Origin of the sequence: Streptomyces marincola, from assembly GCF_020410765.1 — a bacterium.
GTDB classification, from domain to species: domain Bacteria; phylum Actinomycetota; class Actinomycetes; order Streptomycetales; family Streptomycetaceae; genus Streptomyces; species Streptomyces marincola.
This window is the reverse complement of record NZ_CP084541.1, coordinates 4,895,867-5,009,279: the sequence shown is the minus strand read 5'-3', so window position 1 is coordinate 5,009,279 and position 113,413 is coordinate 4,895,867. Positions and strand designations below refer to the sequence as shown.

Sequence of the window (113,413 nt, the reverse complement as noted above, 5' to 3'; positions counted from 1 at the left end):
CGTCGCGCGAACCGTTCTCCACGTCCACGCAGTTGCCGCCCAGGCCGATCATGGTGTACGTGTCCTTGCCGACCGCCTGGAGCGTGAAGTTCTGCGCCGAGGTGTCGTTGCACTCCCACTGGCGGACGTTGGTGCCCGGCGCGGTGCCGCTGGTGTCCACGTCGAGGCAGCGGTCGTCCGTGGTGTTGGCGACCAGCCGGTAGACGCCGTCGGCGAGCACGTTGGGATCGCTGACGAGCTCGGCCCGCCGGGGCTCTTCCTCCGGTTCCTCCTCGGGTTCCTCCTCCGGCTCCTCCTCGGGCTCCTCCTCGGTGGGCTCGTCCTCGACGACCTGCTGCTGCACGGGCGGCTGGGCGGGCGGCGGGGGCGGTTGCTCCTCCTCCGCCTCCTCCTCCGTCTCCTCCTCGGTGGGCTCCTCGGTCGGCTCCTCCTCCGTCTCCTCAGGGGCGGGGGCCGGCGGGCTGGGCAGCGGGGCGGCGACGGTCTCGGGCGTGTCGTCGCCACCGGGCAGGACGACCCCCAGGGTCCAGACGGACGCGGTGACGACCGCGGCCACCGCCGCCGCCGAACCCACCGAGGTGAACACCCGCTTCCCCGGCAGGAGCCCGCGGCGGGCGACGGCCGGGCGCTGGGAGAACGCGTCGACGAAACGCGATGGTTGTTGCTTCGGCATCGATCCGGTGCCTCACGATGGGGTGTCGGATGCGGGCTGACAGTGCGTTGGGAAAGGTTTACTCCAACAATCGCCTGCGGTACACCCTGAGACTAGGGTTCTTTACGTTGCCGAACGTTGCGTTTGCGTTGCAAGAGTTCTTCGGATGGGTCAACTGGGGATGAAGGGGACCGCCTCCCCCGTCTCCCGCGCCTCCGGGGCCGGCGCGGCGCCCGGCGCAGGCGGGAAGTCAGGGGCCGGTAGGGGGCGTTCGACGTCGAGGTGCGCGGCCAGCGCGCGCAGGAAGTCGGGCACGTCGAAGGCCGCGCCGGCGGAGGCGACGCCGGTGGCCCTGGTCCGCCCCGTCGAGGACGCGGTCGACCGCCTCCACCGCGAGCGGCGCGGTGACGGCGTAGATGCCCCGGCCGCGGGCCGCGGCACGCCGCCACGCGCCCCGTCGGCCATGGTGAACTCGCCGGGCACGGCCCTCGGTCCCATCGGGTCGGGAAAGCGCCAGGTCAGGGTCGGCGGGGCGGCGTCGCGGTACTCGGGTCGGCCGTCGTTCCGGCGCACGCGCCTTCCGTTCCCGCGCCGCCGGGAGACGGCGCCCGCGGCGGCGGGCGCGGTCGGCGGAGTTTGCGAACGTGTCGAGGTCGGCCGCGATCTCCGCCGCCGCGTCCGCGTAGGGGATGCGGGCGCGCAAGGCGGCCTCGATGAGGGGCGCGGCGGTGGCGGCGAAGGGCCCGGCACCGTTGATCACGGCGACCGCGCCGGCCGGCGCGCGGTCGAGGGCGGCCGGGTCGTCCGTCCCGGCCGGGCGGGCGGCAGGACCGGGCACGGAGGCCGCGAACGCCCGCAGCCTGTCCGCGTCGCGCCCCGACGGGATCGGGACGTACCCGCGCTCCCGCGGCTCCGCCGTCACGAAGCGCCCGGTGTGCCCGTAGGCGCCGTACGGGCCACCGCTCGTCCCGATCCCATCGGCTCTCCCGCCGCTCGCACACGACCGACTCCTCACATCCTGGCGGCGGTGACCGGTCGGGGTGCGTGTCCGGAACGCCATGGCCCGTGCGATTCGGGTTTCCCTCGCGGCGGCCACCGGCATGGGCACGGGTACGACTTCGCGCCGCCACTTCAACCGCGTCATCGGCGTGCCACCGGATGTCCACCGCCGCACGTTCCGCGCCACGCGGCCGTTGGCCCGGGGAGCCGTGGCGTCAGTGGCGTCAGTGGCCCAGGACCAGGCCGTCGGCCGCCGCGCCCCGGGCGAGCACGGCGGCGCCGACGGCGTCGAGCGCGGCCCGGTGCTCGGCGTCGCCCGGCTCGGCGGCCAGCGCGCGCGGGAGGTTGACCAGGGTGATGGGGTCGTTGTCGACGCGGTGCGGGATGTACTCGGCCTTCTCGACCGCCCAGGGCTCCCCCGCGGCCTTGGGCGGCGCGAACGTGAAGCGCGCGGCCGTGCCCAACTGCCCGCGCGGGTCGGTCATGACGCCGGCGATCTGGTCGCCCATGCCGTAGACCACCCAGGTGCCGTTGACCTTCTCGAACGCCTGCGGCACGTGGGCGTGCGTGCCGAGCACGAGGTCGATGTCCTTGCGGCCCTCGCGGGTGGACGCGGTCAGCAGGCCGGCGAGCCCGAGCTGGGTGCCGTCGGGCTCCTCCTGCCACTCCGTGCCCCAGTGCATGCTGACGACGACCACGTCCGCGCCCGCGTCGCGGGCCGCGCGGGCGTCCGCGACGATGCGCTCGGGCTCGATGAGGTTGACCAGCCAGGGTTCGCCCGCCGGAACGGGGATGCCGTTGGTGCCGTAGGTGTAGGCGAGGTGGGCGACCTTCGCCGGACCGGCGTCGAGGAGGACGGGGGTGTCGCGTTCCTCGGCGGTGCGCGCCGAACCGGCGTGCGCCAGGCCCGCGCGGTCCATGGCGTCCAGGGTGCGGACGACTCCGTCCGCGCCGGCGTCCAGGGTGTGGTTGGAGGCGGTGGAGCAGGAGTCGTAGCCGACGGAGGCCACGGCTTCCGCGATCTCGGGCGGGGTCGTGAACGCCGGGTAGCCGGTGAACGGCCCGCCGTCGGGCCCGTAGACGGTCTCCATGTGGCACAGCGCCAGGTCGGCGGACGCGACGGTGGGCTCCGCCGCGGCGAGCATGCGCCGGAAGTCGTGGCCGCGACCGCCGGCGTCGGCGTTCGCCTGGCGGATGACGGAGTCGTGCACGAGCAGGTCGCCGGTGGCGACGAGGGTGAAGCCCTCGGCCGCGGGCTGCGCGGCGGCGGGCTCCTTCCTGTTCTCCGGCGCGGGCGCGGCCTCCTCGCCGCACGCGGCGAGGGCGCAGAGGAGGAGTGCCGCGGCGGCGGGGCGGGCGGCACGGCGGGCTGGTTCAGGTGACACGGTGTTCTCCGCACGGAAGGCGATCGGGGGAATGAAAAGTGCATAACATCCGATAGTCACACTTATATGTGCGGAGAGTGACCGCTCGCCCGGGACGGCGCGCGTCACCGGAACGGCCGCCGGGATGCACCCGGGAAGCGGACCCCGCGCCCGGTCGCGGCCCCGCTCCGCCGCCACTAGAGTGGGCTAAAGCACCGAAGTGCCGCGAATCACCTCAAAAGCTCACCACCAGTCGAGCGCACGGGAGGCAGCATGCGGGCCGTCGTTTACCAGGAGCCCTACTCGGTGGCGGTGCAGGACGTGTCCGATCCGCGCATCGAGGACCCGACCGACGTCGTCGTACGCGTCACGACCACCGCCATCTGCGGCTCCGACCTGCACATGTACGAGGGCAGGACGGCGGCGGAACCCGGCATCGTCTTCGGCCACGAGAACATGGGCGTCGTCGAGGAGGCGGGCCCAGGCGTCGCAAGCGTGCGGCCGGGCGACCGGGTCGTCATGCCGTTCAACGTCGCCTGCGGCTTCTGCAAGAACTGCCAGGCGGGCAACACCGGCTTCTGCCTCACCGTCAACGACGGCTTCGCGGGCGGCGCCTACGGCTACGTCTCGATGGGCCCCTACCGCGGCGGCCAGGCCGAGTACCTGCGGGTGCCGTTCGCCGACTACAACTGCCTGCAACTGCCCAAGGGCGAGGAGCACGAGGACGACTTCGCGCTGCTCGCCGACATCTTCCCGACCGGCTACCACGCCACCGAACTCGCCGGGGTCTCCCCGGGCGAGACCGTGTGCGTCTTCGGCGCGGGTCCGGTCGGGCTGATGGCGGCCTACTCGGCGTTCCTGCGCGGCGCCTCGCGGGTCTTCGTCGTCGACCGGCAGCCCGACCGGCTCGCCCTGGCCGAACGCATCGGCGCCGTGCCCGTCGACTACACCGCGGCCGACGCGGCCGAGCAGATCAAGGACCTGACGAACGGCGAGGGCACCGACAAGGGCATCGACGCCGTCGGCTACCAGGCCACCGTCCGCGAGGGCGAGGAGCAGCCCGCGCTCGTCCTCAACACCCTGGTCGAGGCGGTCCGCCCCACCGGCACCCTCGGCGTCGTCGGCCTGTACGTGCCGGGCGACCCCGGCGGCCCGAGCGAGGCGGCCCGGCGGGGTGAACTGCTGTTCAAGATGGGCCGGTTCTTCGAGAAGGGCCAGCGCATGGGCACCGGGCAGGCCAACGTCAAGGCGTACAACCGGCACCTGCGCGACCTGATCATCGCGGGCCGCGCCGCCCCCGGCTTCGTCGTCTCCCACCGGCTGCCGCTTGAGGACGCGCCGGAGGCGTACGACCGCTTCGACAAGCGCACCGACGGCTGGACCAAGGTCCTGCTCAAACCCGCGATGACCAAGGCCGCCTGACCCGCCTGACCCGCCGGGGGTCAGAACACCGTCGTGGGCGGGGGCGTCCAGCGGCGTCCCGGGGGCACCGTCGACGACACACCGAAGTCCTTCCGCAGATGCTCGGGGATCGCGTAGTGCATGACGCGGCCGCGGGTGAGCGAGGAGAGTTCGAAGATGGTCGTCAGGTGACCGAGGCGGTCGAGCGCCCAGGCGCCGAGGGGTGACCGGTCCTCGAGCGTCTCCAGGACGCCGAGCAGCCGGGGCAGCAGCCCGATGACCGTGTCCCACGCGGCGCGCGGCACCCGCAGCCAGTCGGCGCACGTGTCCCCGATCAGGTGGCGGATGAGCGCGGCGACGATCGGGTCGAAGAACGTGCCGGGCACCACCTCCTCGTACAGGTCGATCAACTGCCGCGTCAGCCGGGCCCCTTCCTCGCTCGGGCCCATGTGGCGCAGCAGGTAGCGGTCCAGGAAGCCGCGGGCGGATTCGAGGTCCGTCGGTGCGGCATCCTGGTCCACGCCCAGCATCGCGCCGACCACGCGCCAGGCGTAGAAGTACGCCCGCGCGCCCTCGGTGCTCATGTGCACGCCCAGCCGGTGCAGGCTGTCGAGCACCAGCAGCGAGAAGAGCATCTGCGCGCCGATCATGTCCTCCTGGCAGATCGGCACGCCCTGCGAACCGACGTCCCAGCGCCCCTCCCGCACCAGGTGGTGGCGGATCGAGGCGTGCAGCAGCCTGACCTTCTGCACGGCCGGGAGGAACCGGCTGCCCGCCTCGAACGCGTCCGGTGCCATCAGGTGCACGGTGAACTGGCCGGTCTCCGCCATCCGCCGGGACGGGTAGTCGAGGCCGTGGGTCGTCGACAGCAGGCGCGCGCCGTGCGGGAGGAGGTAGCACGCGGGCATGGAGGCGAACGCGAGGGCGGTGGAGATGTGCACGTTGTTGTCGATGAAGAACAGCCGCGCCCGTTCCATCTCGTCCCAGTCCACCCAGGACGGCGGCGCGCTCGTCCGCTCCAGGTAGTCCCGTGCGACGTCGGGCAGCCCCTCGGGCAGGGGCGCGCCCGCGGTCGAGACGAAGCGCATCAGGGAGTTGAACGTGCCGACCTCCCCTCGTTCGAACAGTGTGGCCACGGTGGCGTCCGCGAGCTCGTCGCCGGACCGGCGCAGCGCGTCCATCGACGCGTCGTCGTAGGGCATGTCAGTGCTCCTCGCACTCGCTGGGACAACGGAGGCGGGCCCGCCGGGGAGCGGCGGGCCCGTGCCGCGCCGGGTCAGTGCCCACGCGCGGTCGCCGCGTGCGCAAGTCCGGTCAGGGCCCGGGCGGCGGACGCGGGGATGTTCAGGCCGGCCAGCACGCCGGTGGCCTCCGCGACCCGGTCGGCGATCATGCGTTCGACGGCCGCCGGGGCGCCGAGCCGGTCCATCAGCTCGCGGACGCGCGCCACGCCGCTCGCGTCGAGGTCGCGGCGGCCCAGCAGCGCGCGCAGTTGCCCGCGCTCGGCGGCGTCCGCCGCGCGCCAGGTCTCGGCGAGCAGCGCGGTGGGACGCCGGGCGCGCAGGTCGTCCCCCTCGTCCTTGCCGGTGCGGGCCGGGTCGCCGAACATCCCGAGCAGGTCGTCGCGCAGCTGGAACGCCTCCCCGAGCGGCAGGCCGAACGCCGAGTAGCCCGCGCTCAGCCGCTCCCCCGCCCCGGCGAGCGCGCCGCCGATCAACAGGGGCTGCTCGACGGTGTACTTGGCGGTCTTGTAGCGGACGACCTGCAACGAGGCGGCCGTGTCGCCCATCGTTCCGGTGCGCAGGACCTCAAGGCACTCCCCCGCGATCAGGTCGCGGGCCAGCCGGGCCCACAGGGGCCGGGCCCGGCCGAGGTAGGCGGCGGGCAGGCCGCTGGTCGTGAACAGCTGCCCGGCCAGCGACATCAGCAGGTCCCCGACCAGCATGGCGAGCGCGCGGGCCGCGCCCGCGGCGCGCGGCCTGCGGTGCAGCGCGGCCCGCAGGGCCACGTGCGTCGTGGGGCGGCCGTGGCGGCGCGCGCTGTCGTCGATGAGGTCGTCGTGGACGACCGCGGCGGCGTGCACCAGCTCCATCGAGGCCGCGGCCCGGACGAGGGCGTCGCTGTCGGGCTGCCCGGCGGCGCGCCAGCCCCAGTAGCAGAACGCCGCCCGCAGCCGTTTGCCCTCGGCGACCGCGGCCGTCACCCGGTCGGCGACGGGCCGCAGTTCGGGGTCGATGGCCAGGAGCTGGTCGGCCTCAAGGGCGGTGAACCGCGCCAGCACGTCGTCGATGCGGGCCTTGAACGCCTGGGCGTCGTGCCGGTCAGTCATCGGCGCCCGCGTCGGCCGTGCGCGTGTCGGCCGTGCGCGCGTCGGCCGTGCCCGCGTCGGCCGTGCCCGCGTCGGCCGTGCGCGTCTCCCGGGCGTCGCGCCGCGCGAGTACCTGCCGGGCGAGCACGTCGAGGTACGCGGGCTCGGGGCCGCCCTGCCGGTCGAGGGCCAGCCGGCCCCTGGCCCTGAGGTCGCGCACGGCGTCCGCGATGAGGTCCCGCGCGTCGGAGCGGCGCAGGAAGCGGCGCGCCGTCCCCACGGCCGAGCCGAGGAGGCCGACGGCCAGGTCTGCGAGTCCCGCGGCGAGCAGCACCGCGTCCTGCTCCGGGCCTCGCTGCTCTCCGGTCGGTGCCGCCATGCCGTCCCCCTTCGCGACCTCGCGGGCGCACGTTCGCCACGCGTCGGCCCCAGGGTCCCGCGCCGCGCCGGGCGGCGGTGCGAAAAACCACGTTCGGGTGAACAACCAGAAGACTCATGCGATTTACGGCTCGGCCTCCCTCTCGCGGCCGGCGCGCACCGGGCAGGCATTAAGAACGCGTTAAGACTGCCGGAAACCGGCAATGCGGTGAGGCGGTTCCGGATGAGAACATAACTTCACCAGCCAGGGAGCGACTTCACATCACGAGCGCGGCGGAGTGGTTTCCCGGTCCCGGCATTGCCGGAGCCGGACCACGTGGCTGTGGCCGCCGCCGGCCCGCGCGCACGCCGCGCGGAGGAGACCGGGCGGGCCCGAGGGCGCGCCGGCCGGCCGGGGCGGGAACCGCGGGGGTGTACCCGCCCCGGCCGGGCAGCGGGAGGGGAACGGCGCGCGGCGGCTCCGTGCCCCGGGGCCGGTTCCGGGGCGGCACCCGCGACACAGGGCAAGGCCGATCGCGGAACGGACGCGAAGGGACGGGAACAGTCATGTTGCTGCACACACGCACCTGGGGCGAGGGCGACCGGGTGGCGCTCCTCATCCACGGCATCATGGCCGACCACCGCACCTGGCGGCGGGTCGGCCCGGCGCTCGCGGACCGCGGGTACCGCGTGATCGCGGTGGACCTGCGCGGACACGGCCTCAGCGGGCGCGGCACCTACGCGCCGGCCGACTTCGCCGACGACCTCGCCGAGACCCTGCCCGCCGGGGCCGACCTGGCGATCGGGCACTCGCTCGGCGGCCTGGCGCTGGCCCTGGCCGCCGAGCGGCTGCGCCCCGCCCGCACGGTGTACGCGGACCCGTCCTGGCGGCTGTTCGACGGGCGGCGCCACGACCCGGTGGCGCTCATCACCGCGGGGAACGCCACGCGCGCGGACATCGTCGCCGCGCACCCGCGCTGGTCCGCCGTCGACGTGGACACCGAGGTCGCGACGCGGCGGCTGTGGGACTCGCGCACCGCGTTCGGCATCAAGGACCTGGCGCACACGGACTTCACGCCGGACGCGCCGCTCGCGCCCACCCTCGTCCAACTACCGGGCGACGGCGGCCTCGTGACCCCGGCGCACGCCGCCGCACTGCGCGGGCGCGGCTTCGCCACGCGCACGGTGCCCGGCACCGGGCACACGATGCACCGGGACGACTTCGGCGCGTTCATGGCGTGCCTGGACGACTGGCTCGGCGGACAGGAGGCCGTCGAGGACACCGAGGACACCGAGGACACCGAGGCGCGCGCCGGCGAACTCACGGGCTGACGCCGGGCGGCACGGCGACCACCCGCAAGCTCACTTGCAAAAAGCAAGTCGACGCTTGTAGAAAGAGAGCGTGAGGACGTACGCCGACGCCTGCGGCATCACGCGCGCGCTCGACACGGTCGGGGAGCGCTGGGCGCTGCCGATCGTGCGGGAGTTGCTGTTCGGCCCGCGCCGCTGGTCCGACCTGGCAGCCGCGCTGCCCGGCGTGAGCACGAACATGCTGGGGGCGCGGCTGGACGGACTGGCGGCGGCCGGAGTGCTCGCCAAACGCCGCCTCGCGGCCCCAGCCGCCGTGACCGTGTACGAACTGACCCCGTGGGGCGCCGCGTTGGAGCCGGTGCTGATCGCGCTCGGCCGCTGGGCCGCGCACACCCCCGTGGGGCCTGAGCACACGGCGCTCAGCCCGTCGTCGTTCGCGCTCTCGCTCAGGACCACCTTCCGCCCCGAGGCGGCCGGCGGCGTGGCCGCCGGGTGCCGGCTGGTCATGGGCGAGGACGTGTTCGACGCACGCGTGCGCGACGGCGCCTTCGCCATCGCCCGCGCCACCGGCGCGGGCAACCCCCCGGGCCCGCGCGCCGAAGCGCCCCCGGGCGTGCTGGCCGACCTGGCCTACCGCGACCTGACGGTCGGCCGCGCCGTGGAACGGCGGCTGCTCGCGCTCGACGGGTCCGCCGCCGAGCTTGAGGCGTTCCTCACCTGTTTCGCCCTGCCCGCCCCTCCTCCCTCCCCGGACGTGCCCGCATGAGCAAGGTCGCAGCCGACATCTCCCTGTCCCTCGACGGCTTCGTCACCGGCCCCGACGCGGGACCCGGGCGCGGTCTCGGCACCGGGGGCGACGCCATCCACGGCTGGGTGGACCCGCCCGAGCCCTCGCCCCGGGACGCCGCCCTGCTCGACGCCGGCTTCGCGGCCACGGGCGCGGTGGTCATGGGGCGGCGCACGTTCGACGTGATCGACGGCGCGGGCGGCTGGGCGGGCGACACGGGCTACGGCTACGAGCAGGACCAGTCCAAGGCCCCGCCGAACTTCGTCGTCACCCACGCCGCGCCGGAACGCCCCCGCCACCGCAGCGGGTTCACGTTCGTCACGGACGGCGTCGCCGCAGCGGTCGAGGCCGCCCGCGCGGCGGCCGGGGACCGCGAGGTGGTCATCATGGGCGGCGCCGACGTCATCGGGCAGGCCCTGAGCCTCGGACTCGTGGACGAGCTGCGCATCCACCTCTCGCCGGTCCTCATGGGCGAGGGCACCCGGCTCTCCGACCGCGTCGAGGGCCCGCTGCCGCTCGACCAGGCGGACGTCGCCCCCACCCCGTACGCCACGCACCTCACCTACCGCGTGCGGCGGTGAACGCCCCCGGCGCGCCGGGGGGCGCCGCGCGTCACAGCTCCTGTTCCGGCCAGCCCAGGAGCCGGGCGCCGATCACGGCCGTCTGCAAGGTGTAGCGCTGGAGCGCGTCCGCCGGGTCGGCGCCGGTCAGCCGGTGGATGCGCGCCAGCCGGTAGGTCAGGGCGCGCACGCTCAACGACAGCCTGCGCGCCGCCTCGGCCGCCACGCAGCCGGCCTCGAAGTACGCGTCCAGCGTGTCGACCAGCGGCCTGGCGCCGCCTCGCGCGGCGGCCAGCGGGCCGAGGACGGAACGCACCAGGTCCGCCATGGCCTGCCGGTCCCGCGTCAGCATCGCGAACACCAGCAGGTCGGCCGCGCGCACCAGGGGCACGTCCAGCCGCATGCGCGCGGCCAGTTCGAGCGCGGCGCGCGCCTCCTCGTAGGACTGGACGATGCCGCCGGGGCCGTGGTGCGGGCGGCCCAGCGCCACCCGCCACTGCTCGGGCGACCCGTCCGAGGCGCGCGCGGTCGTCGCGAAGTGCTCGGCGATCTCCGGCCTGTTGCCCGGGGTGATGCACACCAGCCTTCCGTCCTTCGTCGCCAGCAGCACAAGACGCCCGCCGAACCGGCCGTCGAGCGCGTCGGCCGCCCACCGGGTCACCGGGTGGGTGTCGTCGTAGGGCTGCGGGCCGCAGGCCACCGCGACCAGGTGGCTGTGCGCCAGGTGCAGGCCGAACCGCGCGGCGCGCGAGGACAGTTCGCCCGGATCGCTGCGCCCGTGCAGCAGGTCGTCGATGAACTCGCGCCTGGCCGCCTCGTCGCGCCGCACCGCGAGCAGCTGCGCCCTGCCGTAGCCCTCGGCGAGCGCGTCCACCGCCTGCTCCGCCGCGGCCAGCACGCTCTCGGCCGTGGCCCGCACCTGCCGCGCCCCCGAGGCCCCGGCGACACCCGGCAGCCCGGGGAACGCGGACCGGGTGGCGGCGAGGTGCCCGCGGACGAGTTCCCGCAGGCCGACGCCCTCGCGCGCGGCCCGTTCCCCCAGCGCGCGGCGGCTGTCGACCTCGTCGCGCGTCAGTCTGCGGCCGGTCACGGAGATGTCGGCGAGTATCGCGCCGTAACCGTCCAGATAGCCCTCGGGCACCGGCCCCGCGTCCACCGACACGCGTGTCCCTCCCCTGTGGTCCCCGGCCCTGCCCCGCGCCCGGCGCGTGCGCGCCGGGCGGCGCGGCACGGCGCACGCGCCGGGAGTCAGGATATGCCGCAGGTCCCGCTACGAGGCAGGGCGCGTGGGCCCGAGCGGGCGGCCGTCGACCTCCGTGGTGACGCGTTCGTGGTCGAAGCACAGGAACCCGGCCGCGCGCGTGGCCTCTTCGAGCGGCTCGGGGTAGGACCAGGCCACGTCGTCCACGACGCCACCGCCCGCCGCGCCGCCGGTGAAGGACCAGTAGTGCGCCGTCCCCTTGTACGGGCACGCGGTGCGGGTCGCGCTGCCCGTCAGCAGGTCGAGGCGCACGTCCTCCGGCGGCACGTACCAGCGGTTCGGCAGCCCGGTCTCCGACAGCAGCACAGGGCGCGAGGTCTCCGCGACGGGCGTGCCGTCGAGCAGCACCCGCACCGTGCTCCCGCTGCGCCGCACGTCGACCCGGTGGTAGGGGTCCCGCAGGTGCCCGTGCACCTGCTCCTCCTCGTCGAACCAGGCGTCGGCGGCGCTCCAGTACAGCGCCTGGTACCCGCGCAGCCACTCCGCGCCCTCGACGGGCTCCGGGTAGGCCCACACGGCGTTGTCCACGACGCGGCCCCCCGCGTGGACGGACCAGTAGGCGGCGTCCCCCTTGAACGGGCAGTGCGTGGTGCGGTCGCTCGGCCGCAGCAGGTGGGACCTGACGTCGGCGGTCGGCACGTACAGCTGCGGCAGCAGCCCCGTCTCGTGCAGCAGGTGGCCGCCGCGGGTGTCGAGGACCGTCTCGCCGCCGACGAGCGCGCGCACCCGGCGCGGGAACGGGTGCCAGAACAGGCGGTGGGCCGGTCCTGTCACGCGGTAGTTGACGGTCGGCGGCGGGGCCGCGGACAGCGGGCCGTGGGACAGGGTCAGGGTCATCGCGTTGCCTCTCGTCGAGAACGGTCCGTGCTCGTCCGGGGCCGCCGCCGCGCGACCGCCCCTGGTGACCGGTCCCCCGTTCCCGGCCCTTCGAGTCGTCCCTGGCCGGGGAAAGCGGCCGAACGGCCCACGCCGCCGCCGGGACCGGCGTTCAGCGCGCGGCGCGGGCGAGCGCGTCGAGCGCGCGGTGCCAGCGGGCCGGCAGGTCGGCGAGCCCCGGCAGCGCGGCGTCGCCGAGGAACGTCACGTGCAGCCGCCCCCGGTACGCCGTCCACGCCACGAAGAGGCGCGCGCGGGCCGAGCCGACCGGCAGCGGGTGCACGGCGTCGGCCGCGGTGCCGCGGAACGCCAGCGGTCCGCGGGTCCGCACGTCCGAGACGGCGAGCGGCGCGAAGCGCGGGTCGAGGGCGCGCACCAGGCCCCGGCGCGCCAGCCGGTAGGGCAGCCCGAGCAGGGCGCCGCCGTGCCGCGCCCGTTCCGCCAGCCGGTCGAACGCCGTGTGGGCGGCGAGCAGTTCGAGCCGGCGTGCGGCGGAGGGCTCGCCGCACGGCAGCGGGACCTGCGCGCCCGCGGCGCGGTTGCCCAGGCGGGGGAACGTCTCGGCCGGCCGGCGCCCGACGAGGCCGAGGATCGCGGACAGCCCGTCGGCCGGCGCGGCGAAGTCCGCCGGGTGGCCGTCGCGCAGCATCGCGGCCACCGCGGCCAGGCACACCTGCGTGACGCCCGACCCGGTGGCCCGGCCGATCGCGTACAGGCGCGGCAGCCCGACCTCGGCGGTGCGCGCGGCCCTGCGGCCCGAGAGCGGCGCCGCGAGCGCCGACCAGCGGGCCGGGCGCCGCGGCAGCGGCAGGACGTGCCGCAGCGCGGCGACCCGGCGGCCCAGCGGCACCGCGGGCGGCGGGCCCTCGGGGCCGGCCATGGGCCGGCGCTGCCGGGTGCCGAAGAACCACTCGACGGTGCGCGCCGCGGCCAGGCCGTCCTGGAAGCCGTGGTGCGCCCGGTAGCACAGGCCGAACGCCCGCTCGTCCCGGATCAGCCACACGTCCCACAGCGGCCGGCCCGCCGCCGCCGGCCGGTCGAGCAGCGCCGTCAGCATCCGGTCGGCGAGCGGCCCCTCGCCGGCCGGCAGGTCCAGGACCTGCACGTGCCGCGCGGCGTCGAAGTCCGGGTCGGCCGCCCAGTGCGCGTGCCGCCCCGCGCCCGCCGGGCGGTAGGTCAGCTCGGGCGCGTCGGCCACGCGCCCGGCCAGGTGCGCGGCGACCTCGGCGGGGGCGGGCGGCGTGCCGGGGAACGTCAGCAGCGCGCCGAGCTGCCAGTCCAGGTCGCCGTCCCGGCGGCCCAGATCGAGGAAGAACCGGTCGAGCGGCTCCTGCGCGACCGTGCCGCTCACGACGCCTCGGCGAACGCGAGCGCCGCGTTGTGCCCGCCGAACCCGGTGGACACCGACAGGGCCAGCGGCAGGCGCTGCGACCGGCTCTCGGTGACCAGGTCGAGCCGGGTGCCGGGCGCGGGAGCGGTCAGGTTCGCGGTGGGCGGGATCGTCCGCCGCTCGACGGAGAGCACCGTCAGCGCGGCCTCGACCGCGCCGGCCGCGCCCAGCAGGTGGCCCGTCACGGCCTTGGTCGAGGTGACCGGCGGCCGGTGCGGCAGCACGGCCGCGAGCACGTCGGCCTCCACGCGGTCGCCCAGCCGCGTGCCGGCGCCGTGCGCGTTCACGTGCGCCACGTCGCCCGGCGCGGCCCCGGCCGCGCGCAGCGCCTGCCTGACCGCCGCGGCGAGCCCGCGCCCCGCCGGGTCGGGCCGGACGACGTGGTGGGCGTCGGACGCGGTGCCCTGCCCGGCGACCAGGGCGCGGGGGCGGGCGCCGCGCGCCCGCGCGTCGCGCTCGCGCTCCAGCACGACCATGCCGGCGCCCTCGCCCAGGACGAACCCGTCGCGGCCCGCGTCGAACGGCCGCAGCGCGCCCGCCGGGTCGTCGAACCGGCGGGAGAGGGCCCGCATGCGGTCGTAGCCCGCGAGGTAGAACGGCGTCAGCGGGGCCTCGGCCCCGCCCGCCACCGCGACGTCGCACCGGTCGAGGGCCAGCAGGTCCAGCGCGGTGCAGATGGCCGTCGCGCCGGACGCGCAGGCGGTGTTGACGGTGCAGCCCGGGCCCGTGGCGCGCAGCTCCATCGTCAGCTGCGCCGCGAGCGCGCTGCCGAGCGAGCCCGGCACGGAGAACGCCGACATGCCGTACTGGCCCGCCTCGGACAGCAGCCGGTGCTGCGCCTCGAACGTCTGGGCCCCGCAGCAGCCCGCGCCCGTCACCACGGCCACCCGCGCGCCGTCCCAGCGCGCCGGGTCGAGCCCGGCGTCCGCGACGGCGTCCCGCGCGGCGAGCAGCGCGAGCTGCACGCACCGGTCGGGCCTGCGGGCCGCGAGCCCGCCGAGCCGTTCCGGGCCGAACGACGGCACCCGGCAGACGAGCCGGGGCGGCTGCCCCTCGTTCTCCAGAACGGCCGTCGGCAGGCCCGCGCGGACGCGCCGCCAGGTGGCCTCCCTGCCGTCGCCCGCGGGCGTCACCATGCCGACGCCGGTGACGCACACGGCGTCGGGCGCGCTCACGCGCCGGCCGGGGCGGCCCCGGCGCCGTCACGGCCGCCCGGCGCGGCGTCCGCGCCCGGTCCTGGGAACGCGGCGAGCCCGCCCCCCGCGCCGGGGGCGGCGGGCACGCCGCACACGCCGCCCGCGCAGACCATGCCCGCGCCGTCCGCCTCGCCCGCGCCGCCGAAGGCGGTCAGGCCGCCGGGCGCGGCCTCCCGGGACTCCTCCACCCGCTGGAACTCCTGGGACTGCCCGGACTCCTTGTCCCCGTGCGGCCCCTGAGCGGCGACGGCGTCCTGAGCGGCGATGGCGCGGCACAGGTCGCCGAGCGTGACCGCCGCGAGGAGCCGTTCCTCACCGACGACCAGGCCGTGGCGCTCGCGCAGGATCGCCGCCAGGTCCGCGACGCCGAGCGAGTCGAGTCCCGCCTCCTCCCTGACGGTGTGCTCCGTGACGTCCTCCGCGGGCACTCCCATGCTCACGAGCGCGGCCTTCAGATCGCCGAATGACAGGGCTGCCATGTGCTCCTCCTCTTCCTTCCACCGCTGCTCCAGCCGTCGGCGCGCGGCGCCGGGCCTTCCCGGCGGCGCCCGGCCGCCGGGACGCGCGCGGCGGCGAGTCCGCCGAGCCGGTAGATCGCGTACAGCAGCGGTACGTCGTAGACGAACGGGCGCGGCCCGAGCGCGTCGGGCGGCACCTCGGTGCCCGGGCCCGTCGCGGCGAGCAGCCGCACGCCGCGCGCCAGGGCCGCCGGGTCGGCGGCGCGGCCGGCCGCCGCGAGCGCGCCCACCGCGTAGGCCGTGCCGAGCGGGTCGGGCGCGGCGGCGCGCAGGCCGCGCGCGGCCCTGGCGACGGCCCCCGCGACGACGCGGGCGGGGTCGGCCAGGCCGTGCCCTGCGACCGCCCGCGCGGCCCGCACCACGTGCAGCACGGGGAAGGCGGCCGACCGCGTCCACTCGTACGGATAGCCGCCGTCGGGCCGCTGGCGCGCCGCGAGCCAGTCCCAGCCGCGGGCCGCCGCGGTCCGTTCCGCGGGGCCCGGCCGGCCGGCCAGCAGGGCGAGCACCGCCTTCGCGGTGATCTCCACCTCGGAACGGGCGCCGCCCGCGTAGGTGTTGAACCCGCCGTCCGCGTTCTGCGCGGTGTGCAGCCAGGCGACGCCCGCGTCGGCCGCGTCGCGCGCCGCGGTGCCCGCGCACCGGCGCAGGAACGCCACGGTCACGGCCGTGTCGTCGGTGTCGGCGTGCGTCACGCCCGGCGCGTACCCCCAGCCGCCGTCCGGCAGTTGGGCCTCGCACAGGTACGCGGCGGACGCGGCGAGCCGGCGCCCGCCGACGCCGCTCTCGGCCAGGGTCAGCGAGGCGAGCGAGGTCAGCCACAGGTCGAGCCCGCTGATGAACGGCACCCCGCCGTCCTCCCTGACCTGCGAGACGACGAAGCGCAGGCCGCGGTCGACCAGGTCGGGCGCCAGCCTTCTGGTGTGCAGCACGAGCAGGATGGTCACGGTGCCGAGCACGTACTGGTCCCAGCTGCCGTCGCAGGACTGGCTCTCGCGCAGCAGGGCGAGCGCGGCGCGCACCGCGCCGGGGTCCTCGGGGCCGGCCAGGAGCCGCACGGCGGCCAGGGTCGGCCGCAGCCAGCCGCCGCCGCCCGCCGCGAGCGGATCGGGCGGCAGCGGCGGCACGTCCCAGGACTCCTCGGGCCGCAGCAGCCGGAGCAGGGCCGCGATCAGGGCGCGTTTGCGCGGGCTGGCGACGGGCTCGTGGCCGCTGAGCGCGGCGCGCAGCCGGGCGGCGTCGCCGGGGCGGGCCTTGCGGCGCAGCGCCGCGGCGGCGAGGTGGCCGGAGAGCAGCGAGTCGAACGGGTCGCGGTGCGCGGCCGGCCCCGCCGCGAGCTCGCGCGCGCAGAAGCGCTCGACGGCGCGCCGCGCGGCCGGGGCCCGGCCGGTGGCGCGCAGCAGGTGGGCGGTGAGGGCCGACTCGATGAGCCGGCCCCGGCAGCCGCCGCGCCAGCGGCCGTCGGGCCCGCAGCCGGCCAGCAGCTCGCTCGCCGCCGCGGCGACGGAGCCGGCCCGTGCCCCGGCACGCGCCCCGGACGGCGCGGGTCCCGGGGCGGTAGCGGGGGCGAACAGGGGCGCGGAAGGACGCGCGGGGGTGGGAACGAGGCGGGGCGCGGGCACGGGTGACTCCACGGCGACGGCGCGGCGAATGCGCCGCACAAGGGTAACAACTGGCTTGGCATTCCGAGGAGTTGTCAATGGATCACCCGGGCTGCCCCTTCATGAGAGCACAGCCCGGTACACCCGGATGGCCGAAAGCGAGCTATTCCACTCCATAGGGTGAACAGACCGTCACACAGCGCACGCGCCCGCGCTCGGCGCGTTCAGGAGGCGCGGCGCTTGCCCCCGCCCGGCCGCGCCACGCGGAAGGCGATGAACGCCACCACGCCCAGGGCGACGACCACGAGCACGACCTTCGAATAGACGGAGACCAGGTCGGTGACCCGCTCCCAGTCCTCGCCGAGGCGGTACCCGGCCAGGACGAAGATGGTGTTCCAGATGGCGCTGCCCAGCGTCGTGAGCAGCAAAAAGATCCCGACCGGCATCCGCTCCACCCCCGCGGGGACGGAGATGAGACTTCGGAAGATGGGGATCATGCGGCCGAAGAAGATCGCCTTCGTGCCGTGCTTGGCGAACCACGCCTCCGTCTTCTCGATGTCGGCGACCTTGACCAGCGGCAGCTTCTCCGCGATGGCGATCAGCCGCTCGCGGCCGAGCAGCGCACCCACCCAGTACAGCGCCAGCGCGCCGACGACCGACCCGAGGGTGGTCCAGACCAGCGCGGCCCACAGGCTCATGTCGCCGCGGCTCGCGGTGAAGCCCGCCAGCGGCAGGATCACCTCGCTCGGCAGCGGCGGGAACAGGTTCTCCAAGGCGATGGCCGCCCCGGCGCCCGGGGCGCCGAGGGTCTCCATGAGGTCGGTGGCCCACCCGGCGATGCCGCCGGGATCTTCGGAGGACTCGGCCAGGGTCACGGGAACGGTGGATGGATTCACACAGCGAACGCTACAAAGCCCCCTCGGCGGCGGACCATGCGGGCCGCCCCACGGGACCCTTGCGGAAAACCGCAGTACGGCCCGGCGCGTTCCGCGGCTAGCCTCTGGGGCGTGAGACACGCGCTGCACCGCTGGACGCGGATGGCCGCCGGCCTCGCGGCCGGCGCGGCCACCGTCCCGCCCGCGCTCGCGGTGCTGGCGCTGGCCGCGCTGCGCCCGCGCGCGGGCCGGGCCGCGGCGGTGCGGCTGGCCACCGGGGAACGGCACCGGGTCGAGCGGCTGCTCGGCGGGGTGCCGCCGGCGGCCGGGCCCGTTCCGCCGCGCGCCGCGCTGCGCTATCTCGCGGCCCGCCTGCCCCTCGGCCTGCTCGGCGCGCTCGTGCTGGTCTCGGCCCTGGTCGGCGCCGCGTACGCGTCGCTGCTCGTGTGGGGCTGGCCCTTCTACTACGACCGCTGGCACCTGGTGATGCCCAGCGGCGTCGGGGGCTCGTTCCTGCTGTTCCTCGCGGCCTGCGCCGCGTACGCGGTGGCGGCGTTCGAGGCCGCCCTCGTGCGGCGCTTCCTCGGCCCCACCAGGCGGCAGGCGCTGGAGCGGCGCATCGAGGAACTGGCCGAGAGCAGGGCGGGAGTCGTCGCGGCGGTGCACGAGGAGCGCCGCCGCATCGAACGCGACCTGCACGACGGCGTGCAGCAGCGGCTGGTCGCGCTCGGCATGCTGCTCGGCCGGGCCCGCCGCCACGGCGGCACGGGTCCTGGCGGCGACGACCTGATCCACCAGGCGCAGCAGCAGACCAGGCAGGCCCTGGCCGAGCTGCGGGACGTCGCCTGGCGGGTGTACCCCGCGCTGCTGGACGAGGCGGGGCTGCGCGCGGCGCTCGAAGCGGTCGCGGAGCGTTCCCCGCTGCCGGTCGGGCTCGACTACCGGGTGCCGGCCGAACCCCCGCGGGACGTCGCGGCCGTCGCGTACTTCGTGGTCTCGGAGGCGATCACCAACGCGGTCAAGCACTCGGGGGCGCGGCGCGTCGACGTGCGGCTCGACCTGCCGGATGACGCCCCGGCCCTCACGGTGCGCGTGCGCGACGACGGGCGCGGCGGCGCCGACCCGGCGGGCGGCGGACTGACCGGCCTGGCCAGGCGCGCGGCCGCGCTCGACGGACGGCTCGGCGTGCGCAGCCCGCCCGGCGGGCCCACGGTGATCAGCGCGGAGCTGCCGTGCGCGTGATCCTCGCGGACGACTCGACGCTGCTGCGCGAGGGCCTGATCCGGCTGCTGGCCGACGAGGGGCACGAGGTCACGGCCGCCGTCGGCGACGGGGACGCGCTGCTCGCCGCCGTCGGCCAGGACCCGCCCGACGTGGCCGTGATCGATGTGCGCATGCCGCCGACGCACACGGACGAGGGCCTGCGCGCCGCGCTGGAGATCCGCCGCCGGCGGCCGGGCACCCCGGTGCTCGTGCTGTCGCAGTACGTGGAGGGCAGGTACGCCGCCGAGCTGCTGTCGGGCGAGCCGTCCGGCGTCGGCTACCTGCTCAAGGACCGGGTGGTCGACGTCGAGGAGTTCCTGCACGCGCTGGAACGGGTCGCCGCCGGCGGCACCGCCTTCGACCCCGAGGTGGTGCGGCGGCTGCTGGCCCGCAGCTCGCACGGCGACCCGCTGGCCCGGCTCACGCCCAGGGAGCACGAGGTGCTGCACCTCATGGCGCAGGGCCACACGAACGCGGCCATCGCCGGGCGGCTGTGGGTGTCGCGCAGCGCGGTGGAGAAGCACATCAACGCCATCTTCGACAAGCTCGGCCTGCCGCGGACCGGCGGTTACAGCCGCCGGGTCCTCGCGGTGCTGCGCTACCTCGGCTCGTGACGCGGCGGGCCGCCCGGCCGCCCGGCCTCGCGGCCGGGCGGGTCACACCGCCGCGTCGGCGTCCGCCAGGCCCTGGAGCCCGAGGAGGAACGCCTTGACGCCGGTGGCCGCGACCTCCTCGCCGCCGAGCGCGTCCGGCTCCGAGCACAGCAGCACCGGCTGGTGGCGCTCGTCGGCCGGCAGCCTGCCGTGGCTGCCGCGGACGCAGGACGGGTCGAGCGGGACGACGTTCATGCGGTAGCGCAGCCCGGCCTTCTTGCGGACCAGGGCGGCGGCGGCCCTGGCCTTGGCGAACGTGTCCTCCGGGTCGAAGAACAGCTCCGCGGGGTCGTAGCCGGGCTTGCGGTGGATGTCGACGGTCGCGGCCCAGTCAGGGGCGCGCGCGTCGTCCAGCCAGTAGTAGTACGTGAACCACGCGTCGGGCTCGGCGACGGCCACCAGCTCGCCCGCGCGTTCGTGGTCGAGGCCGTGCCGCTTCTTGCCCTCCTCGTCGAGCACCTCGGCCACGCCCGGCAGCCCCGCGACCACCTCGCGGGCGCGCTCGGTGTCCTCGGGCCGCCGCACGTAGACGTGCGCCACCTGGTGGTCGGCCACGGCGAACGCGCGCGAGACCCACGGGTCGAGGTACTCCATCCCGGCCTGCGTGTACACGTCGAGGAGCCCGGCGCGGCGCAGCGCCCGGTTGATGTCGACGTGCCTGCTGACCGGCGTGATGCCGTACTCGGACAGCACGACGACGATCGCGTCCCGCTCGCGCGCCGCGTCGAGCAGCGGCCCGATCTCCGCGTCCAGTTCGCCCGCGGCGGCGCGCGCCTGCGGGCTGTCGGGGCCGTGGCGTTGCAGGTCGTAGTCCAGGTGGGGCAGGTAGACGAGGGTCAGGTCGGGGCGTTCTGTGCGCATGATGTGCCTGGCCGCCGCCGCGATCCAGCGGGACGAGGCGATGGACGCGGTCGGCCCCCAGTACTGGAACAGGGGGAACGGGCCGTAGCGGCTGACCAGTTCGTCGTGCAGCGCGGGGGGCCTCGTGTAGCAGTCGGGGTCCTTGCGGCCGTCGGCGTGGTAGATGGGGCGCGGGGTGACGGTGAAGTCGGTGTCGGCGCCCATCGCGTACCACCAGCAGACGTTCGCGACCGTGTAGCCGGGTCGCGCCCGGCGCGCGGCGTCCCAGATCTTCTCGCCGCCGACCAGCGCGTTGTGCTGCCGCCACAGCAGCACGTCGCCCACGCCGCGGAAGTACCAGCCGTTGCCGACGATGCCGTGCTCGGCGGGCGGCGCGCCGGTCAGGAACGTGGCCTGCGCGGAGCACGTCACGGCGGGCAGCACGGTGCCGAGCGGGGCGCGCGAGCCGGCGCGGGCGAGCGCGGCCAGGCGCGGCATGTGGTCGAGGAGCGCCGGGGTGAGGCCGACGACGTCGAGCACGACGAGCGGGCGGGTCATGTCAGCTCCTTGAGGCCGAGGCCGGTCAGCAGGTCGCGGGCGAGGGAGAGTTCGGCGGCGATGCCGTCCGCGAGCTGCCCAGGCGTGCGGGGTCGCAGCGCGGGCGGCAGCACCTGCCAGGTGTAGGTCTCCACCTCCAGGTGGCGGGTCAGCGCGCGTTCCCCGCCGACCAGGCGGGTCAGGGCCCGGGTGAGGTGCGGAAGGGTGGAGGCCAGCGGCGGGTCGGGCGTCGCGTGCAGCGGCACGTGGAGGTGGACGCGCCACGGGTCGCGGCCCGGCAGCGGGTCGGGACCCGACAGCGCGGCGTCGAGGTCGTCGCGGCCCAGGACGCCGCCCGGCGCGCGCTCCCTCGTCTGGTGCAGGAACCTGGGCTCGTCGAACTCGGCCAGCGCGGCGCGCACGTCGGGCCGGTCCGGGTGCTCGGCGTGCAGCGCGGCCGACAGCTGCGCCTTGACCACGGGAACGCCGCGCGCGACCAGGCCGTCCACGGCCGCATCCGGGTCCTCGAACGCGGTGGCCAGGTGGCAGGTGTCCAGGCAGACCCCGACGCGGTGGGCGGGCGGGGCGCCCGGGCCCGTCAGCGCGTCGGCGGCCTGGGCGGTGGTCTCCACGGTGCAGCCGGGTTCGGGTTCGAGCGCGACGCGGATGGAGCGGCCGGTGCGCGCCGCGAGGTCGTCGAGGCGTTCCGACAGCTCGGTCAGGTGGGCGAGGGCGCGCTGCCGGTCCTCGGGCGTGAACGGGGTGCGCCAGGCGAGCGGCAGGGTGGAGATGGTGCCTTCCCGCTCGTCGTCCGGCAGCAGCCCGGCGAGGATCTCGGCGAGGTCCGCGGTGTGGTCGAGCCGGTCGCGGCTGGTCCAGTCGGGCGAGTAGACGGCGTACTTGACGCGTTCGCCGCCGAACCCGCGGTAGGGGAAGCCGTTGAGCGTCACCACGTCCAGGCCGTGGCGGGCCAGCGCCTCGCGCAGGGCGCGGCGCGCGGCGGCGTCCGCCACAAGGACGCGCGCGGCGTCGCGGGCCAGCCACAGGCCGATGCCGAGCCGGTCGCGGCCAAGGCGCAGGCGCACCGGCTCGCAGTGGTCGCGCAGTTGCGCGAGCACGCCGTCGAGCGTCTCGGCCGGGTGGACGTTGGTGCAGTAGGCGAGGTGGACGGTGGAGCCGTCGGGGTGGCGCAGGCGCACGGCGCGTCACCGCCCCGCGGGGGCGCCGCGCAGGATGGAGTTGCCCTCCCAGTCCTCGGGCACGGCGCGTTCTTCGAGGTCGAGGCGACCGCTCTGGGCGTAGAACGCGACGGGGTTGCGCCACAGGACCAGGTCCACGTCGTCCTCGGTGAACCCGTCGGCCAGCATCGCGTCCGCGACGCGGCGGGTCTTGAGCGGATCGCTCCTGCCCCAGTCGGCGGCCGAGTTGACCAGCATCCGCTCAAGGCCGAGGCGGCGCAGCACGGCCACCGTGCGGCGCTCGTCCATCTTCGTGTCGGGGTAGACGGAGAACGCCATCCAGCAGCCGCTGTCCTTGGCGCGGTCCACGGTGGTCTCGTTCAGGTGGTCGAGGACGACGCGCTCGGGCGGCAGTTCGGACTCCGCGAGGACGGCGAGGGTGCGTTCGAGGCCCGCGGCCTTGTCCCGGTGCGGGGTGTGCACGAGGGCGGGCAGGCCGTGGCGGGCGGCGAGTTCGAGCTGGGCGGCCAGCGCCTCGTCCTCGGCGGGCGTGAGGGAGTCGTAGCCGATCTCACCGACGGCGACGACGTTGTCCTTCTCCAGGTAGCGGGGCAGCTCCTCCAGCACGGGCGTGCAGCGCGGGTCGTTGGCCTCCTTGGGGTTGAGGGCCAGCGTGCAGTGGTGCGCGATGCCGTACTGGGCGGCGCGGTAGGGCTCCCAGCCGAGCAGCGAGTCGAAGTAGTCGAGGAAGCTGGCGGCCGAGGTCCTGGGCTGGCCGAGCCAGAACGAGGGCTCGACGACGGCGGCCACCCCGGCCGCGCGCATCCGCTCGTAGTCGTCGGTGGTGCGGGAGGTCATGTGGATGTGGGGATCGAAGATGCGCATCAGACCTCCGGGGCGGGCGCGGGCGGCGGGCAGAGGGCGAGGGCGTGGTGCACGTCGGGCGGGACGGGGCGCCCGGCGGCGGTGCGTTCGGCCGCGAACGCGGTGAGCATGCGGGCGAGTTCGGCGTCCGCGCGGTCGGCGAGTCCTGCGACGGCGGTGACGGGGACGCCGGTGAACAGGCACTTCAGCACCGCGTGCCGCCACAGGTGCTGGTCGAGGTGGCGGGCCGCGTAGGGGCCGACGGCGGCGGCGATCAGGCGCGGGTCGTTGGTGCGCAGGGCGTCCTCGACCAGCGGGCGCGCGGCGTCGCCCACCGGCAGGTCCGGCAGGGCGCGCAGCACGGCGCGGCGTTCGGCGGCGTCGCCCCGGTGGTACAGGCGCGCGACGGTGTCCGCGCCGGCGCGCGCGGCGCGCAGCAGCTCCGCGCGGGCGGCGTCGGCGGCGTCGCGCCCGGCGTGGCGGCCGGCCGAGGTGAACGCGGCCTCCCAGTTCTCCGTGCCGAGCACGCCCGCGAGCCAGGCGCGGGCCCGCGGCGTGAGCTGCTGCTCTGCGGGGTGCTGGGCGCCCGCGGGGTCGTTCCGGTCGGTCACGCGATGGCCTCCCGTTGGGCTGAGGTGAGGAAGTCGAGGGATCGGCGGGCCAGTTCGGGACCGGCGTGCGAGTGGCGCGGCAGTTCGACGGACACCAGGCCCGCGTACCCGGTGGCGTCCAGGGCGGCGAGCACGGGCGGGAAGTCCATCTCGCCCTCGCCGAACGGCAGGTGTTCGTGCACGCCGCGCCGCATGTCCTCGATCTGCACGTGGGCGGTCCACGGCGCGGCGGCGGCGACGCAGTCGGGCACGGGGTCGGGTTCGAGGCAGTGGCAGTGGCCCAGGTCGAGCGTGAGCCGGACGCCGTCGAGGTCGCGGCGCAGCCGGTGGAACGCGGCGAGCGTGTCGACCAGCATCCCCGGCTCCGGCTCGACGGCCAGCGGCACGCCCGCGCCCTGGGCGAGGTCGAGCACGGGCGCGAGTGCGCCGGCCAGCCGCCGCCACGCCTCCGCCTCGCCCGTGCCGGGCGGCACGCGCCCGCTGAAGCAGTGGACGGCCGTCGCGCCCAGGTCGGCGCCCACCCGCACCGCGTCGGCCAGCAGGGCCGTGCGGCGCGCGCGGGCGGCCGGGTCAGGGTCGAGGAGCGCGGGCCCGTGCTTGGCGGTGGGGTCGAGCACGTAACGGGCGCCCGTCTCGACGGCGACGGCCAGCCCGAGGCGTTCCAGCGCGCGGGCCACCTCGGCGGTGCGGCGGGCCAGGTCCGGGGCGCACGGGTCGAGGTGCATGTGGTCGAGGGTGAGCGCGACGCCCTGGTAGCCGAGGTCGGCCAGCAGGCCGAGCGCGTCGGTCAGGCGCAGGTCGGCCAGGCCGTTGGTGCCGTAGGCGAAGCGCAGCTGCCCGCCGATCATGTGGGAGTGACCTTCCGGGACAGGCGCCGGGCCGCGGCGAGCGTCGCGAGCAGCGCGGGAACGGCGCCCGGCCGGCCGGCGCGGGCCGCGAGCGCCGCCTGGAGCGGCACCAGGGCCGACAGGCCCGCGACCACGCCCTGCCGCACGAGCGGCCCGCTGGGCTCGCGGGCGGCGCGCAGCAGCGGCGGCGCGGTGGTCAGCACGTACGCGGCGGCGCCGGCCGCCGTTCCGGCGCGCTGCGGCGCGGGGCCCGCGGCGCGGGCCGGGGCGGCGACGGCCGCGGCCGTGCCGAGGGCGGCGGCCAGGGCGGCGAGCGGCGCGGAGCGCGGCCCGCCGTGCGCCTCGTGCCGGGACAGGGTGGTGACGGCCGCGGTGTGCGCGCCGACGACGGCCGCGGCGGGCAGGGCGCGGTGGGGGGCGGCGCCCGAGGTGGCGCCGAGCACGACGTTGAGGGCGCGGGCCGCGCCCATGGCGGCGGGACCCGCCTTGGTGTGCTTGGCGCCCAGGTCGTAGGCCCAGGCGGTGGCGGCGACGGCGCCCGCTGCGGCCAGGGCGGCCCTGGAGTGCGCGGCGGCCAGGGCGAGCCCCGCGGCGGTGAGCCCGGTGGCCGCGCCGAGGGCGGCGGCGGGCCGGACGCGGCCGGACGGGATGGGACGGCCCGGGCGTTCGTGGGCGTCGATGTCGCGGTCGGCCCAGTCGTTGAGCGCCATGCCCGACCAGTACAGGCACACGGACGAGGCGGCGGCGAGGGCGACGCGGCGGGCCGGGGCGCCGCCCGCGGCGGCGGCGCCCGCCACGATGTCGCCCGGGACGGTGAGCGCGGCGGGGCCGCGGACCAGTTCGGCCCAGGCGCGGTTCACGGCGCCGTCCGCAGCGTCCGCGCCAGGCCGAGCAGTTCCTGGTACTGGTCCCCGAGCGCGGCGGGGCCCGCGTCCGGGTCCTTGAAGAAGAACCCGAGCCCCGGCACGGGCCCCGCCAGGCCGGCGGCGTGCGCGCGGGCGACCAGGCGGGTCAGGTCGAGCACGAGGGGCGCGGCGAGCGCGGAGTCGCAGCCCTCCCAGATGGTCTGGAGGACCATGCGGGCCCCGAGGAACCCCTCGAACGCGACGTGGTCCCACGCCGTCTTCCAGTCCCCGAGCGCGGGCACGTTGTCGATGTGCACGGCGCCTTCCGGCACGGCGCCGAGGTTGTCGGCGAGCACCCGCTCCTTGCCCGCGTTCTTCGCCGCGGCGGCGGCCGGGTCGGCGAGGGCGGCGCCGTCGCCGCCGCCGAGCAGGTTGGTGCCCGACCAGGACCGCACGGTCAGGGCGCGCTGCGCGAACATGGGGGCCAGGGCGGCCCGCAGCAGCGTCTGCCCGGTCTTGCCGTCGCGCCCGGCGTGCGGGAGCCCGGCGGCCAGGGCGCGTTCGGCCAGTCCCGGGGCGCGCATGCCGGTCGCGGGCGTGAAGTTGACGTAGGAGCAGCCGGCCTCGATGGCGGCGGTGGCGTAGCCGGTGCTGATCGCGGGATCGGTCTCGGCGCTCGCCACGTTGACCACGACCGTGCGGTCCAGGCCGTGGCGGCGGGCGAAGTCGGCGATGTCGGCGGCCGGGTCGTCGCCGGGCTGGCGGATCTCCTCGTCGGCCGCGGCGAGTTCGGCGGCGACGGCGGCGGGCAGCCCGTGCGGCAGCACCCCGCCCGCGACGAGCTGCTCGGCGCGCTTGGCCAGCGGCACGTCGACGATGTCGTGCCCGCCGACGACCAGGTGGTCGAGCTCCGGCAGGCCGATCCCGGCGAACGGCGGCAGGGCGGTCACCATCCCGGTCGGCGGGGTCAGCCCGGCGGCCAGGGCGGCCCGCCCCGCGATGGTGGTGGTGGCGACGGAGCCGCGGGCGCCGATGAGCCAGAGGCCGGTGCGCGCGGTGGTTGCGGTGGTCACGGGTGGCCCTCCTCCTCCGTGTGGAGTGCAAAGAAAAGCGACGAACTCCGACGAATTCCAGCGACTTCCAACAACTTCGCCGAACTTCGACGCAAGGGGCCCCCGGTGCCCGGCCGGGTTCGGCGCGGCCTGGCACCGGGGGGTTCGCGGCGGCGGGGTGGGTTCGGCGTCACCACCCGCGCCGCCGTCACCGGCCGTCAGGGCCGGAACCGTCGCCGCCGCCCCTCGCGGCGGAGACGGGGCTGTGGGGATCGTCGGGGATGTCTCGGGACTCGTGGGGGGACCGGGGACGTGTGGGGTGTGTGTGGGGGACCGGGGACTCGTGGGGACCTGGCGGCTCAGGGGAGTTCGAGAACGCGGACGTTCCGGAAGCTGACGGTGTCCTCGGCACCGTGGTTCTGGAGGCCGATGTGGCCCTGCGTCAGGCTACGTGCGGGATCGGTATTGGTGAAGTCGTTGATCAGGACGCCGTTGAGGAAGATCCGCAGCCGCTCGCCCTCGACGCGCAGTTCGTAGGTGTTCCACTCCCCCGGCGGGTTCAGCGCGGCGTCGCGGGCCTCGATGTCGGCCGACTGGAACGTGTAGACGGCGCCCGTGGTGCGCTCGGGCGCGTCGGTGGCGTCGATCTGTATCTCGTAGCCGTTGTTCACGGCCGACCAGGGGTCGTCCGAGGCGGGGAAGCCGACGAAGACGCCCGAGTTGTCGTCCCCGTCGAGGCGCCAGTCGAGCTTGAGCGAGTACGACGCGAACTCCTCCGCCTCGTACCACAGCATGCCCATGCCGCCCTCGGTGGTGAGGGTGCCGTCCTCGCCGAGCACGAACTCGCCCGGCCCCGCCTGCGACCAGCCGTCCGTTCCGCTCCCGTCGAACAGCGTCCTGTAGCCGGTCTCGGGGCGGCAGTCGGCCTGGGTCTCACCGGCCGCCCAGCGGATGCCGCCGAGCAGGTGGCGCACGAAGTCCGGCTCCGTGAAGGACTCGGAGGTGTGCCCGCCGCCCGTGTAGAACGCCCGCCCGCCGTCGTACTCCTTGCACCACGCGATCGGGTGGTCGCCCATCTGGCCGCCGGTGTAGCTCGATTCGTCGAGTGAGGCCAGGACGCGGGCGGAATCGCGCGGGTTGGTGCGGTAGTCGTACCACTCGTCGGTGCGCTCCCAGGTCTCCCCGAGGTGCGCGGTGGCGTCGTGGGCCCGGTCCTCGACGTCGATCGTGGCGGGCTGGATGTGCGGATGCGAATGGAACAGCGCCCCGGCGAGGCCGCTGTACCACTCCCAGTCGTACTCGGTGTCGGCCGCCGCGTGGATGCCGACGTATCCCCCGCCGTCGTTGATCCAGCCCTCGAACGCGGTCTGCTGCGCGTCGTTGAGCACGTCGCCCGTCGTGGACAGGAACGACACCACTTCGTACCGCGCCAGGTTCTCGGGCGTGAACGCCGTGGAGTCCTCGGTCGCGGTGACGGAGAAGCCGTGCTCGGCGCCCAGCGCCCGGAGCGCGGCGACGCCGTCCTCGATGGAGTCGTGCCGGAAGCCGGCGGTCTTGGAGAAGACGAGCACGTCGAAGGCCGCGTCGCCCCCCGTTCCCTTGGTGTGGGCGGCGGGGATGGCGGCGGCCGGCGTTTCCTCGGAGGACGCGCCGTCGGCCAGCGCGGTGGGCAGGGCCGCCGCGCACACCAGGCCGCAGGCGGCCAGGGGCGCGAGCCGGCGGGCGAGTCGGGTGCGCCGGGTGGGGCGCGGGGGGTGGGCGCTTGGGGTGCTGTGGATCATCACGGACTCCCGGTGCCGAAGGTGAAGTCGTCGATGTCGAAGAGTGCGCCGCGGCCGGTCGGCCCGGTGAGGACCAGGTGCAGCGCGATGGTGCCGTCGGGCGGGTCGGTCAGTGCGGTGGTGACGTCCTCGTAGACGTTCCAGCCGCCGGTGGGGGCCACGTCCACGGAGCCGAGGAGCGGGCCCGTGGGCGAGTCGGCGCGGATCTCGATGGTGCCGCCCGCCCCGCCGGAGGCGACGCGCGCGGTGAACTCGGTGGCGTCGGACAGGAGGTAGGGGGTGAAGGCGATCCAGTCGCCGTCGTCGACCCAGCCGACCGCACGGCCGCCGTGCGCGGTGGCGTGCTCGCTGATCTCGACGCCGCTGCTGTCGCCGAAGTGCTCGGCCTGGCGGGTGCGGGTCTGGGTGATGACCTGGTGGTGCGTGGTCAGGCCGCCGGAGTCGGTGTACTCGGCGTCGAAGATGCCGAAGATGTTCGCGTTCGGGTCGTGTTCGCCGTCCGCGAGGGTCTGGAGGGTGCCGGAGCAGCCCGTGGTCTCGGTCAGCTTGTGGCCGTGGCTGTCGTGGCCGAGCACGAAGCTGAGCGTGACCCGCGAGCAGTCGATCGCGCCGTCCTCGGGGTCGGAGACCTCGATCTCGAACGGCACCGCGTCGCCGAAGTCCACGAGCTGCCCGGCGGCGGGCAGGACGAGTTCGACGGTGGGCGCGGTGTTGCCGACGGTGACGGGCACGGAGGCGGAGCCGGTGCGGCCCGTGGCGTCGGTGACGGTGAGTTCGGCCGTGTAGTCGCCGTTCTCCTCGTAGGTGTGGGTCGGGTGGGGCTCGGTCGAGGTCGCGCCGTCCCCGAAGTCCCAGGCGTAGGTGATGGCATCGCCGTCGGGGTCGCCGCTGCCCTCCGAGGAGAACGCCACGGCCAGCGGCGCGGGCCCCGAGGTGGGGGCGCCGGACGCCTCCGCGACGGGCGAACGGCCGTCGGTCACGTGCTCGATGCGGTACAGGGCGCTGTTCTCGTCGCCGCTGAAGTAGCCGGTGCCGTAGTCCAGGACGTACAGGGCGCCGTCGGGGCCGAAGGCGCTGTCCATCACCTGGGTCCCCGACCAGGGGAACTCGTTGATGGAGTTGATGGTGCCGTCCGCCTCCAGATCGATGTTCCTGATCCAGCGGCGGCCGTACTCGGTCGCGAAGAACTGCCCGTCGTACGCCTCGGGGAACTTCACGTCCGAGTCGAGGCCGGGGTCGTACCGGTAGACGGGCCCGGCCATCGGGGACTCCGAGCCGCCGCCGAACTCGGGCACCGAGGTGCCGTCGTAGGGAATCCACGCGGGCTGCGCGGGCGGCAGCTCGGCCAGTCCCGTGTTGTGCGGCGACTCGTTCACGGGGGCGGCGCAGTCGAACGCGGCGCCCGAACTCCCGTCCGCGAAGTCGTAGTCGATGTACGCGTCGTTGTCGCCGGTGCAGTAGGGCCAGCCGAAGTTGCCGGGACCGGTGATCCGGTTGAACTCGACCTGCCCGCCCGGGCCCCGGGACGGGGAAGCCGCGCCCGCGTCGGGGCCGTAGTCACCGACGTAGACGACGCCGGTCGCCCGGTCCACGCTCATCCGGAACGGGTTGCGGAAGCCCATCGCGTAGATCTCCGGGCGGGTGCCCTCGGCGCCCTCGGCGAACAGGTTGCCCGGCGGGATCGTGTAGCCGCCGTCCTCGCCGACGGTGATCCGCAGCACCTTGCCGCGCAGGTCATTGGTGTTGGCCGAGGTGCGCTGCGCGTCGAACACCGGGTTGCGCTCGGCCCGTTCGTCGATGGGCGTGTACCCGTCGGAGGCGAACGGGTTGGTGTCGTCGCCGGTGGACAGGTAGAGGTTGCCCTCGGCGTCGAAGTCGATGTCGCCGCCGACGTGGCAGCACTGGCCGCGGCTCGCCGGGACGTCGAGGATCGCGGTCTCGCTGGCGAGGTCGATCCTGTGGTCCTCGTCGAGCACGAAGCGCGAGAGGCGGTTGACGCCCTCGAACGGCGCGAAGTCCTCGGGCGCGCCCTCCGTCGGCGCGTCGCCCGCCGGCGTGTCGAGCGGCGGCGCGTAGAAGAGGTAGATGAAACGGTTCTGCTCGAAGTCCGGGTCCACGCCGATGCCTTGCAGGCCCTCCTCGTCGTGGGCGTAGACGTCCAGCGTGCCGACGACCTCGGTGCTGCCCGCGGCGTCGGTGCGCCGCACGGTGCCGTCGCGCGAGGTGTGCAGCACGGACAGGTCGGGCAGCACGGCGAGCGACATCGGCTCGCCCATCTCGGCCTCGCCCTTGGCAAGGGCGACCTGCTGGAACTCGGCGGCGGGCGCGGTGTCCTCCGGCGCCCGGCCGTCCGCCGCGGGCACCGCGGCGGCGGGTGGGGGTGCGGCGGCCAGCGCGGGCGAGCCCGTGAGGGCGAGCACGCCGCCGGCCAGTGCGGCGAGAATCCTTCTTGTCATCCTGTGCACGCGCGTCCTCCGATGAGCACACGGTTGTGGGGGGATTTCGTCTGGCACAGGCGCGCGCCGCCGCGCCGGGGGGACTACGCGGCCGGTGGACGAGGGGTGGCCACGCGATCCCGAAGTGACCGGTACACAACAGGGACGGTAACGACTTTCCCCGCCAGTGGAAACCCCTTTGAAACAAGAAGGACAAACTTCATCCAGCGAAGGGACAAAGTCCCGCCCCCCGCGGCCTCGCACCGCCCTGACCGGTGTCCGAGCGCTCGGCTACGATGAGTTCGCACATCCTGACGGAGAGACAGGCAACGGGGGGTGCCATGCCGTCGTTCGACGAGGAGTGGGCCGGCCTTCACGCCGCGGCCAGGGACACGAGCACCGCGCCGGTCCCAGCCACCCGGCTGAACAGCGCGGAGGGCCAGGGCGCCGCGCCCGATCTGGAGCTGCGCGGTGAGCAGTTGGCGGCGGTCGGGCAGGGCGCGGACGCACTGGCCGACGCGCTCGACCGCGCGGGCCCACCGCACCTGTCCGCCCTCGGCGCGCACGAGACCGCACACGCGACGCCGAGCCAGACGCAGCACGTGTTCGCGCTCGGCGGCACAGTGGGTAACCCTGCCTTCCGGAGTGTCCGCGCCAAGATCGCCCTTGCGTTACCTTGCCTCGTTCTCGTCATGCTCACGGTGGCGTCCTGCTCACCAAGCGACGAGCAGCCGGCCCCCTCGGAGGCACCTCTGATCTCCGCCGAAAGCATCTGTGGCGGCACCCTCAATGAACCGGCCGCCACCGATCTGCGAACACTGACCGGCACCCAGCAATTCAGAGAATCCACAGTTCCGTCGGCGCCCCCAGTCGATCTGGAGGAATTTCTGACGACGCTTCGCGCTTCCGACTTCGGCCACGAAAATTTCTGCCGCATTTACCTCCCGCAGGAGAAGTTGGATTTCGCGACCACGGCCTTCGGCTGGACAGAGGAAGCACCCGCCGACTTCACCCCCGAGCCCGGCCACATGCTGTTTGACACTGGGGCTTCCGCCTTCACGGACGGGAACACAACGAGTATCTACTTCCCCTGTCGGGTCGAGGGGGCATCGGGCAGCGTCATCTCTGCGCGTCTCTACGATTCCAGTCAGGGGGCCGGCCCTCTCCAGATCTCCATTGTGAACTCCGTGTCGCGGGCCGTCGCCGACGGGCTCGGGTGTCTGGAGGAGTCCGGGCTCGTCGAAGGACGGCCGGAACGGCGCACCGGCTGAAACCATTCCGCAGAGGGTCGGCGTTGTTGCTCAAAAGCCCTTGGCCGGCAGGCAGGGTCCATTACAGAGCTGCCGATTCCTACGAGAACGGCGAGACGATGGGCAGAATTTATCGTGGATAGCATCCCCTTCGCAAGGGCAGGGCGCCGCCCCCTCCGGGCAGCGCTCTGCACACTACTCATCGCAGTTGCCGGCTGCTCGCAGAAGAATGACGCAGAGAACAAAGGCCCAGGGGAACTCACCAGGTCAGCGGCGCAGGTCTGCGACGGCACACTCGACGCGACTGCCGCCTCACACCTCGAAAGGATGGCATTCACAAAGGAGTTCAAAGAGACCCACCTTTCCACCAGACCTCCAGCCGATGTGCGCGCATTTACCGAGATGTTGCGCTCATCACCTGAAGGCACCAAGTTCTTCTGTTTCATCTACCGAGCAGATGAGACTCGACCGCTCTTGAGGGTGGAGTTCGGCTGGACCGAGCCAATACCAGCAGATCCCGGACCGGCGCAGGAGACATCCGCCTATCGCACCGGTGCCTTTTCTTACGCGAGACCGAGGTCGGCCCAGATTTTTTTCCCTTGCGCAACGGACAGCGGACCAAAGAGCACCATGTCGGCCCGACTCATCGGCCATATGGAAGCCCACGCCGGAACCGATTCCACCATCACCATCCTGAACTCCGTGTCGCGGGCCGTCGCCGACGGGCTCGGGTGTCTGGAGGAGTCCGGGCTCGTCGAAGGACGGCCGGAACGGCTCACCGGCTGACTCCTCGGCCGGACGGAAGTCGGCGTGCTGCTCGAAGCACCACTGCGCCCGGCGCATCGCGAGAACGGCAAGACGACGGGAGGGATCTACCGTGACTGAGAAGTTCACGAAGTCGCTGGGCCCGCGAGTCCGTTTCGCCCTGGCATCCGTGGCACTCCTCGCACTGACCTCGTGCACACAGGGCGATGGCGAGGGCGACGACGAGACGAGCACAGCCGGAATACCGGCCGCCGAGGTCTGCGACAGCACCCTCACCGAGTCCGCCGCGGGCGACCTGGAGGGGACGACCGGGGCAACGCGGTTCAACGAAGGGCGCTACACCTCGGAGCCCCGCGTCAGCCTGGCCACGTTCCTCGACGCGTTCGGGCAGAGGACGCCCGGCCATTATCCCTTCTGCCGCGTCTACGTCGGCGGCGACGACCGCCCCCTGATCGACATGTCGTTCAGCTGGAGGGAATCGGCGCCGCCGGCGGACGCCGAGCTTGACCTCCTGCACATCGGGTTCAGAACCGGCCACCTCGCTTACGCCCAGACGACGGGCTCGACGAGCATCTACTTCCCCTGCGGGAGTGACTCGGAGCCGCAGAAGTACGTGGTGGCCCGCCTGTACTCGGGTCTGCTGCTGTCCTCCGGTCCGCCGCCCGGCATCAACATCCTGAACTCCGTGTCGCGGGCTGTCGCCGACGGGCTCGGGTGTCTGGAGGAGTCCGGGCTCGTCGAGGGACGGCCGGAACGGCTCACCGGCTGACTCCTCGGCCTGGCCGCCCGCCGTTTCCTCGGCCCCGCCCGGGGTACTCGCCGGGGTCCGGCCGAGGACACGGAGGTGAGAGACCATGCCTGGACGCCAGGAGCTGCCCTCGACGCTGGAACGGTCACCCCGTTCCGCACAGCGGACCTGGATCAAGGCACACGATTCGGCGGTGCGGGAGTACGGCGAGGGCCGGCGGGCCCACCGCGTCGCCTACGGGGCGCTGAAGCACACCCACGAGAAGGTCGGCGACCACTGGGAGCGCAAGGAGAAGCGCCGCAAGGGCCCGTCCGACCCGCGGTCCGCGCGGCCACGCCAGGTCGGCGGGCGCAGCGGTGAGGGCGTGGACGAGCAGGCCACCAAGCAGCACCTGTACGAGCTGGCCAAACGCCTGGGCGTCGCGGGCCGCTCCCGCATGGACAGGTCTGAGCTGCTGTCGGCGGTCCGGCGGGCGAACCGCTCGCGGACGCGCGAGGCGCGCGACGGCTGAGACGGCCCCGGCCGGGCCGGGCGCCCCGCCGCTCCCCCGCCCCGCCTGCGGACGACCACGGACGAGACCAGGAAAGGGCCGTTGCGGATGTCGCGTGACACCAACGACCGGCACGATCAGCAGGACCGTTTCTTCCGGCTCGACGCCGCCGAGGCGGCGGCGCTCGACGCGCACTGGCGGGCGGCGAACTACCTGTCCGCCGGCCAGATCTACCTGATGGACAACCCGCTCTTGAAAGAGCCGCTGCGCCCGCACCACGTGAAGCCGCGGCTGCTCGGCCACTGGGGCACGTCGCCGGGGCTCAACCTCGTGCACACGCACCTGAACCGGCTGATCCGCGCGCACGACCTCGACGCCATCTGCGTGTGGGGCCCGGGCCACGGCGGCCCGGCCGTGGTGGCGAACGCCTGGCTCGACGGCAGCTACACCGAGACCTATCCGGACGTCACGCGGGACGAGCCAGGCATGGCGCGGCTGTTCAGGCAGTTCTCATTCCCTGGCGGCATCCCGAGCCATGTCGCGCCCGAGACGCCGGGATCGATCCACGAGGGCGGCGAGCTGGGGTACTCACTCGCTCACGCGTACGGCGCCGCGTTCGACAACCCGGACCTGCTGGTGGCCTGCGTGATCGGCGACGGCGAGGCCGAGACCGGCCCGCTCGCGGGGTCCTGGCACTCGAACAAGTTCCTCGACCCGGTGCACGACGGCGCGGTGCTGCCGATCCTGCACCTCAACGGCTACAAGATCGCGAACCCGGCGCTCCTGGCCAGGCTGCCCGAGTCGGAACTCGACGACCTGCTGCGCGGCTACGGCCACTACCCGCTGCACGTCTCGGGCGAGAAGCCGGCCGAGGTGCACCGCGAACTGGCCTGGGCCATGGAGTCCGCCCTCGAACGGATCACCGCGATCCAGCAGGCCGCGCGCCGGGAGGGCGCGACGCACCGGCCGCGCTGGCCGGTGATCGTGCTGCGCACGCCGAAGGGCTGGACGGGCCCGGCCGAGGTCGACGGGGTCAAGGTCGAGGGGACCTGGCGGTCGCACCAGATCCCGCTCGGTGCCGCCCGCGACAACCCCGAGCACCTGCGGCTGCTTGAGGAGTGGCTGCGTTCGTACCGGCCCGAGGAGCTGTTCGGCGCGGACGGCGGCCCGGTCGACGGCGTTCTGGCGCACGTACCGGTGGGAACGCGGCGGCTGGGCGCGAATCCGCGCGCCAACGGGGGTACGCTGCTGCGGGCGCTGCCCGTCCCCCCGCTCGCGGACCACGCGGTCGAGGTCGACGCGCCGGGCGGCACGCGGCACGAGCCGACGGAAGTTCTCGGGGGCCTGCTCGAACAGCTGATCAAGGCGACCGCGGAACGCCGCGACTTCCGCCTCGTGGGCCCGGACGAGACGGCGTCCAACCGGCTCCAGGCGGTGTACGGCGCCACCGACAAGGCGTGGGACGCCGAGACCCTGCCGGTCGACGAGCACTTGGCGCGCGGCGGCCGGGTGATGGAAGTACTCTCCGAGCATCTGTGCCAGGGCTGGCTTGAGGGGTACCTGCTGACGGGCAGGCACGGCCTGTTCGCGAGCTACGAGGCGTTCGTCCACATCGTCGACTCGATGGCGAACCAGCACATCAAGTGGCTGCGCACCTCGCGCCGGCTGCCGTGGCGCCGGCCCGTGGCCTCCCTGACCTACCTGCTGACGTCGCACGTGTGGCGGCAGGACCACAACGGCTTCTCCCACCAGGACCCGGGCTTCGTCGACCACGTGCTGAACAAGAGCCCCGAAGTCGTCCGCGTCTACCTGCCGCCCGACACGAACACGCTGCTCGCGGTCGCCGACCACGTGCTGCGCAGCCGGGACTACGTGAACGTCGTCGTCGCGGGCAAGCAGCCGTGCTTCGACTGGCTCGGGCTTGAGGAGGCGCGGGCGCACTGCGCGCGGGGCGCCGGGATCTGGGAGTGGGCCGGCTCTGAGTCGGCGGACCGCGAGCCCGACGTGGTGCTCGCCTGCGCGGGCGACGTGCCCACGCAGGAGGTGGTGGCAGCCGCCGACCTGCTGCGGTGCCACCTGCCGGACCTGGCCGTCCGGGTGGTGAACGTCGTCGACATCGCCCGCCTGATGCCGCCCGGGGTGCACCCGCACGGGATGTCCGACCACGACTACGACGCCCTGTTCACGCGCGACCGGCCGGTGATCTTCGCCTACCACGGCTACCCGTGGCTGATCCACCGCCTGACGTACCGGCGGGCGAACCACGCCGACCTGCATGTGCGCGGCTACGTGGAGGAGGGCACCACGACGACGCCGTTCGACATGGTGGTGCGCAACGACCTGGACCGCTACCGGCTCGTGATGGACGTGATCGACCGCGTGCCCGGGCTCGCGGTGCGGGCGGCGCGCGTGCGGCAGCTCATGGCCGACACGCGCGGCCGGCACGACCGCTGGATCCGCGAGCACGGGAGGGACCTGCCCGAGGTCGAGGACTGGAGCTGGGGTGCGCGCGGCTGATCCGCCCGGCGGGCGGAAAGACCGCGCGCGGGGCGTGCGCGGCGGGAACCACCCTCCCGGCTGCGCTACCTTCGTGAGCACGGCGCGCCCCCCGCTCCCCCGGCAGGCCACGGGCCGGCGCTCCGCGCGTCCGCAGCGGCTCCCCCGCGCCCCCGACCCGGCGCGGAAGCGGCCTCCCGACGCGTGACCCCCCAACCCGACGCCGGTCAACCGTGCGCTTGCCAATGAGGTGTACGCCCGCATGAAGATCTCCTTCCTCCTCCACAACGGCTACGGGATCGGGGGCACCATCAAGACGACGTTCAATCTCGCCCAGGCCCTGGCCGAACGGCACGAGGTCGAGATCATTTCCGTGCACCGGCACCGCGAGGAACCCACGTTCACCCTGGGCACGAACGTGCGACTGCGGCACCTGATCGACCTGCGGACGGAACGCGACCACCCGGCACGCCAACGGCCGGCGCGGGTCTTCCCCGCGTCCGAGTACCGCTACCACCAGTACAGCGAACTGACGGACCAGCGGATCGGCGCGTGCCTGTCCGCGCTCGACTCCGACGTCGTGGTCGGCACCCGCCCCGGCCTCAACGTGCACCTCGCCCTCCAGGGCCCGAAGCACGCCGTGCGCGTCGGGCAGGAGCACCTGACCCTCGACAACCACCCGGCGGCGCTGCGCGGCGAACTGCGCCGCGTCTACCCGCGCCTCGACGCGCTCACGACCGTCACGCACGCGGACGCCGAGGCGTACCGGCGCAAGATGCGGCTGCCGGGCGTGCAGGTCACGGCCCTGCCCAACAGCGTTCCCGAGCCCGCGCTGCCGCCGGCCGACGGCAGCGGGCGCATCGTCGTCGCGGCCGGGCGGCTGGTGCGCTCCAAACGGCACGACCTGCTGATCCGCGCGTTCGCCGCCGTGGCGGCGGAACGGCCCGACTGGCGGCTGCGGATCTACGGCCGGGGCGAGGAGCAGGCCAGGCTCCGCCGGCTGATCGAGGACCTGGGCCTGTACAACAACGTGTTCCTCATGGGCACCGCCTCGCCCATCGAGGCCGAGTGGGTGAAGGGCTCCATCGCCGCCGTGACGTCGAGCTTCGAGCCGTTCGGCATGACCATCGTCGAGGCGATGCGCTGCGGTCTTCCCGTGGTGTCCACGAACTGCCCCTACGGACCGGCCGAGATCATCGACGACGGCGTGGACGGCCGGCTGGTGCCGGTCGGCGACCGGGACGCGCTGGCCGCGGCGCTCCTGGACCTGATCCGCGACGACGACCTGCGGCGGCGCATGGGCAGGGCCGCGCTCGACCACGCGCGGCGCTTCGACCCGGTGCCGGTCGTCGAGCAGGCGGAGGCGCTGTTCGCCGGCCTGGCGGAGACGCGGAGGGCCCGCCGCGCCCGTTCCCTGGTCAGGGCGAGGGCGGCGGCCGGGCGGCGGCTGGCCGCCTCGGTGGTCAGCCGCGGACACGCGATGAAGGACGCGGTGGTCGCGCTCGGCGTGACCACGCTGCGCACCGTGCGGAAGGGCGACGGCCGATGAGCGGAAGCATCCCGGGGGGCACCCCGCGCGACGGGCGGGGCAACGGCGGCGCGCCGGGCGGGGCGGCCGGTGCCCGGCGCCCGGGACACGCGCCGGACGACCGCCCTTCGGAGGACGGCATGCCGGAGAACAGCGCGCCGGAAAACAGCAGGCCCGAGAACAGCACGCCGGGAAACAGCACGTCCGAGGACGGCGCCTCGCGGGACAGGACGCCGGAGGACCGCACGCCGAAGGACAAACTGCCGCGTGCCGACAGCGCGTTGGACGCCGACGGCCGCCTGACCGTCACGCTGCGCGGGCTGCGCGACGCGGCGGCACCGGTGCTGCACCTGGCCCTGCGCCCCGCGAAGGGCGCGCAGGAAACCGTCGCGCACGCCCTGCCGCTGCGCCCCGCGCCGGGCGCGCCGGGCCGCTGGCACGCCGAGGTGCCCGAGGCACCGGCGCTGGCCGAGGGCCGCTGGGACGCGTTCGTGTGCGACGCGCCCGGCGCGCCGCGGCAGCGCGTCGTGCCGGGCGTGCGCGACCTGCGCGTCCTCGCCGGGGGCGCAGCTGCGCACGCCCCCGGCGGACGCCCGCTGGCCGTGCGCCTGCCCTACGCGACCAAGGACGGCTACTTCGCCGTGCGGGCCTGGCTGCGCCCGGCGCTCGCCGAGGCGGGCGAGCTGCGGGTGACCGCGGAAGGGTTCGCCGTGCGGGGGCGGTTGTTCGGGGCCGCCGCGGGCCTCGGCGGCGCGGCCGTGCTGCGGCTGCGCGGCTGCGGCGGCGCCACCACCGCCAAGGTGCCGCTGCGCGACGAGGGCGACGGCGCCTTCTCGTTCACCGCCGCCTGGGCGGCGCTCACGCCCGTGCCCGAGCCGGGGCCGCCGGCCGTGTGGGACGTGTTCGTGAAGCCGTCGCTCAAGGCCCGCAGGGTCCGCGTGGCCCGGCTGCTCGACGACGTCGCGGACAAGAAGGCGGTGTTCGTGTACCCGGACACCGAGGCGGGCGGCGTCACGTTCCGCCCCTACTACACGCTGGACAACGACCTGTCGGTGCAGGTCACGCCACCGTCCGCGGAGCCACCGCGGTGAGGGGCGCGGACGGCGCGCGGCGGTCGCACCCCGGCGGCGGCGGCGCGCGGGGCCGGCGCGGTCCCGCGGAACCGAGCAGCAGGACACGGCAGAAGGGCAGGACGCGATGATCTACGCCGACCGGGCCGACGCGGGCCGGCGGCTCGCGCACGAGCTGCGGGACCTGCGCGACCAGGACGTGGTGGTCCTCGGACTGCCCAGGGGCGGGGTCCCGGTCGCCGCCGAGGTGGCGTCCGCGCTGCACGCCCCGCTGGACATCGAGGTGGTGCGCAAGCTCGGGGCGCCCGCCCAGCCCGAGGTGGCGCTGGGCGCGATCGCCGAAGACCCCGGCGCGCGGGTACTCAACGAGCGCGTGCTGCGCGCCACCGGCGCGGGCGAGGAAGAACTCGCGTCCGTCGAGGCAGCGGAACGCGCCGAACTGGCGCGGCGCGCCCACGCCTACCGCGGCGGCCGGCCGCCGCTCTCGGTGGCGGGGCGCACGGTGGTGATCGTGGACGACGGGATCGCGACGGGCGCCACGGCGCGCGCCGCGTGCCGTTCCGCGCGCCAGCGCCACGCGCGACGGATCGTGCTCGCCGTCCCGGTGGCCCCGGGCGGGGACGACGGGGGCGTGCGCGCCGACGCGGACGCGTTCGTCTGCCCGGAACGGCCCGCGGACTTCATGGCGGTGGGCCAGTTCTACCGCGACTTCAGGCCCACGACCGACGACGAGGTCGTCGCCTGCCTGCGGCGCGGCAACAGCCGGGAGGTCGCCGTGCCGGCCGGCCGGGTGCGCCTCGGCGGGGAGCTGACGGTGCCGGCTGACGCCGTCGGGATGGTCGTGTTCGCGCACGGCAGCGGCAGCAGCAGGCACAGCCCGAGGAACCGGTTCGTCGCGGACGCGCTGAACGGCGCGGGCCTCGGCACGCTGCTGTTCGACCTGCTGACGGACGAGGAGGAGGCCGACCGCGCGAACGTGTTCGACATCGGCCTGCTCGCCGGGCGGCTCGCGGACGCCACCGCGTGGCTGACCGCCGCGCCCGAGGGGCCGGGCGCCTCGCTGCCGGTCGGCTGGTTCGGCGCCAGCACCGGCGCCGCCGCCGCCCTCTGGGCCGCCGCCGAGCCGGGCTCGCCCGTGGCGGCCGTCGTCTCCCGGGGCGGGCGGCCCGACCTCGCGGGCGAACGCCTCGCGGACGTCACCGCGCCCACCCTGCTGATCATCGGCGGGAACGACCCGCAGGCCATCGAGCTGAACCACAGCGCGCGGCGTTCCCTCGGCCCGGCCGAGCACGAGCTGTCGGTGGTCCCCGGCGCGACCCACCTGTTCGAGGAGCCGGGCGCGCTGTCCCAGGTCGCCGAGCTGGCCAGGGACTGGTTCCTGCGCCACCTCGCACCCGCCGCCCGCTGAGCGGGCCCGTCAGGCGCCGCGGCCCGTCAGGTGCCTCGGCGCGCGCGGCCGAGCGGCGCGCGCCCCGGCGCCCGCAGGAAGCGGCCGAGGCGGGAGAGCGGCCAGGTGTTGATCACGTCGTCGGTGGTGAGCCAGCCGCGCTGCGCGGTGCCGACGCCCCAGCGCATGGTGCCGAGTTCGCCCGTGGAGTGCGCGTCGCTGTCCACCGCGAACCGCACGCCGTGCCGGCGCGCGAGCAGCACGTGTTCGTCGCGCAGGTCGAGGCGGTTGGGATGGCCGTTGACCTCCACGGCCGTCCCGGTGCGCGCGCACGCGGCGAACACCGCGTCCAGATCCACGTCGATGCCCTCGCGCCGTCCGATTCTGCGCGTGGTGAGGTGCCCGATGATGTCGACGTACGGGTTCTCGCAGGCGGCGATCAGCCGCCGGGTCTGCGCGGCGCGGTCGAGGCCGAAGTGCGAGTGCACCGACGCCACGCACACGTCGAAGCCGGCGAGGAACGCGTCCGGCCAGTCCACACCGCCGTCCGGGCCGATGTTCAGCTCGGTGCCGTGCAGCAGCGCGAGCCCCCGGTGCCGCCCGGCGAGCGCGCGCAGCCGGTCCCGCTGGGCGAGGATCTTCTCCTCCGTCATCCGCTGCATCCGCAGCATCGGCGCGTGGTCGGTCACCGCGTAGTAGGAGTAGCCGCGCGCGGCGCCCGCGGCCACCATGTCGGGCAGCGAGGCCAGGCCGTCGGTCAGGTCGGTGTGGGTGTGCAGGTCGCCGCGGATGTCCTCGACCGCCACCGGGCGGTGCGGCGCGCCGCGCAGCGCGGCCTCCACCTCGCCGCGGTCCTCGCGCAGCGTGGGAGCGATCCACGGCAGGCCGAGCCGCGCGTACACCTCCTCCTCGGTGCCCGCCGCCACGCGGTCGCCGCCGTCGGCGTCGAACAGGCCGTCCCACGCCAGGCGCAGCCCGGCGTCCGCCGCGAGCGCGCGCAGGCGCGCGTGGTGCGCGCGCGAGCCGGTGCGGTGCAGCAGTCCCGCGCCCCACGCCTCGGGCGGCAGCACGCACAGGTCGATCCTGAAGCCGTCGGCCGTGCGGACCGACGCCTCCGCCGGGCCGCGCTCCGCGGTCTCCGCGGCCGACGGCATGGCGGTGAACGCCGCGATCAACGGCTCGGGGTCACGGGCCGCGGCGAGCACGTCGATGTGCCCGACCGTCTCGCGCATGCGGCGCAGCGAGCCGGCGAACGCGCACCGCTCGCAGCCCGGCGCGGCCGACACGGCGGCGACGGCCTCGTCCGCGAGCCCGGTCGCGGCGTCGAGCAGCAGCCGCCCGCCGGTGGACCTGAGCGTTTCGACGCCGCGCAGGATGCCGCGCACCGTGCCGGGCCCGAACCCGGACAGGCCCTTCAGGCCGTCGCGGGCGATGGCCTCGGCGAGCTGGTCGACCGACGCGATGCCGCGCTCCCGGTACAGCGCCATCGCCTTCTTCGGCCCGAGTCCCGGCACGGCCAGCAGCCGCCGCACGCCCTGCGGAACGGCCGCGCGGGCCCGGTCGAGCGCGGCGATCCGGCCGGTGCGCAGGTACTCCTCGATCTTGTCCGCCGTCGACCTGCCGACGCCGGGAACGGCCCGCAGGTCCGCCGCGTCCAGGCGGGAGATGTCCTCGGGGTGGCCGCGGACGCCGCGCGCCGCGCGCTCGTAGGCGCGTTGCCTGAACGCGTCGCCGCCGGTGATCGCGATCAGGTCGGCGTACTCCAGGAGCAGCGCCTCGACCTCGTCGTTCACCCGGGCCATGGTTCCCACTGTAGGGAGCGTCCCGGCGCCCGGCGCGTCGAACGCCGAGCGCCCGCGGCTCGCGCGCCGGGCATGCGCGCCGTGCCCGCGGGTACCCGTGGCCCTTCGACGACACGAACGGAACCGGCCGGAACGGAGTGAGTGCCGTGCGGGCGACCTTCACGCTGGGGCGGATCGCGGGAATCGGGATCGGGGTCAACTGGAGCGTCCTGCTGGTCTTCGCGCTCATCGCCTCGGGCCTGGCCGGTGGCCGGCTGCCCGAGGCGCACCCGGACCGCGCCTGGCCCCTCTACGCCGTGGCGGGACTGGCCACGGCCGTGGTGTTCTTCGCGTCCCTGCTGGCCCACGAACTGGCGCACGCGATCGTCGCGCGCCGGCACGGCATCGACGTCGACGACATCGTGCTGTGGCTGCTCGGCGGCGCGACGCGCATGCGCACCGAGGCGCAGGACCCGCGCGCCGAGCTGCGCGTCGCGGGCGCGGGACCGCTGGTGAGCCTGGTGCTCGGCGCGGCGTTCGCGCTGCTCACCTGGCTGCTCGGGGCCATGGGCGCGGCGGCCCTGCTGGTGGAGGCCGTGGCGTGGCTCGCGGCGATCAACCTGGTGCTCGCGGTGTTCAACGCGATCCCCGCCGCCCCGCTCGACGGCGGCCGGCTGCTGCGCGCGTACCTGTGGTGGCGCGGCGGCGACCGGCTGCGGGCGACCGAGGGCGCGGCGACGGCGGGCCGCGCGTTCGGCTGGGTGCTCGTGGTCGCGGGCCTGTGGCAGTTCCTGTGGACGGCGTGGTTCGGCGGTCTGTGGCTGGCGCTGATCGGCTGGTTCCTCGTGGTCGCGGCCGGCCAGGAGGGCCGCCAGGCCCGCGTCCGCGAACTGGTGTCCGGGGTCGCGGTGCGGGACACCATGACGCCGGGACCCGTGACCGTCCCGGAACGGCTGACGGTCGAGGACCTGCTGCGCGATCCCGCGCGGGCGGAGCGGCACACCGCGTTCCCGGTCACGGGCGAGGACCCGGAGCGGCCCGTCGGCCTGGTGACCGTCGAGGGCGCGAGCCGGGTGCCGGAGCGCGAACGCCCGCACACCACCGTCGGCGCGGTCATGCGCCCGCTGTCCCGCACGCGCGTGGCCCGGCCCGACGAGGCCCTGGCCGACCTGCTGCCGCGCCTCGAACCCGGCGCCGAGCACCGCGTCCTCGTGCTCGACGAGGGCCGGATCGCGGGCATCGTCTCGCCGTCCGACGTGAACCGCACCGTGCGCACGATGGCCGCGCGTCCGCGGGCCGGCCGGGCCGCGGGCGGCTGACCGTCCCCGCCCCCGAAGAAGGCCCCGGGGCGGGGACGGCGCGGCGGATGTCAGGAACCGCTGTAGACCGTCGCCTCCTCCGAGGTCTCCGCGATGCCGTCGGGCCCGTCGAAGAACCGCTCGCCCCAGGGGGTGAGGGAGTCGGGGTCGAAGCCGTTCACGAGGTCGAGGTAGGCCACCTCGGCGCTGTTGCCGCTCCACGACCAGCCGATATAGCCGAGGCCGAGTTCCCTGGTGACGGCCATGATGGCGGCCTCGTCCGGGTCGCCGTCGGAGTGGTTGTGGCCGAACTCGCCGACCATGATGGGCAGCCGGGCGTCCACGAACGAGGTCAGGTAGTCCCGCACCACCTGCTCCGAGGTGTAGACGCCGTACATGTGGATGGAGAACACCAGGTTGCCCGTCGGGTCGGCCTCGTACACGGCCGCGGCGTTGTCCCGCATGGTGTGGGTCCAGTCCTGGCCCCAGTTCGGCGCGTCGACGACGAGGGTGTGCTCGTAGCCCGCGTCGCGCAGCGTGGCGACGGCCGCCCGGGTCTCGGCCGTCCAGCGCTCGTACTCGGTATTGCCGAAGGGCTCGTTGCCGATGTTGACGAGGATGTGGTCCTCCTCGCCCTCAAGCGCGGACCGCACGCGCAGCCAGTACTGGGCGGCCTCGGCGAGGGACACGGCCGCGGACGCCTCCGGGTAGCCGGTGGTGTCGTGCACCTCAAGCACGCAGATGAGGCGGTTGGCCTTGCACTCGGCCACGATGCTCTCGACCTCGGCGACGCCGGTCTCGGCCCACTGGTGGCCGCTGCTCAGCACCACGCGGACGGTGTTGGCGCCCTTCGCCTTGATGTCGGCGAACGACTGGGTCTCGCCGGTGTACCACGCGTGCGGGTGGTTGACGCCGCGGATGAGGAAGTCGATGCCGTTGCTCTCCTGCAAGCGGCCGTCGACGACGCGCAGGCCGACGGCCGCGGCGCCCGGCGGCCCGGCGAGCGCCGCGGGCACCGCGAGCGCCAGGCCGAGCAGCGCGGCGGCGAGGCCGGCCAGCAGGGTACGGATTCGGGTCTTGGACAAGGTCTGCTCCTCAAGGAGTTCCGTCCCGTAGGACTCCGAGCGGGTGGGGGGTGGAGACCTGGCCCGCGAGCGTTTGGGAGCGCTCCCACGGGCCCATCCATCACGCCACCGGCGTCACGGCCGTGTCAAGACGCGCGCCCCGGCGACGTTCCCCGGACGCGCGGCGCCCGGCGGGCGGACCCGCCACGCCGAGGGCTTTTCACCCGATTGCCCTGAATTGCGGCCCCGGATGGCCCTCCGTAGCCTGAAGGAGCCGGACCATCGCAGGGCCGGGGACCCGCGCGAGTGAACGGACGAGGAGGCGCCATGCTCCGCCACCGGCTCGGCCGGCTCTCCGTCTCGGCCTGCGCCGCCGCGGCCCTCGCGCTCGCCGCGCCGGGACCGGCCGGCACGGCGGGCGCCGCCCAGGAACCGGGCGGGCGCGGCACCGCGCGCGGCGACGCCGCGCTGCGGCAGGCGCCCGCGCGGGACTCCGCGGTGCTCACGACCGCGTCGGACGGTGAACGGGTCACCGTGCTGTGCGTGGCCGAGGGGGCCCGCCGTTCCGCGTGGTACCTCGTGCACACCGACCACTACGCGTGGGCGTCCGCGCGCGACATCGCCATCGCCGGGCGCCCGCCGCCCTGGTGCTGACCGCTGCTGACCCCGCCCCGCGCCCCCGGCCGCGCGGGCTCCGGCGCGCGCCGACACCGGCGGTGGCCTCTCACCACCGCGCGCCCACGATCGCGCGCGGGCCCCGGCGCGCTCCGCCACCGGCGCGCGGCAGGGGCACGCCGGCCGCACCGAGGCCGCGGACCGCGCCGGCCGCACGGCCCGCGCGGACTTTCCTGGACGGGCGGAAACCTCCCGCGCACTACGTCGGGCCGGACGCCTCGTTGAACCGGGCGCACCGCCGTGTCGCCCCGTTCAGCACCCGCGTTTCCCCGACGCGGCCGACGTATCGGAGGACGTTCCATGACCATCGCCACGCCCAGCCCCCGCCTCGCGCACAGCGCCGAGTGGCGTGCCGCGTTCGCCGCCGTACCGAGTGGGGCGTTCCGCGCGGAACCGGCGTCCGAGGGCGCCCGGGACGACTCCGGGGCCGCGGGCCCGGCCCACGCCAGGCTGGCCGCGATGTGCGAGGCGCTGCACGTGCCGCGCGCGGCGCGCGTGCTCGACCTGGGCACGGGCACCGGGTACGGCGCCGCGCTGCTGAGCCACCGGTTCGGCGGCGAGCGCGTGGTCTCCGTCGACGCCGACGCCGACCGGCTCGCCGCCGCGCGCACGCGCCTGGCGCGCGCCGGGTACGCGCCGGAGCTGGTGACCGGGCCGCTGTCGCGCGGCTGTCCCGAACGCGCCCCCTTCGGCGGGCTGCTCGCCGCGCACGGCGCGGCGCACCGCGTGCCCGCCGCGTGGGTGGGCCAGGCCCTGCCGGGCGGCGTCGTGGTCGCCGCCCTCGGCACGGGGGCCGTCGCGCTGCGGGCGGACGGGGAGGGCGGCGCGTCCGGCCGGTTCCTGCCCGTGCTCGCGCCGCACCGGGAGCCGGCCGACCCCGCCGTGCGGGCGCGCATCCCCGCGCTGCTCGTCCCGCTGGGGGCCAGGGCCGAGGTGTCGCTGCCCGCGGACCCGGCGGCGGCGATGCCGCGGTTCCTCGGCTCCCTCGCCCAGCCGGACGTGGCGGAGCTGTCCCTGATCGACGCCGACGGCCGTCCCGCGCTCGGGCTCGTGCACCCGGCGACGGGGTCCTGGGCGCGGCTCGACCCCAGGGACGACGGCACGGCGCGCCTCCAGTGGGACGGCCCGCGCGAGCTGTGGGCAGAACGCGTCCCGCTGCTCGCGGACTGGGCGGCGGCCGGGCGGCCGGGCCCCGAGGCGTACGGGCTGACGGTCGCGGCCTCGGGCGCCAACCGCCTGTGGCTCGGCTCGCCCGAAGGGCCGGGCGAGGTGCTGTGACGCCCGTCGGAGCGTCCCGGCCCTGCGCTCGGGCCCCGCGCCCGGCGCCGGGTGCGGCGGTCCTGGCGCGGCCCCGGCCGGGACGGCCGGGCGCAGGCCCGGCTCAGACGGGCAGCGAGGCGGAGTGGCTCTCGGCCTCGGCCTCCTGGCTGAGCACCCGCGGCGGCAGCGCGACGTAGGCGGAGACCCCGGCGCCGCGGGCCGCCGCGGTGGTCGGGGCGCTCTGCGTGTGCCGCACCTCGACCTGCACGCCGAGGCGGGCGGCGATGGTGCCGACGACGTAGTGGCCGAGGAAGCGGGTGGGCGCGACCAGGAAGTTGTCGCGGCCCGCCAGGCGCGCGTTGGCGCGGGCCAGTTCCTCCTCGGTCATGCCGCTGCCGCGGTCGACCACCGCGAGGCAGTACTCGGCCGAGTCCCACCAGCCGTAGACCTCGACCGGGCGCCCCGGCGGCGAGGCGGTGAGCGCGTTCTCGATCAACTCGGCCAGCAGGTGCGACAGTTCGTACACCGCCCAGCCGTGGATCTGGCACGGCTCGGACTCCACGAGCGTCACCCGCCGGTAGTCCTCCACCTCGGACACGGCCGACCGCACGACCTCGGCGACCTCGGCGGTGCCGGTCCACACGCGGGGCGGCAGCTGCTGTCCCGTGAGGATCAGCAGCGAGTCCGCGTTGCGGCGCATGCGGGTCGCGAGGTGGTCGAGTTCGAACAGTTCGGCGAGCGCGTCCGGGTCGAGTTCCTTGCTCTCAAGCGCGGTGATGAGCCGCAGCTGGCGGCGCACGAGCGCCTGGTTGCGGTGCCCGAGGTTGGCCAGCGACTCGGTGCCGTTGCGGCGCAGCACGGTCTGCTGGGCGGCCAGGCCGACGGCGGTGCGCTCCACGTCGTGGAGTGCGGCGGCCAGCCGGGTCACCTCCTCGGCGCCGCGCCCCGAGCCGGGGTCGGGCGGCGGCGGTCCGAGCCGTTCCGCCTCCTCGGGCTCCGCCTCCTGGATCGCGCGGACCGTCTCGGGCAGGCGGCGGCCGGCGACGCCCTCGGCCTGCCTGGTCAGCTCGTCCAGGGGCCGGGTGATGGAACGGGCCGCGAGGAGGGCGAGGGCGACGGCCACCCCGAGGATCAGCGCGCCGAGCGCGAGGAAGCCGACGAGCCCCCGGGTCGCGGCCGTGCTCAGCTGGTCGGCGCGCCGGGTGATGTCGGGGCCGATCTCCTGCTGCACGTCGTGGAACGCGTCGGTCAGCGCGGTCGACGCCGCCCACCACTCCTCGGGGTCGGTGACCAGCGCGGTGCCGTCGGCGTGCGCGTCGGCCCGTTCCTCGATCGTGGCGACGAGCAGTGCCTCGTCGATCTCGAACGCGGCGTCGAGCGCGGCGCGCTGCCGCTCGGTGGCCAGCTGCTCGAACGTGCGCAGGGCCGTTTCGCGGTCGGCGCGGGTGGCGGCGAAGGTGAGGTACTGGGTGTTCTCGAAGTGGCCGGTGACCAGGACGCCGTTCAGCAGCCCGCGCTCCTGCGCGAGCGCCTCGGTGGCCACGGACAGGGCCTGGAACGCGGCCATGCCGTCGGTCAGCCGCCGGTCGCCGTGGGCGGGGTCCTCGGCCAGCTGCGCGTCGTTGAGCGCGCTGGTGGCCTCCGAGTAGAACGTCAGGCTCTCGTCGCGGGTGATCGAGCCGTCGTCGACGCCCGCGCGCACGCCGGTCAGCTCGTCGAGGTCGGCGAGCGCCTCCTCGAACGCCGGTGCGGTGCCCTCGTCGACCCGCCGCGCCAGCTCGGCGCGTACGGCGTCGACCCGGCGGCGGGTGTCGGCGAGCTCCGGCCGGTACTGGCCGGCGCCGACCAGGAGGCCGCTGGTGAGCCCGTGCTCGCGCTGGAGTTCACGGACGAGGTTCTGCACGTCGAGCGCGAGCCGCACCCGTTCGCCGCTCTCGCGCGCCGCCGACCAGTCGTCGGCCCGGTCCGCCACGCCGACCCCGACCAGGGCGAGGAGGAGGCAGGTGGGCACGGCGAGCACGATGGCCACCCGGCCCCGGATGGTGCTCCAGAGCGAGAGCCGCTCCGTCCATCGTCGCGTCATGGCGCCCAGCACAGCGGAACGCGGTTACCTGCGGCCCGGATACCCGTGACCTCCAGGTGAACGTGCGGCGTGAACCAAGCGGTGGAGATCAGGATGAACAGGGCATGCCCCGGGGATGGACAAAGCTTGCTGACAGGTTGTCTCATAAGAAGATGACTCCCCCCGCGAACGGCGCGCCCCCCGACTCCCCGTCCGCCCCGCCGCGTGCGGCGGGCCCCACCGCGCTGGCGGACCGGGAGCGGGTAGCGGAACGCCTCCTCGCCGCGTCCGCCCGCCACTCCTTCGACCCCGACCGCGATCTCGACTGGAACGCACCCTGGCAGGAGGGCCTGTGGTACTGGCCCCCCGAGCTGGTCTCCCTCTACGACACGCCCCTGTGGTACCGGATGTCCGAGGAGCAGCGGATCGACCTCTCCCGGCACGAGTCGGCCGCGCTCGCCTCGCTCGGCATCTGGTTCGAGATGATCCTGATGCAGCTGCTGGTCCGGCACGTCTACGACAAGCCGGCCACCAGCGCCCACGTCCGCTACGCGCTCACCGAGATCGCGGACGAGTGCCGCCACTCGATGATGTTCGCACGTGCGATCCAACGCGGCGGGACGCCCGCCTACCCGCCCGCCCGGGCGCACCACAACGTCGCGCGCGTCTTCAAAACGCTCTCCACCACGCCGGGATCGTTCGCCGCCACCCTGCTCGGCGAGGAGGTGCTGGACTGGATGCAGCGGCTCACGTTCCCCGACGAGCGCGTCCAGCCGCTGATCAGAGGGGTCACGCGGATTCACGTGATCGAGGAGGCGCGGCACGTCAGGTACGCGCGCGAGGAGCTGCGCCGCCAGATGGCGACCGCGCCCGCCTGGGAACGCGAGCTGACCCGCGTCTGCTGCGGCGAGTTCGCCCGCATCTTCTCCGTCGCGTTCGTGAACCCCCAGGTGTACACGAACGTCGGCCTCGACCAGGCGGAGGCCGTCGCCCAGGTGCGGACGAGCGCGCACCGGCGCACGGTGATGCGGGAGGGCGCGCGCCGCCTGACGGACTTCCTCGACGAGGTCGGCCTGCTGCGCGGCGCGGGCCGCCGCATGTGGCGCAGCTCCGGACTGCTCGCGGCCTGATACCCCGCGGTACGGCGGGCGGCTACGCTTCCCGGCATGGACAGCAGCCCCGCACCGCCGGGTCGGCCACCGGCCCCGCGAGCCGACCGGGCCTCGGGCCCGGCGTACCGCAGGCTCAGCACGACCGAGCGCCGGGGCCAGCTGATCGCCGCCGCCCAGCGCCTGTTCGCGCACGCCGCCCCCGAGGACGTGTCGCTCGACGACGTCGCCCGCGAGGCCGGGGTCTCGCGCCCCCTGGTCTACCGCTACTTCCCCGGCGGCAAGCAGCAGGTGTACGAGACCGCGCTGCGCGGCGCCGCCGCCGACCTCGAACTGTGCTTCGCCGTGCCCGCGCGCGGACCGCTCAGCCAGCGGCTCGCCGACGGGCTCGACCGCTACCTCGCGTTCGTCGACGAGCACGGCGAGGGGTTCACCGCGCTGCTCAAGGGGGGCAGCGTCGTCGAGACCTCGCGCACGACCGCGATCGTCGACGGCGTCAGGCGCGCCGCGGCCCGGCAGGTGCTGCTGCACATGGGCACCGGGGAGCCGGGGCCGCGCCTGCGCATGGCGGTGCGCACCTGGATCACCGCCGTCGAGGCGGCCTCCCTCATCTGGCTCGACGAGAACAGGGAACCACCGGTCGGGGAGCTGCGCGACCTGCTGGTCGAGCAGTTCATCGCACAGCTCGTCGTCACGGCGGGCCGCGACGCGCAGGCGGCGGCCGTGCTGCGGGCCGCGGCGCGTTCCGAACCGCCGGGCGGACGCGTGGACGCCCTCGTCGCCCGCGGTCTCGCGGCCCTCTCGGCCGCGGCGGCGCCCGAGCCCCCGCCCCCCGCGGCCCCGGCGGCGCGTACCGGAGCCGGGTCATGAGGAGCGAGCCGACGCCGTTCACCGGCGGGCCCCTCGACGGCCAGGTCCTGCCCGTGCTGGTCGGGCCCACGGGCAAGCCGCCCCGCGTGTACGAGGTGCCCGTGCCAGGACGCCCCGGCGAGCCCGACACCGTGCACGTGTACCAGCTCGAAGCCGCGGCGTACACGCGGCGGCTGCGGCTGCCGCGCGGCTGGGTGTACGTGTACGCGCCGGACGCCGCGCCGAGCCGTTCCCACCGCCGCAGGCGCTGACCACCCGTTCGCCCGCTCCGGCGCGCGCCCCGCGCCTTCCTGTGCGCACCATCGCTGGGTCGTGCGCCCGCGCCTGGCCGCGGGCGCCCGCATGACGGGCCACGGCGCGCTCGCGACAAGCCGCCGGGCCGAGCGAGGAGAGGTGGTGCCCCGATGAGACGACCGGCCCTGATGCTGGCCGCGGGCCTGCTGGCGTGGACGGCCGGCGGCGGCGCGCCCGCCGCGGCCGACCCGGGCGACGCGGACCCGGCCGCGCTGCTGGCAGAACTCCGCACGCTGCACCGTGAGACGGGCCGCGCAGCGGAGGCGTACAACGAGGCGGAGGCGCGGCTGCGCGAGCGGCACGCGGAGGCGCTCGAACGCGACGCGCGCCTCGCCGCCGCCAGGACCGAGCTGGCCGGGGCGCGGCGGGTGGCGGGCGCCGTGGCCCGCGAGCAGTACCGGCGCGGCGGTCTTGAGCTGCCCGGCTACCTGCGGCTGCTGCTCGGCGATGACGTGCCGGGCGCGCTGCACGCGCGGACCGTCGCGGACCGCGCGGCGAGGGCGCAGACCACCCGCATCGCGCGGCTGGCCGAACGCGAGCGCCGGGCGCAGGAGTTGGCCACGCGGGCGCGCGAGGCGCTGGACGCCGAGCAGTCCGCCGCCGCGGCGCGGCGCGAGGAACGCGACGAGACCCACCGGCGGCTCGACGAGACGGCCGGGCTCCTGGCCGGGCTCGGCCCCGAGGAGGCGGCCCGGCTCGGCGCGACCGAGGACGAACGGCTCGCCCGCGCGCGGCAGGACGCCGGCGGCGGGCCGCCCGCGGCTCCGCTCCCCCTCCCGGCGCCCGGGGCGGGGCAGCGGGACTGAGGCTCGCGGGACGCCCCCGGGCCTACGAGGCCCGCGAGGCCACCCCCCGCGGCGCGCCCGGCCCTGAACCGACCGGCGCCACCTCGCGTTCCGGCCGGCTGATCTCGGCCCACACCGCGTCGAGGGAGAGGCCGAGGACATCGGCGATCGCCGCGATGGTGGAGAAGGCGGGGGTGGCCACACGGCCCGACTCGATCTTTCTCAAGGTCTCGGGTGAGACCCGCGCGTCGAGCGCGATGTCGAGCATCGAACGCTCTCCTCTGGCCCGGCGCAGGAGGGCGCCGAGGCGCTGTCCGCGTTCGACCTCTGCGGGAGTGAGCGGCAACCTGACCATGCTGCCGATTCTAGTACCGGTACAGTAATCCCGGTACAGTTATCCCGGTAAAAAAATGCCGGTATAGTTATCCCGGCATAGTTATCGGCCACCGGAAAGGGTGCCGCATGATCGAGATCCTCAACGCCAGCCAGCTGAGCCGGGCCAGGGACACGGGCGCGCTGGTCGCCGACATCCTGGCGACGCTGCGAGGGCGCGTCGCACCCGGCACGAACCTGCTGGACATCGACCGGTGGACCAAGGAGATGATCACCGAGGCGGGAGCGCTGTCCTGCTACGTCGACTACGCGCCCTCCTTCGGCCGCGGCCCGTTCGGCCACTACATCTGCACGGGCGTCAACGACGCCGTGCTGCACGGACGGCCGCACGACTACACGCTCGCGAACGGCGACCTGCTGTCCCTCGACCTCGCCGTCTCCCTGCGCGGGCTCGCCGCTGACTCCGCCATCAGCTTCATCGTGGGCGACGCGCGCCCCCAGGAGAGCGTCCGGCTGATCAGCACGACGGAACGCGCGCTCGCCTCCGGGATCGCCGCCGCCCGGCCGGGAGGGCGCACCGGGGACATCTCCCACGCCATCGGCACGGTACTCGGCGAGGCGGGATACCCGGTGAACACCGAGTTCGGGGGGCACGGCATCGGCTCGACGATGCACCAGGACCCGCACATCGCGAACACCGGGCGGCCCGGCCGCGGCTACCCGCTGCGGCCCGGGCTGATGCTGGCACTGGAGCCGTGGATCATGGCGGACACCGCCGACCTCGTCTTCGACGCCGACGGATGGACGCTCAGGAGCGCGACCGGCTGCCGGACCGCGCACAGCGAGCACACGATCGCCATCACCGAGGACGGGGTCGAGGTCCTCACCCTGCCGCGGCAGGCGCGGTAGCCGGGAGCCCTGCCCCGGCCGCCACGGGAACGCCGCCCCGCCGGGGCCAAGAGCCGCCCGCCGTCCGCGCGTTGCCGTTACCGTTGCCGCTGCCGCGTGCCTGACCCGCACGACACCGCCCAGCGGAGCGGTTCGCTCAGCTCCACGCAGCGCAGCGCCGCCGCCAGGGCCCGTGCGTCACCGATGTCCAGGGCCGTGTCGGTCAGCTTGATGACGTGCTCGTCGCCGTGCCGCACGGCCCGTTCGAACACCTCCTCCGGGGTCAGGCTCCCCGCGGGGGCGAAGGCGGCCGGCTCCGGCGGCGCGTACATCGCGGTGACCGCCGCGGAGGCCGCCCAGGCCGCCCGCAGGCTCGGGGCCCAGAGGGCGGGCGGGAGCGCGGGCAGGGTGCGCAGGACGGCGTTGGGGGCCGTGGCCGCATGGACCAGCATGGTCTCCTCGCCGTGCCCGTGGGTGGCATACCGGTACGTCGCCGCCCGCACCAGCTCGGCGAGGCGGTCGCGCGCCGCGTGCGGATCCGTGACCGCGTCCGCCCACGCCGGCAGGTCCGTGACGTGGTCGAGCCGGGCGGCGAAGCCGCCGCCGCGTGCGGCGATCGGCGGCACGGCGTCGAGCGCGGCGCTCGCGCCTCCGGCGGCGGGCGGCGAGAGGCGGCACGTGACGCGGCGGTACCGGGCGGCCCAGTACCCCAGGCCGTGCGCGAGTTCGGTCAGCCGCGGTTCTGTGCCGTCGCCGGCCAGCAGGGTGCGCACGGCGTGGCCCACCCGGATCACCGGATGGGTCGAACCGCCGTACATGCCCGGCAGGAGCCGGGGCCACCACTCGGTCAGCACCTCGCGCCAGGGACGCGCGGCGATCTCGCGGCTGAAGTGGTCGATCCAGTCCGCGGCGCGACGGGGGTCGCCCAGGGCCGGCTCCCAGGAGGCGGCCGTGATCGGCTCGACCCTCGGCGGGAAGTCCTCAAGCTTGCGCGCGTAGCGGTCGAGCCACCGGTGCACCGAGCCGGCCCGGCCGCGCGCGGCCAGCGCCTCGATGGCCATCGGCGCGTGGTTGGTGAGCCGTCCGAGCCGTTCCGGCCCCGACCTGTGCAGTCGTTGCAGCCCCTCGTCGAGCATGCCCGTCGTATCCATGGCGGCGACGCTAGGCCGAACCCCGCGGCGGCGAAACGGGCCGAAGTCCTAGGACATCGGCCCCGGGTGCCGCCGGCCCCTGGCCCGCGGCGCCGACGGCGCCGGGCAGCCCGCTACCGCTGCCTGCGGCCGTCGGTCTGCCGCAGCTCCGCGCGCAGTTCCGGCGTGAGCAGGTGCCCGGCCCGGCCGACGAACAGCGCCATGTGGTAGGTCACCGTGCTCATGTCGGCCTCCGGCGTGGTCCAGGCCCCGAGCAGCGAGCCGTCGCTGATGGACATGACCAGCAGGTTCCCCGTCTGCATCGCGACCAGCGTCTGCCGGACCCCGCCGCCGTCCATCAGGGTCGCCGCCCCCGAGGTCAGGCTGCCGAGCCCGGAGACGACCGTCGCCAGGTCGGCGGCGGCGCCCATCGGCCCCACGGTCCTGTGCCGCGGAACGCCGTCCTCGGGCTCGGACGACAGGAGCAGCAGCCCGTCGGCGGAGACGACCGCGACCGACAGCATGCCGGGCACCTCGGCGACCAGCCGGGACAGCAGCCAGCGCAGATCGTCGCGGCCCCGGCCACCGGTGGCGCCCGCGGACGAGGTCCAGGTCGGGGACGTCATGTCGGCACCCCTTCTCCCGGCTCGCCCGCGTGCCCGTCGGCCGCCCTGGCCGCGTCCCTGTGCCCGTCCCTGGCACCGCGCTGGAACCCGCCGAGGCGGCGCCGCAGGTCCTCGGCGTCCACCCCGCGCGCCCGGTCCTGCGCCGGGGCGGCGGCCGGGGCCGCGCTGCCCCGGCTGCGCCGGGGCAGCCCGCTGTCCGTGGTGCCCTGGATCCGCGGCGTGGTGTCCTCCGCCCTGGCGTGCTCGGGCAGCGGCCCGGTGGCCTGCTCGGGCACCTGGCCGACCCGCGGCACCGCGCCCGTTCCGGCGCCGGGGCCCACGCCGGCCAGGGAGCCGGTGTCGGTGAAGGCCACCGCGCCGGTGAACGAGCCCGTATCGGTGAACGAGCCGCCGACGGCGAACGAACCGGTGTCGAGCGCCCCCGGCCCGGCGGACACGCCCGCGGCCTCGGCCGCGTACCCCTCCGGCATCGTGTCGACCAAGGCGGCGGGCACGACCACCTGGGCCACCGTGCCCCCGCCCGGCCGCGCGGCCAGCCAGCAGCGCAGGCCGTGCCGCGCGGCCAGGCGCGCCACCGTGTACAGGCCCATGCCGATGCCCTCGCCGCCGTGCACGCCCTCGGCCCCCGGCGGCGGGGTGACCGGGTCGGCCAGCCGCGCGTTCAACTCCGCGATCCGGTCCGCCGACAGGCCGAAGCCCTCGTCCTCCACGTAGAACACCAGCTCGCGCTCGGCCCAGCGCGCGGTGAGCCGCACCCGGGTACCGGCGGGCGAGTACGCGGTCGCGTTGTCGAGCAGTTCGGCCAGGAGGTGGCTGAGGTCCCGGGCCGCGGCGGCCACCACACGCGCCGGCGGGGGCGGCGGCGCGGTCTCCACCAGCTCGTACAGCTCTATCTCGCTGACGGCCGCCCGCGCCACGTCGATGAGCGGCGTCGGCTCGCCCGCGTGGGCGATGGGCTCGGCGCCGGCGAGCAGCAGCAGGTTCTCGCCGTGCCGGCGCACCCGCGCGGCGAGGTGGTCGAGGGAGAACAGCACCGCGAGCCGGTCGGGGTCGGTCTCGTGCTCCTCAAGGCCCTCGATGACGGTCAGTTGCTCACCGATCAGGGCCAACAGGCGTTGCGCGTGGTGCGCGAACATGCCGTGCACCGCGCCGTGCAGCGCCGCGAGGCGGGCGTTCAGCTCGCTCTGCTCGGTCAGCAGCCGGTCCCGCTCGGCCCGCAGGCCGCCCCGGTCCCGCTCGGCGCGCGCGGCCTCGTCGGCGGCGCGCGCCGCCTCGTTCGCGGCGCGCACCGCTTCCTCCTGGAGCGCGACCGTGCGCGAGCGCAGGGCGTTGACGGAGGCGACGACCTCGGCGAACTCGTCGTTGCGGCCGATGTACTTGACCGGCTCCTCGCCCGCCGGGTCGGCGGCGACGCGGCGGGTGCCCAGGCGCACGGTGGCCAGCGGGCGGGTGAGCGACCTCGCGGTCTGCACGCTGACCCCGATGGCCAGGACCAGGGCGAGGCCCACCATGCCGCCGGTCGCCTGGAGCCAGGTCAGCGCCTCGCCGCGCTCGCCCTCGATGCTGTCGGCCCGCTCCGCGGCGAGCGACGACAGGACGCCGCGCTGCTGGCCGGTGCGCGCGAGCAGCGCCTCGTGCACCTCGGAGGGAACGAGCGCTCCGCCCTCGGCGCCCTGGGGCAGCCCCGCGGCCAGGACGGCGAGGTACTCCTCGGCCGCCTCCGCCTCGGGTCCCGTGACGGTCCGTTCGTACGCGCCGAGCGCCTCGGCGTCCGCGGTGGCCGCGAAGTCGGCGAGCGCCGACTCCTCCCGCAGGTGCTCGCGGCGGGCCAGCGCGGCGGCCTCGGCCGTGGCGTCGCCCTCCTCCTGGAGGGCGGCGAGCAGCAGCCCCCGCGTGGCGGACGAGGCGTGCACGGCCCTGGCCAGGTCGGGCAGCGCGCCGCCGTCCGGGTCGACGCGGCGGAAGACGGCGTCCAGGTCCTCGATGAGCGCGGTGTACACGTCGAACGTCTCGGCTGGCGTGCTGTCGCCCGCGAGGGCGCGTTCCCGCGCGGCGGGCAACGCGTCGAGCCCGGCGTGCGCCTGCTCACCGGCGGCGCGCGGCAGGGCATCGGCCGCGCGGTCCGCGCGGGCGCGCGCGTCCTCGGTGAGCGCCGAGCCCAGGGCCTCGGGGTCTCCGGCCGCGAGGGCGACGACCAGCGCGTCGCGTTCGTCGGCCAGCACGTGGGAGAGCGAGAGCGCCCGCCGGCCGAGCTCCGCGTCCGCCACCCGGTCCTGAGCCTCGGTCAGCTCGGAGACGGCCGCGTGCAGTGCGGGGGCGCCCGCGGTGATCACGGCGACGCTGGTCAGCAACACCCCGGTCAGCAACCGGCTGCGGACCCTCACGCGCCGTCCCCGCACCGCACGCCCCCGCGAGTCCGAGCGGGAGCCCGACGATGCGGAAGGCGACGGGTCGGCGGGTCCGTGCAGTTTCTTCTTCCGCACCTGTGCTCGCATTCTCGTCACGTGGGCACCGACCATGCCAGCGCCGACAGGACCGGGGGGCCTTCCCCCCGCCCGGCCACCCGAAGGAGTGAACAACACCCGGAGTTGGCGAACAAGCCGCAGCCGGAGTGCGTCCCCGCGGGCCGGCGGATCCCACTGGTGTTCCGCCCGGCCGCCTGGCAGGATCTCCGCTTCCCGACCGACGGTCGGAGGGGTGTCGTTGCCGCATTCGGTGACGCGAACCAGCCTACGGCAGACTGATCACCATGCGCGTCCAGTCCGCCACCGAGCCCGGCAGTCCCGGGCACCCGAACGAGGACTTCACCGCCACGGCCGTGCCGGCGGGCGGCACCGGGGGCGCCCTCGTCCTCCTCGACGGCGTGACGGGTCCGGCCGCCGATCCGGGGACGCCGCCGGGCGGCTGCGCGCACGGCGTCGCCTGGTTCGCCGCGCGGCTCGGCGGGACCCTGCTCGAACGCTGCGCCGCCGCCAGGGAATCACCGCTGCGCGACTGCCTGGCCGAGGCCATCTCCCGCTGCGCGCACGCCCATCGGGCCGCCTGTGACCTTTCTCACCCCAGAACGCCGCAGGCCACGGTGGTCTGCGCGCGCTGGGACGAGCACGACGTCGAGTACCTGGTGCTCTCCGACTCGGTGCTGCTGATCGAGGATCACGGCGGGGCCGTACGGCCGGTACTGGACAGCCGCCTCGACGAACTGCTCCCCGCCGCCCGCCGGTTGCCGCGCGCCGAGCGCGTCGCCTGGATCGAGTCCATGCGGAACGCGCCCGGCGGCTTCTTCACGGCCGCGGCCGACCCGGCCGTCGCGGCCCGCGCGGTGACCGGGGTGGTGCCGCGCGGCGAGGTGCGCTCGCTTGCCGCCCTGACGGACGGCGTCGGACGCTGGGTCGAGACGTTCCGCCTCGGCGGCTGGGCCGACCTGTTCACGGTGCTGGCGGGCCCGGGACCGGCCGAGGCGATCCGCCAGGTGCGCGCCGCGGAGCTGGCCGACCCGGACGGCGCGGCGTTCCCGCGCGGCAAGGCGCACGACGACGCGACGGCCGTGCTCGCGCTCCTCTGACACCGGCGCGCGGCGGCCCGCTCCCGGCGTGCGCCCCCGTTCCACGCGCCTCCCGGCCGCGCGTTCACCCGGCCCGCGCGCCTCCCCCGCGCGCCGATCTCGCGCGCCGAGCCCGCCGGGGGCCGGTTCCGTCCCGCGCGCGGTCGGGCCCCGCGGCCCGTGCGCCACAATGGCGCGCATGACCTCCGTCCCGCTCACCGACGACAGCCGCCCGGTCGTGCTCGACCGCAGGACGGGGCCGCACGGCGAAGTGGTCCTGCGCCGGCACGGAACGCTCCTCCAGATCATCGCCAACGGCTGCTTCCTGATGGACACTTCGGACGGCCGCTCGGAGCGCCTCCTGGTGTCCGCCGCGTTGGCCGCGCTCTCCGGCCGGCCCGCCGACGCGCCGCCCCCCGACCTGCTCATCGGCGGCCTCGGCGTCGGCTTCTCCCTGGCCGAGGCCGCGGCCGAGCCGCGCTGGGGCCGCATCGCCGTCGTGGAACGAGAACAGGCCATCCTCGACTGGCACCGCTCGGGACCGCTGGCCGCGCTCACCGCCGGCGCGCTCGCCGACCCGCGCACCGAACTGCTGCACGCCGACCTCGCCGCGCACCTCGCGGCCCCGGGGCCGCCGTACGACGCGCTGTGCCTCGATGTCGACAACGGCCCCGACTGGACGGTCACATCGGACAACGACGGCCTCTACTCCCCCGAGGGACTCGCCGCCTGCCGCGCGCGGCTGCGACCCGGCGGGGTGCTGGCCGTGTGGTCCGCCCGGCCTTCCGAGGATTTCCCGCGACTTCTGCGCAATGCCGGATTCGCCGATGTTCGCACCAGAGAAGTGCCCGTCGCCAGGGGCGTTCCGGACGTGCTCTTTCTCGCCAGCCATCATCTCGCCAGGCAGTGTGCGTAGCCGCGGGCTGACCGAGCGCTTTACTCTGCTGAGAGTGCTCACCGGCACCTGAAGGCCAGAACCAGCCGACTGGCCCACAACCGATCCCGGGGGCGGGACACCATGAATCAGACAGAGACGAGAACTCCTCCGATGGACCGGAACCATCCGGAGCAGCCACCCGCGACGCCGCCTGCCGACGCGCACGAGCCCGGCCAGGCCGACCACCCGGGGCACCACAGCGCGCCGGTCACCACGCCGGGCGCCCAGCGGCGCGTCCTGGTCGTGGAGGACGACCCCACCATCGTGGAGGCCATCGCGGCGCGGCTGCGCGCCGAGGGCTTCCTCGTCCAGACCGCGGCCGACGGGCCCGCGGCGGTCGAGACCGCCGCCGCCTGGCACCCCGACCTGCTGATCCTCGACGTGATGCTGCCGGGGTTCGACGGCCTTGAGGTCTGCCGGCGGGTGCAGGCGCAGCGCCCGGTCCCGGTGCTGATGCTCACCGCGCGCGACGACGAGACCGACATGCTCGTCGGCCTCGGCGTCGGCGCGGACGACTACATGACGAAGCCCTTCTCCATGCGGGAGCTGGTCGCCAGATCGCATGTGCTTCTGAGAAGAATCGAACGCGCCGCCGTCGCCGCCACCACGCCGCGCCCCGGCAGCGTCCGGCTGGGCGACCTGGAGATCGACCGCACCCAGCGGCGGGTGCGGGCCGCGGGCAAAGACATCCACCTCACCCCCACCGAGTTCGACCTGCTGATGTGCCTGGCCCGCTCCCCCCGCGCGGTGCTCACCCGCGAGCAGCTGCTCGCCGAGGTCTGGGACTGGGCGGACGCCTCGGGCACCAGGACGGTGGACAGCCACGTCAAGGCGCTGCGGCGGAAGATCGGGGCCGAGCGGATCCGCACCGTGCACGGTGTGGGGTACGCGCTGGAGACGCCGCCCGGCTTCGCGGGCGAGCCGTCCGCACGGAACCAGGCCGCATCCGAGGTCTAGCGTGTCCGAGCCGGTCAGGCATTCCCCCGTGGGACGGGTGTGGCCCATGATGTGGCGCGGGCTGCGCCCGCTCGACCCCTTCCGCTCGGTCAAGGCCGCTCTCGGCTGCCTCGTGATCATCTCTGTCGCGATCACGACGCTGCTGATCCTCATGGCCTACCGCTCGGACATCGAGCTCCAGGTCATCGCGATCATCGCGATCATCGCCTCGCTGCTGGTGACGCAGTTCGTCGCGCACAGCCTGGCGACTCCGGTCCTGGAGATGACGTCGGCCGCCAGGGCCATGGCGCGCGGCGACTACGGGCGCCGGGTGCGCGTCGCGCGCCGCGACGAACTGGGCGATCTGGCCCTGGCGTTCAACCGCATGGCCGCCGACCTCCAGGCGGCCGACCGGCACCGCAAGGAGCTGGTCGCCAACGTCTCGCACGAGCTGCGCACGCCCATCGCGGGCCTGCGGGCCGTGCTGGAGAACGTGGTGGACGGCGTCTGCGAGGCCGATCCGAAGACGATGGCCACCGCGCTGCGGCAGACCGAACGCCTCGGCCGGCTGGTCGAGCAGCTGCTCGACCTGTCGCGGCTTGAGGACGGCGTGGTGCCGCTCCAGCCGCGCGGTTTCCAGGTCGAGCCCTATCTCTCCGCCGTGCTGAACGACGCGACCGTCGCGCTGCGCCGCGGCCACGCGCGCACCGACGTGCGGTTCCGGCTCGATGTGCTGCCCGGGTCGCTGCGGGCGCACGCCGATCCGGAGCGGCTCGACCAGGTGGTGACCAACCTCGTGGACAACGCCGTCAAGCACAGCCCGCGCGGCGGCCAGGTCACGGTCAAGGCCCGCCAGGGGGACTGCCCGGGCGCCCTGGTGCTCGAAGTCCTCGACGAGGGCCCCGGCATCCCCCAGTCGCAGCGGGAGCTGGTGTTCGAGCGCTTCGGCCGCGGCACGACGAACGGCGTCACGCCCCGTGACGGCGGGACCGGTCTCGGGCTCGCGATCGCCCGCTGGGCGGTCGATCTGCACGGCGGCACGATCGGGGTGGCGGAGTCCCGCCGCGGCTGCCGGATACAGCTCACGCTTCCGGGTAACGCGCAGGCAAACATTTGACGTAGGGTCGTTCCGGGTCCCCGCGCGCCTCGGCGCGGGCCGACGCGTCGCGCCGTCGCGCGCGCCGGCGCCCGGGGCCGTTCCGCGCTGTCCGCGCAGCTGAGCGCGCGCTGTTGCCGGTCGCGATCCGTCATTACCATTTCGTTGCGGTTTCGCGCCGAACTTGGACCGTTTCCCGTGGTTTCACGCCCTGAAACCACCTTCTGAATGTGGTGTAGGCCACGACTGGGGGATGAGGACTGCGCCGGACCCCCCGGGGGGCGTAGCCTTGATTTCCGCTGTCCATGACCCTTGCGAAGCGGAAGAGGGCGGTTGCCGCCGTGTCGCCACAGTCCCCGAACACACCGAGTGCCGAGACCGACCAAGGCGCGGGTAAGAATCCCGCCGCCGGTTTCGGTGCCAACGAATGGCTCGTCGACGAGATCTATGAGCAGTACCTCCAGGACCCGAACTCCGTGGACCGTGCCTGGTGGGACTTCTTCGCCGACTACAAGCCGGGCGGCGACGCCTCGGCCGGGACGAAGCCGGAGGCGAACGGCTCGGACGCCGCTCCGGCCGGGACCGCCGGGGACGGCGCCCCGGCCCCGGCTCGTGCCGAGGAGAAGCCCGCCGGGAAGCCCGTCGCCCAGGCCGCCCCGCGGGCGGCCGAGCAGCCCGCAGCAAAGCCCGCCACCGCAAAGCCGGCCCAGGCCGCCGAGCCCGCGGGGAAGTCCGCGGGCAAGCCGGCCGCCGCGCCCGCCAAGCCGGCGGCCAAGCCCGCGGCGGAGCGTTCCGGCGCGGCGGACCAGGCCCCAGAGGGCCCCGAGCTGGTGACCCTGCGTGGTCCGGCCGCCGCCGTCGCGAAGAACATGAACGCCTCGCGCGACCTGCCCACGGCCACCTCGGTCCGCGCGGTCCCGGTGAAGCTGCTGTTCGACAACCGCATCGTCATCAACAACCACCTCAAGCGCGCGCGCGGCGGCAAGGTGTCGTTCACGCACCTCATCGGCTACGCGATGGTGCAGGCGCTCAAGGCGATGCCGGGCATGAACCACTCGTTCGCCGAGAAGGACGGCAAGCCGACGCTGGTGAAGCCGGCGCACGTCAACCTCGGCCTCGCCATCGACCTGGTCAAGGACAATGGGGACAGGCAGCTGGTCGTCGCGGGCATCAAGAAGGCCGAGACGCTCACCTTCTTCGAGTTCTGGCAGGCGTACGAGGACATCGTCCGCCGGGCCCGCACGGGCAAGCTGACGATGGAGGACTTCTCCGGCGTCACCGCCTCGCTGACGAACCCGGGCGGCATCGGCACGGTCCACTCCGTGCCCCGCCTCATGCCGGGGCAGGGCCTGATCCTGGGCGTGGGCGCGATGGAGTACCCGGCGGAGTTCCAGGGCACCTCGCAGGAGACCCTGAACCGCCTGGGCATCTCCAAGGTGATGACCCTGACCAGCACGTACGACCACCGGGTGATCCAGGGCGCGGCCTCGGGCGAGTTCCTGCGGCTCATGAGCCAACTGCTGCTCGGCGAGCACGAGTTCTACGACAGCATCTTCGAGGCGCTGCGCATCCCGTACGAGCCGGTCCGCTGGCACCGCGACATCGACGTCAACCACGACGACGAGGTCACCAAGGCGGCCCGCGTCTTCGACCTGATCCACTCCTACCGGGTCCGCGGCCACCTGATGGCCGACACCGACCCGCTGGAGTACAAGCAGCGCAAGCACCCCGACCTGGACATCAAGGAGCACGGGCTCACCCTGTGGGACCTGGAGCGCGAGTTCGCGGTCGGCGGTTTCGCGGGCAAGTCGATGCTCAAGCTCCGCGACATCCTGGGCGTGCTGCGCGACTCGTACTGCCGCACCACCGGCATCGAGTACATGCACATCCAGGACCCCAAGGAACGCAAGTGGATCCAGGACCGCGTCGAGCGGCCCCACACCCCGCCGGAGCGTGAGGAGCAGCTGCGCATCCTGCGCCGGCTGAACGCCTCGGAGGCGTTCGAGACGTTCCTCCAGACCAAGTACGTGGGGCAGAAGCGGTTCTCGCTCGAAGGCGGCGAGACGGTCATTCCGCTGCTCGACTCGGTGCTCGACGAGGCCGCGGCCGACAAGCTGGACGAGGTCGTCATCGGCATGGCGCACCGCGGTCGGCTGAACGTGCTGGCGAACGTGGTCGGCAAGTCGTACGCGCAGATCTTCCGCGAGTTCGAGGGCAACCTCGACCCGAAGTCGATGCACGGCTCGGGCGACGTGAAGTACCACCTGGGCACCGAGGGCACGTTCACCGGCCTGTCCGGCGAGCAGATCAAGGTGTCCCTGACGGCCAACCCCTCGCACCTGGAGGCCGTCGACCCGATCGTGGAGGGCGTCTCCCGGGCCAAGCAGGACATCATCGGCCGGGGCGGCAAGGACTTCACGGTCCTGCCGATCCTCATCCACGGCGACGCGGCGTTCGCGGGCCAGGGCGTGGTCGCCGAGACGCTGAACATGTCGCAGCTGCGCGGCTACCGCACCGGCGGCACGGTCCACGTCGTCATCAACAACCAGGTGGGCTACACCGCGACGGCCGCCGCCGCGCGCTCCTCCACCTACTGCACCGACGTGGCGCGGATGATCGAGGCGCCGATCTTCCACGTGAACGGCGACGACCCCGAGGCCGTCTGCCGGGTGGCGCGGCTGGCGTTCGAGTACCGGCAGGCGTTCAACAAGGACGTCGTGATCGACCTCGTCTGCTACCGGCGCCGCGGGCACAACGAGACGGACAACCCCTCGTTCACGCAGCCGCTGATGTACGACCTGATCGACAAGAAGCGTTCGGTGCGCAAGCTGTACACCGAGTCGCTGATCGGTCGCGGCGACATCACCCTTGAGGAGGCGGAGCAGGCGCTCCAGGACTTCCAGGGGCAGTTGGAGAAGGTGTTCAAGGAGGTCCGCGAGGCCACCGTCACGCCCGCGCCCGCCGAGGTGGCGCCGCCGAAGCCGGAGTTCCCGGTCGCGGTCGAGACCGGCGTGAGCGCCGAGGTCATCAAGCGGATCGCCGAGTCCCAGGTCAACACGCCCGAGCGGATCACCGTCCACCCGCGTCTGCTCCCGCAGATGCAGCGGCGTGCGGCGATGGTCGAGGAGGACGCGATCGACTGGGCCATGGGCGAACTGCTGGCCATCGGCTCGCTGCTGATGGAGGGCACCCCGGTGCGGCTCGCCGGCCAGGACAGCCGGCGCGGCACGTTCGGCCAGCGGCACTCGGTGCTGATCGACCGGAAGACGGGCGAGGACTACACCCCGCTGCTGTACCTGTCGGACGACCAGGCCAGGTTCAACGTCTACGACTCGCTGCTGAGCGAGTACGCGGCCATGGGCTTCGAGTACGGGTACTCGCTGGCCAGGCCCGAGGCGCTGGTGATGTGGGAGGCGCAGTTCGGCGACTTCGCGAACGGCGCGGCCACCGTGATCGACGAGTTCATCTCGTCGGCCGAGCAGAAGTGGGGCCAGACCTCGGGCGTCACGCTGCTGCTGCCGCACGGCTACGAGGGCCAGGGTCCCGACCACTCCTCGGCGCGCATCGAGCGCTTCCTCCAGCTGTGCGCGCAGAACAACATGACGGTGTCGATGCCGACGACCCCGGCGAACTACTTCCACCTGCTGCGGTGGCAGGTGCACAACCCGCACCACAAGCCGCTGGTGGTCTTCACCCCGAAGTGGATGCTGCGTCTCAAGGCGGCGACGTCGGCGGCGGCGGACTTCACCTCGGGCGGGTTCCGGCCGGTCATCGGGGACACGACCGTCGACCCGGCCGGCGTGCGCCGGGTGGCGCTGTGCTCCGGCAAGGTCTACTACGAGCTCGCCGCCCAGCGGGAGAAGCTCGGCCGGACCGATGTGGCCCTCGTGCGCCTTGAGCGGCTCTACCCGCTGCCGGCGGACGAGATCCAGGCGGAGCTGGCCCGGTACGCGAACGCGGAGTCCTGGATGTGGGCCCAGGAGGAGCCGGCGAACCAGGGCGCGTGGCCGTTCATCGCGCTCAACCTGGCCGAGCGCCTGGGGCGCACCGACCAGCTGCGGCGGGTGTCGCGGCCGGCGTCGTCCTCGCCCGCGGTGGGCTCGGCGAAGCGGCACCAGGCCGAGCAGCAGGCGCTGCTCGACGAGGTGTTCGGCGACTGAGGCGGCCGGTCCCCGGCGGCCTCCGCCGGGGACCGGCCCTCGTACGGAACGGGCCGGTGCCCGCCGCGTCTCCCGCGGCGGGCACCGGCCCGTTTCCGTGGCCCCGCGGGCGGGGCGGGCGGGTCAGGTCAGCAGCGGCTCGAAGTCCCAGTGCGGGCGCACCCGCGAGCGCGCGCTGACGGTGTGGGCGTGCTGCGAGCCGAGGGTCGCGATGAGGCCGGAGAGCGCCTCCTCCTCGACCTTGTCCGCCTCCTCGCGCTGCCGCAGCCCGCGCAGGTCGGTGGCGAGCGCGATCTGGGCGGACAGGAACAGCGGGTGGGTGCGGCCCAGACGCCGCGCGACGCGGTGGGCGGTGTCGCGGCTCAACTCGGCGGCGCCCTCGACGTCGCCCTCCAGATTGCGCGCGGCTCCGGTGTTGAGCGCGATGCCGAGGGTCCAGGGGTGGTCGGGGCCGAGCGCGCCGGTCATGTCGGCCAGGCACTCCTCGATCAGCAGCAGCGAGGACTGCCGCTCCCCCGCCGCCCGCAGCACAAGACCGTGGTTGGCGCGGACGCCGATGGTGAACGGGTGCAGCTCGCCGAGGCCCGTGCGGTACCGCTCCGCGGTGCGCTCGCCCAGGTCCCTGGCCAGGTCGAGCTGGCCGTGGGACCGCAGCACGAAGGAGCAGCAGGTGGCGATGGCCAGGGTGAGGGGCGAGGTGTCGCCGAGCACGCGCTCGGCGCGCTCCAGCAGCGCGGACAGCTGGGCGTGCGCCTCTCCCCTGGCTCCGGCGCGGAGCACGCACATCGCCAGGTTCAGCTCGGCGGCGATGGTCTGGGGGTTGTCCTGGCCCATCACGAGGCGGTGGGTCTCGACGCTGTTCTCCATGACGGACAGCGCCTCGTCGTAGCGGCCGAGCAGGCGCAGGTCGAGCGCGTAGTCGTGCTCGGAGCCCAGGGACAGGGCGTGGCGGGGGCGGTGCAGCTCGCGGCGGGCCCGCAGGTTGGTCCGGTCGGCGGACAGCGCCTCCTCGTACCGGCCCAGGAGGCGCAGCGAGGCCGCCAGGTTGTGGCGGGCGTTCAGCGTCCTGGGGTCGTGCTCGCCCACCAGCTCCAGGTAGGTGTCGAAGACCCGCTGGTTGACGCGCAGCGACTCGTCGTAGCGGCCCTGGCCGCTGAGGTCGGCGCCCAGCCCCTCCTCGGCGCGCAGCACGGTCAGGTCGCGCGGGCCGCGGTGGGCCCCGAGGCGGTCGATGACGAGCCGGTCGATGCGCTCGGTCTCGCGGTAGGCGCCGGTGGCCCGCAGCAGCGTGGCCCGCTGGGAGGCCAGGTCCCACACGAGCGGGTGGTCGGGGCCGAACACCTGCCGCCAGGCGCGGTCGGTGCGCTCGGCGAGGTTGATGCCCGAGGTGTACTCGCCGGCCAGGTACAGGTAGCTGAGCGAGTGGAAGATCAGCTGGTGCATGTCGGCGTCGCGGCTGGCGAGCGCCCCCGAGGCGTCCAGGTGCGGCACGATCTTGGCGAACCTGGACCAGCGGCGCGTGTCGGCCGGCCGGCCCGGGTTCGCGGCGGAGAGGGCGCGGCGGACGGCGCGGGAGAACAGCTCCTGGTCGTCCTTGGGCATCCCGTCGCGCACGGTCTGGTGGACCATGCGGTGCACGTGGATCGTGCCGGAGTTCTCCGGGTCGCTCTCCTCGTCCGGGGTGTCCCAGCGGATGACGGAGTACTGGACGAGCTTGCTGATCGCCGCGTTCCACCTGAGCGAGTCGTCCATCAGCCCGGTCAGCTGCTCGGGGAGGCTGGCGGACGGGATGCCGCGCACGAGCTGCACCGGGATGGCGCCGGGCGCGAAGTAGGCGCACAGCCGCAGCAGTTCGACCGCTTCGGGCACGGTCTCGCGCAGCCGGTTCAGCAGTATGGAGAAGGCCGTGTAGTACGTCATGGGGAAGTCGGCGGCCACGCGCAGCCCGGCGTCCAGGTCCGAGCCGCTGCCGAGCAGCCCGATGTACTCGGGAACGGACATCTGGGAGTCGCTGAGCCAGCCGGCCGTCTGGTCGAGGGCGAGCGGCAGGTCGCCGAGCGCGGCGGCGAGCTGGTCGGCCTCCTCGGGCACGATGCGGGGCGCGCGGCGGCGGATGAACGCCACGGACTCGTCCCGGTCGTAGACGGGCACCTCGTGCAGCGCGGTGTTGTGCTCGGCCCACTCGCGGTTCTGCGAGGTGATGATGACGTGTCCAGGACCGCTGGGCACCAGGTCGGAGATGGGCCCTGGGTCGTCGGCGCCGTCGAGGACGACGAGCCAGCGGCGGTAGGGGTCGCCGCGGCGCAGCGCGTTGCCCACGGCGCGGAGCCGTTCGCCGTACTCGGGGCCCGTGGTGAGGCCGAGGGCGGGCGCCAGCTCGGCCAGCCGCTGGCGCAGCGTGCCGCGCTGGTCGGCCGGTACCACCAGACCAGGTCGTACTCGGAGCCGAAGCGGTAGACGTACTCGGCCGCGATCTGGGTCTTGCCGACGCCCGACATGCCGAGCAGCGTGGCGATCCCGGCGCCGGGCTCGGCGCGCTGGAGGAGGTCGTAGACGTGCTGGAGGGTTTCCTCGCGGCCGGTGAACCTGATGTTGCGCCGGGGCACCCCGCCCCACACGTGGGGCTGGTCGTGCGGGTAGCGGGGAACGGCGCGCCCGCCGAGCGTGTCGCCGGAGGAGACGGGGACGGGCGAGGCGCCGAGCACGTGCATCAGGCGGCGCTCGGCCTCGCGGGCCCCGATGCCCCACAGCTCCGTGGTGCCGCCGAACGCGGCGGCGGCCGTGGGCATGGGCTCGGGCGCGACCGACACGGCGGCGAACCTGTGGGCGTTGGGCGCGACCACCGACCTGAGGGCCGCGTTCCACTCGGCGTCGGTGCGCGGGCCGAGCTTGAAGTACCAGTCGCTGAGCACGACCAGGATGCGGCCCTCGACCAGCAGCAGGTCGCGCAGCGCGACGTCGAGCGGTACCTGCACCGGCGGGTTCCACCGCTGGAACACCACCTGCCAGCCGAAGCGCTCCAGGCGGTCCCCGATCCAGGCGGCCCAGGCCCGGTTGAACCCCGCGAAGCTGACCGTCACCCGCGGGCTGTCCCCGCGCCTGCCCTCTGCGGCCATCCGACCGTCTCCCTCGTCCCGGCGGACGGGCCCCGGCGTGCGACGGCCCGTCAGATGTCCATGACTGGAACATACACCGCGCGTACGACAGGTAATCACCCCCGAGCTTCCCGCCGTCCGTCCGTCATCGGCCGCCGTGCTGCCGCAGCCACACCGTTCTCGCCGTCTCGACGTAGGCCGCGGCGCGCACCAGGTGGCCCGCGGGCGGCGCGGGCTCCCGCAGCCGCTCGTACCGCTCCGCCATGGCCTCGACGAACACCCGGCCCGCGTCCGTGAGCCTGCGGGTGTTCCGCAGCATGGGGAGCACGGCGCCGACCTGGGTGCGGCAGCGGGCGTGCGCCGCCCACGCCTGGTCGCGGACCTCGGCGTCGTCGTGCGCGACGGCGAGGCGCTGCCAGAAACCGGTGAGCGCCAGGTGCGCGTAGGTGCCGTGCAGCAGGCCGTGGAACGGCCGCGGGTCGGGACGCCAGGGGGCCCAGTGGCGGGGTTCGTCGTCCACGGTGTGCAGCGGGACGAGTTCGTCGAGCGCGGTGAGCTTGGCGTGCTGGAGCTCGTGGGCGAGCCCGGCGGCGAGGTGCGCGGGTCCCGGCGGCCGGCTGGCCATGACGGCGCCGAACGCGGTCGCGCTCGTCCCGCTGGTGTGGGCGCCGCCCGAGGTGCCGGGCGCGGGGTCGAGGGTGGGGACGATGCAGTCGAGCAGGGCGAGTTCCGCCGACCTGGCGGCGCCGCCGAGCCCGAGCAGCGGCAGCGCGTCGCGCCACAGCGCGCGCCACCGGGCGCGTTCCTCGGGGTGCAAGCCTGTGGGTGCCCCGGTGCCGAGCGGCCCCGGGTCGAGGTCGTCGAGCAGGACGGTGCGCGGGCCGCCGTCGAGCCTGTGCAGGGGCAGCCAGCCCGGGTCGTCAGAACGCCAGGTGCCCCCGGTGTCGCGGTACACCTCGGCCGGTGCGCGGCCGGCGGCGCGCAGGACCAGCCGGTCCCGGTCGCCGCTCAGTTCCGCGGGCGTGCCGTCCGGCGCCTGGCAGCGGAACGCGCCGAGGGTCGGCAGCGCGATGTGCCCGGCGTGCACGGGAACGCGCGTGGCGAAGCCGACGCCGGAACGCGCCGCCGCGGCGGCGGCCAGGGCGCCGAGGCGCGCGAGGTCGCGTGCGGCGCCGTCCCGTGCGCCGGGGTGGCTGCCGGTCTCAAGCCACTGCACGCAGCGTTCCGCCCAGGGCCCGGTGAGGGAGTAGAACAGCACCTCGCGGGCGGCGGCGGGGGCGGCGCGCTCCACGGTCTCAAGCAGGCCCGCGTGGTCGCGCGCGGCGCGCGCGGCGCCCGCGCCCGCGGCCGTGCCGCCCGCCTCGACGGCGTCGAGCAGGACGCGCAGCAGCAGCAGGCGGCGGGTGTGCTGGCCGGCCGCGAGGCGGGCGATGGTGTCGCTGCCGCCCTCGGTGCTGCCGAGCGCGTGCACCTCCTCGCGGGTGAGGGTCGCCGTCACCGCCCGGCCGCCTCGCGCAGGGCCGACGCGACGTGCCGGATCAGGCGGCGCAGGTCGGCGCAGTAGACGGACGGGTTCGCGAAGCCGTGCCCCGCCCGGTAGCGGTGCGCGTAGTGCCCGCCGCCGCAGACCTCGACGAGGGGGCAGCGCAGGCACGTGAGGGGCAGGGCGGCGCGGCCCGCCTGGCGCGCGGCGACGCCCGGGTGGGCCAGCGCCTCGTCGAAGGAGTTGCGGTGGACGTCGAGCCCGGTGGCCGCGGCGCCCTCGTAGGCGGACTTCAGGGAGTCGACCTGCTCGATGCTGCCGTCGGTCTCGACGACGACGGCGGTGAACGGCTGGAGGCCGAGGGCCTCGGTGGCGGCGGGCAGCCCGAGGAGGAGGGCGATGCACTCCTCGAACAGCCGCACCCGCACGGCGCGGCGTTCCGCACCCCACCAGCGGTCGAACGCGGCGCACAGCCAGTCGCCGTACGGCGTGGGCGCGGCGGCCGGGGCCGGCAGGCCCTGCGGCGGGCGCGTCCAGTTGCCGTGCGGCAGCAGGAAGTCGATGCCCGGCGGATCGAGCGCCCGCAGCGACGCGTACACCTCGACCGGGTCGGTGGCCAGGTCCACGACGCACAGCACGCCGGACCAGGCGGGCCGGTGCCGCGGCTGCGCGAGCAGCCGGGCGGCCCGGCGGGCGGCGGGCCACGCGGGCCGGCCCGCGTGGTCGACGCGCTGCCGGTTGTGGCCGGCCAGGCCGCCGTCGAGGCTGAGGCCGACGCGGATGCCGTGCGCGGCGAGCGCGGTCAGCCGGTCCTCGGTGAGCAGCACGCCGTTGGTCTGCACGGCGGCGTGCACCGCGCAGTCGGCCGGCACCCTCGCCCTGACGTCCTCGACGAACGCGCCGAGGTCGGCCGGGTCGGTGAGGAGCGGTTCGCCGCCGTGCAGGACGACCGACAGGGCGCGCAGCCGGTGCGTCCGCGCGTGCTCGCCGATGCGGCGGGCGGTGCGCCGCAGCGTCTGCGGCGCGGCGGACACCGGCTGGCGGCGCCAGCCGGTGTCCGCGGCGAAGTACATGTAGCAGTAGCGGCAGGCCAGGTTGCAACGGCTGTTGACCTTCACGACGAACTGCCGGAAGGGCGCCGTCGGCACTCGCGACCCGGCCGCCTGCGCTGGTGCGTGCACGTCCCGCGGGCTCCCCATCGTCCTGCTCCGCGCCGGCCTGTTCCGGTCTCGTGGAGCCCCTGAGGAGTCTTCCGTGGCTGACGTTCCGTAAACAGGATCGGTCAGCCTCTGTCCGTTTCGCATGGCGACCGGGCCGAAACCGGCTACTTCCGCGCCCCGGCGGTCACATGACACCGTTGTTGTCGAACTGGTTGAAGCCCCAAAGACCTTCCCCCTGCCGCACGACCCGGTCCCGCAGCTCGGCCAGCACCTCACTGAGCACCGGGTGGTCCAGGTCGCGCAACTCGCTCAGACTCAGCCCGAGCAGATCCGGCAGCGGCTCACGCCCCTCGCTCACGGTTCCTCCGCACACTCCTCGGCAACAGGGCCGAAGGAAGATTCCCTTCCGCGCACGCGCGAAAACCCCGCGGGGCCGCCGAGGCGGCCCCCGGCGGGAGCGTGCGCGTTCAGGTCTCGCGCCGCAGCGCTTCCAGACGCGCCGTCGTGTCCGCCGCGCCGGACGCCTCGTCCCGCGGCAGGCGGCCCCACAGCGTGAGCGCGGAACGGTACGCCTGGCCCGCCGCGAGCGGCTTGCGCGCTGCTTCGAGGACCACGCCCCGCTGGTGCAGCGCCGTCGCGGCGAGCCGCGCCGGCTCGCCGGGATCGGCGGGCCCCGGCACCGCGACCCGCGCCACGGACGCGGCCCGCCGGTAGGCGTCGGCCGCCTGGTCGAGCCGTTCCGTGCGGCGCGTGTGCCGGTAGGCCCTGCGGTGGGTCTCCCCCAGCTCGAACCACGCGCGCGCCGCCGTCAGCGGAGCCTCCGCGTCGTGCGCCGCCCGCGTGAACAGGTGCTCGGCCTCCCGCAGGTCCACCAGGTCGACGGCGTCCTGGTACCGGACGATCAGCGCCTGACCCAGCATCAGCAGGCGCCCTGGCAGCCGCGGGTCGCCCGCCGGCGTCTCCATCCGGCAGTCCCGCAGCACCCGCACCGCCCGCGACACGAACGCGCCCCCGTCCGGCAGCGCGGCCCGCCGCAGCAGCGCCGCGCCCCACTCCTCGATCAGGTCGCCGTACCCGTCCAGGTCACGGGACATCAGGCGGCCGGCCTCCTCGAACCGCAGCGCCGCCGCCTCAAGCTCCTCGGGACCGCCGCCCGCCTCGTACCCGCGCACCGCGAGCCGCCCGGCGCGCCGCAGGCAGGCCACGACGAGCCCGGGCCTGTCGCTCAGCCGGCGCGCCCGTTCGACGACCTCATCCGCCCGCCGCCACTCGTGCTCGGTCAGCAGCAGCGCGTCCACCAGGTCGAGCAGCGCCCAGGCCCGCACCCCCACCTGCGCGCCCTCCGCCTCCAGCGCCCAGCAACCGCGCCGCAGGGACTCGGCGGCCTGCCCGGCCCACACCCGGGCCCGTTCCGCGTCCGGCGCCGCCTCGGCGAGCCGCAGCAGCGCCCGGCCGTGCGCCAGCGGCAGCCCGCTCGGCTCGGCCTCGTCGGCCGGCCAGGCGTCCGCCACGGCCTCCACGATGCCGATGCTCTCCTGGAGCAGCGCCGTGTCGCCGTTCAGCCGCCACTGCTCCTGCAACACCTCGACGCGCTCCAACGTCAGGTCGACGGCCGTCCCCGGGTCGAGTCCAGGCGTCGCGCACACCGCCGCGAACTCCGCGTCCGCGCGCTGCCACAGGTCGAGCGCCGCCCCGTCGTCCCCCGCGGCCCGCCGCTCGCCCGCCATGGCCCGCAGCACCCGCGCGAGCGCCGCGCGCGCCACCGCGGACCCGGGGTGCGTCGCCGCGGTCCGCGCCGCGTCCTGGGCCTCGGCCAGCAGCGCCCCGTCGCGCTGGGCCCGCCACAGGCACAGCAGCTGCTCGGCCAGCTCGCTCCACAGCTCGGGATCGGTGCCGAGTCCAGCGGCCCGCTGGCCGCCGGCCGCCTGCCGCAGCAGCCGCACCGCGTCCAGCTGGTGCTGCACCTTGCCGTCCGCGGCGAACCGCGCGGCCAGCGCCCTGGCCTGCTCCACCGCGACGGACGGCTCCGGCACGTAGGCGGCACCGGGCTGCCCCTGCGCGAGCGGCGGCGCCTCGGGCAGGAAGCGCCGCAGCACCTTGGCCGCCACCTCGGCGAACGGCCGCGGCAGCGGCGGCCCCTGCGGGTCCTCCTGCCGCTCGCCCCGCGGCTCCTCCTCGCCGGAGAGCTGGGCGAGGGCGAGGGCGGGGAAGTTGGGCCCCGTCCTGCCGAACCGCTGCGCCACGTAGCCGGAGCAGTGCTTGAGCACCAGCAGCGCCTCGTCCTGCCCGAGGTCCCCCAGCAGCTCGTCGTGGACCCCGGCCGTGAACTCGTACCAGCGCCCGTCGTCCGACACCTCGGAGAGCCGCCGCACCAGCCCGCTCAGCAGCACTTCCGACAGCTCGGCAGGGCCCGAGTCGGGCAGCATCGTCCGCTGGATCAGCTGCATCACCGGCAGGTACAGGGGCGCGGCGGACAGGTAGACGGCGAGCCTGGCCGCGCCGGGCGACGCGGTGGCGCGGAAGCGCGCCACCCGCGCGGCCGAGCTGCGCGGCACGCCGACCGCGCGGCGCGCCGGCGCGGGGGGCTGATCGGCGCGGACCCAGCCGACGGCGCCGTGCGCGGAGCTCGCGCCCGAGCCGGACAGCAGGCCGGCCCACGCCCCGAGCGAGGCCGCCGTGGGCGGCAGCACCGGCACGGGAACGGCGCCGCGCGCCGGCGGCGCGGACTGCCCGGCGCCGGCCGTGAACCGCAGCCGCGCCGAGCCGCCGGGACCTTCCTCCCTGGTCAGCAGCCCGGCCTGCACCGGGAGCCGCGTCCTGGCCCACAGCCGCTGCGGCAGCGGCTGCACGACCGCGACCGGCGCGTGCCGCGACAGCCGGTGCAGCAGCCGGTGCGCGGTGCCGTCGCGCCACAGCGGCCCCGTGCAGTCGCTGACGACGACCGTCAGGCGCCGCCCGGTGGGGTCCGCGAGCTGGCTGACCGGGTGCAACGGCGCCTCGGCCGGCTCGAAGCGGCGGCTCACGGCGGGGCCGCCGTCGGGCGAGGCGTGCAGGTAGTGCACCTGGACGTCGCGGAACGCGCCGAGCCGCGCGAACACCTCGGCCAGCTCCCCGAACATCCGCTGCCACACCCGCATCGGCGAGGCCGCGTCGAGCAGCAGCTGCGCCTCGGTGTGGCCGCGGGCCCGTTCGCGGAAGGCGGGCGTGAGCAGGCCGCCGGCCCGCGCGGTGCGGTCGACCGTCTCCCGTTCGTCCAGGTCACCGGACGCGGGGCGGCGCGGCGGGCGGGCGGGCGGGCGGTAGCGCCGCAACGGCCGCAGCGCGCGCTCCAGTTCGAGCAGGCTGGGCAGCGCCCTTGCCTCCGGCACGCCGACGCGCAGCGCGTCGGCGGGCAGCCCTGCGGCCTGCCGGCCCTCGCCGGCCGGCTCGGCGTACAGCCGCACCGTGTCGTCGGCGGCGTGCGGCGCCCTGCCGGGCGCCCCGAAGCGCGCCTGCCCGCGCCCGGTGGCGGGCGCGCGACCGGCGTCCGCGCCCGGCGCGGGGCGGGCCGCCGCGCGACCGCGGCCGGCCGCCTCCCCGGGGCCGTCCTGCGCGTCCGCGGCGCGGGACGGCGGGCCGCAGGGCCGGGAGAACTGCGCGAGCCACAGCGCGTCGGCCAGGCCCGCCAGGTCCGGGTCGAGCCCCGCGCCGCGGAGCGCCCCGATCAGGGTCGCGAGGTCGTCGTGCCGCCGCCCTGGTGCCGGATCGGACATGGCGGCCTACCTGGGGCGGTCGAGGCGCTGGATGAGCATGTCGGCCAGTCGGTCGCGGGTGGGTGGCTCGGCGTGGTGGGTCAGGTAGATGGCGTTCAGCAGCTGGTCGGTGGCCAGCTGCTCGGTGCGGGACCGTTCGAGGAACCGCGCGATCAGGTCCTCGCCCACCCGGGTCAGCTCGTCGCCCAGGTGCGCGCGGACCACCGTGGCGAGGCGCTCGTGGTCCGGTTTGCCGATCTCCAGGTGGATGCAGCGGCGCAGCAGGGGCGCGGGGAAGTCCCGTTCGCCGTTGCTTGTGAGCACCACGAACGGGAACGCGTGGCAGCGGACGCGCCCGTCGCGGACGGTCACCTTGGCGCCGTCGTCGGTCAGGACCTCGACCTCGGGCTCGCGCTCGGCGATGCGCTCCAGCTCGGGAAGGGAGAACTCGCCCTCCTCCAGCACGTTCAGCAGGTCGTTCGGGAGGTCGATGTCGCTCTTGTCCAGCTCGTCGATGAGCAGCACCCTGGGCCTGGCCGTCGGCAGCAGCGCGGTGCCCAGCGGGCCGAGCCGCAGGTAGCTGCCGATACCGCCGGGCGACGTGGCCGAGGGCGGCCCGTCGGCGCGGCTGCTCGCCGCGATCTGCGTGTCCTGGAGCCGGGCGATGGCGTCGTAGTGGTAGAGGCCGTCGCCCAGGGTGGTGCGGCTGACGATGGGCCAGCGCAGCACGCGCCCGAGGCCGAGTTCGTAGGCCACGGAGTGGGCCAGCGTGCTCTTGCCCGTGCCGGGGCTGCCGGTGACGAGCAGCGGGCGGCGCAGGTAGAGCGCGGCGTTTATGATCTCAAGCTCCTCGGCGCTCGGCCGGTGCATCTCGGCCAGATGCCGGTAGGCGCCGAGGCGGCGGGTCGAGGCGCTGTCCGTCTCGGGCCCCGGCGCGACCAGCGGGCGGCCGTCGAAGTCGCGCCAGGGCGGCGGCTCGGGCAGCGCCCTGATGCCGTCGTGCGGCTCGCCCGCGCCGCGGTAGATCAGCCACTCGTCGGCCGCGGGCGCCGGTTCCCCGGCGGCCGGGTCGCCCTCCTGACCCGGGAACCTGTCAGTCACTGCCACAGCATGCTCCTCGTCGCTTGGTCACCGTCCGGGCGCCGCCTCCCCGACCGTATCGGGGCAAACGGGCGGGGTGGGAGGCTTTCGCGCGCTTCGGCCTGTTCACGGCGCCTCCAGCGGATCGTCCGTGCCCGGCAGGGGGCCGGCGGGGTCCGCGTAGAGCAGCGCGAGCCCGCGTGCCCAGTCGGCGTCCGCCAGGCCGCCGCCGACCGCGGCGCGCAACTGCCACAGCGCGTCCGGCAGCAGGCCCGCGTGCCCCGCACCGCTCACGGTGCGGTCGACACCGCTGTGGAAGTCGCCGCAGCCCCGGCCCCGGTCCCGCGCGTCGCGTCGCCACAGGATGACGTTGTACCCACTGGCCATCACCCGATGCAGGGCGGCAGGCTCGCCGCCCGAAACAGGCGTGCGGCACAGCACGGGAACGGTCGCCGGGTCACGGCCCATCAGAACGGCCGGCACGGGCAGCGGGCGGGGCCGGTCGTCCGCGCAGTCGAGGACATCCGCGCTCATGGGCCCGGCGTGCACCTTCGCCCAGCGCGCCAGGCGCATGGCGCGCACCTCGTCGCTGTCCTCCGCCTCGGGCACCGGGTCGGTGCAGCGGACGACGACGGGGCGCTGCTCGCCCAGCTGGGGCCCGCCGGGGGCGAGCCGCCACTCCTCCACGGGGAAGCCGAGCAGCGAGTAGGGCACGGCCACGTGCAGCGGGACCGGCCCGTCCGGCTCGTCGCCCCGGCGGAACGCCTCGGCCAGCGCGGCGCGCAGCCGTTCCGGCGGCTCGTCGGGACCCGGGGCGCGGAAGTCCTCGTCGATGGAGGTCAGTTCACCGGTCGCGCGTCCGGCGCACACGCGCCAGTCGTACCGGCCGCGCTCCCAGCCGTGCGGGGTGATCTCCAGCAGGACGAAGGGCTGCTGGGCCGGAGCCGGGTAGGCGTCGGGCAGCCCCGTGTCCCGGGCCGGGCCGCCGGCCGCTCCCCCCGGCACGCCGGCCGCGGCGGGGCCCGACCACGGGAACGGGCCGGGACCCGCGGCGCCCGGGGGCGCGGCGGTGCGGCCCGCCGCGGCCGGCTCCCACGGCGGTTCCGCGAGGGCGGGCGTGCCCCGCGGAGCGGGCGGCCCGGCCAGCACGCGGCGGGCCTCGCGTTCCCGGATGCGCGCGTCCTGTTCGAGCCTGAGGTTGGCGCGGAACCAGCGGGAGAGGCCGGCCCCCGCGGCGGCGGCGCCGGCCCAGTCCCGCAGCCGCGCCTCCACGCCCGGCTCCGCCGGGTAGGGCCGGTCGGCCGTGGCCGCGTGCACCGCGTAGCGCAGGACGAGCTCCAACTCGGCGGTCCCCTGCCGGAGTTCGTACAGCAGTCCGAGCCCGTCGCGCCAGCCGCGCGGCGCGGGCAGCGTGCCCTCGTAGGGCCGACCCCGCAGCGCGGTGATCATCTCGTCGAGCCGCCTGGTGGAGACGGGCGGCGGCAACTGGGCGAGTAACCCCAGCAGTTCCACGCGCTGCCCGGGCGTCAGCGCGCGCCCCGCCGCCGCCCGCACGTCGCTCTGCGCGTCGGTCCAGGTCTGCTCGGCCAGGTCGGCCACGTCGAGATAGCGGTCGGCGTGGTACCGGTCGTGGGCGCCGAGGACGCGCTGGTACAGGTCGTCCCGCTCGGCGAGCTGGGGGTCGGCGGGCAGCGGCATGCGGCGCAGCTGGACGATGGAGGTGGCAAGCCCGCCGTCGCGCCCCGCGGAACGCCGCGCCTTGAGAATGCCGATCACCTCGCCGCGCCTCAGGTCGACCACGGGACCGCCCGAGACGCCCTCGGGCACCTCGTCCTCCCCGCCGAGCTTGAGCAGGCCGTCGCCGCCCAGCTCGCCCCTGATGGTGCACCGGCCGCTGATGTCCTCGATGCCGTCCTCGGTCCTCAGGCACCCGAAGAAGGCGACCTCGCCGCGGGTGAAGACCCGCGCGGTGCGCTCGGTGAGCCAGACGCAGCTGTGCGGGACCGGATCGAGGAGGCGCACGAGCGCGAGGTCGGGCGCGGGCCACAGTCCGCCCGCCGGGTTCCCCTCGGGCCTGGCCCATTCGACCCGGCCGCGGACCGGCCGCTCGACTCCCCGGATCGTCAGCCCCACCTCGTCGCGCCCTTCCGGGCCGCTTCCCCCGCGCAGTGCCACGTGGGCGCAGGTGAGCACCCAGTTGGGGGCCACGAAGAACCCGCTGCCCCACGGCCGGGAAGCCGCCTCGCCCCCGTCATACCCCCTCGGCGCGGCATGGATGCGCACCGTCGCCGCGGCGGCCAGTGGCGCCAGGGTCTCGAAGGGGTCCACGTCCACCGGCTGCGCGCCCCCTTCGTCCGCCCACGTCATTCCACCTGCCCCAACCCCTCCGGTGGTCCGCCCTGCCACGTGAGCGTCACGGTGATGGCGCCCTTGGCCTCCCCGTCCGCGAGGAGCCCGACGACCCGGCCCGCCTTCGCGGTCAACTCGATGCCGAACGTGACGCTGACCTCGTCGGGGCGCGCGGCGCGGAGCCCGTCGGCCACGGACGAGGCGACGCCGGTGATCAGCCCGCGCAGGCTCTCGACCTGTGCGGCGGCGCGGTCGACGAGGCCGGTGTCGACGTACCCGGCGCCGCTCCCGCCGGCCGTGCCCGTGTCGGTGTACCCGGCGTCACCCGTGCCGCGAGGCGCGGGCAGCACCTGCTCCGCGTCCGAGATGCGGGCCCATACCGGCGTACCGTCCGGCAGGCTGATCCTGGTGACTCCACTGCTCATGCGACCCCCCGTCGTGCGCGTGTGTGCATGCAGGTTAACCGCCGGTACCGACAGCTGCCTATCCTGGGGTTTTCCTTCCCACCTCTGGCGTCCGGGAGCACGTCGTGTACTTCACTGACCGCGGTATCGAGGAGTTGGCGCAGCGGCGCGGCGACGAGGAGGTCACCTTCGAGTGGCTGGCCGATCAACTCCGCCTGTTCGTCGACCTCAACCCCGACTTCGAGGTGCCCGTGGAACGGCTCGCGACATGGCTCGCGCGGCTCGACGACGAGGACGGCGAGGAGGACTGACGGCACCCTGACGACGACCGGACGGCTCGCGACGATTGGGCGGCGGGCGGCGGGCGGCGGGCGGCGGGAAACGAAGCCGGGGGGCGTGCGCCGATGGGCCCGCGCCGGGACCACTTGACTTGAACAGTACGCGATATATCGTGTTGAGGGTGGACGCGATATACGGTCGCGTCATCATCCGGTGTGTTCAGCGGGGAGTCCCACCATGGCGGTGCAATCCGAGTGGTCCGTCACCGAGGCGCAGACCCTCACCTTCGACGACAGGCTCATCGACGAGCTGGACGTGCGCGTGGTCAACGGCGCGGTCAACGTGGTGGGCACCGAGGGGACGGCGGCGCGGGTGGAGATCGCCGACGTCGCGGGGCCGCCCCTGAGCGTGCGCCTCGACGGCGGCTCGCTCACGATCGCCTACGACGACCTGCCCTGGCGCGACTTCCTGAAGTGGCTGGACGTCAAGGGGAGGCGCAGGACCGCGGTCGTCTCGGTGTCGATCCCGTCGCGCAGCCGCCTGACCGTCGGCGTGGTCGGCGCGTCCGCGGTGATCGGCGGCGTCTCGGGACGTACGGACGTGCGGGGGGTCAGCGGCAGCACCACCCTCGTCGGGCTCGACGGACGGGTACGGGCCGAGACCGTCTCGGGCGACGTCGAGGCCCAGGCGCTCGGCGGGCGGCTCACCTTCAGCACCGTCTCGGGCAATCTGACCGTGATCGACAGCACCCCACCGGGCCTGAAGGCCGACTCCGTCAGCGGGGACATGGTGGTCGACCTCGCGGACGGCGGCGCACCGGCGAACGTCCGGCTGAACACGGTGTCGGGCGAGATCGCGGTCCGGCTGCCCGAGTCGGCCGGCGCCCGCGTCTCGGCCGGTACCGCGGGCGGCGTGATCTCCTCCGCTTTCCCCGAGCTGAGGGTCTCGGGCCTGTGGGGGGCGAGACAGCTCTCCGGCACGCTGGGCACCGGAGCGGGGGCGGTGCACTGCTCCACGGTCTCCGGTCCGATAGCGCTGCTGCGCCGCCCACCGGCCGAGCCGGGCCCGGCCGCCGCCGCATCCACCTCGCGTAAGGACGTCTGACATGCCTCCCGTCTTCGGCCACGGCCGACTTCGCCTCTACCTGCTGAAGCTTCTGGCGGAGGCGCCCCGGCACGGCTACGAGGTGATCCGGCTGCTGGAGGAGCGCTTCCAGGGGCTCTACGCCCCGTCGGCCGGCACGGTCTACCCGCGACTGGCGAAGCTGGCCGCCGAAGGTCTGGTCACCCATACCGAGGAAGGCGGGCGGAAGGTCTACTCGCTGACCGCCGAGGGCGAGCGCGAGTTGGCGGCGAGGGAGGCGGAGCTGACCCAGCTGGAGCGGGAGATCCGGGACTCCCTGGCGGCGCTGGCCGCGGACATACGGGAGGACGTCAGCGGGTCGGCCCACGACCTGCGCCAGGAGGTGCGGCAGGCCACGGCCGCCGCGCGCACCTCGACGGAGACGGCGGCCGGCCGCGCGGCGTGGGCGGCGCAGGCGCGCCGCGCCAAGGAAGAGTCCCGCCGGGCCCGGCGGGAGGCGAAACAGGCGCAGGAGGCGACCGAGGCGGCGCGTCACCGTTTCGAGGAGGCCGCGCGGCGCATCCACGACCGGGTCCAGTCCCACGCGAACGCCGGTGACTGGTCGGGAGCGATCCGGGAGGGCCTCGAAGGACTGAGCGGCGAGATAGGCGGCTGGAGCCGGTACGTGAGCCCTCCGTCGGAGGAGTGGCAGGGCGACCGGGCCCGCGGGCCGGGCCGCGGGCCGGAGCAGGCACGGGCGGAGCGGGCCGGGGAACCGCGGGCGCAGCGGGCCGAGGAAGCGTGGGCGGAGCGGGCCGAGGAAGCGTGGGCGGAGCGGGCCGAGGAGCCCGTCAGGGAGCTTGAGCGGCTGCTCGACAAGTTCCGTGACGATGTCCGGGACGCGGCCCGAGACCACGGGGTGTCGCAGACCGACCTGGCCGAGGCGCGCCGCCACTTGTCGACGGCCGCCGCGCACCTGGTCGCGATGCTGCGTTCTCCCCACGGCTGAGCACGCGCCCCCGCCCGCCCGTCGCCCCCGCGGGCTTCTGCCCGCGCGTGCGCGCGTGCGCGCAGGCGGTGGTCGAAGAGGTCTCCCACGACCAACTTCTGCCAGCGCGTGCGCGCGTGCGATGACGCGGGTGAACCCGCCGTCATCGCGCCTGGGCTCTCCCCGCCCGTCCGCGCGTGCGCGCAGGCGGAGCGGCGCCGACCGGTCAGGCCGGTCGTGCCGCTCGCCAGGCCCTCGCCGCGCGGGACGCCGGTCCCAGGGGGTTCGCCGGGTCAGGCCGGTTCCGCCACACGGGGTGGGGCCGTGTCCGCGCGGACGCACCGGCGGCAGGCGCGCGCCGAGGCCGCCAGCACGGCGTGCGAGGCGACGGTGAGCGCGCCCGCGCAGGTCACCAGTGGCCAGGCCGCGGCTGACGGAGCCGTCACGGCCAGCGCGAGGGTGGCCAGCGCCATGGCCGCGCTCGCGATCGTTCCGGCCCACGCGACGAGGAGCGGCAGCCGTTCGGGGACGGGCAGCCGCCGGGCCAGGACGCCGGTCCCGGCGAGCGTGCCCGCCCCGAGCAGCGCGGCGAGCGCCGCGACGCCCACCAGCGGCAGGGCGACCAGGCGGGCGGGGCCGGGAAGTCCCGCCCCGAGAAGCAGTGCCCAGCAGGCGGCGAGGAGCGGCGCGGTCAACGCGACCGACCGCGCGGTGTGCCGGGTCTGCGCGATGGTCAGTTCGCGTTGGCAGACCGGCGCCAGTTCCTCGACCGTGCCGAACTCGCGGATCGCCTCGGCGGCGGCCCGCCGGTAGGGCAGTCCTTCGGCGGTACGGGCCGCGACGGAGTCCGCGAGTCCGTCGCGCATCTCCTCGACCATGCGCGTTTTGGCTGCCCGAGGACCGTGCAGCGCCGCGGCGAGCGCGGTCGCGTACGCGTCGACCGGGTCCGCCTCCGACGGCGCCACCGGCTCGACCCCGTCGGGAGCGACCACTCGATCAGGAGCGCCGCCCCCATCAGGAGCACCGGCCGCGCCGGGCACACCGAGCACACCGGCCGCGCCGGAAGCGACGACCGCGTCAGGAGCGCCGACGCCGTCGGCCGGGGCGCCGGGCCGGGCGCGCTTCATGTCGCCGGCCGCACGGACGGGCCGGCGTCGAGCACCGAGCCGATGGCCGCGGTGAACGCGCGCCACGCGGTGCGTTCCTCGGCGAGCGCGCCGCGGCCCGCGTCCGTCAGCGCGTAGCGGCGGCGCCGGCGTTCGCCGACGGACTCCCAGCTGCTGTGCAGGAGGCCGAGCCGTTCCAGGCGGTTCAAGGCGGGATAGATGGTGCCGGTGCGCAACTGGAGCGCGCCGCCGCTGCGTTCCTGCACGGCGGTGATGATCGCGTACCCGTGCAGCGGCCCCGGTTCGAGCACGGCAAGCAGCAACCCGTCGAGGTGGCCGCGCACTGCGTCTGACTTCATGAGTAGGCAGACTACCTAAGAAACCCATAGACGTGCTACCTATTGCCTACCAACACATCACCCCGCCCGGGGTGCCGGTTTCCAGGAGTGGAGTCCTCGCGGTGACCAAGTTCTTGCTGTTCGTGCACGTGATCGCGGCGATCCTCGTCGTCGGACCGATCGCCGTCGCCGCCTCGATGTTCCCCCGCCTCGTGCGGCAGTCCGCGCCGGGAGCCGACCTGCTGCACCGGATATGCCGGGGATACGCGGTCGTCGGGGTGGCCGTTCCGGTGTTCGGCATCGCGACCGGCGCCTCGCTCGGCGTGCTCACCGACGCCTGGCTGCTCACGTCGGTCCTGCTGACCGCGCTTGCCGCCGGGCTGCTCGCGCTGTCGATCCTGCCCGGGCAGGAGCGCCTGCTCGCGACGCCGCACGGCGCCGAGGAGCCGCGCCGGGCCGGGGCCGCGCGACTCGCCATGGTGACGGGCGTGTTCAACCTGCTGTGGGCCGTCGTGGTCGTGCTGATGATCGTGCGCCCCGGCTCCACGACGGGAGCGTGAGGCACGGTGCGTGCCCTGCGCGTGGCGGCGGCCGTCGAGGCCGGAAGCCTCGCGGCGCTGCTGCTCAACCTGTTCACCGTGCACGCGGAGGCGGTCTCGTCACTGCTGGGCCCGCTGCACGGCACCGCCTACCTGGTGACCGTCGTGATCGCCTGGCCGGTGCGCCCGGCCCGGTTCCGGGCGCTGGTCCCCGGTGTCGGCGGCCTCCTCGCGGCCCGCCACCGGCCGCCCGCCCCGCCGGCCTGAACGGCACACTCCGCCGGCCTGAACGGCACACCGGCGTGAACGGCCCGCCCCCGCCGGACCGGCGCCCCCGCCCGCGACCGGCCGGACGCCGCCCGCCGCGCGGGGAACGGTCAGGGATTGAGGACGATCTTGCCGAAGACGTCGCCCTCGGCCAGCCTCGCGAACGCCTCGCGGGCCCGGTCGAGGGGAAGCACCGAGTCGATCACCGGGCGCACCCCGGTGGCCGCGCAGAAGGCGAGCAGCGACGCCAGTTCCTCCTTGCTGCCCATCGTCGAGCCGACGACCTTCAGTTCGAGGAAGAAGATGCGGTTCAGCTCGGCCGACGCGGGCGACGGGCCCGAGGTGGCCCCGGAGATCACCAGCGTGCCGCCGGGGCGCAGCGACTTCACCGAGTGCGACCACGTCGCGGCGCCCACGGTCTCGATCACCGCGTCGACCCGCTGCGGCAGCCGCGCCCCGGGCGCGAACGCGCCGCTCGCGCCCAGTTCCATGGCGCGTTCGCGCTTGGCCTCGTCCCGGCTGGTGGCGAACACCCGCAGCCCCGCGGCCTTGCCGAGCACGATGGCCGCGGTGGCCACGCCGCCGCCCGCGCCCTGCACCAGAACGCTGTCCCCCGGCCGCACACCGGCGTTCGTGAACAGCATGCGGTAGGCGGTCAGCCACGCCGTGGGCAGGCAGGCCGCCTCCTCGAACGACAGTTCCGCGGGCTTGGGCAGCACGTTCCACGCCGGCACGGCGACCCGTCGCGCCAGCGTGCCCTGGTACTTCTCGGTCAGCAGGCTGCGCCGCTCCGCCGGGCCGACGCCGTGCCCGGTCGCGCCGATCACCGAGTGCACGACCACCTCGTTCCCCTCGGCGTCGACGCCGGCCGCGTCGCAGCCCAGGATCATCGGCAGCGCCTCCTCGCCGATCCCCACGCCGCGCAGCGTCCACAGGTCGTGGTGGTTCAGCGAGGCGGCTCTGACGTCGACGACCGTCCACCCCGGCGGCACCCGCGGCTCCGGCCGCTCCCCGAGTTCGAGCGCGTTCAGCGGCTGGTCCGCGTCGAAACGCGCGGCGTAGGCGGCAAACATGGCCCCACGCTAGCGGCCATCCGGCGTTCCATTCCAGAACGGGCGGTGACGTGGGACGATGACAGCTCGCGGGGAGGTTGGCATGGGCACGGTGTTCCTTCGGCGGCTGAGCAGGTGGCAGGCCGAGACCGAACGGGAGGACGTCGGGGATCTGTTCACCGACGCGCTGCGGGACGAGCCGGGGGTGCGGGCGCCGGACCGGGAGGCGTTCATCCGGTGGTTCGTCGACCACGACGTGCAGCAGGACGGGTTCGACATGATCGTGGCGGGCGGCCCCGCCCTCGTGGGCTGCGCCTACGGGTTCCGCGCCGAACGCGGCGGCCGGTGGTGGGAGTCGTTCACGGAGGGCCAGGACGGCCTGCCGGCCGTGGCCGCCGCGCGCCAGGTGTTCGTCGTGACCGGGCCCGTGGTGGCTAAGGGGCGGCGGCGCCGGGAGATCGGGACGCGGCTGCACCGGGAGCTGCTGTCCCGCAACGGCACGCTCCCCCAACTCGCCCTGCTCCAGCCGGGCAATGCGCCCGCGCGGGCCGCGTTCCAGTCGTGGGGCTGGGGCAAGGCGGGCCAGTTGACCCCGCGGGACGCGGACGGCACGCCCGTGGAGGCGTGGACGCGCCTCCCGGCCTGACCTGCCGGGCCGGGGCGCACCGGGCCCCGGCCCGGCGGATCGCGGCGTTCCGGGGCGGCCGGCCGGCGCCCCTACAGCACCTTGGAGAGGAACGCGCGGGTGCGCGCGTGGCTCGGGTCCGTCAGCACGTCCCGCGGGTGCCCCGACTCCACGACCGCGCCCTCGTCCATGAACACCAGCGAGTCCCCGACCTCCCGCGCGAAACCCATCTCGTGCGTGACGACGATCATCGTCATCCCGTCCTCGGCCAGGCCGCGCATGACGTCGAGCACCTCGCCGACCAGCTCGGGGTCGAGCGCCGACGTGGGCTCGTCGAACAGCATCAGCTTGGGGTCCATCGCGAGCGCCCTCGCGATGGCGACGCGCTGCTGCTGCCCGCCGGACAGCTGCGCCGGGTAGTTCTCCATGCGGTCGGCCAGCCCCACCCGGCCGAGCAGTTCCTCCGCGCGCTCCCGGGCCCGGGCCCTGGACAGGCCCCTGACCTGGACGGGCGCCTCCATCACGTTCTCCGCCGCGGTCATGTGGGGGAAGAGGTTGAAGCGCTGGAACACCATGCCGATGTCCCGCCGCTGGGCCGCGACCTCGCGCTCACGCATCTCGTAGAGCCGGTCGCCCTTCTGCCGGTAGCCCACCAGGCCGCCGTCCACCCACAGGCGGCCGGCGTCGATCTTCTCCAGGTGGTTGATGCAGCGCAGGAAGGTCGACTTGCCCGAGCCGGACGGGCCGACGATGCACATCACCTCGCCCGGCTCGACCCGCAGGTCGATGCCGCGCAGCACCTCGACCGGGCCGAACGACTTGTGCACCCGCTCGGCCAGCACCATCGGGTGCCCGCTCGCGCCGCCCTCACCGGCACGGTCCCCGCCGGCGCCGTCCGCCGCGCCCCCGGCGCGGTCAGGCGTCCCGCTCATACCGTCGTCCCTCCCACCTGGCTCTTGGTCCTGAAGCTCGTCAGGTGCGCGCGCATCCGTTGCAGCGGCGTGGGCGGCAGGGCGCGGTCGGAGCCCTTCGCGTAGTGCCGTTCCAGGTAGTACTGGCCGATGCTGAACACGGTCGTCAGCATCAGGTACCAGACGGTCGCCACGACGAACAGCTCCATCACCAGGTTGCCGCGCGAGCCGACGATGTCGGCGGCCCAGAACAGGTCCTCGAACTGCACGACGGAGACCAGGGAGGACGTCTTCAGCATGTTGATGAACTCGTTGCCCGTCGGCGGGATGATCACGCGCATCGCCTGCGGCAGCACGATGCGGCGCGTCGTCTTCGCCTTGTTCATGCCGAGGGCCTGGGCGGCCTCCGTCTGCCCGTGGTCGACCGACAGGATGCCGGCGCGGGCGATCTCCGCCATGTAGGCGGCCTCGTTCAGACCGAGGCCGAGGAGGGCGGCGACGAAGGGCGTGATGATGTCGTTCGTCTCGTCCTTGTAGAACCCGAAGTTCATCGTGTCGAAGATGATCGACAGGTTGTACCAGAGGACGAGCTGGACGAGGACCGGCGTGCCGCGGAAGAACCAGATGTAGCCCCACGCGACGTTCGAGAGCACCGGATTGTCCGACAGCCGCATCACCGCGAGCAGCATGCCGAGCACGAGGCCGATCAGCATGGAGAGCACGGTGATCCACAGCGTGTTCGCCGCGCCCTCGACGATGCGGTCGTAGGTCAGGTACTCGCCGACGACCTCCCACCGGATGTCGGAGTTCACGAACGACCAGGCGAGCCAGGCCAGCAGCGCGCACACGACGAGCGCGCCGACCCAGCGGCCCCAGTGCCGCACGGGGATCGCGACGATGGCCTCCGGCGGAACGCTGTCCTGCCCCGGCTCGGGCCCGGGCTCCTTGGTGAGGTCGGGCACGTCGGTCACTCGCCGGCGTTGACGGTGGCCTCGTCGACGGCCCCGGCCTCGGCGTTCCATTCGGCCAGGACCTCGGCGTAGGTGCCGTCGTCGATGATCTGCTGGAGCGCGGCCTGGATGGCGTCCCGCAGCTCCGGCTGGTCGGCCGGCACGGCGATGCCGTAGGGCGCGGCGTCGATCTGCTCGCCGACGACCTCGAACGTGTCGCCGCCGCCGCCTTCCGCCTCGTTGTAGAGGGCCACCGGGTAGTCGGTGATCAGGACGTCGGCCCGGCCGCTCTGGAGCGCGGTGATCGATTCGGAGTCCACCGAGTTGATCACCGTGTCGATCGGCTCGTCGCAGGTTTCCGCCTGCTCAAGGAGAACCGCTTCGTTCGCGGTGCCCTGCTGGGCGGCCACGGAGAGGCCGCACAGGTCCTCCACGCTCTCGATGCCATCCGGGTTGCCCGCGGGCACCAGGAGGGCGGAGCCGGCCTGGAAGTAGTTGACGAAGTCGATGCCGCCTTCCTGGCGCTCCCTGGTGTCCGTCACGGCCGATATGACGACGTCGTGGCGGCCGCTGCTCAGGCCGACGAGCAGGCCATCGAAGGTGCCGTTCTCGAAGACGAAATCGACGCCGAGCACCTCGCCGAGTGCCGAGGCGATGGCCGGGTCGATGCCCGCGACCTCCTCGTTCTCGTCGTAGAACTCGATCGGCGGGTACGCGATGTCCGAGCCGACCCGGATCGTCCCCGCGTCCCTGATGGCCTGCGGCAGCAGGTCCGCCGGGGTGCCGTCCCCGCCCGGCTCCGCCGAGCCCTCGGCCGCGGTCTCCTCGCCGCTCCCCCCGCTCCCGCCGTCGTCGGTCTGGTCGCCGCAGGCGCTGAGCAGCAGCGCGCCGGTGGCGGCGAACGCGCCGATCGCGGCCAGGCGCAGACGGCGGGGGGCACTGGCGGTCATGGCGCGGTCCTCCTGGGGTGGCGGAAGGTCTCCGAGAAGCGGCACACGTCTTCGGGTGTCACGCGTCTGTGTGGTTTTTCGATGCAGGGCATCCTGCCACCGAAAACGCTCATCCGACCGCCCCGATTATCAAGATCAGGTAACGGCGGGGGGCCGCCACCGGCGCCGAACGCGGGCCGCGCGCGGGTGAACGCCCGAAGTCCGGGCAGCCACCGTCCGGTTACCGAACACTTCCCTCGCCGTTGGCCGCCATCCGGTAGAACGAATTGTTATCACCCCTCACCCGGGGACCGGGGCGCGTGTGCGAACGCGCCCGGCGCCCGCCGCGCACCGCGGCGGACGTGGTACCCGCGCGCCTCCCGACCGGGAGGCGGAACCAAACCCTCACCATGCGATGCGAAACGAAGGGGTCAATTCAGTGGCATCGGAGATTGTCAATCCGGGGAACGAGCTGGTGGACGCGGGGATCGACCCCGCGTTCGCGCTGCACCGCGGCGGCAAGATGGCGGTCGCCGCGACCGTTCCGCTGCGTGACACGGATGACCTGTCCCTCGCCTACACGCCGGGAGTCGCGCGCGTGTGCGACGCGATCGCCGAGCAGCCCGACCTGGTCCACGAGTACACGTGGAAGTCGCAGGTCGTCGCCGTCGTCACGGACGGCAGCGCGGTGCTCGGCCTCGGCGACATCGGCCCGGAGGCGTCCCTGCCCGTGATGGAGGGCAAGGCGATCCTCTTCAAGCAGTTCGGCGGCGTGGACGCCGTGCCGATCGCGCTCGACTGCCGCGACCCGGACGAACTCGTCGAGACGGTCGCCCGGCTGGCGCCGTCGTTCGGCGGCGTGAACCTGGAGGACATCTCGGCGCCGCGCTGCTTCGAGATCGAGCGCAAGCTCCAGGAGCGGCTGGACATCCCCGTCTTCCACGACGACCAGCACGGCACGGCCGTCGTCACGCTCGCCGCGCTGCGCAACGCCGCACGGCTGACCGGCCGGCTGCTCGGCGACCTGCGGGTGGTGATCTCGGGCGCCGGTGCGGCCGGCGTCGCCATCGCGAAGATCCTGCTCGGCGCCGGCGTCGGGGACGTCGTGGTCTGCGACCGCAAGGGCATCGTCGAACAGGGCCGCACGGACCTGACGGACGTCAAGCGCGAGCTCGCGGACCTGACCAACCGCGACGGCCTGACCGGCTCGCTCGCGGACGCGCTCGACGGCGCCGACGTGTTCGTCGGCGTGAGCGGCGGCACGGTGCCCGAGCCCGCGGTGGCGAAGATGGCGCCCGGCGCGTTCATCTTCGCCATGGCCAACCCGGACCCGGAGATCCACCCCGAGGTCGCCGCCCGGTACGCCTCCGTGGTGGCCACGGGCCGCAGCGACTACCCGAACCAGATCAACAACGTGCTCGCGTTCCCCGGCATCTTCTCCGGCGCGCTGTCGGTGCGCGCCACGCGGATCACCGAGGGCATGAAGCTGGCCGCCGCCGAGGCGCTCGCCGCCGTGGTCGCGGACGAGCTGACGCCGTCGCGGGTGATCCCCTCGCCGTTCGACGAACGCGTCGCCCCGGCCGTGGCCGCGGCCGTCGCCCAGGCGGCGCGCGATGAGGGCGTCGCCCGGGCGTAGCCCCACGCGGTCCTGGGCCCGGGCGCGCGCTTCACGCGCGCCCGGGCCCCGGGCCGTTCCGCCGCCGGCGGCCGGTCACCGCAGGGCGATGACCAGCGCGTCGGTCAGGGAACTCCACGCCGTGCGGGCCTCGGCGAAACCGGCCGCCCGCAGCGCCTCCGCGTGCCACCGGGCGTCCGGCACCGCGTCGTCGCCGTGATCGTTGCGCTCCTTCGTCGGCCTGCCGAAGAGCGCGAAGCGCTCGGCCGCCTGCCCGGCCAGCTCGGGCGTCGCGGCGACCGCGTCCCACCAGTCCACCCAGTCCCGCGCGCCCGCCGTCCGCGCCCGCTCCTGCCGCGCGACGCGCAGCGCGCGCTCGGCCGCGTTGATCCGGGGCGTCGACTCGTCCGGCATGTGGTCGGCGTTCAGGAACACGCCGCCCGGCCGCACCAGCTCCGCCAGGTGCCCGTACAGGGCGCGCAGCGGCTCCTCACGCAACCAGTGCAGCGCGGTGGCCGTGACGACGGCGTCGTAGGAGTCGTACGGCAGCGCGTCGCGCCAGTCGGGCGCGGAGAGGTCGGCGCGCACGAAGGCGACGCGGTCGTCCCCCGCGAAGGTGCCGCGCGCGATGGTGAGCAGGACCGGGTCGAGGTCGACGCCCGTGCTGACCGCGCCGGGGTACCGCTTCAGCAGGCGGGCGGTGATGCTGCCCGTGCCGCAGGCCAGGTCGAGCACGCGGGGCCGGTCCCCGGCGACCGCCTCCACCATGTCGAGCATGACGCGGAACCGCTCCTCGCGGTCCGGCAGGTACCACTCCTGCTGCCGGTCCCAACTCTCCTGCCAGCTCTGCCAGTCGGTCATGTCCGTGCCTCCGCGCACCACATCGGGTAAGGGTCGCCTATCGAGAACGCCACTTACTAGTACGCTGATGACCATAGCCCGCCCTCGTAAGGAACACCAGTGGAACTGACCTATTACTCGGACTTCGCCGTTCGGCTGGTCAACACCGAGGAGCCGCTGCGCGGCAGGGACACCCTGACCTCCGTCGACGCCGTACGCGCCCTGTTCGGCGCGTCCCAGCAGGCCGCCCGCCGGGCCGGCGAGGCCGACGTGACCCGGCTGCGCGGCGTGCGGGCGCGCCTGCGCGCCGTCTTCGCCGCCGCGGCCGAGGGGGACGAGGTGCGGGCCGTCGACCTGCTCAACGCCCTCCTCCTCGAATACCCGGCCAGCCCGCAGATCTCGGGCCACGACCACCTGGACGACGCGGGCCGCCCCCGCTGGCACCTGCACCTGGCCGAGCACCCGTCGAGCGCCACCGCGGGCTACGCGGCGACCGCGTGCATGGGGCTGGCGTTCCAGCTCACCGAACTCGGCGTGGACCGGCTCGGCGTCTGCGAGGCGGACCCCTGCCGCAACGCCTACCTCGACACGTCGACCAACCGCTCCAGGCGCTACTGCTCCGACCGCTGCGCCACCCGCGCCAACGTCGCGGCCTACCGGGCGCGCAAGCGCCGCGAACGCGCCCTCAGCGGGCGCACCGCCGAGGGCAGCGCGGCGAGCACCGCCACCGGCGAACCCTGACGCGGACGGCCCCGCCGGCCGGGCCTGACCACCCGGTGCGGGGGACGCAGCCGCAGCAGCGCCCTGGCCACGACGAGCCCGTCGGGCACCGGCCCGAACTCCCGGCTGTCGTTCACCACCTCGGGGTTGTCGCCGACCACCCACCAGCCGGCGCCGCGCCGGCCGACGGCCCGCTTGACGATCAGCAGGTCGTGCTGGAACGGGTGCCGCAGCACGATCACGTCCCCGGGCCGCACCGCGGCCCCGTAACCGAGCAGCAGCCGGTCCCCGGGCCGCAGCGTGGGCAGCATCGAGGGATTGCGGACCTCGGCGAGCCCCAGCCTCATCGCACTCCTTCGTCGCTCCCGCGGACATCGTCCGTCATCGGCCCCAGTCAAGCATTGGACTTTTGGCCTAAGCCGGGGCGCCCGCCCCGGGTCGGCCGAGAAAACCCGCCCTGCACGGAGTAATCTCGGCCGGGAGAAGACGATCACGAGGAAGGACAGCTTCATGCTCTCCCGCCTGTTTGCCCCGAAGGTCGAAGTCAGCGCCCACTGCGACCTCCCGTGCGGTGTCTACGACCCGGCCCAGGCCAGGATCGAGGCCGAGTCCGTGAAGGCCATCCAGGAGAAGTACCAGGCCAACGACGACCCGCACTACCGCGCCCGCGCCACGACCATCAAGGAGGAGCGGGCCGAGCTGGCGAAGCACCACGTCTCGGTGCTGTGGAGCGACTACTTCAAGCCGCCGCACTTCGAGAAGTACCCGGAGCTGCACCAGCTGGTCAACGACACCCTCAAGGCCCTCAGCGCCGCCAAGGGCTCGACCGACCCCGCCACGGGCCAGAAGGCCCTGGACTACATCGCCCAGATCGACAAGATCTTCTGGGAGACCAAGAAGGCCTGATCCCCGATCGGCCTTCCGGCCCGCGGTGTTCGACAAGCCGCAGGGCCGACCCCGCCGCCCGGTCCGCGACACGTCGTGTCGGCGGGCCGGGCGGCGGGCGTTGCGGGGCCGGGACCCGCCCGAAGCGGCGGGGGCTCGCCCCACCGCCGCTCCCGGCTCACGCGGGGTCCCGGGCGGGCGGGCCCTCCTCGTCGGCCACCGCGCCGCTCAGCTCCAGGACGCGGCGCTCGCGCAGGTCCTCCTCCGCGGTGTGCTCCACCCGGTTCATGGCCACGCGCAGCAGCGGCGGCGCCATGAGCGAGGTCAGCACGGCCACGAGCACGATGATGCTGTACATCTCGACGGTCAGCAGGCCGAGCCGGACCCCGATCATCGCGATGATCACCTCGATCACGCCGCGCGCGTTCATGCCCGCGCCCAGGGCCAGCGCCTCCCAGCGCGTGACGCGGCTGAAGAGGCCGCCGACGAACGCCCCGAGGAACTTGCCGGCCACGGCGACGCCGACCACGGCGAGCGCCCAGGCGGCGATCTCCGGGTCGCCGAGCGCCGTCAGGTCCATCCGCAGCCCCGCGGTGGCGAAGAACAGCGGCGCGAGCACCGTGACGACGGTGGTGTTCAGCGGTTCGAGCGAGCGCATGTCGATGCCGCGGTTCGCGCCGATGAGCACGCCGCAGAGGAACGCGCCGAAGACCGCCTCAAGTTCCAGCGCCTGCGTGCCCGCGGCCGAGAGCACCACGAGTACGACCGCCACGACCACGGGCATGCCGCGCACGCCGGAACGCAGCGCCGCGTTCATCGCCACCCGGACGATCAGCCGGCCGACGGTCAGCACGACCAGCATCACCAGGCCCAGGTGCCCGAGCGAGGTCAGGACGTCTCCCCCGGTGAGCCCGGCCGTGGTGGCCATGGCGGCGACCAGCGAGACCAGCACCCAGCCGACGGCGTCGTCGATGGTCCCGGCGACCAGGATCAACTGGCCGATGTTGCGGTGGATCAGCCCCATGTCGAGCAGCGTCCTGGCGATGACCGGGATGGCGCTGACGCACATCGCGACGCCCACGAAGCACGCGAAGACGAACGGGTCGGCGTCCTCGGCCCGCAGCCGGTCGGGCAGCGAGAGGCCGAGCCAGATGCCGAGGCCGAGCGGCAGCACCAGGCCCGCGACGCTCACCGCGGCGGCCCGTGAGCCCTGGCGCCGCACGAGTCCCAGGTCCACGTGCATACCGGTGAAGCCGACCAGCAGGATCACGCCCAGCTGGCCCAGGGCGTCGAGCAGGTGCATCTGGCCGGTCTCCTGCGGGAACAGCCACTCGCCGAGGCCGGGCGCGACGTTCGCCAGCAGGGAGGGGCCGAGCAGGACGCCCGCGGACAGCTCGCCGACGATGGGCGGCAGGCCGAACCGCTGGGCGAGCCGGCCCAGGAGGATCGCGGCGAGCAGCAGCACGCCTATTTGCAGGAGCAGCACCAGCAGTTCGTGGTGCGCGATGGGGACGACCACGGAGGCGGCCGACGGCATGGGAACTCCTTCCCGGAAGGGCATGACGGATAACCGCGGCCGCGAAAGGCGCGCGTACCGACGCGGGGAAGCCGCGGAAAGCCGTGGGGAAGCCGAGGGGGCGAGAAGAAGGGGCGGGAACCGAACAGGAAGCGCACGGCGGAGAAACGGCGGAAAGGGGTCCCGGATAGTCTCGCAGCCGACAAAAGCGCTGAGCAATCAAAGCCCGGTCGGTTCCGAGCGGAACGCGAGGGGGAAAGAAGCATTCCGTTCACCACCGGTCCCCCGGCGCGCCGTCGCGTCACGCCCGGCGGAAGGCGCGTGGAGGGGCGCGTCAGGACACGGCGCGCCGGTCGTCGTGCGCGGGCGCCGGAGGCACCACGCGCGCGCCGGTGGGAGGGTCGGTGCCCGGCCGGGGCAGCAGCGGGCCGGCCAGCATCGAGGTCACCAGCGCCATCACGACCATCATCGTGAAGATCCGCTCGTCCAGGATACCGAGGTCCATGCCCACTTTGAGGATGACGAGTTCGGTCAGTCCGCGCGTGTTCATCAGCACGGCGACCTGCCGCGTCTCGGCCCAGGAGCACCCGGAGAGCCGGGCGGGCACCCCCGCGCCGAGGAACTTGCCCGCGCACGCGACGGCGATGATCGCCAGCAGTTCGAGCGCCCCGGACGGTCCGAGCGCGCCCAGGTCGACCGAGAGCCCGGTGACGACGAAGAACACCGGGAGCAGCAGCCCGCCGGTCCGTTCCAGCGGCTCCCTCAGCCGCCGGCGCAGCACCTCGCGCGGCTCCCTCGGGGTGACGAGGCCGAACGCGAACGCGCCGAAGATGGCGTCCACCCCGATCCACGAGGTGGCCCAGCCGCTGAGCAGCAGCCCGGAGAACACCACCGTGAGCAGCGCGCCGCCCGACCGGCCGGGTCCGGCCGCGCCGCGCATCCAGCGGGCGAGGCACGGCCGCACCACGAAAACCAGCAGCCCCATGAACACCGCGAGTCCGGCCAGCATGCTCAGGAAGCCGCCGGGCCCGTCCGCCGTGACCACCGCCGTGACCACCGCGAGCACGGCCCACGCCAGCGCGTCGGCCACCGCGGCGCACGCGAGCACCAGGGTGCCGACCGGCGTGGACTGCATGCGGTGGTCCACCAGGATGCGGGCGAGCACGGGAAAGGCCGTGATCGCCAGCGCCGTGCCGAGGAACAGCAGGAACGACAGCCTCGGCACCGCCTCGCCGTTCACCTCGCTGTGCCGTGAGTAGAGCACCGCGGCCAGGCCGAACCCCATCGCGAACGGCACCGCCATGGAGGAGAGCGACACCGCGGCGACGGCACCGCGGCGCCTGCGCAGCGCGCCGCCCTCCATCTCCCAGCCGACCAGGAACATGAAGACCAGCAGCCCCACCTCCGCGATCGCGAGCAGGTGCTCGCGCGCCGCGTCCGGGAACAGCGTCTGCGGCAGGTCGCCGGGCAGCAGCCCGAGCAGACTGGGTCCGAGCGCGATGCCGGCCGCGATCTCGGCGATCACGACGGGCTGCCGCAGCCGGCGCAGCGGCCGGGCCAGCAGGGAACCGGCGATGAGCACGAGAGCCACATCGGCCATGACAATGGCGACCGGGAAATCCGATGAATGCGTCAACTGCACTCCAGCCAATCGCGGGAACCGGTTACCCGATCAACGCCATCGCGGGCACGGTCGTCACGTTTCCCCGCCCAACGCCTCGGCAACGATCGGCATTTCCCCGAAGAAGTTCAACCTCTTCTGGCTCGCGCGAAAAAGAGACCGCACGGTGATCGCATGTGATGCGCAGCGCGGGAGTTCAGGCGGGATCAGTGAGCCGGCCAGGGCGGCGGGCGCAGCCGCGACAAAGGTTCGGGCGGTACCCCGGGGTGGTGAAGGACGCCGAGCCGGCGCGTCGCGCGGGTGAGAGCCACGTAGAGGTCGTTCAGACCGCGCGGAACCCCGGCGGCGATGCCCGCGGGGTCGACGACGAGCACGCCGTCGAACTCCAGCCCCTTGGCCTGCCCGGGATCGAGCACGGCGATCCGGTCCCGGGGCCCGGCCGCCGCGACGGCCGCGGCGAGGGCCGGCCGCAGGGCCGCGGGACCGATGACCGCGATCCGCCCCTCGGACTCGCGCTCGCACGCGCGCCGGGCCAGCCGCGCCGCCGTCGGCACCAGCGCGTCCGCGGAGACGGCGAGCCGCCACGGCGCGCACCCGGCGGCGCGTACGGCCCGCGGCGGGCGCGCCGCCGGGTCGATGCGCCGCAGCACACCGGCGGCGACCTCCGCGACCTCGGCGGGCAGCCGGTAGTTGACGGTCAGCTCCGCCTGCCGGAAGCGGGTGCCGACCTGCGGGCCGAGGGCCTCGGCCCAGGAGCGGCCCGCGCCGCCGGCCGCCCCGGTCTGCGCGATGTCGCCGACGATCGTCATGGAACGGGAGGGGCAGCGGCGTGCCAGCACGCGCCACGCCATGGCGGACAGCTCCTGCGCCTCGTCGACCACAATGTGCCCGAACGTCCAGGTGCGGTCGGCCGCGGCCCGTTCCGCGGCGCCACGCGTGTCCTGCTCCGCCTGGCGCTCGGCCAGCCGCTCAGCGTCGAGCAGGTCGAACGCGGCCAGCTGTTCCGCCTCCTCGTCCTCGTCCGCGTCGGTCGTCCGGGAACCGCGGGCGATGGCGAGCGCCTCCCGCGCCAGCCGGACCTGCTCGGCACGCCAGGCGGCCTCCTCGGCCCGCGCCGCCCGGTGCGCCCGTTCGTCCTCACCGAGGAGTTCCGCGGCCTCGTCGAGCAGCGGCACGTCGGCGACCGACCAGCCCGCGCCGTCGGCGGGCCGCACCAGCCGCGCCCGGTCCGCCGCCGCCATGCCGCCGGCCGCCGCGGCCAGCCGCTCAGGCGAGGCGTACAGGTCCGCAAGCAGCCGCTGCGGCGTCAGCCGCGGCCACAGCCCCTCAAGCACGGCCGCCACCTCGGGGGACGCGGCCAGTCCCGCCCGGATTCCGCGCCGGTCCTCCGCGGTCAGGAGACTGCCGCCGGAGACGACGTCGCATCCGTACCGTCCGGCCGCGTCGCGGGCCAGGGCCGCGAGGGCGGCCCGCCTGAAGACCGGCGCCGCCTCGTTGTGCGGCAGTCCGGTCTCGCGCGCCAGAAGGCGCGCGCGCTCGCAGTCGGCGGGCCGCAGGCGCACGCTGCCGCCGTCGTACTCGATGTCGACGGGCGCCCCGGGCACGCGCTGCCGGTCGCGCACGGCGGCGGCCAGGACGCGCGCCATGTCCGCGCGCCCCTTCACCTCCGCCGTCCGCGGGTCCTCCGGGCGCCGGGCGCGCACGCCGGGGAACAACTCGCCGACGGTGGAGAGGAGAACACCCGTCTCGCCGAGCGACGGCAGGACCTCACCGATGTACCGGAGGAACCCCGCGGTCGGGCCGACGACGAGCACACCGCTGCGTGCGAGGCGTTCGCGCCACGTGTGCAGCAGGAACGCGGCCCGGTGCAGCGCGACCGCGGTCTTGCCGGTGCCGGGACCGCCCTGGACGACGAGCACGCCGGTGTGCGGCGACCGGATGATCTCGTCCTGCTCCCGCTGGATGGTCGCGACGATGTCGTTCATGCGCCCGGTCCTGGCCGCGGTGACGGCGGCGAGCAGGGCGGCGTCGGCGGCGGGGCCCGCCGGTCCTGTCAGGTCCTCGTCCATGACGCCGGCCACGCGCCGCCCGTCGAGCCTGATGTGCCGCCGGCGCGCGACGCCCTCCGGGGACCACGAAGTGGCGGCGTAGAACGGCCGGGCGGCCGGGGCCCGCCAGTCGATCAGCAACGGCTCGAAGTCGTCGTCGCGGATGCCGATGCGGCCGATGTACCGCCGTTCGCCATCGGCCATGTCCAGCCGGCCGAAGCACAGGCCGTTCTCCGCCGAGTCGAGCCGCGTCAGCCGACCGGCCAGTTCAGCCGCCGCGGCGTCCCGCTCCGTCCGCCCCTGGTGCCCGGGGCCTGCGGTCGCCATGACGCCGTCGAGCCGCGCCCTCGTCTCCGCGCGCAACGCGTCGAGACGCCCGTAGAGCCGGGACACGTACCGCTGTTCGGCGCCGGGCGCGGCGGCCCCCTCGTCATCGTCCAAGCCCTTTGACACGCGACTCCTCAATCCGGTACAATGAAATCGGGAAGCTCTTCGACCAGTTGGTCAATTCGAAGCTTCGAATCGAGCACTCTAGCGCGGACTTCACCCCACCGCATCGGGCGGCGGGGTTATTGCCGCGTGCGCACGCCGACCGGCGTCTAGGCTGCGGCCATGACCGACGCGACCCTCGCCGCCTCCACCATGCTCGCCTCCGCGGTGATCGTGCACGACCCGGGGAGCGACCGCGTCGCGCTGCTGCGCCGCGGCCCCGGCGCCCCGTTCGGCGGCGGCCTGTGGGACCTTCCGGTGGGCAAGTGCGACCCGGGCGAGCCGGTCACCGCCGCCGCCGTGCGCGAACTGGCCGAGGAGACAGGGCTGGTGGTCGACCCGGCCGACCTGCGCCTGGCCCACGTGGCCCACGGCAGGCGCGAGGCGGGGACGCGCGACGGCCTCCTCACGTTCCTCACGGTGGTCTTCCTCGCGAGGCGCTGGCACGGCACCCTGCGCAACGCCGAGCCGCACAAGCACGACGAGGCCCGCTGGATCCCCGTCGGCGAACTCCCCGCGAACAGCGTGGCCTCCGCCGACGGCGTCATCCGCGGCGCCCTGGCCGGCGACGTCGGCCTCGGCCTGCACGGCTGGGCCTGGGACCTGGGACCCGACCGGTCGGCGGCGCACGGCGCGCGCGGGGGCAGTACCATCGCGATCATCGCGGCACGCAAGCGCAACGTCGCGAAGAATTCAAGGAATTGGCGCCTCCCGCACGGCCACAGTACGCACCGGATGCATTACGATGAGTAATACAGCCGAGGTGACCGGAGGGTTGCACCGCATCCGCGCCGGGCGACAGCACGCCGTGGATCGCGGTAGCGTCGCAAGGCGCCCGGGCATCTCGGCACAGCCCGGGAGCGCTCAGTCAATATGAGTCTCTGTGGAGGTGAGGGTGTCCCCCATCCCAGGTGAGCCCGGAGCGCAGGACTTCGTGGAAGTCCGGCTGCCGGCGGCGGGTGCCTATCTGTCCGTGCTGCGGACGGCCACGGCCGGTCTCGCGGCCCGGCTGGATTTCACCCTGGACGAGATCGAGGACCTGCGCATCGCCGTCGACGAGGCGTGCGCGATCCTGCTTCAGCAGGCGATCCCCGGCAGCGTCCTCGAATGCGTCTTCACCCTGGTCGGTGACGCCCTGCGGGTCACGGTCTCGGCGCCCACCACGGAGGGCCACGCGCCGGAGCGGGACACCTTCGCCTGGACCGTGCTGACCGCGCTCGCGGGTGAGGTCGAATCGACCGTCGGAGAGGACAGGACGGTCAGCATCAGCCTGCACAAGAAGCGCGGCGCAGCCCCCGGAGCGCCGTGACCGGCGCGCAGGGGCCGCCACGGGATGAGGGGGCCGAGGTGAACGACGTGGAACAGGCCGCACCACCCCGCGGGGAGTCGGCCGGGGCCGCCATTCCGGAGCAGCCGGAGCCCGCCGGGGCACCGCCCCGGCGGGCCAGGCCCGACCCGCACGACCGGGGCGCGGCACGTGATCTCTTCATCCAGCTGCGGACCCTGCCCGACGGCTCGGCCGAGCGCGCCGAGCTGCGCAACAGCCTGGTGCGCATGCACCTGCCGCTCGTCGAGCACCTGGCACGCCGCTTCCGCAACCGCGGCGAGCCGCTGGACGACCTGACGCAGGTCGCGACCATCGGGCTGATCAAGTCGGTCGACCGGTTCGACCCGGAGCGCGGCGTGGAGTTCTCGACGTACGCCACGCCCACCGTGGTCGGCGAGATCAAGCGGCACTTCCGGGACAAGGGCTGGGCGGTCCGGGTGCCGCGGCGGCTCCAGGAGCTGCGGCTCTCCCTCAGCCAGGCCACCGCCGAGCTGTCCCAGCAGCACGGTCGCGCGCCGACCGTGCACGAGCTGGCGGAGCGCCTCGGCATCTCGGAGGAGGACGTGCTTGAGGGGCTTGAGTCGGCGAACGCCTACAGCACGCTGTCCCTCGACGTGCCGGACACCGACGACGAGTCGCCGGCCGTGGCCGACACCCTGGGCGCCGAGGACGACGCGCTCGAAGGCGTGGAGTACAGGGAGTCCCTCAAGCCGCTTCTCGAAGAGCTGCCGCCCCGCGAGAAGAAGATCCTGATGCTGCGCTTCTTCGGCAACATGACGCAGTCGCAGATCGCCCAGGAGGTCGGCATCTCGCAGATGCACGTCTCCCGGCTGCTGGCCCGCACCCTCGCCCAGCTGCGCGAGAAGCTGCTCGTGGAGGAGTGAGCGCGGGCGGGGGCCGCGGCCCGCCGGAGAACGCCGTCAGGCCGTCCGGCGCGGGCCGACCCCGAGTGCCGCGGTGGACGCGGGGTTGACCAGGCACAGGAACGCGGCGACCGCCGAGCCGCCGAGCGCGACGGCCGCGAGCGGCCACATGCCGCCGCTGCGGAACAGGGTCCAGGTGACCGGCACGGCGAGCAGCTGCGTCAGCACGGCCGGGCTGCGGCTCCAGCGGCGCAGCCGCCACAGCCCGTGCCCCGCCGCGAGGGGCAGCGCGGCCAGGGCCAGTACCGTCACGGCGCCGGTCAGCGCCTGGGTCCTGTCGTCCGGGTCGCCCGCGACGGCGAGCAGCAGCATCGCCGCGCCGAACGCCCCGACGGCCGCGCCCTGGAGCCCGCTCAGCACGGCCGCGATGGTGACCGTCCGCGGACGCCCGGTGACGGCGGGGCCGCTCTCCTCGGTGCTGTTCTCGCTCACCCCGCAAGGGTATAGCCCTCCGTGGCCTCCCCCACCGCCGTGGCCTGGGTACTCTGCCTTCCATGCGCGCACTTCTCGTGGTCAATCCCGTCGCCACCACCACCAGTGCGCGGACCCGTGACGTGCTCACGCACGCGCTCGCGAGCGACCTGAAGCTGGAGGTCGCCGCCACCGACTACCGCGGCCACGCGCGGGAGCTGGCCCGCGAGGCCGCCGAGCGCGGCTCGGCCGACGTGGTGATCGCGCTGGGCGGGGACGGCACGGTCAACGAGGTCGTCAACGGCCTGCTGCACCACGGCCCCGACACGGGGCACCTGCCGCGCCTCGCGGTGGTGCCGGGGGGTTCGACGAACGTGTTCGCGCGCGCCCTCGGCCTGCCCAACGACGCCGTCGAGGCCACCGGCGCGCTGCTCGACGCCCTGCACGCGGGCTCGGAACGCGCCGTCGGGCTCGGCCTGGCGACCGGCACGCCGGGCAGCGCGGACGAGCAAGTCCCGCGCCGCTGGTTCACGTTCAACGCCGGCCTCGGCTTCGACGCCGGGGTCGTGGGCCGGGTGGAGTCCCAGCGGGAACGCGGCAAGCGGTCCACGCACGCGCTGTACGTGCGGCAGGCGCTGCGGCAGTTCCTCGGCGACCCGCACCGCACGCACGGCTCGATCGAGCTGCTGCGCGCGGGCCACGAGCCCGTGGCCGGCCTGGCGCTCGCCATAGTCTGCAACACGGCGCCCTGGACGTTCCTGGGCAACCGGCCGATGTACGCGGCGCCGCGCGCCTCGTTCGACACCGGCCTCGACCTGCTCGGACTCACCCGGCTCTCCTCGGCCGCGGTGACGCGGTACGCGACCCAGCTGCTGCGCAGCTCGCCCGAGCGCGGGCCGCGCGGCAAGCATGTGGTGGCCCTGCACGACGAAGCGGACTTCACCTTGCAATCGCAGGCTCCACAGCCGTTTCAGCTTGATGGTGACCACCTCGGGCTGCGTACGAGTGTGACCTTCACAGGCGTACACCGTGCACTGCGTGTGATTGTGTGAGCGGAATCCCGCAAACTCCTTCCAGTCGAACGTTTAGTGCAGGCTCCACCCGAGGGAAGTAGGGCTGTGAGCTAGGCGACACCAAGGATTCAAAAAAAACTTTCCGGAGGGGGTTGTATCCGCGCCCCAGGTTTGCGAGTCTCTACATGGCGATCGGGACGGCCGGGACAGACTTCGGCCCCCTTGAGAGCCCGAATCCCCCCAGACCCTGCGGGTTCCGCAGCGAAGGTCCTCACAGAAGATGCCTGCGCGACGACCCGTTCTTTGTCTGGGGATTCGTGAAAGCGTTCACATTCACAAGCAATGTAACTGCAACGTGCAGGAGATGGAGCAGACATGGACTGGCGTCACAACGCCGTTTGCCGCGAGGAGGACCCCGAGCTGTTCTTCCCCATCGGCAACACCGGTCCCGCGCTGCTGCAGATCGAGGAAGCCAAGGCCGTCTGCCGCCGCTGCCCCGTCATGGAGCAGTGTTTGCAGTGGGCTCTGGAGTCCGGGCAGGACTCCGGTGTCTGGGGCGGAATGAGCGAGGACGAGCGCCGTGCCATGAAGCGCCGCGCCGCTCGCAACCGGGCCCGCAAGGCCAGCGCCTGACCGTTCAGGGCGTGCCCTGGGACCACCGTCACCCGCTGCCCCGAGCCGCAGCATGCGCGACACCCCACCGGGTGCCCGCCGCGACCAACGCCGAGGCCCGGACCGCGACACCACGTCACGCGGTCCGGGCCTCGGCGTTCGTGTGCGCGGCGTTCACGTGCGTGCGGCCGGGCGCGAACGCCGCGCGCGCCGGCGCGCAGAGCGCGTCACCCGCGCCCGGCCACCGGAGTTCAGCGCCTGGACCCGTGCCGGTCGAGCGGCAGGTCGAGTGCCACGCGGGTGCCGCCGCCCGGCGCCGGCGCCATGTCGAAGACGCCGCCCAACTCGCCCTCCACGAGCGTCCGCACGATCTGGAGGCCGAGGTTGCCGTCGCTGCGCGGGTTGAACGTCCCGGGCAGGCCGCGCCCGTCGTCCCGCACGGAGACCAGTAGCCGCCCGGCGCCGTGGGCGGTGCTCGTGCGGGTCGCGTTGACCTCGATCGCACCGCGCTCCCCCGCGGGGAAGGCGTGTTCAAGTGCGTTCTGGAGAATCTCGGTCAGCACCATGGACAGCGGGGTGGCGGTCTCGGCGTCCAGGATGCCGAACCGCCCGGTGCGGCGGCCGGTGACCCGGCCGTCCGGCGAGAGTTCGGCGACCATCGTGATCACCCGGTCCGCGATCTCGTCGAACTCCACGCGCTCGTCCAGGTTCTGGGACAGCGTCTCGTGCACGATGGCGATCGACCCGACCCGCCGGACCGCCTCGTCGAGGGCGGCCCGCGCGCTGCTGTCACCGGCGGCGCCGATGCGGCGGGACTGGAGCCGCAGCAGCGCGGCCACCGTCTGGAGGTTGTTCTTCACCCGGTGGTGGATCTCGCGGATGGTGGCATCCTTGGTCATCAACTCGCGCTCGCGGCGGCGCAGTTCGGTGACGTCGCGGAGCAGTATGAGCGAGCCGATGCGCTCCCCCTTCGGCTTGAGCGGGATGGCGCGCAGCTGGATGACGCAGTCGTTGCCCTCGATCTCCGCCTCGCGCGGCGCCCAGCCGCTGGCGAGCTTGACCAGCGACTCGTCCACCGGTCCCCTGGTGGGGGCGAGTTCGGCCGTGGTGGGGCCGAGCGGCAGGCCCACGAGGTCGGCCGCCAGGCCGAGCCGGTGGTAGGCGGAGAGCGCGTTCGGGCTGGCGTACTGCACGATCCCCTCGGCGTCGAGCCGGATGAAGCCGTCGCCCACGCGCGGCGCCCGGTCCATGCCGACCTGCTGGCCCGGGAACGGGAACGCCCCGCCGGCGATCATCTGCGCGAGGTCGGATGCGCTCTGGAGGTAGGTCAGCTCCAGGCGGCTCGGGGTGCGCACGGTGAGCAGGTTGGTGTTGCGGGCGATCACGCCGAGGACCCGGCCCTCGCGGCGCACGGGGATGGACTCCACCCGCACCGGCACCTCCTCGCGCCACTCCGGGTCGCCCTCGCGCACGATCCTGCCCTCGTCGAGGGCGACGTCGAGGAGCGGGCGCCGGCCGCGCGGCACGAGGTGGCCGACCATGTCGTCCTGGTAGGAGGTGGGGCCCGTGTTGGGCCGCATCTGCGCGACGGAGACGTAGCGGGTGCCGTCGCTCGTGGGCAGCCACAGGACGAGGTCCGCGAAGGACAGGTCGGACAGCAGCTGCCACTCGGACACCAGCAGGTGCAGCCAGTCCAGGTCGTCGTCGGACAGGTCGGTGTGCTGGCGGACCAGGTCGTTCATGGAGGGCACACCGGCGAGCTTACCGGCGTGCGCGGCCGGAGCACCGGGGTGCGCCGTGCGCCCCTCGCGGGGCGGGAGCGCGACCCGGAGCAGTCGGACAAATGCTTTCAGAGCATGGACACACGCCCCCGACGCGGTTCAGAATGGGGCACGACGCCGCACTTCTGTCCTCCCCGCACAGGAGGGCAGAGCGAGGCCACGGACGCTATCTGCCCTGACGGCGCCCGGGGCCCGCATCGCTCCGGGCTGCGGTGCCGAGAGGGTTGAGGGTCCCTCCCCGGCGCCGCGGCCCGCGGGTGTGCACGAGGGCGCGGGACGCGGTCCCGCGCCCGGTCAGGGGGCCGAAGGCCAGGCCCGCAGCGCGAGGTCCGCGACGGTCTCAAGCGTCTCCCGGTCGGCGCCGTCCCGCGCCTGCTGGCTCATGCCCTGCACGACGGTCGCCACGAACCGGGCCAGGCCCCGCGCGTCGGTGCCCGCGGGCAGCCGGCCGGCCTCGACGTCCTCCCGGATACGGTTCTCGAACGCGCGCACACTTCCCGCACGGCGCACGCGCAGCCTCTCCGCCACGTCCTCGGCCGCGTCCGGGTAGTTGACCGCGGCCGAGATGATCATGCAGCCGCGCGGGCGGCCCGGCGCGGTGTACTCGGCCGCCGCCTCCCGCAACGCCCGGGCCACGGCCTCGCGCGCGGTGGGCTCCTCGGCCAGCGCGCGGGCCACGAAGCCGCCGTAGCGCTCCCCGTAGGCCGACACGCACTCCTCGAACAGCGCCCGTTTGTCGCCGAACGCGGCGTACATGCTGGGCGCCCCGATGCCCATGACCCGGGTCAGCTCGGCCACCGACGCGCCCTCGTAGCCGCGCTCCCAGAAGGTCCGCATGGCCCGGTCGAGCGCGGCGTCCCGGTCGAAGGAACGGGGGCGCCCACGTGGTCTCTCCGCCATGCCCCTCATTTTATAGCGATGACTTCAGAAACGGTGCTAGCGTCTCTTCTGTAGCGACCACTAGAGAAAGGTGGGCGGCGCCATGCGTGCCCTCATGGGAAAGACGGCCCTGGTCACCGGCGGCAGCCGCGGCATCGGGCGGGCCGTGGCGATACGCCTCGGCCGCGACGGGGCCCGGGTCGCGGTGCACTACGGCAGCGACGGGGCCGCGGCCGAGGAGACGGTGGCGGCGATCGAGGCGGCGGGCGGCAGCGCGTTCGCCATCCGGGCCGAACTGGGCGTGCCCGGCGACGCCGAGACGCTGTGGGCCGCGTTCGACGCGCACGCCGACGGGGTCGACATCCTGGTCAACAACGCGGGCATCACCGGGCCGAGGCGCGGGGTGTCCGCGACGCCCAGGGAGGACGTCGAGCGGATTCTGGCCGTCAACGTGACCGCCCTGTTCCTCGTCGTGCAGCACGGCCTGAGCCGGCTGCGCGACGGCGGGCGCGTCATCAACGTCTCCTCCGGCCTCACCCACCGGGCCGCCGCGATGCCGGACGTGCTGGCGTACACCATGTCCAAGGGGGCCGTCGACCAGCTGACCGTGGGTCTCGCGCGCGAACTCGGCCCGCGCGGCATCACCGTGAACACCCTGGCCCCCGGCGTCGTCGACACCGACATGAACGCCGACTGGCTGCGCGCCGGGGGCGAGGAGGCCCGGCGGGCGGCGGCCTCGCTCTCGCCGCTGGGCCGGGTGGCGGTCCCCGAGGACGTGGCCGACGCCGCCGGATTCCTCGCCTCGCCCGACGGCCGGTGGGTCACCGGGCACTGGCTCGACGCCACCGGCGGCTCGTTGCTGTGAACGGCGGCCCCCCGGCGCGCGGTGGGGGCCGCCCGGCCCGTTCAGCGGGTCTCGGTGACCTTGGCCAGGGCCCGGGGGGCGTCCGGGTCCTGGCCCCTGGCCAGGGTGACCTCGTAGGCGAGCAGTTGCAGCGGCATGATCTCCAGGATCGGCTGAAGCTCCTCGGGGACGCCGTCCGTGGGCAGCGCGAACCCCGCCGACGCGGCGGCCACCTGGGCGGGCGGACCGACGACCACGAGGTCGGCGCCGCGGTCCTTGAGCCGGTCGAGCACCGGCTGGAGGGCCTGCCCGCCGCGGCCGTCGGTGACGATGGCGATGACGGGGAAGACGTTGTCGACCATCGCGAGCGGCCCGTGCAGCAGGTCGGCGCCCGAATAGGAGAGCGCAGGGATGTAGCTGGTCTCCATCAGCTTCAGCGCGGCCTCCTTGGCCGTCGGATAGCCGAAGCCGCGCGAGGTCAGCACCATCCGCTCCGCGAAGCGGTAGCGCGCGGCCAGCTGCCGCACCTCGTCCTGCCGGGCGAGCACCCGTTCCGCCAGCTCCGGGAGCCCGGCCGCCGCCGCGGCGCCGTCGACCCCGCGCAGGCCCTCGGCGAACAGGTACAGCGCGAGCAGCTCCGCGGTGTACGTCTTGGTCGCCGGCAGGGCACGCTCGGGGCCCGCGAGCACGTCGATGTGGAACTCGGCGGCCCTCGCGAGCGGCGAGTCCGCGTTGTTCGTGACGGCCAGCGTGATCGCGCCCGCCTCGCGGGCCGCCGTGGTGGAGGCCACGAGATCGGGCGAGCCGCCGGACTGGCTGACGGTGATCACCAGGCAGCCGGTGAGGTCCTGCGCGGCGCCGTAGGCGGTGGTGACCGACATCGACGTCAGGCCGCACGGCTTGCCCACCAGGATCTCCAGCAGGTACTTGGCGTACAGCGCCGCGTTGTCCGAGGTGCCGCGCGCGGTCAGCTGCACGAACCGCGGCCTCCTGGCCGCGATCTGCCGCGCGACCTCCTGGATGCGCGGCGCGCCCTCGGTCAGCAGCCGCCGCAGCACGGCGGGCTGCTCGGCCATCTCGGCGGCCATCAGGCGGCCGGGCACGGCCGGTCCGCCCCGAGCCGCGGAGCCGGTGGAGCCGGTGGGCATCGCTTCCTTCCTCCCGGTGGTGGTCGCGGTCACCGCGGCACCCGGCCGGCGATGACCTCGGCGGCGGCCCGGCCGCACACGCGGGCCGCGCCGTGGGTGGCGATGTGCAGGGCGCCGGAGGGCGGCGCGTGCGGCACGCCCATCTCGACGACGACGGTGTCGGGGCGGGCGGCGAGCAGACCGTCGAGCGCGGCGGCCATCCACGGGTGCCGGTGGACGTCGCGGACGACGGCGACGACCGTGCGCTCCCCCGCCGCGGCCAGCACCTCGGCGACCAGCCCTTCCGTTCCCGCGCGCTCGGCCGCCTCGCGGGTGTGGCTGCCGGTGGCCGTACCCGGCAGCAGCTCGGCCAGTTCCGGGCCCACGCCCCAGGGGGTCCTGTCGCCGACGGCCATGTTGGCCACCGGCGGGAACGACGCGACGTAGGGGGGCGCGGTCAGCGGCGCGAACGTGCCCGCGCCGGAGTGCACGCGCAGCGCCCGGCGCGCGGCGGTCAGGCCGATGTCTCCGTCCGGCTCCTCGGCCGAGGCCGCCGCGGCGGCCTCGGCCGTCCAGCGCGCCAGCCGGCGCACCCGGGTGGCCGCGTCGTGCAGGCGTTCCTCCGACAGCTCGCCCCGGTGCACGGCGGTCACCAGCGCGTCGCGCAGCCGCAGCACCTCGGCCTCGTCGGAGGGGGTGCCGCCGATGCACAGCGCGTCGGCGCCCGCGGCGACGGCCAGGACGCAGCCCTGGTCGAGGCCGTGCGGTCCCGCGACGGCCTGCATCTCGATCGCGTCGGTGAAGATCAGGCCATCGAAGCCGAGCCCGCCCTCGGCCTCGGGCGCGCGCAGCAGCCCGGTCAGGACGGCGGGGCTCAGCGTCGCGGGCCGGTCCGGGTCGAGCGCGGGCACCAGGATGTGGGCGCTCATCACGCAGCGGGTGCCGGCCGCGATGGCCGCCTTGAACGGCGCGAGTTCGCGCGCGTGGAGCGTGCCGGGGTCCAGGTCGATGCGGGGCATCGCGTGGTGGGAGTCGACAGAGGTGTCGCCGTGCCCGGGGAAGTGCTTGACGCAGGCGGCGACTCCCGCGCTCTGGAGCCCTTCGACGTAGGCGACGGTGTGCCGGGCCACGAGCCGCGGGTCGTCGCCGAAGGAGCGCACGCCGATGACGGGGTTGCCCGGGTCGGAGTTGACGTCGGCCGACGGCGCCCAGTTGAGGTTGATGCCGCAGGCCGCGAGGCGCCGGCCGACCTCGGCGGCGACCGCGCGGGTCAGCGCGGTGTCGTCCGCGCTGCCGAGCGCGTGGTTGCCGGGGAACGAGGACCCGCCGTGCACTTCGAGGCGGGTGACGTCGCCCCCCTCCTCGTCGATGGCGACGAGCACGTCGGGCTTGGCCTCGCGCAGCCGCGCGGTCAGCCCGGCCACCTGGTCGGGCGAGACGATGTTGCGGCCGAAGAGCCCGACGCCCGTCATGCCGTTCTCCAGCTGCCGCGGCAGCCAGTCGGGCGGCGCCGTGGTACCGGCGAACGTCGGCTGGAGCACGGCGAGGGCGTCGCGGGTGAGGGTGTCGGAGTCGCGTACGGCGGTCGTCATGAGCGAGTGCTATCCCTTCACGGCACCCGCGGCGAGGCCGCCGGTGACCCGTCGCTGGAGCAGGACGAAGAGAACGAGGACCGGGATCGTGAACAGCGAGGACGCCGCCATCGTGGCGCCCCAGTCGTTGCCGAACGCCGTCTGGAACTGCGTCAGCCACAGCGGCAGCGTCGCAGCGTCCGGTGCCTTGTTCAGGACCAGGACCATGGCGTACTCGTTCCAGGCCATGATGAAGCCGAACAGCGAGGTCGCCATCAGGCCGGGGGCGAGCAGCGGGAAGATGACGCGGAAGAACGCCTGGGGCCGCGAACAGCCGTCGATCATGGCGGACTCCTCCAGTTCCTTGGGCACCGCCGCGATGAAGCCGCGCAGGGTCCAGATCGTGAAGGGCAGCGCCATGACGAAGTAGACGAGCGTCAACGTCCCGATGCTGTTGAGCATTTCGAGGTCCCGGGCGTTCAGGTAGACCACGATGATGAGGATCTCCCACGGCGCCATCTGGGCCATCATCACGGCGATCACCATGCCGCGCCGGCCGCGGAACCGCATGCGGGCGATGGCGTAGCTGGCCATCAGCGCGACGCCGAGCGCGAGGAGGACGGCGCCGATGGTGACGACGAAGCTGTTGGCGACGTACGTCCAGAACAGGTTGACGCCCGTGGCCGTCTCGTAGTGCTCGAACGTCGGCGTGAACCAGAAGACGGGGTCCTTGGAGAGCACCTGGGAGTTGCTCTTGAAGGAGGTGGCGAACATCCAGTACACGGGGAAGAGGAACAGCCCGGCCAGGACCAGGGCCGACCCGTTGAGCAGGATCTTCCTCATGATTGCTCCTTCTCCTGCCTGAAGATCAGCCGGAAGTAGAACGACATGGCGATCAGCAGGATGATCAGCGTCAGCACGGAGATCGCGGCGGCGGCGCCGTACTGGTTCTGGCCCATGCCCTCCATGTACGCCATGACGGGCAGCGTCTCGGACCGGCGGTCGGGCCCGCCCTCGTTCATGGCGTAGATCTGGGTGAACGCCTTGAAGACCCAGATGATCTCCAGGAACGTCGTGATCAGGAAGAACGGCCGCATGATCGGGAGCAGGATGGACCAGAAGATGCGCCAGCCGTTCGCGCCGTCCATGCGGGCGGCCTCCCAGATCTCGCCGCTCACCGTCGTCAGGCCGGCGTAGAGGTTGAGCGCGACGAACGGCACGGAGGCCCACACGATCAGCACGGTGACGATGGCCAGCGTGGAGGTGCCGCTGCCGAACCAGTTGTGCTGCTCGTAGCCGGAGAAGCCGATGCTGCGCATGACCCAGTTCACGACGCCGAACTGGGTGTCGAACAGCCACTGGAACACGGTGGTGCTCGCGACGACGGGCATGGCCCAGGCCGCGACCAGGGCGATCGAGAGGAGCAGCCGCATCTTGGAGCCGAGGGCGTTCAGCAGCAGGCCGATCAGCGTGCCGATGATCATGATCAGCACGACGTTGGCGGCCATGAAGACGAACGTGCGGACGACGGAGTCCCAGAAGCGCTCGTTCTCCAGGACCGCGCGGTAGTTGTCCAGGCCCGTCCACTCGGTGGTGCGGGAGATGAGCTGGCGGCGCCCGAACTCCTGGAGGGAGATGAGGACGTTGCGCACCAGCGCGTAGCCGAGGACCGCGGCGAGCGCCAGGACCGCGGGGGCGAGCAGCAGGTAGGGCAGCCAGCGCGTGCGCGGCCTGCGCCGTTTCTCCGGCGGGGGCGGGCCGGCCGCGGACGGACCTGGACCCGGCACCCGGGGCGGGGCGTCCTCGATGTGCACGGTCATGCGTTCTCTCCCTCGCCTTCCCTCACTTCTGCCCGGTGCCCCGGCCCCGGCGCCGCGGCCCGAGTCCAGGAACGCGGCCGGCCCGTCCCCGGGCCCGCGCGCGGGGGCCGCCGCGGATCACGGCGGCCCCCGCGGGAGCGGGCGTCACTCGCGGTTGATCCGCGTGGTGATCTCCGCGTCGGCCTCCGCGGCGGCGGCCTGGTAGTCCTCGCCGTTGATCGCCTTGGTCATCAGTTCCTTGATGGGGTTGGGCTCGGTCTCCACGTTCGCCCAGCCGGTCGTCAGCGGCGGCAGGAAGCCGACGTCCGCGGAGGCGACCATGGCCTCGGCGAAGCTGCCGGGCTCGGGCTCGGCGACGACGTCGGTGCGGTTGGGGACGACACCGTCGCCGTTGGCGTCGACGAACTTCTGCGCGAACTCCTGCGAGGTGGCGAGCCGCAGGAACTCCCTGGCCATCTCCGGGTTGCCGGCCCGCTCCGAGACGGCGAGGTTGGAGCCGCCGAGGAAGACGTTGCCCAACTGGTCAGCGGTCTTGCCCGGGACGGGGAAGTAGCCGAAGTCGGCCTCGCCGCCCGCCTCCTCGATGGCGGCGATGGCGCCCGCGGCCTCCCAGCCGAGCCCGATCCACGAGGCGATCTCCTGGTTCGGCACGATGTCGACGGACTGCTGCGGCTCGGCCTCGTCGATGTCGGCGGGCGCCGAGGAGAACTCCTGGAGCCGCGCGTAGAACTCCATGCCGGCCTCGGCCTCCGGAGTGGCGAGCGAGCCGGTCCACTCCTCGCCGTCCTCGACGGCGAACGCGCCGCCCTCGTCCGCGACGAAGCCGCCCATCACGTAATAGCTCTGCCCCGGCAGGTAGATGGGCTCGGCCTCGGTGTTCTCCGCGATCAGTTCGAGGGCCGCGATCCACTCGTCACGCGTGGTGGGCACCTCGGCGCCGGCCTCCTCCCAGATGCCGCGGTCGTAGATCACCACGCGGTTGGCGCCGTACCAGGGAACGGCGTACAGGGTGTCGTCGATCTGCGCCGACTCCAGCATGTTGGGCGACCACGGCTCGTCGGCCAGCTCGCTCAGCTCCGCGAGGCCGCCGGTGTTGGCGTAGCCGACGGTCTGGGTGTTGCCGAGTTCGAGCACGTCGACCGTGCCGTCCTCCGACAGCGCGGTGGTGAGCCGGTCCTGGATGCCGTCCCACTGCTGGATCTCGACATTGACGGTGACGCCGTGCTCCTCCTCGAACGCCGCGGTCAGCTCGTCGACCCACGGCTGCGGGGCGGAGCCGTCCATGAGCCACACGGTCAGGGAGTCCGAGTCCCCGCCGCCTCCCCCGCCGCTGCCGTCGTCCCCGCATGCGGCCAAGGCGGCCGTCAGGGCCGTCACCCCGACGGCGGCGATCAGCTTGCGCTTCACGTCACCCTCCTCGAAAAGAGACCGGACCCCCCACGTGGTGGCCTGGGGACGGCCGTTACGTTAGTGGTGTAGACAAGAGGTGTAGACCAGTTGCACGGAGCGTGGACTAGACCAGGCCGGAGTGTCAAGGGCCCACGAGCGGCGGCGCCGGTCCGTTACCGGACCGACATCTGCCCGGGGACACCACGGTTGTCGGGCCCGTGTCACGATGTGAGCTGCGATGTCTCGGAGGAGCAGGTGACGGGCGAACAGAACGAGTCGGGAAGGCGCGCCAGGGCCAGGGACGGCGGGATGACCACCGGTCCCACGGGCGCCGCGCCCTCCGTCGCCGGACCGGACGGGACCGACCGCACGCGCACGGCGCGCGTGCCCAAGTACTACCGATTGAAGCGCCATCTGCAACAGATGACGGAAACCCTGCCGCCCGGTACTCCGGTGCCACCCGAACGCTCCCTCGCGAGTGAGTTCGACACCTCGCGCACCACGGTAAGGCAGGCGCTCCAGGAATTGGTCGTCGAGGGACGGCTGGAACGCATCCAGGGCAAGGGGACGTTCGTCGCCAAGCCGAAGGTGTCGCAGGCCCTGCAACTGACCTCGTACACCGAGGACATGCGCGCCCAGGGCCTCGAACCCACCTCCCAGCTGCTGGAGATCGGCTACGTCACGGCCGACGAACGGCTCAGCCGCCTGCTCGACCTGCCCGAGGGCGGCCGGGTGCTGCGCATCGAGCGGCTGCGCCTGGCGAGCGGCGAACCGATGGCGATAGAGACCACGCACCTCTCGCAGGAGCGCTTCCCCGCGCTGCGCCGCAGCCTGGTGCGCTACACCTCTCTCTACACGGCGCTCGCGGAGGTCTACGGCGTCCACCTCGCGCGGGCCGAGGAGACCATCGAGACCTCGCTGGCCAACCCGCGCGAGGCCGGGCTGCTCGGCACGGACGTGGGGCTGCCGATGCTGATGCTCTCCCGCCACTCGCGGGACACCTCGGGCGAGCCCGTGGAGTGGGTGCGGTCCGTCTACCGCGGCGACCGCTACAAGTTCGTGGCCAACCTCGAACGCCCGCACCCCGCCGCCCCGCGCTGAGCGGCGCGGGGACGGCGAGCCGCGCGCACGCGCCGGCCGCGCGGGGGCCTCGGGTCCCCGCGCGGCCGGCGCGTTCAGGCCGGGTCGGGCTGCGCGGCCCTCGCCGCGCCGCGCGCGGCGTCGCTGTTGTGGCGCGTGATCCAGCTCTCCAGGGCGACGCGGCAGGCGTGGTCGAGGTGGCGCACGGCGGACAGGTCGAGTTCGGCCGGCCGGTCCTTGGGCAGCGCCTCAAGCGTCTCCAGGATGCGCGGCAGCCGCAGGAACGTGGCATTGCCGCTCAGGGTGACCAGGACGCGCCCGCCGGTGAGTTCCCGGGTCCCGACGTGGACGTGCGAGGTCTCCCAGGCCGACTTCACCACGGCGAGCAGCAGGCCGAGCAGCACGCCCTCGAACATGTTGGTGGTCACGATCGCGACGGCCGTCACCGCGAGGACGAGCAGTTCCCCCCGGTGCTCGCGCCACAGGGGGGCCAGCTCTCCCAGCGGGATCAGCTTGCAGCCGGCGTGCACCAGGACGCCGGCGAGCGCGGCCAGCGGGATGGCGCCGATCGCCCCTGGCAGCGCCACGGCGAACAGCAGCAGCCACACGCCGTGCAGGATGCGGGAGAGCGGAGTCCTGGCGCCGGCCCGCACGTTGGCCGAGCTGCGGACGATCACCGCCGTCATGGGCAGCGCGCCGAGCACGCCGCACACCGCGTTGCCCGTGCCCTGGGCGACGAGTTCCTTGTCGTAGTGCGTGCGCGGCCCGTCGTGCATGCGGTCCACGGCGGCGGCGCTGAACAGGGACTCGGCCGACGCGATGAGGGTGAAGGCCAGCACCGTGCCCAGGGCCGCGGCCCCGCCGAGCGCCGACAGGTCGTCGAGTCCTGGGAGGTCGACGGCGTCGACGAGACCTTGCACCTGGACGGTGGCGATGTCGGCGCCGCCGGCCAGCGTGCCCGCCGTGGCCAGCGCGACCGCCGCGAGCGGCGCGGGCACCGCCCGGGCCCCGGCGGGCAGCTTCGGCCACAGCACCAGCACGGCGATGGTGCCCAGGCCCACGCCGAACGAGAGGAGGACGGTGCCGCCGTCCACGACGTCGGCGGCGAGGCCCGGCAGTCCGGCGATCTTGTCGAGTCCCGAACTGGGCTGCTCGGCACCGGCCATCGTGTACAGCTGCCCGAGGATCAGGACGAGCCCGATGCCGGCGAGCATGCCCTGCACGACCGCGACGGAGATCGCCCGGAACCAGCGGCCGAACCGCAGCAGGCCGAGGGCGATCTGGAGCACACCGGTCGCGAGCACGATCGCGCCCAGCGTGCCGAGGCCGAACTCCCGCACCGCCTCGAAGACGAGCACGGTCAGGCCGGCGGCCGGCCCGCTGACCTGGAGGGCGCTGCCCGGCATCGCGCCGACGACGATGCCGCCCACGATGCCGGTGATCAGGCCGAGTTCTGCGGGGACGCCCGAGGCGACGGCGACGCCGACGCACAGCGGCAGCGCGACGAGGAAGACGACGAGTGAGGCGAGGACGTCCTGGCGCGCGACGCCGGGTGAGCCGAGGGGCGAGAAGGCGGAGAACATGGCTGGCGGTTCCCTGTCTGTCGTCCGGTGGT

Annotated in this window: 96 protein-coding genes and 5 pseudogenes (1 of these 101 only partly in view); 44 read left to right on the top strand and 57 right to left on the bottom strand. The window is 74.6% G+C overall.

What is annotated here, in order from left to right; genetic code table 11:
* Together LC193_RS22100 and LC193_RS22095 are read right to left on the bottom strand one after the other, a co-directional pair.
* On the bottom strand, positions 1–673 hold the 5' portion of the coding sequence (locus tag LC193_RS22100) for an RICIN domain-containing protein (protein ID WP_226076806.1). Its footprint begins 209 nt before the window's first position; 673 of the gene's 882 nt are visible here — the first part of the coding sequence; the start codon lies at positions 671–673; its stop codon lies off the left edge, out of view.
* Between the two features lie 150 nt (positions 674–823).
* Positions 824–1,630, bottom strand: a pseudogene (locus LC193_RS22095) (hypothetical protein).
* A 101-nt stretch (positions 1,631–1,731) separates the two neighbouring features.
* On the opposite strand from LC193_RS22095, the pseudogene LC193_RS22090 reads away from it, so the two are divergent.
* A pseudogene (locus tag LC193_RS22090) lies at positions 1,732–1,842 on the top strand (AraC family transcriptional regulator); the annotation flags it as partial.
* Between the two features lie 33 nt (positions 1,843–1,875).
* Here LC193_RS22090 and LC193_RS22085 read toward each other — a convergent pair.
* The gene (locus LC193_RS22085; RefSeq protein WP_226076804.1) at positions 1,876–3,036 is read right to left on the bottom strand and encodes a CapA family protein; all 1,161 of its coding nucleotides are present in this window, start codon (positions 3,034–3,036) and stop codon (positions 1,876–1,878) included.
* Between the two features lie 252 nt (positions 3,037–3,288).
* On the opposite strand from LC193_RS22085, the gene LC193_RS22080 reads away from it, so the two are divergent.
* Positions 3,289–4,437 (top strand): glutathione-independent formaldehyde dehydrogenase, encoded by a 1,149-nt coding sequence (locus LC193_RS22080; protein ID WP_226076803.1) that lies wholly within the window; start codon positions 3,289–3,291, stop codon positions 4,435–4,437.
* Positions 4,438–4,457: 20 nt separating this feature from the next.
* Here LC193_RS22080 and LC193_RS22075 read toward each other — a convergent pair whose 3' ends face one another.
* The 3 genes from LC193_RS22075 to LC193_RS22065 form a co-directional block, all read right to left on the bottom strand.
* Positions 4,458–5,618 (bottom strand): oxygenase MpaB family protein, encoded by a 1,161-nt coding sequence (locus LC193_RS22075; RefSeq protein WP_226076802.1) that lies wholly within the window; start codon positions 5,616–5,618, stop codon positions 4,458–4,460.
* 74 nt (positions 5,619–5,692) lie between these two features.
* The gene (locus LC193_RS22070; RefSeq protein WP_226076801.1) at positions 5,693–6,745 is read right to left on the bottom strand and encodes a polyprenyl synthetase family protein; all 1,053 of its coding nucleotides are present in this window, start codon (positions 6,743–6,745) and stop codon (positions 5,693–5,695) included.
* Complete coding sequence (locus LC193_RS22065; RefSeq protein ID WP_318842179.1) at positions 6,738–7,103, bottom strand: polyprenyl synthetase; 366 nt, start codon at positions 7,101–7,103, stop codon at positions 6,738–6,740. The genes LC193_RS22070 and LC193_RS22065 overlap by 8 nt, the downstream gene beginning before the upstream one ends.
* A gap of 545 nt (positions 7,104–7,648) precedes the next feature.
* On the opposite strand from LC193_RS22065, the gene LC193_RS22060 reads away from it, so the two are divergent.
* The 3 genes from LC193_RS22060 (at position 7,649) to LC193_RS22050 (ending at position 9,760) form a co-directional block, all read left to right on the top strand.
* Positions 7,649–8,413 (top strand): alpha/beta fold hydrolase, encoded by a 765-nt coding sequence (locus LC193_RS22060; protein ID WP_226076800.1) that lies wholly within the window; start codon positions 7,649–7,651, stop codon positions 8,411–8,413.
* A 70-nt stretch (positions 8,414–8,483) separates the two neighbouring features.
* Positions 8,484–9,158 (top strand): winged helix-turn-helix transcriptional regulator, encoded by a 675-nt coding sequence (locus LC193_RS22055; RefSeq protein WP_226076799.1) that lies wholly within the window; start codon positions 8,484–8,486, stop codon positions 9,156–9,158.
* Complete coding sequence (locus LC193_RS22050) at positions 9,155–9,760, top strand: dihydrofolate reductase family protein (protein WP_226076798.1); 606 nt, start codon at positions 9,155–9,157, stop codon at positions 9,758–9,760. Before LC193_RS22055 ends, LC193_RS22050 begins: the two co-directional genes overlap by 4 nt.
* A gap of 31 nt (positions 9,761–9,791) precedes the next feature.
* On the opposite strand, the gene LC193_RS22045 is transcribed toward LC193_RS22050, so the two are convergent.
* From LC193_RS22045 to LC193_RS22015, 7 genes are all read right to left on the bottom strand, one after another.
* The gene (locus LC193_RS22045) at positions 9,792–10,895 is read right to left on the bottom strand and encodes a PucR family transcriptional regulator (protein WP_404819554.1); all 1,104 of its coding nucleotides are present in this window, start codon (positions 10,893–10,895) and stop codon (positions 9,792–9,794) included.
* Positions 10,896–11,009: 114 nt separating this feature from the next.
* Positions 11,010–11,837, bottom strand: coding sequence for a DUF427 domain-containing protein (locus LC193_RS22040; protein WP_226076795.1), 828 nt, complete (start codon positions 11,835–11,837; stop codon positions 11,010–11,012).
* Between the two features lie 151 nt (positions 11,838–11,988).
* A complete protein-coding gene (locus tag LC193_RS22035; RefSeq protein ID WP_226076793.1) occupies positions 11,989–13,227 on the bottom strand; it encodes a wax ester/triacylglycerol synthase domain-containing protein in 1,239 nt (412 codons plus the stop codon).
* A complete protein-coding gene (locus LC193_RS22030; RefSeq protein WP_226076791.1) occupies positions 13,224–14,441 on the bottom strand; it encodes a beta-ketoacyl-[acyl-carrier-protein] synthase family protein in 1,218 nt (405 codons plus the stop codon). Before LC193_RS22030 ends, LC193_RS22035 begins: the two co-directional genes overlap by 4 nt.
* On the bottom strand, positions 14,438–14,941 hold the full coding sequence (locus LC193_RS22025) for an acyl carrier protein (protein WP_226076789.1): 504 nt from the start codon (positions 14,939–14,941) through the stop codon (positions 14,438–14,440). The genes LC193_RS22030 and LC193_RS22025 overlap by 4 nt, the downstream gene beginning before the upstream one ends.
* Positions 14,914–16,599: a prenyltransferase/squalene oxidase repeat-containing protein gene (locus LC193_RS22020; protein ID WP_226076787.1), complete on the bottom strand. Its 1,686-nt coding sequence runs from the start codon at positions 16,597–16,599 to the stop codon at positions 14,914–14,916. Before LC193_RS22020 ends, LC193_RS22025 begins: the two co-directional genes overlap by 28 nt.
* Positions 16,600–16,802: 203 nt before the next feature.
* Positions 16,803–17,393, bottom strand: a complete 591-nt coding sequence (locus LC193_RS22015) for a DedA family protein (RefSeq protein WP_226078848.1) — start codon at positions 17,391–17,393, stop codon at positions 16,803–16,805.
* 192 nt (positions 17,394–17,585) lie between these two features.
* Here LC193_RS22015 and LC193_RS22010 point away from each other — a divergent pair, with 192 nt between their 5' ends.
* On the top strand, positions 17,586–18,695 hold the full coding sequence (locus tag LC193_RS22010; protein WP_226076786.1) for a sensor histidine kinase: 1,110 nt from the start codon (positions 17,586–17,588) through the stop codon (positions 18,693–18,695).
* On the top strand, positions 18,686–19,330 hold the full coding sequence (locus tag LC193_RS22005; protein ID WP_226076785.1) for a response regulator transcription factor: 645 nt from the start codon (positions 18,686–18,688) through the stop codon (positions 19,328–19,330). Before LC193_RS22010 ends, LC193_RS22005 begins: the two co-directional genes overlap by 10 nt.
* Before the next feature lie 42 nt (positions 19,331–19,372).
* Here the strand turns inward: LC193_RS22005 and LC193_RS22000 are convergent, their stop codons facing one another.
* The 9 genes and pseudogenes from LC193_RS22000 to LC193_RS21960 all read right to left on the bottom strand — a co-directional run bounded on the left by LC193_RS22000 (position 19,373) and on the right by LC193_RS21960 (position 30,381).
* The gene (locus LC193_RS22000; RefSeq protein ID WP_226076784.1) at positions 19,373–20,767 is read right to left on the bottom strand and encodes an alkaline phosphatase family protein; all 1,395 of its coding nucleotides are present in this window, start codon (positions 20,765–20,767) and stop codon (positions 19,373–19,375) included.
* The gene (gene eboE, locus LC193_RS21995) at positions 20,764–21,945 is read right to left on the bottom strand and encodes a metabolite traffic protein EboE (RefSeq protein WP_226076782.1); all 1,182 of its coding nucleotides are present in this window, start codon (positions 21,943–21,945) and stop codon (positions 20,764–20,766) included. The genes LC193_RS22000 and eboE overlap by 4 nt, the downstream gene beginning before the upstream one ends.
* A gap of 6 nt (positions 21,946–21,951) precedes the next feature.
* Positions 21,952–22,809 (bottom strand): TatD family hydrolase, encoded by an 858-nt coding sequence (locus tag LC193_RS21990; protein ID WP_226076779.1) that lies wholly within the window; start codon positions 22,807–22,809, stop codon positions 21,952–21,954.
* Positions 22,809–23,399: an EboA domain-containing protein gene (locus tag LC193_RS21985; protein WP_226076776.1), complete on the bottom strand. Its 591-nt coding sequence runs from the start codon at positions 23,397–23,399 to the stop codon at positions 22,809–22,811. The genes LC193_RS21990 and LC193_RS21985 overlap by 1 nt, the downstream gene beginning before the upstream one ends.
* Entirely contained in the window at positions 23,396–24,247 is an 852-nt protein-coding gene (locus LC193_RS21980; protein WP_226076772.1) for a sugar phosphate isomerase/epimerase family protein, read from the bottom strand. Before LC193_RS21980 ends, LC193_RS21985 begins: the two co-directional genes overlap by 4 nt.
* Positions 24,244–25,107: an SCO3242 family prenyltransferase gene (locus LC193_RS21975; protein ID WP_226076769.1), complete on the bottom strand. Its 864-nt coding sequence runs from the start codon at positions 25,105–25,107 to the stop codon at positions 24,244–24,246. Before LC193_RS21975 ends, LC193_RS21980 begins: the two co-directional genes overlap by 4 nt.
* Complete coding sequence (locus tag LC193_RS21970) at positions 25,104–26,165, bottom strand: inositol-3-phosphate synthase (RefSeq protein WP_226076766.1); 1,062 nt, start codon at positions 26,163–26,165, stop codon at positions 25,104–25,106. Before LC193_RS21970 ends, LC193_RS21975 begins: the two co-directional genes overlap by 4 nt.
* Before the next feature lie 344 nt (positions 26,166–26,509).
* Positions 26,510–27,925 (bottom strand): annotated as a pseudogene (locus tag LC193_RS21965) (ThuA domain-containing protein); the annotation flags it as partial.
* The gene (locus tag LC193_RS21960; protein WP_226076763.1) at positions 27,925–30,381 is read right to left on the bottom strand and encodes a PQQ-dependent sugar dehydrogenase; all 2,457 of its coding nucleotides are present in this window, start codon (positions 30,379–30,381) and stop codon (positions 27,925–27,927) included. The gene LC193_RS21960 and the pseudogene LC193_RS21965, both read right to left, overlap by 1 nt.
* A 320-nt stretch (positions 30,382–30,701) precedes the next feature.
* On the opposite strand from LC193_RS21960, the gene LC193_RS21955 reads away from it, so the two are divergent.
* From LC193_RS21955 to LC193_RS21920, 8 genes are all read left to right on the top strand, one after another.
* Positions 30,702–31,631 carry a hypothetical protein gene (locus tag LC193_RS21955; protein WP_226076760.1) on the top strand — a complete coding sequence of 310 codons (930 nt, stop codon included), beginning with the start codon at positions 30,702–30,704 and terminating at the stop codon, positions 31,629–31,631.
* A gap of 609 nt (positions 31,632–32,240) precedes the next feature.
* A complete protein-coding gene (locus LC193_RS21950) occupies positions 32,241–32,396 on the top strand; it encodes a hypothetical protein (RefSeq protein WP_226076757.1) in 156 nt (51 codons plus the stop codon).
* Positions 32,397–32,487: 91 nt separating this feature from the next.
* Positions 32,488–33,144, top strand: coding sequence for a hypothetical protein (locus tag LC193_RS21945; protein ID WP_226076755.1), 657 nt, complete (start codon positions 32,488–32,490; stop codon positions 33,142–33,144).
* Positions 33,145–33,229: 85 nt separating this feature from the next.
* Positions 33,230–33,634, top strand: a complete 405-nt coding sequence (locus LC193_RS21940; protein ID WP_226076753.1) for a ChaB family protein — start codon at positions 33,230–33,232, stop codon at positions 33,632–33,634.
* A gap of 87 nt (positions 33,635–33,721) precedes the next feature.
* A complete protein-coding gene (locus LC193_RS21935; protein ID WP_226076752.1) occupies positions 33,722–36,130 on the top strand; it encodes a phosphoketolase family protein in 2,409 nt (802 codons plus the stop codon).
* 241 nt (positions 36,131–36,371) lie between these two features.
* Positions 36,372–37,658 (top strand): glycosyltransferase family 4 protein, encoded by a 1,287-nt coding sequence (locus LC193_RS21930; protein WP_226076751.1) that lies wholly within the window; start codon positions 36,372–36,374, stop codon positions 37,656–37,658.
* Positions 37,655–38,728, top strand: coding sequence for a hypothetical protein (locus LC193_RS21925; RefSeq protein WP_226076750.1), 1,074 nt, complete (start codon positions 37,655–37,657; stop codon positions 38,726–38,728). Before LC193_RS21930 ends, LC193_RS21925 begins: the two co-directional genes overlap by 4 nt.
* A 106-nt stretch (positions 38,729–38,834) precedes the next feature.
* Positions 38,835–40,115, top strand: coding sequence for a phosphoribosyltransferase (locus LC193_RS21920; RefSeq protein WP_226076749.1), 1,281 nt, complete (start codon positions 38,835–38,837; stop codon positions 40,113–40,115).
* 26 nt (positions 40,116–40,141) lie between these two features.
* Here the strand turns inward: LC193_RS21920 and LC193_RS21915 are convergent, their stop codons facing one another.
* Complete coding sequence (locus LC193_RS21915; RefSeq protein WP_226076748.1) at positions 40,142–41,896, bottom strand: helix-hairpin-helix domain-containing protein; 1,755 nt, start codon at positions 41,894–41,896, stop codon at positions 40,142–40,144.
* A 146-nt stretch (positions 41,897–42,042) separates the two neighbouring features.
* On the opposite strand from LC193_RS21915, the gene LC193_RS21910 reads away from it, so the two are divergent.
* Complete coding sequence (locus LC193_RS21910) at positions 42,043–43,194, top strand: site-2 protease family protein (RefSeq protein ID WP_226076745.1); 1,152 nt, start codon at positions 42,043–42,045, stop codon at positions 43,192–43,194.
* Positions 43,195–43,244: 50 nt separating this feature from the next.
* On the opposite strand, the gene LC193_RS21905 is transcribed toward LC193_RS21910, so the two are convergent.
* Positions 43,245–44,258 carry a glycoside hydrolase family 5 protein gene (locus LC193_RS21905; RefSeq protein ID WP_226076742.1) on the bottom strand — a complete coding sequence of 338 codons (1,014 nt, stop codon included), beginning with the start codon at positions 44,256–44,258 and terminating at the stop codon, positions 43,245–43,247.
* A gap of 306 nt (positions 44,259–44,564) precedes the next feature.
* Here LC193_RS21905 and LC193_RS21900 point away from each other — a divergent pair, with 306 nt between their 5' ends.
* Positions 44,565–44,891, top strand: coding sequence for an SH3 domain-containing protein (locus LC193_RS21900; protein ID WP_226076740.1), 327 nt, complete (start codon positions 44,565–44,567; stop codon positions 44,889–44,891).
* Between the two features lie 321 nt (positions 44,892–45,212).
* Positions 45,213–46,190: a methyltransferase domain-containing protein gene (locus tag LC193_RS21895; protein ID WP_226076738.1), complete on the top strand. Its 978-nt coding sequence runs from the start codon at positions 45,213–45,215 to the stop codon at positions 46,188–46,190.
* Positions 46,191–46,293: 103 nt separating this feature from the next.
* Here LC193_RS21895 and LC193_RS21890 read toward each other — a convergent pair whose 3' ends face one another.
* Positions 46,294–48,255, bottom strand: a complete 1,962-nt coding sequence (locus LC193_RS21890; protein ID WP_226076736.1) for a sensor histidine kinase — start codon at positions 48,253–48,255, stop codon at positions 46,294–46,296.
* 152 nt (positions 48,256–48,407) lie between these two features.
* Here LC193_RS21890 and LC193_RS21885 point away from each other — a divergent pair, with 152 nt between their 5' ends.
* The 4 genes from LC193_RS21885 (at position 48,408) to LC193_RS21870 (ending at position 51,313) form a co-directional block, all read left to right on the top strand.
* Entirely contained in the window at positions 48,408–49,364 is a 957-nt protein-coding gene (locus LC193_RS21885; protein WP_226076735.1) for an AurF N-oxygenase family protein, read from the top strand.
* Positions 49,365–49,400: 36 nt separating this feature from the next.
* Positions 49,401–50,213, top strand: coding sequence for a TetR/AcrR family transcriptional regulator (locus LC193_RS21880; protein ID WP_226076734.1), 813 nt, complete (start codon positions 49,401–49,403; stop codon positions 50,211–50,213).
* Positions 50,210–50,464 (top strand): hypothetical protein, encoded by a 255-nt coding sequence (locus LC193_RS21875; RefSeq protein ID WP_226076733.1) that lies wholly within the window; start codon positions 50,210–50,212, stop codon positions 50,462–50,464. Before LC193_RS21880 ends, LC193_RS21875 begins: the two co-directional genes overlap by 4 nt.
* 153 nt (positions 50,465–50,617) lie before the next feature.
* Entirely contained in the window at positions 50,618–51,313 is a 696-nt protein-coding gene (locus tag LC193_RS21870; protein WP_226076732.1) for a hypothetical protein, read from the top strand.
* Positions 51,314–51,335: 22 nt separating this feature from the next.
* Here the strand turns inward: LC193_RS21870 and LC193_RS21865 are convergent, their stop codons facing one another.
* Positions 51,336–51,647 (bottom strand): helix-turn-helix domain-containing protein, encoded by a 312-nt coding sequence (locus LC193_RS21865; RefSeq protein ID WP_226076731.1) that lies wholly within the window; start codon positions 51,645–51,647, stop codon positions 51,336–51,338.
* Between the two features lie 107 nt (positions 51,648–51,754).
* Between LC193_RS21865 and map the strand changes: the two genes are divergently transcribed.
* A complete protein-coding gene (gene map / locus LC193_RS21860) occupies positions 51,755–52,534 on the top strand; it encodes a type I methionyl aminopeptidase (protein WP_226076730.1) in 780 nt (259 codons plus the stop codon).
* 77 nt (positions 52,535–52,611) lie between these two features.
* Here the strand turns inward: map and LC193_RS21855 are convergent, their stop codons facing one another.
* From LC193_RS21855 to LC193_RS21845, 3 genes are all read right to left on the bottom strand, one after another.
* Positions 52,612–53,664: a questin oxidase family protein gene (locus LC193_RS21855; protein WP_226076729.1), complete on the bottom strand. Its 1,053-nt coding sequence runs from the start codon at positions 53,662–53,664 to the stop codon at positions 52,612–52,614.
* A 113-nt stretch (positions 53,665–53,777) separates the two neighbouring features.
* A complete protein-coding gene (locus LC193_RS21850) occupies positions 53,778–54,269 on the bottom strand; it encodes a roadblock/LC7 domain-containing protein (RefSeq protein WP_226076727.1) in 492 nt (163 codons plus the stop codon).
* Entirely contained in the window at positions 54,266–56,653 is a 2,388-nt protein-coding gene (locus LC193_RS21845) for a sensor histidine kinase (RefSeq protein WP_226076724.1), read from the bottom strand. The genes LC193_RS21850 and LC193_RS21845 overlap by 4 nt, the downstream gene beginning before the upstream one ends.
* Before the next feature lie 365 nt (positions 56,654–57,018).
* Between LC193_RS21845 and LC193_RS21840 the strand changes: the two genes are divergently transcribed.
* The 5 genes from LC193_RS21840 to LC193_RS21820 all read left to right on the top strand — a co-directional run bounded on the left by LC193_RS21840 (position 57,019) and on the right by LC193_RS21820 (position 64,939).
* Positions 57,019–57,831: a protein phosphatase 2C domain-containing protein gene (locus LC193_RS21840; protein WP_226076723.1), complete on the top strand. Its 813-nt coding sequence runs from the start codon at positions 57,019–57,021 to the stop codon at positions 57,829–57,831.
* 169 nt (positions 57,832–58,000) lie between these two features.
* Positions 58,001–58,726 carry a spermidine synthase gene (locus LC193_RS21835; RefSeq protein ID WP_404819472.1) on the top strand — a complete coding sequence of 242 codons (726 nt, stop codon included), beginning with the start codon at positions 58,001–58,003 and terminating at the stop codon, positions 58,724–58,726.
* Between the two features lie 132 nt (positions 58,727–58,858).
* Positions 58,859–59,704 (top strand): response regulator transcription factor, encoded by an 846-nt coding sequence (locus LC193_RS21830; protein ID WP_226076721.1) that lies wholly within the window; start codon positions 58,859–58,861, stop codon positions 59,702–59,704.
* Positions 59,705–59,750: 46 nt separating this feature from the next.
* The gene (locus LC193_RS21825) at positions 59,751–60,800 is read left to right on the top strand and encodes a HAMP domain-containing sensor histidine kinase (protein ID WP_226076720.1); all 1,050 of its coding nucleotides are present in this window, start codon (positions 59,751–59,753) and stop codon (positions 60,798–60,800) included.
* A gap of 320 nt (positions 60,801–61,120) precedes the next feature.
* Entirely contained in the window at positions 61,121–64,939 is a 3,819-nt protein-coding gene (locus tag LC193_RS21820; RefSeq protein ID WP_226076719.1) for a multifunctional oxoglutarate decarboxylase/oxoglutarate dehydrogenase thiamine pyrophosphate-binding subunit/dihydrolipoyllysine-residue succinyltransferase subunit, read from the top strand.
* 123 nt (positions 64,940–65,062) lie between these two features.
* Here the strand turns inward: LC193_RS21820 and fxsT are convergent.
* The 8 genes and pseudogenes from fxsT to LC193_RS21780 all read right to left on the bottom strand — a co-directional run.
* Positions 65,063–68,055: pseudogene (gene fxsT, locus LC193_RS21815) on the bottom strand (FxSxx-COOH system tetratricopeptide repeat protein).
* Between the two features lie 124 nt (positions 68,056–68,179).
* A complete protein-coding gene (locus tag LC193_RS21810; RefSeq protein ID WP_226076718.1) occupies positions 68,180–69,532 on the bottom strand; it encodes an aKG-HExxH-type peptide beta-hydroxylase in 1,353 nt (450 codons plus the stop codon).
* Positions 69,529–70,716, bottom strand: a complete 1,188-nt coding sequence (locus LC193_RS21805; RefSeq protein WP_404819471.1) for an FxsB family cyclophane-forming radical SAM/SPASM peptide maturase — start codon at positions 70,714–70,716, stop codon at positions 69,529–69,531. Before LC193_RS21805 ends, LC193_RS21810 begins: the two co-directional genes overlap by 4 nt.
* A 145-nt stretch (positions 70,717–70,861) precedes the next feature.
* Positions 70,862–71,035 carry an FxSxx-COOH cyclophane-containing RiPP peptide gene (fxsA, locus tag LC193_RS21800; RefSeq protein ID WP_226076716.1) on the bottom strand — a complete coding sequence of 58 codons (174 nt, stop codon included), beginning with the start codon at positions 71,033–71,035 and terminating at the stop codon, positions 70,862–70,864.
* A 109-nt stretch (positions 71,036–71,144) separates the two neighbouring features.
* Positions 71,145–74,429: an SAV_2336 N-terminal domain-related protein gene (locus LC193_RS21795; RefSeq protein ID WP_226076714.1), complete on the bottom strand. Its 3,285-nt coding sequence runs from the start codon at positions 74,427–74,429 to the stop codon at positions 71,145–71,147.
* 6 nt (positions 74,430–74,435) lie between these two features.
* Positions 74,436–75,437 carry an AAA family ATPase gene (locus LC193_RS21790; RefSeq protein WP_226078847.1) on the bottom strand — a complete coding sequence of 334 codons (1,002 nt, stop codon included), beginning with the start codon at positions 75,435–75,437 and terminating at the stop codon, positions 74,436–74,438.
* Positions 75,438–75,614: 177 nt separating this feature from the next.
* Positions 75,615–77,855: a VMAP-C domain-containing protein gene (locus LC193_RS21785; RefSeq protein WP_226076712.1), complete on the bottom strand. Its 2,241-nt coding sequence runs from the start codon at positions 77,853–77,855 to the stop codon at positions 75,615–75,617.
* 20 nt (positions 77,856–77,875) lie between these two features.
* Positions 77,876–78,262: pseudogene (locus LC193_RS21780) on the bottom strand (CU044_2847 family protein); the annotation flags it as partial.
* A gap of 104 nt (positions 78,263–78,366) precedes the next feature.
* Here LC193_RS21780 and LC193_RS21775 point away from each other — a divergent pair.
* From LC193_RS21775 to LC193_RS21765, 3 genes are all read left to right on the top strand, one after another.
* Positions 78,367–78,552, top strand: coding sequence for a DUF6104 family protein (locus LC193_RS21775; protein WP_226076710.1), 186 nt, complete (start codon positions 78,367–78,369; stop codon positions 78,550–78,552).
* A gap of 205 nt (positions 78,553–78,757) precedes the next feature.
* A complete protein-coding gene (locus LC193_RS21770; RefSeq protein ID WP_226076708.1) occupies positions 78,758–79,624 on the top strand; it encodes a DUF4097 family beta strand repeat-containing protein in 867 nt (288 codons plus the stop codon).
* Between the two features lies 1 nt (position 79,625).
* The gene (locus tag LC193_RS21765) at positions 79,626–80,591 is read left to right on the top strand and encodes a PadR family transcriptional regulator (protein WP_226076706.1); all 966 of its coding nucleotides are present in this window, start codon (positions 79,626–79,628) and stop codon (positions 80,589–80,591) included.
* Positions 80,592–80,863: 272 nt separating this feature from the next.
* Here LC193_RS21765 and LC193_RS21760 read toward each other — a convergent pair whose 3' ends face one another.
* Both LC193_RS21760 and LC193_RS21755 read right to left on the bottom strand, forming a co-directional pair.
* Positions 80,864–81,562 (bottom strand): permease prefix domain 1-containing protein, encoded by a 699-nt coding sequence (locus LC193_RS21760; protein ID WP_226076704.1) that lies wholly within the window; start codon positions 81,560–81,562, stop codon positions 80,864–80,866.
* Positions 81,563–81,693: 131 nt separating this feature from the next.
* Entirely contained in the window at positions 81,694–82,035 is a 342-nt protein-coding gene (locus LC193_RS21755; protein ID WP_086158094.1) for a PadR family transcriptional regulator, read from the bottom strand.
* 101 nt (positions 82,036–82,136) lie between these two features.
* On the opposite strand from LC193_RS21755, the gene LC193_RS21750 reads away from it, so the two are divergent.
* Together LC193_RS21750 and LC193_RS21745 are read left to right on the top strand one after the other, a co-directional pair.
* Positions 82,137–82,574: a hypothetical protein gene (locus tag LC193_RS21750; protein ID WP_226076701.1), complete on the top strand. Its 438-nt coding sequence runs from the start codon at positions 82,137–82,139 to the stop codon at positions 82,572–82,574.
* Between the two features lie 6 nt (positions 82,575–82,580).
* Positions 82,581–82,820 (top strand): hypothetical protein, encoded by a 240-nt coding sequence (locus LC193_RS21745; protein WP_226076698.1) that lies wholly within the window; start codon positions 82,581–82,583, stop codon positions 82,818–82,820.
* Between the two features lie 110 nt (positions 82,821–82,930).
* On the opposite strand, the gene LC193_RS21740 is transcribed toward LC193_RS21745, so the two are convergent.
* On the bottom strand, positions 82,931–83,893 hold the full coding sequence (locus LC193_RS21740; RefSeq protein WP_226076695.1) for a zinc-binding dehydrogenase: 963 nt from the start codon (positions 83,891–83,893) through the stop codon (positions 82,931–82,933).
* An 82-nt stretch (positions 83,894–83,975) separates the two neighbouring features.
* Here LC193_RS21740 and LC193_RS21735 point away from each other — a divergent pair, with 82 nt between their 5' ends.
* Complete coding sequence (locus LC193_RS21735) at positions 83,976–84,518, top strand: hypothetical protein (protein WP_226076692.1); 543 nt, start codon at positions 83,976–83,978, stop codon at positions 84,516–84,518.
* 71 nt (positions 84,519–84,589) lie between these two features.
* Here LC193_RS21735 and LC193_RS21730 read toward each other — a convergent pair whose 3' ends face one another.
* The 3 genes from LC193_RS21730 to LC193_RS21720 form a co-directional block, all read right to left on the bottom strand.
* The gene (locus LC193_RS21730; RefSeq protein ID WP_226078846.1) at positions 84,590–85,342 is read right to left on the bottom strand and encodes an amino acid ABC transporter ATP-binding protein; all 753 of its coding nucleotides are present in this window, start codon (positions 85,340–85,342) and stop codon (positions 84,590–84,592) included.
* Positions 85,343–85,425: 83 nt separating this feature from the next.
* The gene (locus LC193_RS21725) at positions 85,426–86,379 is read right to left on the bottom strand and encodes an amino acid ABC transporter permease (RefSeq protein ID WP_404819470.1); all 954 of its coding nucleotides are present in this window, start codon (positions 86,377–86,379) and stop codon (positions 85,426–85,428) included.
* Positions 86,376–87,308, bottom strand: a complete 933-nt coding sequence (locus tag LC193_RS21720; RefSeq protein ID WP_226076689.1) for an ABC transporter substrate-binding protein — start codon at positions 87,306–87,308, stop codon at positions 86,376–86,378. The genes LC193_RS21725 and LC193_RS21720 overlap by 4 nt, the downstream gene beginning before the upstream one ends.
* Positions 87,309–87,726: 418 nt before the next feature.
* On the opposite strand from LC193_RS21720, the gene LC193_RS21715 reads away from it, so the two are divergent.
* A complete protein-coding gene (locus LC193_RS21715; protein WP_226076688.1) occupies positions 87,727–88,923 on the top strand; it encodes an NAD(P)-dependent malic enzyme in 1,197 nt (398 codons plus the stop codon).
* 75 nt (positions 88,924–88,998) lie between these two features.
* On the opposite strand, the gene LC193_RS21710 is transcribed toward LC193_RS21715, so the two are convergent.
* The gene (locus LC193_RS21710; RefSeq protein WP_226076687.1) at positions 88,999–89,763 is read right to left on the bottom strand and encodes a class I SAM-dependent methyltransferase; all 765 of its coding nucleotides are present in this window, start codon (positions 89,761–89,763) and stop codon (positions 88,999–89,001) included.
* Between the two features lie 99 nt (positions 89,764–89,862).
* On the opposite strand from LC193_RS21710, the gene LC193_RS21705 reads away from it, so the two are divergent.
* Entirely contained in the window at positions 89,863–90,483 is a 621-nt protein-coding gene (locus LC193_RS21705; protein WP_226076686.1) for a CGNR zinc finger domain-containing protein, read from the top strand.
* Here the strand turns inward: LC193_RS21705 and sodX are convergent.
* Positions 90,396–90,809 (bottom strand): nickel-type superoxide dismutase maturation protease, encoded by a 414-nt coding sequence (sodX, locus tag LC193_RS21700; RefSeq protein WP_086158104.1) that lies wholly within the window; start codon positions 90,807–90,809, stop codon positions 90,396–90,398. The two genes, LC193_RS21705 and sodX, sit on opposite strands and share 88 nt — an antisense overlap.
* 163 nt (positions 90,810–90,972) lie before the next feature.
* Between sodX and sodN the strand changes: the two genes are divergently transcribed.
* Complete coding sequence (gene sodN / locus LC193_RS21695; protein WP_086158105.1) at positions 90,973–91,368, top strand: superoxide dismutase, Ni; 396 nt, start codon at positions 90,973–90,975, stop codon at positions 91,366–91,368.
* A 157-nt stretch (positions 91,369–91,525) separates the two neighbouring features.
* Here sodN and LC193_RS21690 read toward each other — a convergent pair whose 3' ends face one another.
* The 3 genes from LC193_RS21690 to LC193_RS21680 form a co-directional block, all read right to left on the bottom strand.
* On the bottom strand, positions 91,526–92,884 hold the full coding sequence (locus LC193_RS21690) for a cation:proton antiporter (RefSeq protein ID WP_226076685.1): 1,359 nt from the start codon (positions 92,882–92,884) through the stop codon (positions 91,526–91,528).
* 313 nt (positions 92,885–93,197) lie between these two features.
* Complete coding sequence (locus LC193_RS21685; protein ID WP_226076682.1) at positions 93,198–94,463, bottom strand: cation:proton antiporter domain-containing protein; 1,266 nt, start codon at positions 94,461–94,463, stop codon at positions 93,198–93,200.
* 227 nt (positions 94,464–94,690) lie between these two features.
* Entirely contained in the window at positions 94,691–96,985 is a 2,295-nt protein-coding gene (locus tag LC193_RS21680) for a HelD family protein (RefSeq protein ID WP_226076680.1), read from the bottom strand.
* Between the two features lie 159 nt (positions 96,986–97,144).
* Here LC193_RS21680 and LC193_RS21675 point away from each other — a divergent pair, with 159 nt between their 5' ends.
* The 3 genes from LC193_RS21675 (at position 97,145) to LC193_RS21665 (ending at position 99,232) form a co-directional block, all read left to right on the top strand.
* Positions 97,145–97,774 (top strand): NUDIX domain-containing protein, encoded by a 630-nt coding sequence (locus LC193_RS21675; protein WP_226076678.1) that lies wholly within the window; start codon positions 97,145–97,147, stop codon positions 97,772–97,774.
* A gap of 142 nt (positions 97,775–97,916) precedes the next feature.
* Positions 97,917–98,330: an ATP-binding protein gene (locus tag LC193_RS21670; RefSeq protein WP_086158109.1), complete on the top strand. Its 414-nt coding sequence runs from the start codon at positions 97,917–97,919 to the stop codon at positions 98,328–98,330.
* Complete coding sequence (locus tag LC193_RS21665) at positions 98,255–99,232, top strand: RNA polymerase sigma factor SigF (protein ID WP_404819553.1); 978 nt, start codon at positions 98,255–98,257, stop codon at positions 99,230–99,232. Before LC193_RS21670 ends, LC193_RS21665 begins: the two co-directional genes overlap by 76 nt.
* 36 nt (positions 99,233–99,268) lie before the next feature.
* Here the strand turns inward: LC193_RS21665 and LC193_RS21660 are convergent, their stop codons facing one another.
* Positions 99,269–99,703 (bottom strand): hypothetical protein, encoded by a 435-nt coding sequence (locus LC193_RS21660; RefSeq protein WP_226076673.1) that lies wholly within the window; start codon positions 99,701–99,703, stop codon positions 99,269–99,271.
* A 62-nt stretch (positions 99,704–99,765) separates the two neighbouring features.
* On the opposite strand from LC193_RS21660, the gene LC193_RS21655 reads away from it, so the two are divergent.
* Positions 99,766–100,734 (top strand): diacylglycerol/lipid kinase family protein, encoded by a 969-nt coding sequence (locus LC193_RS21655; RefSeq protein ID WP_226076669.1) that lies wholly within the window; start codon positions 99,766–99,768, stop codon positions 100,732–100,734.
* Between the two features lie 336 nt (positions 100,735–101,070).
* Positions 101,071–101,328 (top strand): WhiB family transcriptional regulator, encoded by a 258-nt coding sequence (locus LC193_RS21650; RefSeq protein ID WP_086158113.1) that lies wholly within the window; start codon positions 101,071–101,073, stop codon positions 101,326–101,328.
* A gap of 230 nt (positions 101,329–101,558) precedes the next feature.
* Here the strand turns inward: LC193_RS21650 and LC193_RS21645 are convergent, their stop codons facing one another.
* Positions 101,559–103,049: a sensor histidine kinase gene (locus LC193_RS21645; protein ID WP_226078844.1), complete on the bottom strand. Its 1,491-nt coding sequence runs from the start codon at positions 103,047–103,049 to the stop codon at positions 101,559–101,561.
* A 333-nt stretch (positions 103,050–103,382) separates the two neighbouring features.
* Positions 103,383–103,988, bottom strand: coding sequence for a TetR/AcrR family transcriptional regulator (locus LC193_RS21640; RefSeq protein ID WP_226076667.1), 606 nt, complete (start codon positions 103,986–103,988; stop codon positions 103,383–103,385).
* 82 nt (positions 103,989–104,070) lie between these two features.
* Between LC193_RS21640 and LC193_RS21635 the strand changes: the two genes are divergently transcribed.
* The gene (locus tag LC193_RS21635) at positions 104,071–104,832 is read left to right on the top strand and encodes an SDR family oxidoreductase (protein WP_226076665.1); all 762 of its coding nucleotides are present in this window, start codon (positions 104,071–104,073) and stop codon (positions 104,830–104,832) included.
* Positions 104,833–104,873: 41 nt separating this feature from the next.
* Here the strand turns inward: LC193_RS21635 and LC193_RS21630 are convergent, their stop codons facing one another.
* From LC193_RS21630 to LC193_RS21610, 5 genes are all read right to left on the bottom strand, one after another.
* The gene (locus LC193_RS21630) at positions 104,874–105,959 is read right to left on the bottom strand and encodes an SIS domain-containing protein (protein ID WP_226076663.1); all 1,086 of its coding nucleotides are present in this window, start codon (positions 105,957–105,959) and stop codon (positions 104,874–104,876) included.
* 29 nt (positions 105,960–105,988) lie between these two features.
* Positions 105,989–107,530, bottom strand: coding sequence for a glycoside hydrolase family 3 protein (locus tag LC193_RS21625; protein ID WP_226076662.1), 1,542 nt, complete (start codon positions 107,528–107,530; stop codon positions 105,989–105,991).
* A 9-nt stretch (positions 107,531–107,539) separates the two neighbouring features.
* Positions 107,540–108,352 (bottom strand): carbohydrate ABC transporter permease, encoded by an 813-nt coding sequence (locus tag LC193_RS21620; protein ID WP_226076660.1) that lies wholly within the window; start codon positions 108,350–108,352, stop codon positions 107,540–107,542.
* The gene (locus LC193_RS21615; protein WP_226076658.1) at positions 108,349–109,329 is read right to left on the bottom strand and encodes a carbohydrate ABC transporter permease; all 981 of its coding nucleotides are present in this window, start codon (positions 109,327–109,329) and stop codon (positions 108,349–108,351) included. Before LC193_RS21615 ends, LC193_RS21620 begins: the two co-directional genes overlap by 4 nt.
* Positions 109,330–109,473: 144 nt before the next feature.
* Positions 109,474–110,736 carry an extracellular solute-binding protein gene (locus tag LC193_RS21610; protein WP_226076654.1) on the bottom strand — a complete coding sequence of 421 codons (1,263 nt, stop codon included), beginning with the start codon at positions 110,734–110,736 and terminating at the stop codon, positions 109,474–109,476.
* A 291-nt stretch (positions 110,737–111,027) separates the two neighbouring features.
* On the opposite strand from LC193_RS21610, the gene LC193_RS21605 reads away from it, so the two are divergent.
* On the top strand, positions 111,028–111,819 hold the full coding sequence (locus tag LC193_RS21605) for a GntR family transcriptional regulator (protein ID WP_086162035.1): 792 nt from the start codon (positions 111,028–111,030) through the stop codon (positions 111,817–111,819).
* Positions 111,820–111,893: 74 nt separating this feature from the next.
* On the opposite strand, the gene LC193_RS21600 is transcribed toward LC193_RS21605, so the two are convergent.
* A complete protein-coding gene (locus tag LC193_RS21600; protein ID WP_226076652.1) occupies positions 111,894–113,381 on the bottom strand; it encodes a SulP family inorganic anion transporter in 1,488 nt (495 codons plus the stop codon).
* Positions 113,382–113,413: the final 32 nt, after the last annotated feature.

What these genes read in the sequence shown, in the direction of transcription:
- LC193_RS21925 (WP_226076750.1), top strand. Translation starts at nt 37,655, where the DNA reads ATGAGCGGAAGCATCCCGGGGGGCACCCCGCGCGACGGGCGGGGCAAC.
- LC193_RS21885 (WP_226076735.1), top strand. Translation starts at nt 48,408, where the DNA reads ATGACTCCCCCCGCGAACGGCGCGCCCCCCGACTCCCCGTCCGCCCCG.
- LC193_RS22050 (WP_226076798.1), top strand. Translation starts at nt 9,155, where the DNA reads ATGAGCAAGGTCGCAGCCGACATCTCCCTGTCCCTCGACGGCTTCGTC.
- LC193_RS21915 (WP_226076748.1), bottom strand. Translation starts at nt 41,896, where the DNA reads ATGGCCCGGGTGAACGACGAGGTCGAGGCGCTGCTCCTGGAGTACGCC.
- LC193_RS21920 (WP_226076749.1), top strand. Translation starts at nt 38,835, where the DNA reads ATGATCTACGCCGACCGGGCCGACGCGGGCCGGCGGCTCGCGCACGAG.
- LC193_RS21805 (WP_404819471.1), bottom strand. Translation starts at nt 70,716, where the DNA reads ATGGGGAGCCCGCGGGACGTGCACGCACCAGCGCAGGCGGCCGGGTCG.
- LC193_RS22025 (WP_226076789.1), bottom strand. Translation starts at nt 14,941, where the DNA reads ATGGCAGCCCTGTCATTCGGCGATCTGAAGGCCGCGCTCGTGAGCATG.
- LC193_RS22015 (WP_226078848.1), bottom strand. Translation starts at nt 17,393, where the DNA reads ATGGAGACCCTCGGCGCCCCGGGCGCCGGGGCGGCCATCGCCTTGGAG.
- map (WP_226076730.1), top strand. Translation starts at nt 51,755, where the DNA reads ATGATCGAGATCCTCAACGCCAGCCAGCTGAGCCGGGCCAGGGACACG.
- LC193_RS21870 (WP_226076732.1), top strand. Translation starts at nt 50,618, where the DNA reads ATGAGACGACCGGCCCTGATGCTGGCCGCGGGCCTGCTGGCGTGGACG.
- LC193_RS22075 (WP_226076802.1), bottom strand. Translation starts at nt 5,618, where the DNA reads ATGCCCTACGACGACGCGTCGATGGACGCGCTGCGCCGGTCCGGCGAC.
- LC193_RS21950 (WP_226076757.1), top strand. Translation starts at nt 32,241, where the DNA reads ATGTCGGCCCGACTCATCGGCCATATGGAAGCCCACGCCGGAACCGAT.
- LC193_RS22080 (WP_226076803.1), top strand. Translation starts at nt 3,289, where the DNA reads ATGCGGGCCGTCGTTTACCAGGAGCCCTACTCGGTGGCGGTGCAGGAC.
- LC193_RS21855 (WP_226076729.1), bottom strand. Translation starts at nt 53,664, where the DNA reads ATGGATACGACGGGCATGCTCGACGAGGGGCTGCAACGACTGCACAGG.
- LC193_RS21830 (WP_226076721.1), top strand. Translation starts at nt 58,859, where the DNA reads ATGGACCGGAACCATCCGGAGCAGCCACCCGCGACGCCGCCTGCCGAC.
- LC193_RS21850 (WP_226076727.1), bottom strand. Translation starts at nt 54,269, where the DNA reads ATGACGTCCCCGACCTGGACCTCGTCCGCGGGCGCCACCGGTGGCCGG.
- LC193_RS21990 (WP_226076779.1), bottom strand. Translation starts at nt 22,809, where the DNA reads ATGCGCATCTTCGATCCCCACATCCACATGACCTCCCGCACCACCGAC.
- LC193_RS21625 (WP_226076662.1), bottom strand. Translation starts at nt 107,530, where the DNA reads ATGACGACCGCCGTACGCGACTCCGACACCCTCACCCGCGACGCCCTC.
- LC193_RS21675 (WP_226076678.1), top strand. Translation starts at nt 97,145, where the DNA reads ATGACCGACGCGACCCTCGCCGCCTCCACCATGCTCGCCTCCGCGGTG.
- LC193_RS22000 (WP_226076784.1), bottom strand. Translation starts at nt 20,767, where the DNA reads ATGACCCGCCCGCTCGTCGTGCTCGACGTCGTCGGCCTCACCCCGGCG.
- LC193_RS21605 (WP_086162035.1), top strand. Translation starts at nt 111,028, where the DNA reads ATGACCACCGGTCCCACGGGCGCCGCGCCCTCCGTCGCCGGACCGGAC.
- sodX (WP_086158104.1), bottom strand. Translation starts at nt 90,809, where the DNA reads ATGAGGCTGGGGCTCGCCGAGGTCCGCAATCCCTCGATGCTGCCCACG.
- LC193_RS21755 (WP_086158094.1), bottom strand. Translation starts at nt 82,035, where the DNA reads ATGAAGTCAGACGCAGTGCGCGGCCACCTCGACGGGTTGCTGCTTGCC.
- LC193_RS21645 (WP_226078844.1), bottom strand. Translation starts at nt 103,049, where the DNA reads ATGAACGACCTGGTCCGCCAGCACACCGACCTGTCCGACGACGACCTG.
- LC193_RS21825 (WP_226076720.1), top strand. Translation starts at nt 59,751, where the DNA reads ATGATGTGGCGCGGGCTGCGCCCGCTCGACCCCTTCCGCTCGGTCAAG.
- LC193_RS21935 (WP_226076752.1), top strand. Translation starts at nt 33,722, where the DNA reads ATGTCGCGTGACACCAACGACCGGCACGATCAGCAGGACCGTTTCTTC.
- LC193_RS21785 (WP_226076712.1), bottom strand. Translation starts at nt 77,855, where the DNA reads ATGACGTGGGCGGACGAAGGGGGCGCGCAGCCGGTGGACGTGGACCCC.
- LC193_RS21655 (WP_226076669.1), top strand. Translation starts at nt 99,766, where the DNA reads ATGCGCGCACTTCTCGTGGTCAATCCCGTCGCCACCACCACCAGTGCG.
- LC193_RS21710 (WP_226076687.1), bottom strand. Translation starts at nt 89,763, where the DNA reads ATGACCGACTGGCAGAGCTGGCAGGAGAGTTGGGACCGGCAGCAGGAG.
- LC193_RS22065 (WP_318842179.1), bottom strand. Translation starts at nt 7,103, where the DNA reads ATGGCGGCACCGACCGGAGAGCAGCGAGGCCCGGAGCAGGACGCGGTG.
- LC193_RS21600 (WP_226076652.1), bottom strand. Translation starts at nt 113,381, where the DNA reads ATGTTCTCCGCCTTCTCGCCCCTCGGCTCACCCGGCGTCGCGCGCCAG.
- LC193_RS22040 (WP_226076795.1), bottom strand. Translation starts at nt 11,837, where the DNA reads ATGACCCTGACCCTGTCCCACGGCCCGCTGTCCGCGGCCCCGCCGCCG.
- LC193_RS21890 (WP_226076736.1), bottom strand. Translation starts at nt 48,255, where the DNA reads ATGACGCGACGATGGACGGAGCGGCTCTCGCTCTGGAGCACCATCCGG.
- LC193_RS21730 (WP_226078846.1), bottom strand. Translation starts at nt 85,342, where the DNA reads ATGGTGCTGGCCGAGCGGGTGCACAAGTCGTTCGGCCCGGTCGAGGTG.
- LC193_RS21960 (WP_226076763.1), bottom strand. Translation starts at nt 30,381, where the DNA reads ATGACAAGAAGGATTCTCGCCGCACTGGCCGGCGGCGTGCTCGCCCTC.
- LC193_RS21895 (WP_226076738.1), top strand. Translation starts at nt 45,213, where the DNA reads ATGACCATCGCCACGCCCAGCCCCCGCCTCGCGCACAGCGCCGAGTGG.
- LC193_RS21770 (WP_226076708.1), top strand. Translation starts at nt 78,758, where the DNA reads ATGGCGGTGCAATCCGAGTGGTCCGTCACCGAGGCGCAGACCCTCACC.
- LC193_RS21955 (WP_226076760.1), top strand. Translation starts at nt 30,702, where the DNA reads ATGCCGTCGTTCGACGAGGAGTGGGCCGGCCTTCACGCCGCGGCCAGG.
- LC193_RS21650 (WP_086158113.1), top strand. Translation starts at nt 101,071, where the DNA reads ATGGACTGGCGTCACAACGCCGTTTGCCGCGAGGAGGACCCCGAGCTG.
- LC193_RS21690 (WP_226076685.1), bottom strand. Translation starts at nt 92,884, where the DNA reads ATGCCGTCGGCCGCCTCCGTGGTCGTCCCCATCGCGCACCACGAACTG.
- LC193_RS22070 (WP_226076801.1), bottom strand. Translation starts at nt 6,745, where the DNA reads ATGACTGACCGGCACGACGCCCAGGCGTTCAAGGCCCGCATCGACGAC.
- LC193_RS21865 (WP_226076731.1), bottom strand. Translation starts at nt 51,647, where the DNA reads ATGGTCAGGTTGCCGCTCACTCCCGCAGAGGTCGAACGCGGACAGCGC.
- LC193_RS21685 (WP_226076682.1), bottom strand. Translation starts at nt 94,463, where the DNA reads ATGGCCGATGTGGCTCTCGTGCTCATCGCCGGTTCCCTGCTGGCCCGG.
- LC193_RS21930 (WP_226076751.1), top strand. Translation starts at nt 36,372, where the DNA reads ATGAAGATCTCCTTCCTCCTCCACAACGGCTACGGGATCGGGGGCACC.
- LC193_RS21795 (WP_226076714.1), bottom strand. Translation starts at nt 74,429, where the DNA reads ATGTCCGATCCGGCACCAGGGCGGCGGCACGACGACCTCGCGACCCTG.
- LC193_RS21900 (WP_226076740.1), top strand. Translation starts at nt 44,565, where the DNA reads ATGCTCCGCCACCGGCTCGGCCGGCTCTCCGTCTCGGCCTGCGCCGCC.
- LC193_RS21835 (WP_404819472.1), top strand. Translation starts at nt 58,001, where the DNA reads ATGGCGCGCATGACCTCCGTCCCGCTCACCGACGACAGCCGCCCGGTC.
- sodN (WP_086158105.1), top strand. Translation starts at nt 90,973, where the DNA reads ATGCTCTCCCGCCTGTTTGCCCCGAAGGTCGAAGTCAGCGCCCACTGC.
- LC193_RS21615 (WP_226076658.1), bottom strand. Translation starts at nt 109,329, where the DNA reads ATGACCGTGCACATCGAGGACGCCCCGCCCCGGGTGCCGGGTCCAGGT.
- LC193_RS21620 (WP_226076660.1), bottom strand. Translation starts at nt 108,352, where the DNA reads ATGAGGAAGATCCTGCTCAACGGGTCGGCCCTGGTCCTGGCCGGGCTG.
- LC193_RS21735 (WP_226076692.1), top strand. Translation starts at nt 83,976, where the DNA reads ATGGGCACGGTGTTCCTTCGGCGGCTGAGCAGGTGGCAGGCCGAGACC.
- LC193_RS21840 (WP_226076723.1), top strand. Translation starts at nt 57,019, where the DNA reads ATGCGCGTCCAGTCCGCCACCGAGCCCGGCAGTCCCGGGCACCCGAAC.
- LC193_RS22060 (WP_226076800.1), top strand. Translation starts at nt 7,649, where the DNA reads ATGTTGCTGCACACACGCACCTGGGGCGAGGGCGACCGGGTGGCGCTC.
- LC193_RS21765 (WP_226076706.1), top strand. Translation starts at nt 79,626, where the DNA reads ATGCCTCCCGTCTTCGGCCACGGCCGACTTCGCCTCTACCTGCTGAAG.
- LC193_RS21630 (WP_226076663.1), bottom strand. Translation starts at nt 105,959, where the DNA reads ATGCCCACCGGCTCCACCGGCTCCGCGGCTCGGGGCGGACCGGCCGTG.
- LC193_RS21640 (WP_226076667.1), bottom strand. Translation starts at nt 103,988, where the DNA reads ATGGCGGAGAGACCACGTGGGCGCCCCCGTTCCTTCGACCGGGACGCC.
- LC193_RS21740 (WP_226076695.1), bottom strand. Translation starts at nt 83,893, where the DNA reads ATGTTTGCCGCCTACGCCGCGCGTTTCGACGCGGACCAGCCGCTGAAC.
- LC193_RS21940 (WP_226076753.1), top strand. Translation starts at nt 33,230, where the DNA reads ATGCCTGGACGCCAGGAGCTGCCCTCGACGCTGGAACGGTCACCCCGT.
- LC193_RS21980 (WP_226076772.1), bottom strand. Translation starts at nt 24,247, where the DNA reads ATGATCGGCGGGCAGCTGCGCTTCGCCTACGGCACCAACGGCCTGGCC.
- LC193_RS21720 (WP_226076689.1), bottom strand. Translation starts at nt 87,308, where the DNA reads ATGACCGCCAGTGCCCCCCGCCGTCTGCGCCTGGCCGCGATCGGCGCG.
- LC193_RS21875 (WP_226076733.1), top strand. Translation starts at nt 50,210, where the DNA reads ATGAGGAGCGAGCCGACGCCGTTCACCGGCGGGCCCCTCGACGGCCAG.
- LC193_RS21880 (WP_226076734.1), top strand. Translation starts at nt 49,401, where the DNA reads ATGGACAGCAGCCCCGCACCGCCGGGTCGGCCACCGGCCCCGCGAGCC.
- LC193_RS21635 (WP_226076665.1), top strand. Translation starts at nt 104,071, where the DNA reads ATGCGTGCCCTCATGGGAAAGACGGCCCTGGTCACCGGCGGCAGCCGC.